The organism is Myroides marinus (genome assembly GCF_900109075.1).
Taxonomy (GTDB): Bacteria; Bacteroidota; Bacteroidia; order Flavobacteriales; family Flavobacteriaceae; genus Flavobacterium; species Flavobacterium marinum_A.
In genome coordinates this window covers 1-115343 of record NZ_FNYS01000001.1, presented here as the reverse complement: position 1 = coordinate 115343, position 115343 = coordinate 1, and the positions used below count along the sequence as shown (strand labels likewise).

At 34.3% G+C, this 115343-nt stretch carries 114 protein-coding genes and 1 pseudogene (1 of these 115 running past the window's edge); 89 read left to right on the top strand and 26 right to left on the bottom strand.

Going from position 1 to position 115343, the window contains the following annotated elements:
- The 7 genes from BMX53_RS00570 to BMX53_RS00540 all read left to right on the top strand — a co-directional run.
- Positions 1 to 1468: the 3' portion of a calcineurin-like phosphoesterase C-terminal domain-containing protein gene (locus BMX53_RS00570; protein ID WP_074744083.1), read on the top strand. It extends 44 nt beyond the left edge of the window; 1468 of the gene's 1512 nt are visible here — the last part of the coding sequence; its start codon lies off the left edge, out of view; the stop codon is at positions 1466 to 1468.
- Positions 1469 to 2060: 592 nt separating this feature from the next.
- On the top strand, positions 2061 to 3059 hold the full coding sequence (gene pdhA / locus BMX53_RS00565) for a pyruvate dehydrogenase (acetyl-transferring) E1 component subunit alpha (protein WP_038987526.1): 999 nt from the start codon (positions 2061 to 2063) through the stop codon (positions 3057 to 3059).
- A gap of 10 nt (positions 3060 to 3069) precedes the next feature.
- Positions 3070 to 4683, top strand: a complete 1614-nt coding sequence (locus BMX53_RS00560) for a 2-oxo acid dehydrogenase subunit E2 (RefSeq protein WP_038987527.1) — start codon at positions 3070 to 3072, stop codon at positions 4681 to 4683.
- Between the two features lie 145 nt (positions 4684 to 4828).
- A complete protein-coding gene (locus BMX53_RS00555; RefSeq protein ID WP_074744081.1) occupies positions 4829 to 5761 on the top strand; it encodes a M20/M25/M40 family metallo-hydrolase in 933 nt (310 codons plus the stop codon).
- Position 5762: 1 nt separating this feature from the next.
- The gene (locus BMX53_RS00550; protein WP_038987529.1) at positions 5763 to 6440 is read left to right on the top strand and encodes an SDR family NAD(P)-dependent oxidoreductase; all 678 of its coding nucleotides are present in this window, start codon (positions 5763 to 5765) and stop codon (positions 6438 to 6440) included.
- 13 nt (positions 6441 to 6453) lie between these two features.
- Positions 6454 to 7077: a SprT-like domain-containing protein gene (locus BMX53_RS00545; protein ID WP_038987530.1), complete on the top strand. Its 624-nt coding sequence runs from the start codon at positions 6454 to 6456 to the stop codon at positions 7075 to 7077.
- 6 nt (positions 7078 to 7083) lie between these two features.
- On the top strand, positions 7084 to 8154 hold the full coding sequence (locus tag BMX53_RS00540) for a mannose-1-phosphate guanylyltransferase (RefSeq protein ID WP_074744078.1): 1071 nt from the start codon (positions 7084 to 7086) through the stop codon (positions 8152 to 8154).
- Between the two features lie 216 nt (positions 8155 to 8370).
- Here BMX53_RS00540 and BMX53_RS00535 read toward each other — a convergent pair whose 3' ends face one another.
- The 3 genes from BMX53_RS00535 to BMX53_RS00525 all read right to left on the bottom strand — a co-directional run bounded on the left by BMX53_RS00535 (position 8371) and on the right by BMX53_RS00525 (position 10820).
- Positions 8371 to 9147, bottom strand: coding sequence for an ABC transporter ATP-binding protein (locus tag BMX53_RS00535; RefSeq protein WP_038987532.1), 777 nt, complete (start codon positions 9145 to 9147; stop codon positions 8371 to 8373).
- Between the two features lie 3 nt (positions 9148 to 9150).
- On the bottom strand, positions 9151 to 9897 hold the full coding sequence (locus tag BMX53_RS00530) for an MlaE family ABC transporter permease (RefSeq protein WP_038987533.1): 747 nt from the start codon (positions 9895 to 9897) through the stop codon (positions 9151 to 9153).
- Positions 9898 to 9965: 68 nt separating this feature from the next.
- Entirely contained in the window at positions 9966 to 10820 is an 855-nt protein-coding gene (locus BMX53_RS00525) for a glycosyltransferase family 2 protein (protein WP_074744076.1), read from the bottom strand.
- Between the two features lie 136 nt (positions 10821 to 10956).
- Here BMX53_RS00525 and BMX53_RS00520 point away from each other — a divergent pair, with 136 nt between their 5' ends.
- Positions 10957 to 12423 (top strand): lipopolysaccharide biosynthesis protein, encoded by a 1467-nt coding sequence (locus BMX53_RS00520; RefSeq protein WP_074744074.1) that lies wholly within the window; start codon positions 10957 to 10959, stop codon positions 12421 to 12423.
- Positions 12424 to 12503: 80 nt separating this feature from the next.
- Here BMX53_RS00520 and BMX53_RS00515 read toward each other — a convergent pair whose 3' ends face one another.
- The 4 genes and pseudogenes from BMX53_RS00515 to BMX53_RS00500 form a co-directional block, all read right to left on the bottom strand.
- Positions 12504 to 13415 (bottom strand): DMT family transporter, encoded by a 912-nt coding sequence (locus tag BMX53_RS00515; RefSeq protein ID WP_074744071.1) that lies wholly within the window; start codon positions 13413 to 13415, stop codon positions 12504 to 12506.
- A gap of 348 nt (positions 13416 to 13763) precedes the next feature.
- A complete protein-coding gene (locus BMX53_RS00510) occupies positions 13764 to 14975 on the bottom strand; it encodes an MFS transporter (protein WP_074744382.1) in 1212 nt (403 codons plus the stop codon).
- Positions 14976 to 15070: 95 nt separating this feature from the next.
- Positions 15071 to 15975: pseudogene (locus BMX53_RS00505) on the bottom strand (helix-turn-helix domain-containing protein).
- 152 nt (positions 15976 to 16127) lie between these two features.
- On the bottom strand, positions 16128 to 17522 hold the full coding sequence (locus tag BMX53_RS00500; protein WP_074744069.1) for a phosphatase PAP2 family protein: 1395 nt from the start codon (positions 17520 to 17522) through the stop codon (positions 16128 to 16130).
- A 361-nt stretch (positions 17523 to 17883) separates the two neighbouring features.
- On the opposite strand from BMX53_RS00500, the gene BMX53_RS18955 reads away from it, so the two are divergent.
- A complete protein-coding gene (locus BMX53_RS18955; RefSeq protein WP_123766462.1) occupies positions 17884 to 18075 on the top strand; it encodes a hypothetical protein in 192 nt (63 codons plus the stop codon).
- Positions 18076 to 18300: 225 nt separating this feature from the next.
- Here the strand turns inward: BMX53_RS18955 and BMX53_RS00495 are convergent, their stop codons facing one another.
- Positions 18301 to 19359: a 3-oxoacyl-ACP synthase III family protein gene (locus BMX53_RS00495; protein ID WP_074744067.1), complete on the bottom strand. Its 1059-nt coding sequence runs from the start codon at positions 19357 to 19359 to the stop codon at positions 18301 to 18303.
- Positions 19360 to 19569: 210 nt separating this feature from the next.
- Complete coding sequence (locus BMX53_RS00490) at positions 19570 to 20619, bottom strand: alpha/beta hydrolase (RefSeq protein WP_074744065.1); 1050 nt, start codon at positions 20617 to 20619, stop codon at positions 19570 to 19572.
- 143 nt (positions 20620 to 20762) lie between these two features.
- Here BMX53_RS00490 and BMX53_RS00485 point away from each other — a divergent pair, with 143 nt between their 5' ends.
- Together BMX53_RS00485 and BMX53_RS00480 are read left to right on the top strand one after the other, a co-directional pair.
- Entirely contained in the window at positions 20763 to 21380 is a 618-nt protein-coding gene (locus BMX53_RS00485) for a hypothetical protein (RefSeq protein WP_074744063.1), read from the top strand.
- Between the two features lie 732 nt (positions 21381 to 22112).
- Positions 22113 to 25589, top strand: a complete 3477-nt coding sequence (locus BMX53_RS00480) for a DEAD/DEAH box helicase (protein ID WP_074744061.1) — start codon at positions 22113 to 22115, stop codon at positions 25587 to 25589.
- Positions 25590 to 25900: 311 nt separating this feature from the next.
- On the opposite strand, the gene gcvP is transcribed toward BMX53_RS00480, so the two are convergent.
- Positions 25901 to 28750 carry an aminomethyl-transferring glycine dehydrogenase gene (gcvP, locus tag BMX53_RS00475; RefSeq protein WP_074744059.1) on the bottom strand — a complete coding sequence of 950 codons (2850 nt, stop codon included), beginning with the start codon at positions 28748 to 28750 and terminating at the stop codon, positions 25901 to 25903.
- A gap of 123 nt (positions 28751 to 28873) precedes the next feature.
- Here gcvP and BMX53_RS00470 point away from each other — a divergent pair, with 123 nt between their 5' ends.
- Both BMX53_RS00470 and BMX53_RS00465 read left to right on the top strand, forming a co-directional pair.
- On the top strand, positions 28874 to 29710 hold the full coding sequence (locus BMX53_RS00470; RefSeq protein ID WP_074744380.1) for a UbiA prenyltransferase family protein: 837 nt from the start codon (positions 28874 to 28876) through the stop codon (positions 29708 to 29710).
- Positions 29711 to 29772: 62 nt separating this feature from the next.
- Positions 29773 to 30123, top strand: coding sequence for a hypothetical protein (locus BMX53_RS00465; protein ID WP_074744057.1), 351 nt, complete (start codon positions 29773 to 29775; stop codon positions 30121 to 30123).
- A 27-nt stretch (positions 30124 to 30150) separates the two neighbouring features.
- Here BMX53_RS00465 and BMX53_RS00460 read toward each other — a convergent pair whose 3' ends face one another.
- The gene (locus BMX53_RS00460) at positions 30151 to 30360 is read right to left on the bottom strand and encodes a helix-turn-helix domain-containing protein (protein WP_006259555.1); all 210 of its coding nucleotides are present in this window, start codon (positions 30358 to 30360) and stop codon (positions 30151 to 30153) included.
- 9 nt (positions 30361 to 30369) lie between these two features.
- Positions 30370 to 30984 carry a DUF2975 domain-containing protein gene (locus BMX53_RS00455; protein WP_074744055.1) on the bottom strand — a complete coding sequence of 205 codons (615 nt, stop codon included), beginning with the start codon at positions 30982 to 30984 and terminating at the stop codon, positions 30370 to 30372.
- 303 nt (positions 30985 to 31287) lie between these two features.
- On the opposite strand from BMX53_RS00455, the gene BMX53_RS00450 reads away from it, so the two are divergent.
- Positions 31288 to 32679, top strand: a complete 1392-nt coding sequence (locus tag BMX53_RS00450; RefSeq protein WP_074744053.1) for a leucyl aminopeptidase family protein — start codon at positions 31288 to 31290, stop codon at positions 32677 to 32679.
- A gap of 110 nt (positions 32680 to 32789) precedes the next feature.
- A complete protein-coding gene (locus BMX53_RS00445; protein ID WP_074744051.1) occupies positions 32790 to 33299 on the top strand; it encodes a GNAT family N-acetyltransferase in 510 nt (169 codons plus the stop codon).
- Positions 33300 to 33333: 34 nt separating this feature from the next.
- Here the strand turns inward: BMX53_RS00445 and BMX53_RS00440 are convergent, their stop codons facing one another.
- The 4 genes from BMX53_RS00440 to BMX53_RS00425 all read right to left on the bottom strand — a co-directional run bounded on the left by BMX53_RS00440 (position 33334) and on the right by BMX53_RS00425 (position 37050).
- Positions 33334 to 34086: a hypothetical protein gene (locus BMX53_RS00440; protein WP_143061398.1), complete on the bottom strand. Its 753-nt coding sequence runs from the start codon at positions 34084 to 34086 to the stop codon at positions 33334 to 33336.
- Between the two features lie 299 nt (positions 34087 to 34385).
- A complete protein-coding gene (locus BMX53_RS00435) occupies positions 34386 to 35264 on the bottom strand; it encodes a hypothetical protein (RefSeq protein WP_074744047.1) in 879 nt (292 codons plus the stop codon).
- Between the two features lie 17 nt (positions 35265 to 35281).
- On the bottom strand, positions 35282 to 36142 hold the full coding sequence (locus BMX53_RS00430; protein WP_074744045.1) for a hypothetical protein: 861 nt from the start codon (positions 36140 to 36142) through the stop codon (positions 35282 to 35284).
- Between the two features lie 23 nt (positions 36143 to 36165).
- Complete coding sequence (locus BMX53_RS00425) at positions 36166 to 37050, bottom strand: hypothetical protein (protein WP_074744043.1); 885 nt, start codon at positions 37048 to 37050, stop codon at positions 36166 to 36168.
- A gap of 191 nt (positions 37051 to 37241) precedes the next feature.
- Here BMX53_RS00425 and BMX53_RS00420 point away from each other — a divergent pair, with 191 nt between their 5' ends.
- The 4 genes from BMX53_RS00420 to BMX53_RS00405 all read left to right on the top strand — a co-directional run bounded on the left by BMX53_RS00420 (position 37242) and on the right by BMX53_RS00405 (position 39248).
- Positions 37242 to 37787: a HugZ family pyridoxamine 5'-phosphate oxidase gene (locus BMX53_RS00420; RefSeq protein WP_038985415.1), complete on the top strand. Its 546-nt coding sequence runs from the start codon at positions 37242 to 37244 to the stop codon at positions 37785 to 37787.
- Between the two features lie 109 nt (positions 37788 to 37896).
- Positions 37897 to 38211, top strand: a complete 315-nt coding sequence (locus tag BMX53_RS00415) for a zinc finger domain, LSD1 subclass (RefSeq protein ID WP_038985417.1) — start codon at positions 37897 to 37899, stop codon at positions 38209 to 38211.
- Positions 38208 to 38570, top strand: coding sequence for a hypothetical protein (locus BMX53_RS00410; RefSeq protein WP_074744041.1), 363 nt, complete (start codon positions 38208 to 38210; stop codon positions 38568 to 38570). Before BMX53_RS00415 ends, BMX53_RS00410 begins: the two co-directional genes overlap by 4 nt.
- Positions 38571 to 38897: 327 nt before the next feature.
- Entirely contained in the window at positions 38898 to 39248 is a 351-nt protein-coding gene (locus BMX53_RS00405) for a hypothetical protein (protein ID WP_074744039.1), read from the top strand.
- A 205-nt stretch (positions 39249 to 39453) separates the two neighbouring features.
- Here BMX53_RS00405 and BMX53_RS00400 read toward each other — a convergent pair whose 3' ends face one another.
- Entirely contained in the window at positions 39454 to 40350 is an 897-nt protein-coding gene (locus tag BMX53_RS00400; RefSeq protein ID WP_074744037.1) for a DMT family transporter, read from the bottom strand.
- Positions 40351 to 40571: 221 nt separating this feature from the next.
- On the opposite strand from BMX53_RS00400, the gene BMX53_RS00395 reads away from it, so the two are divergent.
- The 6 genes from BMX53_RS00395 to BMX53_RS00370 all read left to right on the top strand — a co-directional run bounded on the left by BMX53_RS00395 (position 40572) and on the right by BMX53_RS00370 (position 45360).
- Positions 40572 to 41273 (top strand): hypothetical protein, encoded by a 702-nt coding sequence (locus BMX53_RS00395; RefSeq protein ID WP_143061397.1) that lies wholly within the window; start codon positions 40572 to 40574, stop codon positions 41271 to 41273.
- 23 nt (positions 41274 to 41296) lie between these two features.
- Positions 41297 to 41989 carry a hypothetical protein gene (locus tag BMX53_RS00390; protein ID WP_074744033.1) on the top strand — a complete coding sequence of 231 codons (693 nt, stop codon included), beginning with the start codon at positions 41297 to 41299 and terminating at the stop codon, positions 41987 to 41989.
- A gap of 179 nt (positions 41990 to 42168) precedes the next feature.
- Positions 42169 to 43734, top strand: coding sequence for a M20/M25/M40 family metallo-hydrolase (locus BMX53_RS00385; RefSeq protein ID WP_074744031.1), 1566 nt, complete (start codon positions 42169 to 42171; stop codon positions 43732 to 43734).
- Between the two features lie 184 nt (positions 43735 to 43918).
- Positions 43919 to 44308 carry a hypothetical protein gene (locus tag BMX53_RS00380; protein WP_074744029.1) on the top strand — a complete coding sequence of 130 codons (390 nt, stop codon included), beginning with the start codon at positions 43919 to 43921 and terminating at the stop codon, positions 44306 to 44308.
- A 219-nt stretch (positions 44309 to 44527) separates the two neighbouring features.
- Positions 44528 to 44959, top strand: coding sequence for a hypothetical protein (locus BMX53_RS00375; protein ID WP_074744027.1), 432 nt, complete (start codon positions 44528 to 44530; stop codon positions 44957 to 44959).
- Between the two features lie 74 nt (positions 44960 to 45033).
- On the top strand, positions 45034 to 45360 hold the full coding sequence (locus tag BMX53_RS00370; RefSeq protein ID WP_038985429.1) for a hypothetical protein: 327 nt from the start codon (positions 45034 to 45036) through the stop codon (positions 45358 to 45360).
- Between the two features lie 78 nt (positions 45361 to 45438).
- Here BMX53_RS00370 and BMX53_RS00365 read toward each other — a convergent pair whose 3' ends face one another.
- A complete protein-coding gene (locus BMX53_RS00365) occupies positions 45439 to 46392 on the bottom strand; it encodes an alkaline phosphatase family protein (RefSeq protein ID WP_074744025.1) in 954 nt (317 codons plus the stop codon).
- Positions 46393 to 46742: 350 nt separating this feature from the next.
- Between BMX53_RS00365 and BMX53_RS00360 the strand changes: the two genes are divergently transcribed.
- The 3 genes from BMX53_RS00360 (at position 46743) to BMX53_RS00350 (ending at position 54349) form a co-directional block, all read left to right on the top strand.
- Complete coding sequence (locus tag BMX53_RS00360) at positions 46743 to 52613, top strand: alpha-2-macroglobulin family protein (RefSeq protein WP_074744023.1); 5871 nt, start codon at positions 46743 to 46745, stop codon at positions 52611 to 52613.
- 128 nt (positions 52614 to 52741) lie between these two features.
- Entirely contained in the window at positions 52742 to 53614 is an 873-nt protein-coding gene (locus tag BMX53_RS00355) for a pirin family protein (protein WP_074744021.1), read from the top strand.
- 186 nt (positions 53615 to 53800) lie between these two features.
- Positions 53801 to 54349 carry a hypothetical protein gene (locus tag BMX53_RS00350; protein ID WP_074744378.1) on the top strand — a complete coding sequence of 183 codons (549 nt, stop codon included), beginning with the start codon at positions 53801 to 53803 and terminating at the stop codon, positions 54347 to 54349.
- Positions 54350 to 54498: 149 nt separating this feature from the next.
- On the opposite strand, the gene BMX53_RS00345 is transcribed toward BMX53_RS00350, so the two are convergent.
- Positions 54499 to 56526 carry a M3 family metallopeptidase gene (locus BMX53_RS00345; RefSeq protein ID WP_074744019.1) on the bottom strand — a complete coding sequence of 676 codons (2028 nt, stop codon included), beginning with the start codon at positions 56524 to 56526 and terminating at the stop codon, positions 54499 to 54501.
- Between the two features lie 274 nt (positions 56527 to 56800).
- On the opposite strand from BMX53_RS00345, the gene BMX53_RS00340 reads away from it, so the two are divergent.
- Together BMX53_RS00340 and BMX53_RS00335 are read left to right on the top strand one after the other, a co-directional pair.
- Complete coding sequence (locus BMX53_RS00340; protein ID WP_038985440.1) at positions 56801 to 57877, top strand: acyl-CoA dehydrogenase family protein; 1077 nt, start codon at positions 56801 to 56803, stop codon at positions 57875 to 57877.
- Positions 57878 to 57972: 95 nt separating this feature from the next.
- On the top strand, positions 57973 to 59037 hold the full coding sequence (locus BMX53_RS00335) for an acyl-CoA dehydrogenase family protein (RefSeq protein ID WP_074744017.1): 1065 nt from the start codon (positions 57973 to 57975) through the stop codon (positions 59035 to 59037).
- A 144-nt stretch (positions 59038 to 59181) separates the two neighbouring features.
- On the opposite strand, the gene purE is transcribed toward BMX53_RS00335, so the two are convergent.
- Together purE and BMX53_RS00325 are read right to left on the bottom strand one after the other, a co-directional pair.
- The gene (purE, locus tag BMX53_RS00330; protein ID WP_038985444.1) at positions 59182 to 59661 is read right to left on the bottom strand and encodes a 5-(carboxyamino)imidazole ribonucleotide mutase; all 480 of its coding nucleotides are present in this window, start codon (positions 59659 to 59661) and stop codon (positions 59182 to 59184) included.
- A 3-nt stretch (positions 59662 to 59664) separates the two neighbouring features.
- Positions 59665 to 60819: a 5-(carboxyamino)imidazole ribonucleotide synthase gene (locus tag BMX53_RS00325; RefSeq protein WP_038985446.1), complete on the bottom strand. Its 1155-nt coding sequence runs from the start codon at positions 60817 to 60819 to the stop codon at positions 59665 to 59667.
- Positions 60820 to 62089: 1270 nt separating this feature from the next.
- Between BMX53_RS00325 and hpt the strand changes: the two genes are divergently transcribed.
- The 13 genes from hpt (at position 62090) to BMX53_RS00260 (ending at position 75841) form a co-directional block, all read left to right on the top strand.
- Positions 62090 to 62623, top strand: a complete 534-nt coding sequence (hpt, locus tag BMX53_RS00320; protein WP_038985449.1) for a hypoxanthine phosphoribosyltransferase — start codon at positions 62090 to 62092, stop codon at positions 62621 to 62623.
- A gap of 29 nt (positions 62624 to 62652) precedes the next feature.
- On the top strand, positions 62653 to 63228 hold the full coding sequence (locus BMX53_RS00315; RefSeq protein ID WP_038985451.1) for an adenylate kinase: 576 nt from the start codon (positions 62653 to 62655) through the stop codon (positions 63226 to 63228).
- Between the two features lie 87 nt (positions 63229 to 63315).
- The gene (gene obgE, locus BMX53_RS00310; RefSeq protein ID WP_038985474.1) at positions 63316 to 64317 is read left to right on the top strand and encodes a GTPase ObgE; all 1002 of its coding nucleotides are present in this window, start codon (positions 63316 to 63318) and stop codon (positions 64315 to 64317) included.
- A 165-nt stretch (positions 64318 to 64482) separates the two neighbouring features.
- Positions 64483 to 66789: a hydrogen gas-evolving membrane-bound hydrogenase subunit E gene (gene mbhE / locus BMX53_RS00305; protein ID WP_038985452.1), complete on the top strand. Its 2307-nt coding sequence runs from the start codon at positions 64483 to 64485 to the stop codon at positions 66787 to 66789.
- On the top strand, positions 66779 to 67225 hold the full coding sequence (locus tag BMX53_RS00300) for a Na+/H+ antiporter subunit B (RefSeq protein WP_038985454.1): 447 nt from the start codon (positions 66779 to 66781) through the stop codon (positions 67223 to 67225). The genes mbhE and BMX53_RS00300 overlap by 11 nt, the downstream gene beginning before the upstream one ends.
- An 11-nt stretch (positions 67226 to 67236) precedes the next feature.
- Positions 67237 to 67590 (top strand): Na+/H+ antiporter subunit C, encoded by a 354-nt coding sequence (locus BMX53_RS00295; RefSeq protein WP_038985456.1) that lies wholly within the window; start codon positions 67237 to 67239, stop codon positions 67588 to 67590.
- Entirely contained in the window at positions 67587 to 69098 is a 1512-nt protein-coding gene (locus BMX53_RS00290) for a proton-conducting transporter transmembrane domain-containing protein (RefSeq protein WP_038985458.1), read from the top strand. Before BMX53_RS00295 ends, BMX53_RS00290 begins: the two co-directional genes overlap by 4 nt.
- 5 nt (positions 69099 to 69103) lie before the next feature.
- Complete coding sequence (locus BMX53_RS00285; protein WP_038985460.1) at positions 69104 to 69586, top strand: Na+/H+ antiporter subunit E; 483 nt, start codon at positions 69104 to 69106, stop codon at positions 69584 to 69586.
- Positions 69586 to 69861, top strand: a complete 276-nt coding sequence (locus BMX53_RS00280; RefSeq protein WP_038985462.1) for a cation:proton antiporter — start codon at positions 69586 to 69588, stop codon at positions 69859 to 69861. The genes BMX53_RS00285 and BMX53_RS00280 overlap by 1 nt, the downstream gene beginning before the upstream one ends.
- The gene (mnhG, locus tag BMX53_RS00275) at positions 69854 to 70228 is read left to right on the top strand and encodes a monovalent cation/H(+) antiporter subunit G (RefSeq protein WP_038985464.1); all 375 of its coding nucleotides are present in this window, start codon (positions 69854 to 69856) and stop codon (positions 70226 to 70228) included. Before BMX53_RS00280 ends, mnhG begins: the two co-directional genes overlap by 8 nt.
- A gap of 88 nt (positions 70229 to 70316) precedes the next feature.
- Positions 70317 to 72470: a S46 family peptidase gene (locus BMX53_RS00270; protein ID WP_074744015.1), complete on the top strand. Its 2154-nt coding sequence runs from the start codon at positions 70317 to 70319 to the stop codon at positions 72468 to 72470.
- A gap of 85 nt (positions 72471 to 72555) precedes the next feature.
- Entirely contained in the window at positions 72556 to 73560 is a 1005-nt protein-coding gene (locus BMX53_RS00265; RefSeq protein WP_038985467.1) for a hypothetical protein, read from the top strand.
- Positions 73520 to 75841, top strand: coding sequence for a hypothetical protein (locus BMX53_RS00260; RefSeq protein ID WP_074744013.1), 2322 nt, complete (start codon positions 73520 to 73522; stop codon positions 75839 to 75841). Before BMX53_RS00265 ends, BMX53_RS00260 begins: the two co-directional genes overlap by 41 nt.
- A 52-nt stretch (positions 75842 to 75893) precedes the next feature.
- Here the strand turns inward: BMX53_RS00260 and BMX53_RS00255 are convergent, their stop codons facing one another.
- A complete protein-coding gene (locus tag BMX53_RS00255; protein ID WP_123766473.1) occupies positions 75894 to 76283 on the bottom strand; it encodes a hypothetical protein in 390 nt (129 codons plus the stop codon).
- Positions 76284 to 76286: 3 nt separating this feature from the next.
- Positions 76287 to 76742 carry a DUF4190 domain-containing protein gene (locus BMX53_RS00250; RefSeq protein ID WP_038988292.1) on the bottom strand — a complete coding sequence of 152 codons (456 nt, stop codon included), beginning with the start codon at positions 76740 to 76742 and terminating at the stop codon, positions 76287 to 76289.
- 213 nt (positions 76743 to 76955) lie between these two features.
- Here BMX53_RS00250 and BMX53_RS00245 point away from each other — a divergent pair, with 213 nt between their 5' ends.
- The 4 genes from BMX53_RS00245 to BMX53_RS00230 all read left to right on the top strand — a co-directional run bounded on the left by BMX53_RS00245 (position 76956) and on the right by BMX53_RS00230 (position 81630).
- Positions 76956 to 78317, top strand: coding sequence for a UDP-N-acetylmuramate--L-alanine ligase (locus tag BMX53_RS00245; RefSeq protein WP_038988291.1), 1362 nt, complete (start codon positions 76956 to 76958; stop codon positions 78315 to 78317).
- Between the two features lie 466 nt (positions 78318 to 78783).
- Positions 78784 to 79476 carry a RadC family protein gene (gene radC, locus BMX53_RS00240; RefSeq protein ID WP_038988290.1) on the top strand — a complete coding sequence of 231 codons (693 nt, stop codon included), beginning with the start codon at positions 78784 to 78786 and terminating at the stop codon, positions 79474 to 79476.
- A gap of 396 nt (positions 79477 to 79872) precedes the next feature.
- Positions 79873 to 80724 carry a hypothetical protein gene (locus tag BMX53_RS00235; RefSeq protein WP_143061396.1) on the top strand — a complete coding sequence of 284 codons (852 nt, stop codon included), beginning with the start codon at positions 79873 to 79875 and terminating at the stop codon, positions 80722 to 80724.
- A 207-nt stretch (positions 80725 to 80931) separates the two neighbouring features.
- Complete coding sequence (locus tag BMX53_RS00230) at positions 80932 to 81630, top strand: YjjG family noncanonical pyrimidine nucleotidase (RefSeq protein WP_074744009.1); 699 nt, start codon at positions 80932 to 80934, stop codon at positions 81628 to 81630.
- A gap of 16 nt (positions 81631 to 81646) precedes the next feature.
- On the opposite strand, the gene BMX53_RS00225 is transcribed toward BMX53_RS00230, so the two are convergent.
- Complete coding sequence (locus tag BMX53_RS00225) at positions 81647 to 82924, bottom strand: replication-associated recombination protein A (protein ID WP_074744007.1); 1278 nt, start codon at positions 82922 to 82924, stop codon at positions 81647 to 81649.
- 180 nt (positions 82925 to 83104) lie between these two features.
- On the opposite strand from BMX53_RS00225, the gene BMX53_RS00220 reads away from it, so the two are divergent.
- Complete coding sequence (locus BMX53_RS00220; RefSeq protein WP_074744005.1) at positions 83105 to 83866, top strand: rhomboid family intramembrane serine protease; 762 nt, start codon at positions 83105 to 83107, stop codon at positions 83864 to 83866.
- 13 nt (positions 83867 to 83879) lie between these two features.
- Here BMX53_RS00220 and BMX53_RS00215 read toward each other — a convergent pair whose 3' ends face one another.
- Together BMX53_RS00215 and rlmB are read right to left on the bottom strand one after the other, a co-directional pair.
- Positions 83880 to 84929, bottom strand: coding sequence for a hypothetical protein (locus BMX53_RS00215; protein WP_038988285.1), 1050 nt, complete (start codon positions 84927 to 84929; stop codon positions 83880 to 83882).
- A 5-nt stretch (positions 84930 to 84934) separates the two neighbouring features.
- Positions 84935 to 85669 (bottom strand): 23S rRNA (guanosine(2251)-2'-O)-methyltransferase RlmB, encoded by a 735-nt coding sequence (gene rlmB, locus BMX53_RS00210; RefSeq protein ID WP_038988284.1) that lies wholly within the window; start codon positions 85667 to 85669, stop codon positions 84935 to 84937.
- A 483-nt stretch (positions 85670 to 86152) separates the two neighbouring features.
- Between rlmB and rpsL the strand changes: the two genes are divergently transcribed.
- The 41 genes from rpsL (at position 86153) to xpt (ending at position 114770) form a co-directional block, all read left to right on the top strand.
- Positions 86153 to 86533, top strand: a complete 381-nt coding sequence (gene rpsL, locus BMX53_RS00205) for a 30S ribosomal protein S12 (RefSeq protein WP_002987523.1) — start codon at positions 86153 to 86155, stop codon at positions 86531 to 86533.
- A gap of 25 nt (positions 86534 to 86558) precedes the next feature.
- On the top strand, positions 86559 to 87035 hold the full coding sequence (gene rpsG / locus BMX53_RS00200; RefSeq protein ID WP_006259499.1) for a 30S ribosomal protein S7: 477 nt from the start codon (positions 86559 to 86561) through the stop codon (positions 87033 to 87035).
- A 21-nt stretch (positions 87036 to 87056) separates the two neighbouring features.
- On the top strand, positions 87057 to 89192 hold the full coding sequence (gene fusA / locus BMX53_RS00195) for an elongation factor G (protein WP_038988283.1): 2136 nt from the start codon (positions 87057 to 87059) through the stop codon (positions 89190 to 89192).
- 12 nt (positions 89193 to 89204) lie between these two features.
- Positions 89205 to 89510 carry a 30S ribosomal protein S10 gene (gene rpsJ / locus BMX53_RS00190; RefSeq protein ID WP_006259497.1) on the top strand — a complete coding sequence of 102 codons (306 nt, stop codon included), beginning with the start codon at positions 89205 to 89207 and terminating at the stop codon, positions 89508 to 89510.
- A 110-nt stretch (positions 89511 to 89620) separates the two neighbouring features.
- Positions 89621 to 90238 (top strand): 50S ribosomal protein L3, encoded by a 618-nt coding sequence (rplC, locus tag BMX53_RS00185; protein ID WP_038988282.1) that lies wholly within the window; start codon positions 89621 to 89623, stop codon positions 90236 to 90238.
- Complete coding sequence (gene rplD / locus BMX53_RS00180; RefSeq protein WP_038988281.1) at positions 90238 to 90867, top strand: 50S ribosomal protein L4; 630 nt, start codon at positions 90238 to 90240, stop codon at positions 90865 to 90867. Before rplC ends, rplD begins: the two co-directional genes overlap by 1 nt.
- 7 nt (positions 90868 to 90874) lie before the next feature.
- Positions 90875 to 91165, top strand: a complete 291-nt coding sequence (gene rplW / locus BMX53_RS00175; protein ID WP_038988280.1) for a 50S ribosomal protein L23 — start codon at positions 90875 to 90877, stop codon at positions 91163 to 91165.
- A 6-nt stretch (positions 91166 to 91171) separates the two neighbouring features.
- Positions 91172 to 91996 (top strand): 50S ribosomal protein L2, encoded by an 825-nt coding sequence (gene rplB / locus BMX53_RS00170; protein WP_074744003.1) that lies wholly within the window; start codon positions 91172 to 91174, stop codon positions 91994 to 91996.
- Between the two features lie 11 nt (positions 91997 to 92007).
- Positions 92008 to 92286, top strand: a complete 279-nt coding sequence (rpsS, locus tag BMX53_RS00165; RefSeq protein ID WP_006259492.1) for a 30S ribosomal protein S19 — start codon at positions 92008 to 92010, stop codon at positions 92284 to 92286.
- Positions 92287 to 92295: 9 nt separating this feature from the next.
- The gene (gene rplV / locus BMX53_RS00160; RefSeq protein WP_038988278.1) at positions 92296 to 92706 is read left to right on the top strand and encodes a 50S ribosomal protein L22; all 411 of its coding nucleotides are present in this window, start codon (positions 92296 to 92298) and stop codon (positions 92704 to 92706) included.
- Between the two features lie 8 nt (positions 92707 to 92714).
- Positions 92715 to 93437: a 30S ribosomal protein S3 gene (gene rpsC, locus BMX53_RS00155; RefSeq protein WP_038988277.1), complete on the top strand. Its 723-nt coding sequence runs from the start codon at positions 92715 to 92717 to the stop codon at positions 93435 to 93437.
- An 18-nt stretch (positions 93438 to 93455) separates the two neighbouring features.
- Positions 93456 to 93875: a 50S ribosomal protein L16 gene (rplP, locus tag BMX53_RS00150; protein WP_006259489.1), complete on the top strand. Its 420-nt coding sequence runs from the start codon at positions 93456 to 93458 to the stop codon at positions 93873 to 93875.
- A 13-nt stretch (positions 93876 to 93888) separates the two neighbouring features.
- Complete coding sequence (gene rpmC, locus BMX53_RS00145) at positions 93889 to 94080, top strand: 50S ribosomal protein L29 (protein WP_038988276.1); 192 nt, start codon at positions 93889 to 93891, stop codon at positions 94078 to 94080.
- A 17-nt stretch (positions 94081 to 94097) separates the two neighbouring features.
- On the top strand, positions 94098 to 94355 hold the full coding sequence (gene rpsQ, locus BMX53_RS00140) for a 30S ribosomal protein S17 (RefSeq protein WP_006259487.1): 258 nt from the start codon (positions 94098 to 94100) through the stop codon (positions 94353 to 94355).
- A gap of 2 nt (positions 94356 to 94357) precedes the next feature.
- On the top strand, positions 94358 to 94726 hold the full coding sequence (gene rplN / locus BMX53_RS00135; RefSeq protein ID WP_006259486.1) for a 50S ribosomal protein L14: 369 nt from the start codon (positions 94358 to 94360) through the stop codon (positions 94724 to 94726).
- A 12-nt stretch (positions 94727 to 94738) separates the two neighbouring features.
- Complete coding sequence (gene rplX / locus BMX53_RS00130) at positions 94739 to 95056, top strand: 50S ribosomal protein L24 (RefSeq protein ID WP_038988275.1); 318 nt, start codon at positions 94739 to 94741, stop codon at positions 95054 to 95056.
- Between the two features lie 2 nt (positions 95057 to 95058).
- Positions 95059 to 95610, top strand: a complete 552-nt coding sequence (rplE, locus tag BMX53_RS00125) for a 50S ribosomal protein L5 (RefSeq protein WP_038988274.1) — start codon at positions 95059 to 95061, stop codon at positions 95608 to 95610.
- A gap of 2 nt (positions 95611 to 95612) precedes the next feature.
- Positions 95613 to 95882 (top strand): 30S ribosomal protein S14, encoded by a 270-nt coding sequence (gene rpsN, locus BMX53_RS00120; protein WP_038988273.1) that lies wholly within the window; start codon positions 95613 to 95615, stop codon positions 95880 to 95882.
- 21 nt (positions 95883 to 95903) lie between these two features.
- The gene (gene rpsH, locus BMX53_RS00115) at positions 95904 to 96302 is read left to right on the top strand and encodes a 30S ribosomal protein S8 (RefSeq protein WP_038988272.1); all 399 of its coding nucleotides are present in this window, start codon (positions 95904 to 95906) and stop codon (positions 96300 to 96302) included.
- Positions 96303 to 96319: 17 nt separating this feature from the next.
- Positions 96320 to 96862, top strand: a complete 543-nt coding sequence (gene rplF, locus BMX53_RS00110) for a 50S ribosomal protein L6 (protein ID WP_038988271.1) — start codon at positions 96320 to 96322, stop codon at positions 96860 to 96862.
- Between the two features lie 11 nt (positions 96863 to 96873).
- Complete coding sequence (gene rplR, locus BMX53_RS00105; protein WP_038988270.1) at positions 96874 to 97224, top strand: 50S ribosomal protein L18; 351 nt, start codon at positions 96874 to 96876, stop codon at positions 97222 to 97224.
- A gap of 6 nt (positions 97225 to 97230) precedes the next feature.
- Complete coding sequence (gene rpsE, locus BMX53_RS00100) at positions 97231 to 97755, top strand: 30S ribosomal protein S5 (RefSeq protein WP_006259479.1); 525 nt, start codon at positions 97231 to 97233, stop codon at positions 97753 to 97755.
- Positions 97756 to 97767: 12 nt separating this feature from the next.
- Positions 97768 to 97950, top strand: a complete 183-nt coding sequence (gene rpmD / locus BMX53_RS00095) for a 50S ribosomal protein L30 (RefSeq protein WP_038988269.1) — start codon at positions 97768 to 97770, stop codon at positions 97948 to 97950.
- A gap of 11 nt (positions 97951 to 97961) precedes the next feature.
- On the top strand, positions 97962 to 98414 hold the full coding sequence (gene rplO, locus BMX53_RS00090; RefSeq protein WP_038988268.1) for a 50S ribosomal protein L15: 453 nt from the start codon (positions 97962 to 97964) through the stop codon (positions 98412 to 98414).
- A 16-nt stretch (positions 98415 to 98430) separates the two neighbouring features.
- A complete protein-coding gene (gene secY / locus BMX53_RS00085; RefSeq protein ID WP_038988267.1) occupies positions 98431 to 99777 on the top strand; it encodes a preprotein translocase subunit SecY in 1347 nt (448 codons plus the stop codon).
- A 5-nt stretch (positions 99778 to 99782) separates the two neighbouring features.
- On the top strand, positions 99783 to 99998 hold the full coding sequence (infA, locus tag BMX53_RS00080; RefSeq protein ID WP_002987492.1) for a translation initiation factor IF-1: 216 nt from the start codon (positions 99783 to 99785) through the stop codon (positions 99996 to 99998).
- 13 nt (positions 99999 to 100011) lie between these two features.
- Positions 100012 to 100128 (top strand): type B 50S ribosomal protein L36, encoded by a 117-nt coding sequence (gene ykgO, locus BMX53_RS00075; RefSeq protein ID WP_002987490.1) that lies wholly within the window; start codon positions 100012 to 100014, stop codon positions 100126 to 100128.
- A 2-nt stretch (positions 100129 to 100130) separates the two neighbouring features.
- On the top strand, positions 100131 to 100505 hold the full coding sequence (gene rpsM, locus BMX53_RS00070) for a 30S ribosomal protein S13 (protein ID WP_038988266.1): 375 nt from the start codon (positions 100131 to 100133) through the stop codon (positions 100503 to 100505).
- A gap of 11 nt (positions 100506 to 100516) precedes the next feature.
- A complete protein-coding gene (gene rpsK, locus BMX53_RS00065) occupies positions 100517 to 100900 on the top strand; it encodes a 30S ribosomal protein S11 (protein WP_006259473.1) in 384 nt (127 codons plus the stop codon).
- A gap of 86 nt (positions 100901 to 100986) precedes the next feature.
- Positions 100987 to 101592, top strand: coding sequence for a 30S ribosomal protein S4 (gene rpsD, locus BMX53_RS00060; protein ID WP_038988265.1), 606 nt, complete (start codon positions 100987 to 100989; stop codon positions 101590 to 101592).
- Between the two features lie 25 nt (positions 101593 to 101617).
- Positions 101618 to 102610: a DNA-directed RNA polymerase subunit alpha gene (locus BMX53_RS00055; protein ID WP_038988264.1), complete on the top strand. Its 993-nt coding sequence runs from the start codon at positions 101618 to 101620 to the stop codon at positions 102608 to 102610.
- Between the two features lie 32 nt (positions 102611 to 102642).
- The gene (gene rplQ, locus BMX53_RS00050; RefSeq protein ID WP_038988263.1) at positions 102643 to 103119 is read left to right on the top strand and encodes a 50S ribosomal protein L17; all 477 of its coding nucleotides are present in this window, start codon (positions 102643 to 102645) and stop codon (positions 103117 to 103119) included.
- 109 nt (positions 103120 to 103228) lie between these two features.
- Complete coding sequence (gene carA / locus BMX53_RS00045; RefSeq protein ID WP_074744001.1) at positions 103229 to 104353, top strand: glutamine-hydrolyzing carbamoyl-phosphate synthase small subunit; 1125 nt, start codon at positions 103229 to 103231, stop codon at positions 104351 to 104353.
- Between the two features lie 100 nt (positions 104354 to 104453).
- Positions 104454 to 105746 (top strand): phosphopyruvate hydratase, encoded by a 1293-nt coding sequence (gene eno / locus BMX53_RS00040; protein ID WP_038988261.1) that lies wholly within the window; start codon positions 104454 to 104456, stop codon positions 105744 to 105746.
- 348 nt (positions 105747 to 106094) lie between these two features.
- On the top strand, positions 106095 to 107381 hold the full coding sequence (locus BMX53_RS00035) for a citrate synthase (protein WP_038988260.1): 1287 nt from the start codon (positions 106095 to 106097) through the stop codon (positions 107379 to 107381).
- A gap of 127 nt (positions 107382 to 107508) precedes the next feature.
- Positions 107509 to 108423, top strand: coding sequence for a dimethylarginine dimethylaminohydrolase family protein (locus BMX53_RS00030; protein ID WP_038988259.1), 915 nt, complete (start codon positions 107509 to 107511; stop codon positions 108421 to 108423).
- Between the two features lie 10 nt (positions 108424 to 108433).
- Positions 108434 to 109369, top strand: a complete 936-nt coding sequence (gene ctlX, locus BMX53_RS00025; RefSeq protein WP_038988258.1) for a citrulline utilization hydrolase CtlX — start codon at positions 108434 to 108436, stop codon at positions 109367 to 109369.
- Positions 109370 to 109507: 138 nt separating this feature from the next.
- The gene (locus BMX53_RS00020) at positions 109508 to 111631 is read left to right on the top strand and encodes a TonB-dependent receptor plug domain-containing protein (RefSeq protein WP_074743999.1); all 2124 of its coding nucleotides are present in this window, start codon (positions 109508 to 109510) and stop codon (positions 111629 to 111631) included.
- A 5-nt stretch (positions 111632 to 111636) separates the two neighbouring features.
- Complete coding sequence (locus BMX53_RS00015) at positions 111637 to 113073, top strand: HmuY family protein (protein WP_074743997.1); 1437 nt, start codon at positions 111637 to 111639, stop codon at positions 113071 to 113073.
- Between the two features lie 266 nt (positions 113074 to 113339).
- On the top strand, positions 113340 to 114002 hold the full coding sequence (locus BMX53_RS00010; protein WP_074743995.1) for a class I SAM-dependent methyltransferase: 663 nt from the start codon (positions 113340 to 113342) through the stop codon (positions 114000 to 114002).
- Between the two features lie 201 nt (positions 114003 to 114203).
- Positions 114204 to 114770 (top strand): xanthine phosphoribosyltransferase, encoded by a 567-nt coding sequence (gene xpt / locus BMX53_RS00005; RefSeq protein ID WP_038988254.1) that lies wholly within the window; start codon positions 114204 to 114206, stop codon positions 114768 to 114770.
- Positions 114771 to 115343: the final 573 nt, after the last annotated feature.

Here is a 115343-nt window from a genome sequence, read left to right as displayed (position 1 = left end):
AGGTGCTACCTCATTGGTTTCGATGAATAGCTTTGCAAGTTCTGGCCAAGAGGAGTTGATTTATGTATCTGGAGGAGATAACATTTTTAAGCCTATTAAAGTAGAAGGTAGAGTGATCTCTAATGGTAAAGGTATAGCTAGAGTAAGTATATCTGATGGACAACAAGTAGTGCTGACTGATGCTAATGGATATTTTAGTATTGTATCCCATAATCAACGCGACTTTGTGTTTATATCTATTCCTTCAGGATATGAGATTAAACAGTTGTCTAACGGTTCAGCAGATTTCTTCTACCGTATTGATAAGAATAAAGCTACTAATAAAGTAGAGTTTGTATTGAAACCTTTACAAGAGTCAGATCATACTCATCACTTTTTAGTCTTAGCAGATCCTCAAATCCAGAAAATAGAAGAGGCAGAGCAGCTCTTGTCAGAGAGTGTTCCTGATATGTTAGGTACTATAAAGTCACTAGGTAGTACTAATGTGTTTGGTATTGGGTGTGGAGATTTGATTTGGGATAAGCACGAATTGTTTGAGAAGTATAACCAAGCAGTGAAGAATCTATCTATACCATTCTTTCAAGTTTTTGGTAACCACGATGCAGATTTAGGTCAACGCAGTGATGAGAAGACACACTTTACATTTAATGCTATGTACGGACCGCAGTACTATTCGTTTAATAGAGGTGAGATTCACTATGTAGTGCTAGACGATGTATTCTTTATTGGTAAAGGAAAGGAGTATATAGGGTACTTAACAGAAGAACAATTAGCTTGGCTAGAGAAAGACTTAGCTAATGTACCTAAGGGATCTACAGTAGTGGTATCACAACATATTCCGTCTTATACAGGGTATTTTGAACGCAATCCTAAGAGTTCTTCGTTAGGAGCTATGGTTAATAATAGAGAACACTTATATAAAATATTAGAAGGGTATAATGCACATTTAATGTCAGGTCATACTCATTTTAATGAGACTATTGTACTGAATGATTCCTTGATAGAGCATTGTCATGGTACAGTTTGTGGAGCGTGGTGGAGTGGTCCAATCTGTTTTGATGGAACACCTGGTGGTTATGGAGTATATACAGCTAAGGGGGCTCAGTTAGAATGGTATTATAAAGGTACTGGATTGAGTAAGGATGTACAGTTTAGAACATATAGAGTAGGAGAGCATCCTGACTTTAAAGATAATTGGAGTGTGAATATCTGGAATTGGGACACACAGTGGCAGGCCTATTGGTATGAAGATGGAGTACGAAAAGGGGAGCTGGTACGTGTGACAGCTAAGGATCCATTGAGCATTAAGCTACATGAGGGACCAAAGTTACCAGAGAAACGTAAGTGGGTAGAACCAGAACTTACAGATCATATGTTTTTATTTAAACCTTCTAAGACTGCTAAGTCTATTACTGTGGAAGTGATAGATAGGTTTGGGAGAGTTTATAGTGAATTATATAGTTTATAATGTTTTAGAGAGTTTGCGTGAGCAAACTCTCTTTTTTGTTTAAGTTCATATTAGGTATGCCTACCGTTTTGTATGGGGTGACTCCATAGTGTGTCCATAATGAGTCCATAGTGACTCCATTGTTTTATACTGTTATAATGGAGTCACTATGCTGGTAATATTGAGACAGGCTATACTTAAACCAAACAGAACTCGTAGTAAAGCGAGGTGAAGCAGTAATTATTGTGTTAAAATAGAGCTAGATAGTAGTGTAGAAATGTTTTTCTGACACATTTTGACTAATGTTTTGTAGTATAAATGAGTTAGTTTGTTTTAAATGAAATAGATAAATAAAAAAGGAGCGATGTTATAATAAGATTAAAATCAAAAAAACACAATTTTAAATAGTAGAAGTAAAAATTAGAAGTTTAAGTAATCAGTCTAATTATAAGGTATTGTTAAATTATTTGTATAAAATCTTGTCAAATCTAAAATACTTCAAATAAATTTTTCAGTCTAAAGTAGATATATTATTTTTGCTTCTCCACAGTAGTGTGGTTAAACGAGAAAGTCTGTATTTTAAACGGGAGACCGTTTATAAAAGTAAAGTCATATGAGAGAAATTACAAAAGAAGTTTATCTAAAGTGGTATGAAGACATGCTATTTTGGAGAAAGTTTGAAGATAAGCTTGCTGCTTTATATATTCAACAAAAAGTGAGAGGATTCTTGCATTTATATAATGGGCAGGAAGCAGTATTGGCTGGAGCTTTACATGCAATGGACATGTCTAAAGACAAAATGATTACTGCATATAGAAACCACGTACAGCCAATTGGATTAGGAGTAGATCCTAAGAGAATTATGGCTGAGTTATTAGGAAAAGGTACAGGTACATCTCAAGGTTTAGGTGGATCTATGCACATTTTCTCTAAAGAGCATCGTTTCTATGGAGGACATGGAATCGTTGGAGGACAAATACCTGTAGGAGCTGGATTAGCTTTTGCAGATAAGTATTTTGATAGAGGAGCTGTTACTATGTGTTATTTTGGTGATGGTGCTGCTCGTCAAGGGTCTTTACACGAGACATTCAATATGGCTATGAACTGGAAATTACCAGTAGTATTTATCGTTGAGAATAACGGATATGCTATGGGTACTTCAGTAGAGCGTACTGCTAACCATACTGACATCTGGAAGTTAGGTTTAGGATACGAAATGCCAAGTGGACCAGTAGATGGTATGAATCCTGTGAAAGTGGCTGAAGCTATGTACGAAGCTATCGAAAGAGCTCGTCGTGGTGATGGACCTACTTTCTTAGAAATGAAAACATATAGATATAGAGGTCACTCTATGTCAGATGCTCAACATTACCGTACGAAAGAAGAAGTAGAAGAGTACAAAAAAATAGATCCTATTACACAAGTTTTAGATGTAATAAGAGAAAAAGGATATGCTACTGAGGCTGAGATCGAAGCAATGGATCAAAGAGTTAAAGATTACGTAGCTGAGTGTGAGAAATTCGCTGAAGAATCTGCTTACCCAGAGAAAAACGTAATGTATGATGTAGTATACGAACAAGAGAATTATCCTTTTATCCCTCACAGATTATAATAAAAAGAACATGGCAGAAGTAATTACAATGCCACGCTTAAGCGACACTATGACAGAAGGTGTTGTTGCAGCATGGTTAAAAAAAGTTGGAGATAAGATCTCTGAAGGAGATATCCTTGCAGAAATCGAAACAGACAAAGCAACAATGGAGTTTGAGTCATTTAACTCTGGTACATTGTTATATATTGGATTACAAGAAGGTGAATCTGCTCCTGTAGATTCGTTACTTGCTATTATAGGAAATGAAGGTGAAGATATTTCTGCTTTAATCAGTGGTGCAGGTAATGCTGCTCCTGCTGCTCAGGCTCCTGCTCCAGTAGCAGAGGCTAAAGCTGAAACACCAGCTCCTCAAGCGGCTGCTATGCCTGCTGGAGTTAAGATCATTACTATGCCTCGTCTTAGTGATACTATGACTGATGGTACAGTAGCTACTTGGATTAAAAAAGTAGGTGATAAGGTTCAGGAAGGTGATATCCTTGCAGAAATCGAAACTGATAAAGCTACTATGGAGTTCGAAGCTTTTGAAGCTGGAACTTTATTATATGTTGGTATTAACGAAGGTGAGTCTGCTCCAGTTGATAGCGTATTAGCTATCTTAGGACCAGAAGGAACTGACGTATCAGCAATAGTTGCATCTGCTAAAAATGGTGGTACTTTCGCTGCTGAAGCTCCTGCTGTGGAGGCTCCTAAAGCTGAAGTTGCTGCTCCAGTTAGTGTAGAGGCACCTGTATCTACTAATGGGAGAGTATTCATTTCTCCATTGGCTAAGAAAATTGCTGAAGATAAAGGAATAAACATTACTGAGGTTAAAGGTTCAGGTGAGAATGGACGTATCATTAAACGTGATATCGAGAACTATTCACCTGCTGCTAAGACTGCTGCTCCTGTGGCTGCTGCTACAGCTGCTGTACCTGCTGTTAAAGCATTCGTACCAGCTGGAGAAGTAAGTGTAGAAGAAGTGAAAAACTCACAAATGCGTAAAACTATTGCTCGTCGTTTAGCTGAGTCTAAGTTTACTGCTCCTCACTACTACTTAACTATAGAGTTAGACATGGATAATGCTATAGAGTCTCGTAAGATTATTAATAACTTACCTGATACTAAAGTATCGTTTAATGATATGGTAGTGAAAGCATGTGCTATGGCACTTCGCAAACACCCTCAAGTGAATACGCAATGGACTGATAATGCAACTATCTATAACAACCATATCAATATTGGTGTGGCTGTAGCTGTAGAAGATGGATTAGTAGTACCAGTATTACCATTTACAGATCAAATGTCTTTAACTCACATCGGTGGTAAAGTAAAAGAGTTAGCTGTTAAAGCTAAAACTAAAAAACTTACTCCTGCTGAGATGGATGGAAGTACATTCACTGTATCTAACTTAGGTATGTTCGGTATTCAGTCATTTACATCTATTATTAACCAACCTAACTCTGCTATCCTATCAGTAGGTGCTATTATAGAGAAACCAGTAGTTAAGAATGGTCAAATAGTAGTGGGTAATACAATGACAGTAACTTTAGCATGTGACCACAGAACTGTGGATGGTGCTACAGGTGCTCAATTCTTACAAACATTCAAAGATTATGTAGAGAACCCAGTGACTATGTTGGCGTAATCTATTTAAGATAAATAAGAAGCCCTCATTCTATTGAATGAGGGCTTTTTTATTTGGGACTATTTGCTTCTTAAAGTATATATCGCTGATTATTTATTTTCTTTAGTTAATATGCTTTTTGTATTTTTGATAAAAATATTTATAAATGAGAATTTTAGGCCTATTGGCAGCAGTCTTATTAGTAGGATGTGCCTCTACTAAGACACCATCTGTTGTTAAAGCTAATGCTGAACAAAAGAATATCAAAGAAACGTTATATTACTTGGCTTCTGATGAGCTATTAGGTAGAGATACTGGTAGTGAGGGAGGTAAGTTGGCTGCTAGCTATTTAGCTAAACAGTTAGAAACGTATAAAATAAAACCATACTATACGAGTTATAATGATACATTAAAGAATGTAAAAGAAGCTTGGAATATAGTGGGTGTTATACCAGGTACGGATGCAGTACTTAAAAATGAAGTAGTAGTATTAGGTGCTCATTATGATCACATCGGTATAGAGAAACCTGTAGATGGAGACTCTATCGCTAATGGTGCTAATGACAATGCTGCTGGTACAGCTATTCTATTAGAGTTAGCTCGTAATCTTAAATTACAAGATAACAAGCGTACTATTATCGTTGCATTCTTCACAGGAGAGGAAAAAGGTTTGTGGGGATCTAAGCATTTAGCAGAACGTCTTAAAGCAGAGAATGTAAATGTTGTATCAATGTTAAACTTTGAGATGCTAGGACTTGCGATGAAGAGAGATTATGTTACTTATTTGACAGGATATGATCTATCTACTATGGCAGGTAAGTTAAACGAGTTAGCAGGTAAACCTATTGTAGGTAAACTAGAGAAAGCTGAAGAGTATCAGTTGTTTAAGCGTTCTGATAATTATCCTTTCTATCAGATGTTTAAGGTGCCTTGTCAGACGTTTAGTTCTTTTGACTTTGAGAATTATGAATATTACCATCACGTAAAAGATGAAGCTCATTTAATGGATTTAAATTTTATGACTTCTTTTACACAGGATATTATACCGGTTGTAGCTAAACTTGTTAATTTAGCTCCGGGAGAAATTAGAATGTATTAAAATGAAAAATGTAATTGTTACAGGGACAAGTAGAGGTATTGGCTTAGAATGCGTACAGTGGTTGTCTAAATTAGGTCATAACGTATTAGCTGTGTCTAGAAAAGTATCTGATAAACTAGTTGGTTTAGATAATGTTACTTGTTTAGCTGTTGATATAACAAAAGAAGAAGACTTACAGAAGGTTGTTTCTTTTGTACAAGATAATTGGTCACACGTGGACATCTTGATTAATAATGCAGGTGCTATCGTGAACAAACCATTTGAAGAAATCACTCAAGAGGACTTCCAGTATGTGTATAATGTGAATGTATTCGGTGCTGCTCGCTTAATGCAGTTAACTATACCATTTATGAAGGTAAATAGTCATGTGGTATCTGTTAGTAGTATGGGAGGAGTGCAAGGAGTACTTAAATTTGGTGGATTAGCAGCTTATAGTTCTAGTAAAGGAGCTATTACTATCTTAAGTGAGTTATTAGCTGAAGAGTATAAAGATAAAGGTATATTCTTTAATGTAGTAGCTTTAGGAGCAGTACAAACAGAGATGTTAGAAGAGGCTTTCCCAGGATACCAAGCTCCATTAATGCCAGATGAAATGGCTGAGTATATAGTAAACTTTGCAATTCATGGTAATAGATTCTTTAATGGTAAAGTGTTGCAAGTTTCGACTACAACCCCTTAAAAACAAGAAGTAATTGATAGAAAAGTTACGACCATATATACCCGAACAAGCTGTCGAACCTGTATTTGAGTTGATAAAGCATTATCACGTACATCTAAAGATTGTAGAGGAACGTGTTACTCGTCATGGTGATTACACGCGTAATCACGATGGTAAGCATCTTATCACGATAAATTCTAATCTGAATCCTTATCGTTTCTTGATGACTTTGATACACGAGATTGCACATTTAGTGGCTTATCAGAAATACGGAGGACGTATTAAGCCGCACGGTGTAGAGTGGAAGAGTACTTTTCAGTTGTTAATGCTTCCATTCTTAAGAACAGAAGTATTTCCTAGTGCATTATTACCACTATTAGCTAATCATTTTAAGAATCCATCTGCTAGTAGTGATACTGATGATCGTCTATCTATAGCGATGAGACGTTATGATGTACAGGATATAAATAATAATACGTGTTTTATATATGAGATTCCATTAGGAAGCCATTTTAAAACATACAACGGAAAGATATTTAAACGTGGACCTTTAAGGGTGAAGCGATTTGAATGTCTGGAAGTATCAACGGGAAGAACTTATACTTTTAAAGCAAATGCAGAAGTAGAGTTGCTTACCCATTATGTTGTAAATAGATAAAGATATATGAGTTCAAATTATTATGCAGTGATAATGGCAGGAGGAGTAGGGTCACGTTTTTGGCCTGTGAGTACCCCTGAGTTTCCAAAGCAATTTCACGATATGTTAGGGTCAGGTGATACCTTGATACAGAAGACTTTTAAACGTCTTTCTCAGGTAGTGCCTAAGGAGAATATCCTTATCTTAACTCATGAGAATTACCAAGAAATTGTAAAAGAACAATTGCCATCTGTAGAAACAGATAATATCATATTAGAGCCGGATATGCGTAATACAGCACCTTGTATATTGTATGCGGCAATGAAGATTAAGAAAAAGAACCCAGATGCTGTGATGGTGGTAGCTCCTAGTGATCACTGGATAGAGGATGAGTTACAGTTCGTGTCTAACTTACAGCGTACTTTCGATGTATGTGAGCGAGATAAGGTATTAATGACTTTAGGTATCTTACCTACATTCCCTAATACAGGATACGGATACATAGAGTTTAATAAGTTAGATTCGCGTCCTATAAAGAAGGTAGTGCAGTTTAGAGAAAAGCCTGACTATGTTACAGCACGTAAGTTCGTACAGAGTCGTCATTTCTTATGGAACTCAGGAATCTTTATATGGAGTGTAAGTTCTATTTTAGACGCTTTCTCGGAGTTTCAACCTGTAATGACGGAATTGTTCGACCAAGGATATAATCTTTTAAATACACCAGCTGAAAAAGCTTTTATTGAGGAGAACTATTCTAAGGCAGAAAACATATCTATTGATTATGCTGTGATGGAGAAGGCAAATAATGTATATGTATTACCAGCTACATTTGATTGGAACGACTTAGGTACTTGGGGATCATTATATGATAAACTTCCTAAGGATGACAATGACAATGCAGTAGTTAATGCGACAGCATTCTTTAATAACGCTACTAATAATATCGTTAGAACAGCTAAAGGTAAAGTGGTAGTGGTAGATGGTCTGAATGACTATATCATTGTAGATAAAGATGATATTTTACTTCTGTATCCTAAGAAAAAAGAACAAGAAATTAAAGTTGTCAGTCAACAAGTCACTGATAAACTTAAACAATAGTAAGAAAACAAAAAGGAGTAATGTGATAAGCATTACTCCTTTTTTTATGATTTAACCCAGATTCAGCCTTAGACCGATTAACGAGAGTAATTATATAAAATAGCTCTGAACTTATGAAAAAAGCATACTATAATATGGTTTTAGAAGAAGTGATAGAGATATAAAGTAGAACTAACTCGTAGTTTTGGGCTAATGCGGAATATGGGTTTAATCTATTTATTTCTTTTCGTTTCCTATTTGTCTCATCGCTTGACGAACCATTCTGAACAACTCTGATGAGTACACGAAGTCTACTACATCTTCATTATCTGTCTGAATGATTTCTTTGTGATTACCAGACCATGCTAAGACACCATTCTTTAAGAACACGATGTGTTCACCAATCTCTAGTACTGAGTTCATGTCGTGAGTATTAATAACTGTAGTAATACCATACTCATGTGTAATCTCCTGGATTAAGTTATCGATAACGATAGCAGTCTTAGGGTCAAGACCAGAGTTAGGCTCATCACAGAATAAGTATTTAGGGTTGTTTACGATTGCACGAGCAATAGCTACCCTTTTTTGCATACCACCTGATATCTCAGAAGGTTTCTTTTTATTAGCGTTGATTAAGTTAACTCTATCAATAACTTCGTTTACACGATCAGTTATTTCAGCATCCGATTTGTTAGTAAACATTTTTAGGGGAAATGCGATGTTCTCTTCTACAGTCATAGAGTCAAATAGTGCACTTCCTTGGAATACCATTCCTATCTCTGTTCTTAACTCTCTTCGTTCAGTAGAAGTTAAGTTAGTAGATATTCTTCCGTCAAAGCTGATAGTTCCAGAGTCTGGCGTGTGAATACCTAAAAGAGTTTTAAGCATTACAGTCTTACCAGAACCACTTTGTCCGATAATTAAGTTTGTTTTACCTGTTTCGAATGTAGTACTAATACCTTTAAGTACTTGAGTACCATCAAACGATTTTTGTATGTTTTTTACTTCGATCATTTCTTAGTTGCTTAAAAGTAGAGAAGTTAATATATAGTTCGTTAAGATAATAGCCACACTCGTCCATACGAATGAAGTAGTACTCGCTTTACCTACTTCTAATGCTCCACCTTTCATATAATATCCAAAATACGATGGTATAGTAGCTAATAAGAAACCAAATAAGAAGGTTTTGATAAAGGCGTATGTAACGTGGAATGGAGTAAATGAATCTTGTAGTCCAATAATAAATTGCTCTGACGATACGAAGTTACCCATAACACCACCGAACCATCCACCTACGATACCTAAGAACATACTGATACCAATAACGAAAGGATATAACATAACCGCTACCAATTTAGGGAAGACTAAATAGTTTAACGAGCTAACACCCATTACCTCTAGAGCATCAATTTGTTCTGTTACTCTCATAGTACCAATACTAGAAGTAATAAACGACCCCATCTTACCTGCCATAATGATAGAGATAAATGTAGGAGCGAACTCAAGAATTACAGATTGTCTAGTAGCAAACCCGATAAGGTATTTCGGGATAAGTGGGTTAGTTAAGTTTAGAGCAGTTTGGATGGCTACAACACCTCCAACGAAGAATGATAAGAAACTTACAATACCTAAAGATCCGATGATTAAGTCATCTATTTCTTTGAATATAAGAACTTTCATAACCTTCCACTTTGTCATTTTGCTAAACATTTCTTTTAGCATTATAAAGTACTGTCCTATATGTGTTAATCCAGATTTTATCATAAAAATTAAAATATCGGCTAAATTACCAATTACAAATGAGTTTTAAGTTTATTAAAGCAAAAAAGTGATTATACCAACTTTGATTTTATCTTCTGCCAACGGTATTTACGGATAAATATCCCTTGTTCCTCAGATACTAAGTAAGGTTGTTTTTCTCTTTTAGCTTTATAGTATCCCTTGATATAGTCAATGAATAAGAAAGGCTTTTTCTTTTTCATAGCTAGCTTTATAGCTGCTATAGAAGTGATTGTTATTCCGTAGTGAAGTCTGTAGAATGCTTCACCTTGCTTATATCTAGCAGCTTTATTATACATCGCCCCAGTAGGTTTTAGATGTTTCACCTTTAGACTATCTATAGTGACTATCTTCCAATTGTAGAATCGACATAATAACTCATCTACTGTGTCCCAACCCATAGCAGGTTTAAGACCTCCTATCTGTTTAAAACATGCTATGCGATAAGCTTTAAAGGCTCCTCTGATATGGTCTTTATCCGTTAAGCTTTCTATTACCCACTGATTGTCTTTTTCTATATAAGCAAAACCGCCTGCCATACCTACCGTTTGGTCAGCTGTAAAAGTGTTTGCTATGGTCTCAAAATAGTTAATAGGTAAGATCAAATCAGCATCTAACTTCACAATAAAGTCATATGCTTCAAGATTATCTATTTGTTCTAACCCATAATTGAAAGCCTGTATTACTTTGCTTCCTGGTAAATGAATAGCTTCAGAAGACTTATTCACTAGTGTAATATAAGGCAACTGTGAATAGTTTGTTTCGACTAGGGATGCAGTATTATCTGTAGAGTTGTCATTCACGATTATTACACGAGTGGGTAACAATGTCTGTTGCATTAAGCTATCTAAAGTCTTGACAATAAAAGCCGACTCATTATAAGCAGGCATGATAACAAGGTATTTCATGTAATAATATTTGTGCGACTATAGTGTTCTGTCTTACTGTACTAAGTTGCATAAGATTTACAAATTTAAAAAAAATAGTAGTTAAGCACTTATTAGCAAGTATATTTGTATTTGATTAACAGAGTTACGCATTAATATGCAAGATAAAATATCTACTAAACAGGCATTCTTATTTACACTTATCAATTACGTTGGCGTATTGATAGGAGTAGTGTCTACTGTGTTAATCTATCCTCAAGACAAAGAACTATTAGGTATTATTCGATTTGTTGACGCTTGTGCTCAGATTATGTTTCCAATTATTGTATTGGGAAGTACACACGCACTGATAAATTTCTACCCTAAACTAAGTGAACAACTGCAAGGCAAGCTATTTAGCTTTAGTTTATTGTCTATGATTAAGTTGACGTTAGGAGTGGGAGCTGTCTTATTCTTAGGATCATTCATCTATGATGGAGCAGAGATGAAGTATGTAGTTATGGGGTTTGTGTTAGCCATTGCGATGGCTTATATCGAACTTTTTAGACGACAAGCCACTAATCTACAACGTCTTTCTTTTCCTACTTTTTTTGAGAAGATTATACCTAAAGTAGCCTTACCTACCGTATTTTTAGTAGTAGTATATGGGAGCTTCTCTGTAGATAGAGCAGTCTGGTATTATATTATCGCCTATTATATAATCGCAGTAGTGATAGGATGTTATATCTATAAGTATTTTAAATATAGATGGCACTGGAAGTATGATGACTTGTTTACCTATGTAAGTAAGAGAGAATACTATGCTTATAGTTTGTTTGCTTTTGCAGGGAGTTTCGGATCATTCTTTGCCTTTAGAGTAGACTCTCTGATGATCCCTTACTTTATTTCGTATGAAGCTAATGGTACTTATAATATTGGAGTAACTCTAGCCTCTACTTTAGCTATACCTGCTACAGGAGTATTTGCCTTATATGCACCTATTATCTCGGATCTGATAAAACGAGCAGAGCTTCGCACGCTGAATATGAAGTATAAAGAAGTAGCACGTAATCTGTTCTTTATTGGAATGTTACTGTTCAGTTGTGTAGCAGTTGGTATAGAACCATTATTTCAACTATTACCAACTTATGATAAACTAGCACCCTCTATTCCTATAATTTATCTATTGGGAATTAATGTAGTGATTAATATGTCTACTGGCTTTAATACAGAGATTATCTCATACTCTAAGTATTATCGTTTTAATCTAGTGTCTATATTAAGTCTTATGGTGTTAAATGTAGTTTTAAACTATGTATTATTAGCCTATACAGACTTAGGTATACTAGGAGTAGGAATTGCCTCGATGTTGTCTCTAACGCTGTTTAATATAGCTAAGACTTATTACATCTATCAGAAGATGAAGCTGTGGCCTTTTGATAAGAGTTTCTTTAAGTTATTCTTATTTATGTTAGTCTTCGGATTAGTAGTATTCTTTATCCCATCTACATCCTACACACTAATAGATCTAGTATTAAAGGTGAGTTTAGTACTATTATTAAACCTTATTATTCTATTCAAGACTAATTGGGTAATAGGAGTAAAGTCAGTACTAAGTAAACTGCTGACTAAACTAGGTTTATAGAATAGTATATAAAACAACAACGCGATGTCCCTTACAGGTGAGACACCGCGTCGCTTATGAAAATTGGATATTCTCGATATTTAGTTTTCAGGTATAACTTTCTTTTTAATCTTCGTCAGTAGGAATATAGTGGCTATAATACATAGACTTCCTAGATAATCCATTGTCTCAAAGTTTACACCGAAATATGCTACTGCTATTAATGTAGCAGATAACGGTTCTGCACAGGCTAATAGACTCGCACGCTGTGGTCCGATATTCTTTATCGCTGTTAAGAAGATATAGAACGGTATCAATGTTCCTAAGAAGATGATAAACAATACAGCTAAGTAAGTATCTCTATCCCATATCCCTTCTAACTTATGTGGTGGGTGTATGATACTCATGGCTATACCTGCTATTAGCATACTCCATCCTATGATAGCGATAGGACTATATCTGTCTAATAAGTGTACTGGCATAAGTGTATACACTGCTAATGCTATAGCAGAAGCGATACCCCATACTAAAGCAGTAGGTGTAATATTAAGTGTGTGTATATCTCCATGAGTCACTAATAAGAATGTACCTAACATCGCCATTCCGATAGCTAAAAACTCTATTGGCTTAGGCCATTTCTTTAATCTTAATGCTAGATAAATAGCTATAAATACTGGACCTGTGTACTGAATAACAGTTGCAGTAGCAGCATTAGAATGTAAGATAGTCACAAAGTAAGTGTATTGTACAGTCAACATACCTAGCAAACTAAATAAGACTAGCTGTATGGCGTACTTTTTATCTTTCCAGATTCCTACTACATCAGGATTCTTTTGTAGGAGACCGAATAATAACATTAATACACCTGAGATAAGTAGTCGAACAGTAACTAACCATTCTGCGTTAAACTCTTTCTCTCTAAAAAGGAATTGAGCAAAAGCTCCTGAAACTCCCCATAGCATCGCTGCAAAAATAGCAGATGCAAAGCCTAAAAATTTATTGTTTAATTGCATTGTTGACAACGTACTTTGAGTACATTTTGAAGTTGAATATACACAGACAAAAGGGATTGCTTTTATCTCTTATGCAAAACAAAATTACTGATAATTATCCCTATAAAGTAATTAATTATACTAGCGAATAAGAATTAATTACTCTCTAAGAATTGCATTGTTTTAAGATATGTATAAGTAGTATAAATATAGAAGCACTGCATATTTAGCAATATATTTTTAGTTTTCTCACAACAGTGTTTTATTGGCAGAATTAAAAACATTGAGAAATACGCAATGCTAAGATAGTTTTCTTCTGGTTTAATGCTTTTTTGACAACTAAAACAGGCTTATTTTAAAGAGTTTGTTTTAGTTGTTGCTACTGTTAGTTTGTGGTTTGTACAGTTTCACAATGTATAGGATAGCGAGTAGTAATACGATAGCCATTACTAGGTATCTAATAGTCAATCCCTGTGAAGACGAAATAACTCCTGTAGACGAAATAATTAATGTAGTAAATGATGTTAATACATATACTAATCCACCCATTAACCCTCCAGCTGTTCCTGCATTGTTAGGGAATTGCAGCATAGTAGAGATAAAGAAGTTATTGAATAACGTACCTGAGCAGATATGTATTAAGAATAAGAAGAACATTAGTACAGGCAAGTTTTCTATAAACAATGTTGTAGCTAGCAGTACTAGTATTAATGTTACTTGTACTAGAGAAGGGTGTAGTGCTTTAGGCTTTAAGTCTAAGTGCATTCTTCTCTTTCCTATTACTCCACCTAACATCCATGAGAATCCAAGTATCAATGTACAGTATCCGATTACTACCGAGTTGTGATTAAACACGTTTTCTATTAAGAACGGACCAGTGATGTTAAAGATCATCACGATAGAGTAGCTAAGACCTAATATAGTAGTACCAGTGATAAACTTCTTATCGCTCAGCATTACTTTATATAAGCTAACAGTTTCTGTAAGGTTAAACTTCTTCTTCTCTGGTAAACTCTCTCCACTAAATAAAGTGTCTAGGATTAATAATAGTAAAGCATAACCTGCTAAAAAGTAGAAATTCGCATGCCAGTTAAATAACTTTTCTAAGTACCCACCTAAGAATGGAGCTAGTATAGGTCCGCATGACCATACAATAGTGAAATAACTCAGATAGTACTTTCTCTTTTCTTCATCATAGATATCCATAAATATAGCACGAGTAGCTACTACTAGAGTAGAGATAGCCATCCCTTGTATAATTCTCATCATACAGATGTAGAATATACTATCCATATAAGTAATCGCTATATTAGTGAATACTAATAATAGCAAAGCGAATAGACGAGGTCTATATCTACCAATATTATCTAGTAAGTTACCTACGAATATCTGAGATATACCATAGCTCAGTAGGTAACAAGTCAATGTGAGCTGTATGTCTTGTTCTGATACAGCTAACCCTTTCGCCATAGCAGGGAATGAGGGAAGGTATATATCTGTCACAAAACCCGATAAGGGTATAGAACAAAAGGCTAGAATAGTCACTAGTCTTTTCTTTTGTTCGCTTGCTTCTCTTAGCATAAAATCCATTTGTTGTTTGAGTAGCAAAAGTAAGTCGATGAACAATTTACTCAATTAAATATCTCAAAGGGATAATTGCAAAAATCAAAGATTACTTATGTGGGGTTTTTATACTTCAGAGGTGTTACTCCAGCATTTTTCTTAAAAAAGTTATTGAAGTGAGAAGGTTGTTCGAACCCTAAAGTATATCCTACTTCAGCTATATCCCAACTGGTATTCTTTAGCAAGTTTTTTGCTTCGTGTAAGAGGCGTTCCTTTATTATCTGTGTAGTTGTCTTACTAGTTACAGATTTGATAGAAGCGTTGAGGTGGTTGACATGTACATTAAGGGCTGTAGCATAATCAGAAGCCGTTTTTAGGTTTAGAGGGTAAGCAGGAGAATCTAGAGGAAATTGCTTGTTTAGCAATTCATCAAATAATCGATATAATCTACTGTTACTAGGTGTCTCTTCTAGTTTTAAATCTTCTACTTTTAGTTGTAACGCTTGGTGTAATAGTAGGGCGAGTAAGTTTCTGATAATCTCAAATTTTAAAGGGTAGTCACTCTGTGCCATTTGATACATCTGCTTAAAATAAGAAGATGCCAATTCTTGTTGCTCCTTGTCTAAGAAGATAAAAGGCTTACTCCATTCTTTAAAAAGGGACGTTTTTTTAAAGAACTCTATTGTACTGTGTTCAACTAAAAACTCTTGGTTAAATAGACAAAAGAACCCTTCTTGTTGACTGCTGATACATTCCCATTCATATGGGATAGTTGGACAAGGTAAGAATAAAGCAGGTCTGTCTATTGTCAAAGTATGATCTCCATATTTAAATACACCTTCACCGATAATTAGACATACTTTGTAATAATCTCTTCTATTGTATGGGGTATTGAAGTTACAATACTTGCGAATATTGATGTTAAAATGAGATTTACCACAGCGATAGTCTGATGCATCAAAGGCATAATGCTATTTTCTCTATAGTGATCGCTGATTGTTTCTAAGTTTTTACTCATAGTAGTAGAAGAAAGATTGTAATACTTTACAAAGTTACGAAAATCAAATAAATAGCTTTTAAATGTTATTATGTATTTAACGTAAAGAGATTAAAAAAGAGAATCAGATTTATCTAATTCTCTTTAGTTTTTATATCGTTATTTATACTTGATTAGAAGTATGCCGTTAGTCTTAGTCCCATGCTTAAATAATTCAATGGGTGTTTGACTGTATTAATTTTAGGGTCACCTTCTTCTAATATTGAGTCATTTATTTTATAAGTAATCTTTGATTGACTGTGGTTAAAGTCTGAGTAAGCTGTGATACCTAGGTTATCAGTGATATTATAGGTTAACGCCAGTCCAGTAGTAAACTGAAATACATTGGCTGGTTTGTACTCTGCTAGTTGTACTTTCCCATCTTCTAGTTCTGGGATATGTACTTCGTGGGATAATACCTTAAGAGATATATTTCCATCAGCACCTATACTATAGCCTCCTAATGCTTTGATCATAAGATTCCATCTATCAGAGAAGTGTATTGCGTAGTATGGCCCTACAGAGAATGTAAGATTTCCCATAGACTGTGATAATACCTTTCCTTTTATATTAGGGTCATCAGGATCGTTTACTTTATCTTCTGAGAAGGGAAAACTCGCTACAGCTATCTGTCCACCTAGTCCCCAGTGTTTATTAAAGAAGTATGCTCCTTCTAGTCCAGCTTCCCATCCGAGTTTAGCTAAAGCTTCTTCATCTTCTGTCTCTACAATACTTTCTAACCCACTAGTAAAACCTAACTTAACGGCTAAGAAAGAAGGATTCTCATTACCCTCTAGTTTAGATATTAGACTTAAGTTATCTCCCTTGTTGCCATATATTTTATCTACGAAGAAGTATGCTAATTGAGTAGATAAGATACCTATACCTGCGCCAGCTAGAATATCTGGCACCCAGTGTCTATTATTAAGACTTCTACCTAACCCAGTCATAGTAGCTGCTCCATACCCTCCAATAGAATATAAGGGATTGACCAACCCGTATTCTTTATCTAAGAATGCAGCATTAGCAAAAGCCATAGCAGTATGACCAGAAGGGAATGAGTTCTTAGACGAACCGTCAGGACGCTCTACCTTAGCCGTATATTTGATACTATTAACTAAGATGGCCATAATTGCCATACTAGCTCCATAAGAAATTGTAGTTCGTTTAATGTCGTTTCGCCCTTTTACTCCAGCGGCTTTTAACCCAAATACGGTAGCCGCAGGCGCATACTGTAGAATATCGTCATATTTATATTGAAATGAGGGGACATATCTATTGCGTTGTTCTCTAATATCCTCTTTACTATTCCATGTTAGTGCGGATGCTGTAAGAAATAATGTGGGGACTAGGGCTACCTGAACAGCATCTTTCTCGAAGAAAGATTTTCTCTTTGCATTTTCGGGAGTAAAGGAGAAGTTAGTATCTAACTGTATTGATTCTTGAAGATTATTCTTGTTAGAAAACTGACTAAATGATTGATTTGTAGATAATAATATTATATAAGTAAAGTAGATGTACCTTTTCATTTTTGAGATAATTAAGGATGCGAAGGTATATATTGAGATGAAGTCTTGTGAGTAAAAAGGTTATTATTATCTATAAGGCGTTTGCTATAAAGAAATGCTATTTAAATAAAATAGAAGAAATGCTATTATTTTAAAACAATGTAATCAGATATTGAAGAATTTTATTTTCTAACATTAATTATTAAAAAAAAATTAAAGCTAGTCTTTTGACGTTGTATTTTTAGAAAGAACTAGTTAATAGGTAGAGCGGTATTGAGAAAATTTGGCACTACTATTGATAATATATTAGTGTTATTTGGAGAAGAAATTTTTCAGAATAACGAAGAGTAGTTAATTATTGTTTAATAGAAAGTAGAAAGTTTTGAGTAATTTAGATCGTTTGTTAAAGTTTATCATTGCAGTAGCGACACTGTTATTGATAATTGATCTCTTTGACTTTTTTACTAATCGGATAGTGCGTTATTTGTGTTACTTAGCATTGGGGATAAGTGCCACAGCATTGTTTTATCTACATAAGAATTATGATAGTAATAAAGAAGAAGATGAAGGGTAAAGCTAAAAGTATTTTCAAGTAATAATAGTTATTAGTAAAAGTAAAAGAGAGCCTCGGCTCTCTTTTTTATTTTTTATAAAGTACGCTAGTTTATAGTATCCCACTGTATATACCTTAGATGTACATGAGATCAAAATCTTATTTATAAGATCACAATAACCTTATTATACAAAGACATCCTACAGCAAACTTAGATGAGGTAATAGCCTAATCTAGCGCCATTATTTATACTTGATACGTGAATGCGTTTATGTTCATACCAGCTCCCACTGAGGCAAATAGTACAATGTCACCTTTCTCTAAACTATGTGGGTCTAGTTGTTTGTTAACGATCATATCATATAGTGTAGGCAGTGTAGCTACACTACTATTTCCTAGTTTCTGTATATTCATTGGCATAATGTGCTCAGGCATTTCTAGATTATATAATTCATAGAAGCGCTTTACTATAGCCTCGTCCATCTTCTCATTAGCCTGATGTATCATGACCTTTTTGATTTTCTTGATATCTACACCACTTTTGTCCACACAGCTCTTCATGGCTAAAGGAACATTAGTAAGTGCGAACTCGTATATCTTACGACCAAACATCTTGATATACTTCGTATTCTCATCTAGGTCTGGATTATATGATTTGCCATAGTGAATATAGAACGCTTCGTCTACAGTGTAACTTGCAGACTCTACAGACAGTATACCACCTTCTTCATTTGTTAGCTCTAATATAGTAGCTCCTGCACCATCTGCATAGATCATAGAATCTCTGTCGTGTAGGTCTATCACACGAGATAAAGTTTCTGCTCCGATTACTAAGCAGCGCTTAGCCATACCTACTTTCATAAATGCATAAGCCTGTATCACTCCCTGTAACCAACCAGGACAACCAAATAATACATCAAAGGCAACACATGATGGATTAGCTATCTTCAGATTATGCTTCACTCTAGATGCTAAGCTAGGTACAATATCAGACTGTAGCGTACCGTGCTTGACATCACCGAAGTTATGTGCGAAAATGATGTAGTCAAGAGTTTCTGCATCTATACCTGCATTTTTGATAGCATTCTCAGCAGCTATAGTACCGATATCACTAGTAGTAAGTGACTCTTCTACATATCTTCTCTCTTCTATACCTGTTATTTGTTGTAATTTATAAGCTGTTCTAGCATTGCTGTCTTTTAGGGGGGCACCTTGTTCATCTCTGAAGTCAAACTGATCAAAGGTAGTATTGTTAATAACCTTTGTCGGAATATAACTTCCTGAACTCATAATCTTAATATTCATAATCTTGTATTGGGGTTAATGGAATAGTAAACTTAGGGCTTTATATCTAGTAATGATAATATTTTTTGTATTTTTTTAAATTATTCTAATACAGTAAAATGATTTTGTAACAGATTCTAGGATAGACTGAAATAATAATGCCAATAAATAATATTGAATCATCAATATCATTTATTGGCATTGTTAATATGTATTCTAAGCTATAAGTACTTATAGAGAGTATAGTGATTGCTTGTATTCTGTTACTTTATCAGCAGTCTCTTTGTCTCCATTTGTATTGAAGTACTTAATTACAGTATCTAAGTATTTTTCAGTAGGTTTAAAGTCATAGTGCATCTCCTTACTTAGGCTCTCGAAAGTATCTTTTAGTAGATTAGAGTTAGTCTTTAAGTCTTTAAAGTTAATTCTGTATCCATCAAAGACAAATCTCAGTCCGTCTAGGTTTCCTTTTAGAGGAATACTACCATGGTCTTCGCCTTCATACGCTACATACTTATAAGTAAGAGATGGATGAGGTGTAGTACTCATTAGTTTGTCAAATTCTTTGATAGCACCGTAATGATCGTTTAAATGACCTTTATTTTCGCTTTCACCTACTTGAGTTAAGAATAGTTTTCTGTCTTTAAAGTCTTGTTTTATGCGAGAAGTATACTTTCTTAGCATTACCTTATTATCCCACCATATACTAGGATCGTGCACGATATAAGCATTAAACATATCCGTGTAGTCAAGCATATTATTTAGTGCAGTGATACCTCCGAATGAGTGCCCTATTAATATCTTATAGTCTAGTGTTCTATAGTTAGTATCTACATAAGTAAATACTTCGTCTTTTAGATATTTAAAGAAGTTATCATTTCCTCCGTTCTCGCCTTTAATCTTAGCAGCTTGATCTTTAGACATATTATCTTTAGTCACCACAGTAGGTGTTAAGTCTCTAGTTCTGTTCGTATTTACTACTCCTACTATGATCATCTCTGGGATAGATGGGTAAGGGTATCTGCTAAGCTTATCTACGTAGGCAGTCAAGTAATTAAAGTTGCTCTCTCCGTCTAGTAAGTAGATAACAGGGTACTTCTGATTAGGATACTTTGTATCCGTATATCCAGTAGGTAAGTAGATTTGTATGCTTCGATCTTCGTTTAATACTTTAGATTTAATAGTATATGATTTGCCTATTTCTATAGCTTCTTGTGCATAAGAGTTCGCTGTAAATAAAGTACAAAACGGTAGGAAAAAAGCATATAATAATTTCTTCATAATAGATGTATTGTGTGTTATAGAATGAAGTACAAATATAGGACACTATTTAAAATGGTTCTAATTTATTATTTTATAAATTCTTTATATGTTCAACTAAGATGTAGTTATTATCTTGTGCTGACTAAAAGAGAAGTTTGAAAATGAATAGATTAGTTATATTTTTTGTTGCGCTGATGAGCGCATTTTGTTCTTATGGTCAAAGTCCGAAACCTGCAATAGAAATTAAGGTGCTAGACTCTAAAGTCACTGATAATAGCCTAGTGACAGTAGTATTAATGAATAATTCTAATGATACCTATTGGTTCCCTTGGGATATCTCTGAGCTGGCGTATGTAGCTAGTATAGGTAGCACTTACGAAAATCAAGTATATGTATTAAGACAGAGGGTGTATAATGATAAAGAGCATATAGATGAGCCTACTCTGATGAGTGGAGACTATGACTCAGAAGGATTATTAAAGAAGTGGAATGAGAAGTTAGCAACAAAGAAAGCAACTGACTATGTCGTGGTAAAACCTAAGAATTTCGTACAACTTAGATTGCCGTTTAAAGTGGTACAGAAGTTAGCTCCTGCGTGGTACTCTGCGAAAGAAAAAATAAAAGATGGTGGGTATAAGTACTACGTAGTTTATAATTATAATGCTAAAGCTGCTGAGCAGGTACTGAGCCCGACACTACTAGAAGAGGTAGAGAAGTTAGGATATAAAATATATCATGAACCTCTGATATCTAATAAGGTACCTATCGTTAAAAAATAAAAAAAGAGAAGTATATCCCATATACTTCTCTTCTAGTTGAAAAACAGCTGTATAAAATTTATACGAATTATTGGCACTTGTAAAATTAGTACTAAGAGTTAGTAGAATATATGATACTTATCAGTTTGTTAAAATAATATATGGTCTGTGCTAAACTTGGATTTAGATTATACAGATATTCCTTATCTCAGGTGTGAGATTGAGGAGAAATAGATAAAGGCTACTTCGGTAGTCTTTTTTATTGTTTCTATTTTTTGTCTCATTATTTGATTTGTTATACTAATTCTCCGAAACTGGATTGTATCCGGATGGTGTTTTATATCATATGCTAGTACAATGCTAGTATAGTGTAAGTATAGTGCAAGTACCAAAACACCGTAAAATGGTACTAAAACTATACTAGGATTATGATAACACAATAGTAGCACATCAATCAATAGTGATACTAATCAAAGTATAATGTTTATATATTGCTGAGGGGCATGATAGGTGGATGAGAGTTAATTATTTGATTGTTAGATGGATTGTGTTTTAATACTTTGAATATTTGACAGAGAATTATGTTAGAGTAGTATATATTTGTCTAGAATGTCATAGAGTAGGTTAATGATCTATGTGTGTTTTTTCTTAAAGAATTGTCTTCGCCAGACAATTCTTTTTTTGTTATAGCTCAGTATTTTCTTAACTGTAAAATCTAGTTTATCTTTGAGTTTTATAAAACGATAATACCTTATGCTTGATAATAATTATACTTCCATATACTTTAGTTCTTTAGTAGATATTATCAAGAATGGGGATTTGACTACTCGCTCTCGCTATAGATTACTTAGACAGCTCTTAGAGAAAGTCTGTAAATATGTAGTCAGAGATGAGGTAGTACAGTTCTCTAACCTATTCTCTAGGCTTACATTTATCTGTAATCGATATAAGGCTAGTCGTGTCATCCACAACTTTAGGATGGTTAGTAACGATTTGCTTAAGCACGATTCTGCTGATTTAGAACAATACTTCGCTACATATTGGATGGATGTAAATGATTTTATCTCTTATGTGTTTAGTGTGCCTGTACCTGATCAGAACAGAGGATTTTATCCTTTTCCGATTAAAAGATTGGAGTTAAAGCACAGCGAGTTTGAATACATTATAGATAGACTTAGAGTTAGTGTTGTAGATATAAAAGAGAATATTCTCTACTGTGTAGAGGAGAACTCTGATAGAGGAGATCATATAAAAGTACAGATTAATGAAGAGGGGACTAATGAACTATTCTCTTCAATAGATAGAGTGTGGGATGGTGCTATATTGCATCTTATCAATGTGGGTGTGGATGAACATCTGATCTATCACCCTAAGATATTCGTACTAGAGCCAGATTACTTAATAGATGTATCTGCTATAGCAGAGTGCTTCCAAGATTATGGTACGTCTTCGTTAGGGTTTATCAAATCTAAGTTTGATGAAATACCTAATAATAAACACTTACTACTCGGTAACTTCGCTAATGCTGTGATGGATGAGCTAGTGGGGGCTGCGGATGCTAGTGGTGTAACGTTTAATACAGTCTTCATTAAGCATTTCGAAAATTATCCTTTTGAACATACAGCTTGCCCTGATATTTTAGATATCAAACAGTTTAAACAATATGAATTAGATTGTGAGACACACTTTAATACTATTAAACGAGTGTATCTGGAGGAGTTCGTACATTATGGTATCACTAGTGAAGGTGATATCAATCTAGAACCTAGCTTTATGTGTAATGTGTATGGGGTACAGGGACGTCTAGATCTACTACACAGTGTGAAGAAGGATGAACTAAAGACTACTATCGTGGAGCTAAAATCTGGTAGTACAGTATATCCTGATGATGGGGTGAGTGTAAAGCCTAATCATACCGTGCAGTTATACTTATATCACTTAATGCTATCAGTGGTAAACAATATTCCTTATAGAGATATCGGTAATGAGAAGTATTTGAGCGGATTTATATTTTACAGTAAATCAAGAACAAATAGTCTTCGAAAGGATCATATTAACCTGCGTAGGGTACAGCAAATATGTGAGTTGAGAAATAGAATTGTTTTGAATGAACAAGTTCTTAAGTCTGATGATTTGGGTAGGGTAGGAGCATTGTTAGACTTTATTTCAGGAGAAAATATAGTGCGTGCCCCTAATCTGAATACGCGGTTTAAAGAGTTATTATATAAACAAATAAAGGGATTTACAGAGGTATTAGATAAATGCTCTGAGTTAGAGCGTACTTATTTTTATTCTTTTGTGAGCTTTATAGCACGTGAACAGTATATCAGTAAGTTGGGAGCAGGTGAGTATGAAGGGAGTCACGGATTAGCTAGCCTATGGATTGACAGTGCTGAGGTGAAGAAGGATAAGTATAGCATCTTATGTGATTTAGTGATTAGTGAGAATAGAATATCAGAGGAGGAAAAGCTAATCGTGTTTAAGCGTACGTTAGTGGATGACTTTGTCAACTTTAGAGTAGGTGATGTATGTGTATTATATCCTAGGAATGACGAGTCGGATACTGCTGTAAAGCATCAGATATTTAAGTGTACGATACAGGGTATTACTAAGGATACTGTAACTGTCGTGTTTAGACATAAGCAGAGCAGTATTGCTTATTTTAGTCAGTATCACTTATGGGCGCTAGAGCGAGACTCTATGGATGCCTCTTTTACGAGTATGTATAAGAGTTTATATGCATTTATGAGTGCACCTAAGAGTAATCGTGATGTGATCTTAAATGTGTTACCTCCTAGACAAGGTATAGATTATGGATTCTATAAACCGACGCTGTCTGTGGAGCAAAACAGAATATTAAATAATGCATTGTCTGCAGAAGACTACTTCGTCTTAAACGGACCTCCTGGTACTGGAAAGACTTCTCATATCATTAAAGAATTAGTAGAAGAACTGTATACAAATACAAACCAGAATATACTACTGTTAGCTTATACGAATAAGGCAGTGGATGAACTATGTGGTGCAGTGACTGATGCACTAGTAGATGTGACTACTGTGAATAAGTTCGTAAGGATAGGTAATCCTCTATCTAGTGATAGTAGGTATGAAGGTAATCTTATCAATACTATCATTAAGAGAGAAAGTGATGCTCTAGAATTATCAGGTAGAAAATTTACTAGAAATGTGTTGTCTAATATTATTCGAAATAATAGAGTATTCTTATCTACGGTAGCGACTATGTCTAGTAAGAATGATGTGTTTAAATTAAAAAACTTCGACACAGTGATTATAGATGAGGCTTCTCAGATCTTAGAACCTCAAATAATAGGGTTATTGCCTAAGTGTAGAAGATTTATTATGATAGGGGATCACAAGCAGTTACCTGCTATCGTGGTGCAGAGTGATGCTTTATCCAAAACGAATAACCCTCTGCTAGAACTGATAGGATTAGCAGATAGACGCAATTCATTGTTCGAACGATTATATAACTTCTGTGAGGCTAATAGACTAGATTATGCTCATGATACACTGACTTATCAGGGACGTATGCATAGAGAGATAGCAGCATTTCCGAATGTAGCTTTTTATGAAGGTAAACTGAAAGAAGCATTTACATTAGAAAACTTAACTGTAGAAGCTAAAGCTGGGCTGAGTAGACAAGTAGCTTCACTCGAATTAAAGTCGGTAAGGAATGATCATTTAAGTGAAGTATTGGCTAAGAAGAGGTTGATCTTTATCAATGTGGAGGAGTATCAGGCTGGTCAGCAAAAAAAGACAAGTGAGAGTGAAGCTGATTTGATTATTAAAATTCTACAGAAGGTAGAACAACTATATGAACTAAATGGTAGAGAGATAAACTTAAGGAAACAAGTAGGAATCATAGCTCCATTTAAAAATCAAATAGCGTTAATTAAGAATAAACTTGAAGGAAGTGGTATATCTAATCATGAAGATATTGTTGTAGATACAGTAGAACGCTTTCAAGGTGGACAACGCGATATTATATTGTATTCGTTTACTATTAATGAGATAATACAGTTGCAAGGTGTTGTAAGCCTTAATGAAGATCAAACTGTAGATAGAAAGTTAAATGTAGCATTAACCCGAGCAAAAGAACAAATGATCATCTTAGGTAATGCTGAGGTGTTAAGTCACAACCCAGTGTATAAAGATATGATTATGCATATTAAAGAGGTAGGTGGTTACTTTGACTTAGATAGTTTATAAGTATAGTGTTTATTGTTAATAACTATGTTGATAACCCTGTTAATAAGATGTTTTGACATAGGTGATATTGTTGATAACTCTATTCTATTGATAACTTTATAAAAGTAGTTATTTTGAGTCAATGTGCTTAATTATAAGGATATATGGTTTTGTTTTAGTTGTATTTTGACTTGTTTATAATGTGAATAAACTGAATAAAAGTTATAAACAGTATTGTTGATAACTGTAACCTAATACGATTAGATAATATATAGATATAAAAAAAACGCCATCAGATGATGGCGTTTTTCGTATAGATAAATCTGTTAAGATTAGTTTTCCATATATACTTCGATAGGAGCACAAGAACAAACTAAGTTTCTGTCACCGTAAGCATCGTCAATACGACGTACAGTAGGCCATAATTTGTTTTCAGCTACATAAGGAAGTGGGTAAGCAGCTTTCTGTCTTGAGTATGGAAGATCCCAGTTATCAGCAGTTAATAATGCTAATGTGTGAGGAGCGTTCTTAAGCTCGTTCACTGGGTTCTCTAAAGTAGCATTCTCAATCTCTTGACGGATAGATGCCATAGCATCACAGAATCTGTCAAGCTCTTCTTTGCTCTCACTTTCAGTAGGCTCAATCATTAATGTACCAGCTACTGGGAAAGATACTGTAGGAGCGTGGAATCCGTAGTCGATAAGACGTTTAGCGATATCCGTTACTTCAATACCTTTTTCTTTAAACTCACGTACGTCAACAATCATTTCGTGTGCAGCACGTCCTTTCTCACCTGTATAAAGGATAGCATAGTGCTCCTCTAAACGAGTTTTCATGTAGTTAGCGTTTAAGATAGCCTGTTGAGTTACTTTCTTAAGACCTTCAGTACCTAACATAGTGATGTAACCGTAAGAGATTAAACATACTAATGCAGATCCATAAGGAGCAGCAGAGATAGCTGTGATACCATTCTCACCACCTACTTTAACAACTGGGTTAGTAGGTAAGAACTGTACTAAGTGCTCAGCTACACAGATAGGTCCTACTCCAGGTCCTCCACCTCCGTGAGGGATAGCGAAAGTCTTGTGTAAGTTTAAGTGACATACGTCAGCCCCGATGTTAGCAGGGTTAGTAATAGCTACTTGTGCATTCATGTTAGCACCATCCATATATACTTGTCCTCCGTTATCGTGGATGATTTGAGTAATCTCCATAATAGCAGATTCATATACACCATGTGTAGATGGGTAAGTAACCATAAGACAAGATAAGTTGTCTTTATATTGTTCAGCTTTAGCTTTTAAGTCAGCTACGTCGATGTTTCCTTCAGGAGTAGTTTTAGTTACCACTACTTTCATACCAGCCATAGCAGCAGAAGCAGGGTTAGTACCGTGAGCAGAAGCAGGGATAAGAGCGATATCACGTTGGAAGTCACCTCTAGAGTGGTGGTAAGCACGGATAGCCATAAGACCAGCGTACTCTCCTTGAGCTCCAGAGTTTGGTTGTAATGTAGTACCAGCGAAACCAGTAATAACATTTAATCTCTCTTCTAATCCGTGTAACATCTCTAAGTATCCTTGTGCTTGATCAGCAGGTACGAATGGGTGAACGTTGTTCCACTGTGCGTTACTCAATGGTAACATCTCAGCAGCAGCATTCAATTTCATTGTACAAGAACCTAAAGAGATCATAGAATGGTTAAGAGCTAAGTCTTTACGCTCTAATTTCTTGATATAACGCATTAACTCAGTCTCAGAGTGGTAGCTGTTAAATGCAGCGTGCTCTAAAAACTTAGAAGTACGTTTTAGTTTAGCTTGGTATTTTACTTCAGTGCTTAATGCAGTTATTTCAGCAGCAGTTTTACCAGTAGCTTGAGCGAAGATATTAACGATAGCATTGATATCAGCTAATTCTACAGTCTCGTTTAATGAGATAGAGATAGTGTTAGCATCGATATAGTTAAAGTTAATAGAGTTAGCTTCTGCAATTGGTTTCACTTTAGCAGCGTCAGCTTTCACTAAGATAGTGTCAAAGAAGTTAGCATTAAGTTGCTCAATACCTAATTTACCTAATTCTGTAGCAACAGTAACAGCTTTAGCGTGGATTAAAGAAGCGATATTAGTCAATCCTTTAGGTCCGTGGTAAACTGCGTAGAAACTTGCCATAACAGCTAATAATACTTGAGCAGTACAGATATTAGATGTAGCTTTTTCACGTTTGATGTGTTGCTCACGTGTTTGTAATGCCATACGCAATGCAAAGTTACCATCAGCATCTTTAGATACTCCGATGATACGACCTGGCATACTACGTTTATACTCTTCTTTAGTAGCGAAGAAAGCAGCGTGAGGTCCTCCGAATCCTAATGGAATACCAAAACGTTGAGTAGTACCTACTACTACGTCAGCACCCATTTCTCCAGGAGAAATTAATAATACTAATGACATAATATCAGCAGCTACAGCTACTTTAATGTCTTTCGCTTTAGCTTGGTTGATAAAGTCAGCATAATCAGCTACTACCCCGTGTTTACCTGGGTATTGTAAGATAGCTCCAAAGAATTCTTCTGAGAAGTCAAACTCTTCGTGGTTACCTACTACTAATTCTACACCAAATGGAGTAGCACGAGTCTGTAATACTGATAATGTTTGTGGTAAGATTTCTTCAGATACGAAGAACTTAACAGCATTGTTTTTCTTTTGATCTCTTGTTCTAACGTCGAATAATAAGATCATCGCTTCAGCAGCTGCAGTAGCCTCATCTAATAGAGAAGCATTTGCAATCTCCATACCTGATAACTCGATAACTGTAGTCTGGAAGTTTAATAAAGCTTCTAAACGACCTTGAGCTACTTCAGCTTGGTAAGGAGTATAAGCTGTGTACCATCCTGGGTTCTCGAATACGTTACGGATAATAGCTGCAGGAACTACTGCCTCGTTGTACCCTAAACCGATGAAAGTACGGAATATTTTATTTTTGTTTCCTAAAGATTGGATATGAGATAAGTACTCATACTCAGTCATTGCAGGAGCAAGGTTTAAATCTTCTTTAAGACGGATTGCGTCTGGGAAAGTTTCGTTGATTAATTGTTCAATGCTATCAGCTTTCACTGTTTTAAGCATTTCTGCCATATCCTCAGGACGAGGACCAATGTGTCTTAATGCAAATGCGTTTGTTTTCATTTGGACAATAAATAAAAGTTGTGTTTAATCACACAAAAATAACCATTAATCTGACAATTGTATATTTATATCGATTAATTTTGAAAAGTGAATAAGCATAACAGTAGAAGACTGATAATTAATATGGATTTGTTAAAAAATAGAATAGTTGCACTTTATTTGAACGGAAGTATTCACGTTTCCTTAGCTGTATTCGCTTTGGTGCAAATGACTTTTTATTTTTGTCACCTACCTTTTGATGCTGTTGTCTCTATTTTGGCCTTCAGCGGAACATTGTTTTCTTATAACTTTATTAAATATGCTGAGGTAGTTTATAGACATAAGAATCCATTTACCCTTCGATTAAAAGTAATAATAGCCATTAGTCTTGTGGCTTTGGTAGTTGGTGTAGTCAGTTTCTTCTTATTAAATCTCAAAGCGCAGTTAGTTACTATAGGACTTTTAGTACTCGCAGTACTCTATGCTATCCCTGTGAGTAGTAATGTGAGTAATCTTCGCAATCTCGCAGGACTAAAAGTGTATATAGTATGTCTATGTTGGGCTACAGTGACATTAATCGTACCAGTAATGAATGCTGATATTCCGATTACTTGGGACATTGTAATTAAGTTTACTCAGCGTTTTATATTAGTATTTATCTTGATAGGTATTTTTGAGGTAGTTGACCTACAATACGATGATAAGTATTTGAAAACATTACCACAGATGTTGGGAATTACGAACACCAAATATCTATTAGCTTTACTACTTATTCCTTTCTATGTAATAGAGTTCTTTAAATTAGGGTATCAACCTATACAAGCTTGGAATAATCTATTGATTGTTCTCCTAACGCTATTTTTTATTATTTATGCCTCTCCTAAACGTACCAAGTTCTTTACTTTATTTTGGGTAGAGAGTGTGCCTATTGTATGGTGGTTAATTGTTGTAATACAGGGTAATGCAAGTATATTTGATTAGATATTAAGTGTTTGTCTGATAATAAATTACTAAATTTAACAATTAATAAAAATAATTGTTATATGGAAGATCTTAGTGTTGAAAAAAGACATAAGAGACTGTTTATCTTAGGAGTAGTGTTATTAATAGCATTAACTGTGTTCTTTGCTTTTATTAGTAAAGTAGTGTCCTCACTTTTCTTTGATGAGCGTGGTCTTTTGGTTTACGCACAGGGGATGGTGTTGATTGGAATTTTAATGTTCTTTGCTTTCTATTTGTATGTAGGAGGGTATACTCTTTTTGCTTTTGTTATTATGCGTTTGACAATTAGGAATAAGTCTTATAATAAGCTTTTTATTATTCTAGGGATTGTTGGCTTAATTATCTCTTTGATTTATGGTATCAACGCTAGCTTTTTAAGTAAGTTAGAATAGTTTTAAAAATAAAAGACCGAGCATCGCTCAGTCTTCGTTTACATATTCTAATATATCGGCTGGTTGACAGTCCAACTCTTTACAGATAGCTTCTAATGTACTAAAGCGTATAGCCTTTGCTTTATTAGTCTTTAGTATAGAGAGGTTGCTAACTGTTATACCTACGCGTTCGGCCAATTCATTAAGCGATATCTTTCGCTTAGCCATCATGACATCAAGGTTTACTATTATTGGCATATGGTGAGGTTATATGGTTAGTTCTGCGTCTTCTTTTAAACGCAAGTGTTGTTTTAATACTTCTACAATCATCAGCAAAATTAAGGGAATAAAGAATAACGTGATGTCATACTCATCTTTTATTAGCGTTAAGTTATAAAACTCCGCTACTTTTTGTTTGTGTATATTATCTGTTAGTAGAAAAAAGTTTTCGACTAAAGCATAAGCTAGATGTGCATACCCTATGAATTGTAGGTTCTTAATTTGTCTTTGGCTAACTATATCACCTCTGTATAAGTTTTTAAAATAGATATATAGAACGATAAAGATAGCTGGTATTAATAGTGTAAAAGCAAGCATTAGTATTCCTCTAGGTATTTTAAAGTAGTTCGGAATGATGTCTTTGGTCTCTATCTTTACTGTCTCAGTAGCTCTATCTTTAGTGATTGTTGTATTAGTATTAGGTGTTAGGACCTTAACGTTATCTAGTTTGTCTAGTTGTTCAATACGTAGCTTGTAGATTTCTGTTCCGTTTTCTGTAGCACAATTACCATCTTTAAACCCTTCATTAAAATCTTCGAAATGAGCAGTAAATGACAAAGTATAAGCAATAAGAAATAGTACAGTAAGTAGTTTTAGTTTCATATTATCAATTCTTTTTTAAAACAAAATATCTAGTATTCTTTCACAGAATGCCATTAGAAGTGTTGCCCAGTGGATTAATAGTTTGATCATTATAGTAAGGTTTAGTAGGTTAATTAGTATTCCAAAAGTATATTTAATTTTTTATAAAACAAATAATATTTATTGTTTTTCGATAAATAATGGTCTTTATACAGTGATTTTATCTTTTTAGGATACTTTTGTGGTAGTAGTAGAGATTTAATAAAAGCTCTTTTTTAGTTGAGTCTAAAAATGCTATATTTGCAATAATATAAATCAACAAAGATGATACAACTAGTAAATAACATTAAAGCAAACGGAAACGTTGTTTTCGTTTTAAGTAATGAGAATAAAGGGGCTGTTGAGGTTCCTGCATTATTGAATGACTTTGTAAAAGCATTTGAAGAGGGAAAAAAAGAAGAAGACTTTGCTAAAGTAGGAAGTCAGTATTTCTTCTTTGTGAAAGAGAATGAGAACTTAGAGAAAATGCGTTTAGCGGGTAATAACATTCGCAAACAATTAGATAAAAAAGCAGACAATCTTACTATCGTAGGTAACGGAGCTTCTACATTAGCATTAGTAGAAGGATTTGTATTGTCTAACTACCAATTCTTAAAATACTTCAAAGAAGCTGCTGATATGAAGTATGCTTTAGAAGGAGTTGAGGTAAAAGGTGATTTCACTGCAAAACAAATCAGTGACTTAAACAATACTGTGAAAGCGGTTTACTGGGCACGTACTATGGTAAACGAGCCTACAAGTTTCTTAACTGCTACACAATTAGCAAAAGAGATAGCTGTATTAGGTAAAGAAGCTAACTTCTCTGTAAATATCTTAGAGCGTAAGGCTATCGAAGATCTTAAAATGGGAGGTTTATTAGCTGTAAATAAAGGTTCTGTAGAGCAACCTACTTTTACAGTTATCGAGTACAAACCTGCTAATCCTATCAACAAAAAACCTATCGTATTAGTAGGTAAAGGAGTAGTATATGATACAGGAGGTTTAAGTTTAAAACCTACTGCAGGATCTATGGATTCTATGAAGAGTGATATGGGGGGGGCTGCTTGTATGGCTGGTACTATCTATGCTGCTGCTTTAAATGAAGTGAATGTACACGTTATCGGGTTAATCCCTGCTACAGATAACCGTCCTGGTGGAGATGCTTATGCTCCTGGTGATGTTATCACAATGTTTGATGGTACTACTATCGAGGTATTAAATACTGATGCAGAAGGACGTATGATCTTAGCAGATGCTATTGCTTATGCTACACAGTACGATCCACAAGTGATCATTGATGCTGCTACATTAACAGGTGCTGCTTTAGTAGTAGCTGGAGATATGGCTTCTTGTATCATGGGTAACGATGAGCAAACGATGGACGCTATCATCGCTTCAGGATATAATGTACATGAGCGTTTAGCTAAGTTACCTTTCTGGGATGACTATAAAGACTTGCTAAAATCTAATATCGCTGATATGAAGAATATCGGAGGACGTTTTGCTGGTACTATCACAGCTGGTAAGTTCTTAGAGCATTTTGCTAAAGCACCTTATGTACACATGGATATTGCAGGTCCAGCTTGGATGGATGCACCAAGAGACTATAAAGGAAACGGTGGTACAGGAAGTGGAGTACGTACTCTAGTTGACTTCTTGACTAACTATAAAGGGTAATCTTTATCTTTAATTATAAGATTATAAGCGAGAGTAGTATAACTACTCTCGCTTTTTTATGTCTATATTTTAGTTTTATCGTATTTTCGCTTTTATAAAAGTGATATACCATGACACAGTTAAGCGAAACAGCGCAGTTTGTTCCTGTAGATAAACATAATATACACCTTATCTTGCCATTGGCAGAGAAGATTTGGGAAGATACATATCTAGAAATCATAGGTCAAGAGCAGATAGACTATATGTTGCCGATGATGTATAGTAACGAACGTATTTTGGATGAGCTAACAAAGGATTATCAATGGGAGCTTCTAATGCAAGGGGATGAGTTATTAGGATATACGAATTATAAACTAATGGAGGATAATAGAGTGTTTTTGTCTAAGTTGTATTCTGATGTGTATAGAAAGATAAAGGGACTTGGGGCTTATATGTTTGAACATGTACTTGAGTATGCAAGACAAAATGGTGCTACTGCTGTATATCTAACAGTAAATAAGAATAACCAACGCGCTATAGATTTCTATGAACGCAATGGAATGAAGTGTATCGAGTCTAAGACTTTCGATATTGGGCAGGGGTATGTAATGGATGATTATATCTATCAAATAGAGTTATAAATGAGAAAGGTTAGCCATTGGCTAACCTTTTCTGTTATTCTACAATCTCAATTTCTTTATAAAAATATTCGTATTGCAGAAAAGAGTCAGAGTTAGAATTATATCTTTTAAGTTTGTTTCTTACAAGAGCTTTTGTAGGTAGGTTGTCTTGATTATAAGTATAGGTTAAAGTAGTTATTTCATCAGAATTTTCTATACGTGTTATATTGTGTTTTTGTATATAGTTTGTATAATGTAGTATCCCTAATATAGGATGTAGTTCATGTGTATAGAAGTAAGGCAAACTAGCATAAGGGTTATGCGCTTTGTCATAGCTTAAGTTAAACTTGCGATCTTTTGACTCAATAGAAGTTAATTCACCAGTAGTATTGTATTCAAATAAAACCTTTAATCTATTAGCATATTCTTTGCTCTTTTTTTCCCCTTTAATGATAGAAGGCAATTGCTTTTTGTTGTATTCGTACTGTAAGGTTAGGTCTGTTGCAGAGCTTATTTCTTCTGATTGGACTTGTTGTAAAAAACCGTTATTATATATCATAGCTGTCTCTACTCTTGTATCAGCACCTTCTACTGACTTGACTTTTTCTACTCGTCTTTGTTGGTTTAGAGTTAGCTCTATATAGATCGGAGGAGCAAGGGATGTGGTATTTACACGGTACAAGTCACCAAATTCATTGTATAAAAAGGTGAGGTTGTAAGTCCCTACTAGTACCACAGAATCATTAGGATTAGTTAGTAGCATAGCTTGATATTCTTCATCATCTTCAAACTCATCATTTTTATACATATAGTCATTAATTACTAATTTATAGAGTACTGTTTTTTTCTTTTTAACTTGTAAATCTGATGCAATAACAACGTTTGGACAAGTAAAAAGGTAAGAATAGTAAAAAAGAATGTTTTTTTCATAGCACATCATATATGAGATTAAAGCTTCTTGTTTTTTGAGAGAAGTTATACCTTCTAAAGGTACAATTAATCTATAGTAATATATATATGTTTTCCAAGTAGGTCTTGTACATGTCAAAGAGTAAAGTTTTCACTGTAGTGTAACAAAAAAGGTTAGCCTATGGCTAACCTTTTTTGTTATTCTGTAATTTCTAAATCTTTATAGATAAACTCATAATCATATTGACTAACTATATCTGTAGGATTAGACTTATCAACGGTCTTCACTTTAGCAGTTAGTGGTAAATTCTGATTACTGTACGTATAGTCTATAGTTGTGATAAAGTTGCTATCTGCTATTTTGACTACATTGTTTTGCTGTACATAATTAGTGTAATTTAGCTCAGAAGCACTTAAGTAATTAGATACATTAAATGAATAAGGTAAGAAAGCAAAAGGATACTTCTTACTGTCATATGTATAGTTTGTCTTGTTGCTATCTAATGCTACTATCTTTACATTATTATTAGGGTCAAAGATAAACTTCGTTACTTCAGGATCCGAGTATTGTGGCTGAGATACAGTCTCTATCTCTCCAGGTAAATCTAGTTTGTTATAAGTAATAGTTGTTACCCTAGACTCATCATAGTATAGATCCTTAAACTCTGTGCTTTTTAATCTATTGTTGTCATAAGTTAAATCAAGACTCATCTTATTCTCTCCAAATAAAACCTTGTTTAGCTGATTATTGGCATCTATATCTAGTGTAGTGATAAAAGTGCTAGTAGGTTGACCATTTTCTACTAAGTATGATTTGACAGCAGTCATTTGTCCTACAGTATTATACGTAAAGTCGTACTTCGTGATTGATATCTCAGTAGTCGTATTTTTTCCCGTAGCCACATTCACATCATCTACTAAAGTAGTTTCTTCAGTAGGTACATAATTCTTTTCGACAATCTGACTCACCACAGTGAGTTTTTTTATCTGTGTAGGAGGTATAGTACTCGATGCACTATAACTGTTCCAACTAACCATTAGTAGCAACAGAGGAGTTAATAATAAGGTTCTTTTCATAGCGTTTTTATAATGTCTTACTTAGTTATAGAAGCATTTATCTCCATATAGACGAATTCATACTCATATAACAATCTTACCTTATCTTTATTGTTCTTATCCACACTAGTGATTCTAGCAGAGATAGGCAAGTGATTTTGGTTATATGTATAGTCTATAGAATAGATAAATTTAGTGTTTTCTGATTTAATTACATTGTTTTGTTGTATGTAATTTGTAAACATTAAAGATTCGCTACTCAGTAAGTTAGACACTGTGTATCCGTATGGTAAGTAGTAGAACGGATATTTCTTGTTATCATAAGTGTACTCTGTAGATTCGTTTTGATAGGTCTCCTTGATTAGATTACGTTTATCGTTATACTCTAATGAAATCTCGGTAGGAGTGGGACTCTCAGGTATAGTTGAGATCAAAATATGACTAGGTAGTAGTTTTTTGTTATACGTATATTTACTCGTTTTAGATTCTCTAAAGTTGATGTTAGCGTAAGTGAATGTCTCGAGTAGATTATCATTATACTTTAGTTTATAAGTACTCGTGTCTGTACCCAAAGAAATGTCTTTGATTTGCTGAGTATTGCCCATTTCAACATAGAAGGTGAACGGATAAGTAGGCATATCATTCTCTAGGTGATATGTCATTACAGAGATTAACTCTCCCTTAGCATTATAGTCTAAATCGAACTTTTTGATGAATATCTCAGTTTCTCCACCGGGGTTAGTACTCTTACTATCAGGGCTAAGAGAGATTATCTCCGTCTTAGGAATGTGATATTTCTCTATTACTTGTTTGACTACAGTAACCTTCTTTTGAGCAAAGACAGTTATCGAGCCAGTTACTATCAATAATAATGAAGTAAGTACTAACTTGTTTTTCATAGCATATTGGTTGATTAAAGCTATTATTTCTTTAGTGGTATTTCTATCTCTTTGTAGTGAAACTCATGTTCAGAAGTCACTCTACTATCTTGTTTGTTTACCTTAGACGTCTTAGTTACAGTAGCCGTTACTGGTAAGTCTTTCTCATTATAGGTGTAATCTACAGTAGTGATAAACTCATTGTCCTCAGACCTAGTGATATTGTTCTGAGGATTGTAGTTGGTGAATGTCAACCAATCTATCGATAAATAATAGAACGGATTGTAGTAATAAGGTTGTCCAGCTAGCAAGTATTTCTTATCGTCATATGCTAGAGTCATTACCTCATTGTCATAAGTACTCTCTATTACATTTAACTTCTCGTCATAACTAAAACTAAGGTCTATTACTTCTGATGGATTACTAGCATTACCTAACTGTGTTTTGCCAGGTAGCTTATTCTTATTATATGTAAAAGTATTCACCACCAACTCCTTAAATTCAGACTCATAATGAGAGATCTGATGTACGAAATTGTCCTTATAACTTACCTTCAGTTTATTCTCATTTTCGTCAAGAGATAACCCTGTTATCTGTTTTTTTGCATTGAGGTGAACAGTTAGCGTAGACGGATTAGTCTTTTTGTCATTTAGGATATCACATGAGTAAGTATTTACCAACTGACCAGCGTCATCATACGTAAATAAGAACTGGCGTTGCTCTATCTCAGTAGTTGTATTTTCTTTAGTCTTGTTTTTATTTTTTGGATCTATTACTTTTTCTGTTACTAAGAGATGGCTTTTCTCTATTGCATAGTCTAGTACCGTTATCGTCTTTGTCTTTCCCTTCTTAGCATTGGTAGCAGTATGAGAACTACCACAATTCATTAATAGTAAGAATAGTGGGGCTATTATTAGTATTCTTTTCATTGTTGTTTTTGAATGAGGGCTAAAAATACAATTTATTTCAAGATGCCGTAGTTGTTACTAAGTTAATTCACTGCCATTTTACGGCTATCAGTATTTTAGACGCTTATAATTGTATAATCTTGTTAAAACCTATTCTTATTTTTATTTAGTTTAAATAATTGATTATATTCGCTACATAAAAATTATAAGAGATGAGTACAGATACAATAAACCCAAATTTTGACCAACATAAAGTGAAGCCAAAAGCACCTAAGATTGAAGAATTAATCAATGAGTGTAAGTCAGTAATGATGGCTACTATCAGTGAAGATGGTACACCATTAGTGAGTACAGCTCCTTACTCTAGAGTAGGTAATGAATTTCAGATTTTAGTATCTTTTATGGCTAAGCATACTAAGAACTTACGCGATCGCAAACAGGTATCATTTATGTTCGTAGAGGACGAGAGTGTATCTAAGCAATTATATGCTAGACACCGTCTAACACTAGATACTCAAGCGGAACTAATAGAGAAGGAAAACCCTCTTTATGAAAAAGCTATTGCTGACTTAAGAGAGAGACACGGAAAAGTAGTAGAGATATTAGACAATTTAGAAGACTTCATCATGTTTAACTTTAAACCAGTGAAAGGGTCTTACGTGAATGGATTTGGTAGTGCATACTTTATAGACGAAAACCTACAAGTGATGGAGCATAGACATGGAGCTCATGGTCAACACAACGTAGATAAAAAATAAAAACTATATTTTTATTAACGGAAGAAGCCTTTATATCCCATCTGGGAGTAAAGGCTTTTTTTATTGCAGTCAAAAGCAGTAGCTTTGAAGCTAAAGATTAAAAGAAATTATGTCTAAAGGACAAGTACATATCAGGTGTTCACAATGTGGAACGTTTAACATAGATACAGAGCAATGTGTCAACTGTGGACATGCACTTAATATGGTCAAGCAGAGAGAGCAAGTGCGTATAGAAGTAGAGCGTGAACGTGTAGCAAAAGCCTTAGCTGAAGAACCCTCTGCTATAGAAAAATTCTTACAGAGAATGACTAACCATAGGTGGTTAGTAGTACGCCTGTTCTTTAAGTTGATATACGGAGTATGGATGGTAGTTATGGCTATAGGTATGTTCTTAGCATGGCTAATAGGTATGATTGTAGCATGACAGTATTGAAGCATTGGACCTTTATCGTTATGATATTGATAGGAGGAAGTATCTATGTATTACAACGAATAGGTGTAGACCTACCTTTATTTCTAAATAATTATCTCAACGATATTCTTTCCATTCCTATTACCTTGTTTATTATCTTAGCTGTAGTTCAGCTTTTTAAAGGAAAGGTATATAAACTATCCATCTGGATGATTATGTTCATAGTAGCTTATTACGCTATCTATTTTGAATATTACCTACCTCAATTTCACCCTAGATACACATCAGATCTCCTCGATATAGGATGTTATATGATAGGAGGGATTATCTTCTATTTGATTCAACGTTATTTACTAGCAGTTCAGCCTTGATTTACTTCTTATTTAGTTCTGTTTTAGATGACAGAGATATGTGTGAGTGATAACTGCATAGTGACTCCGTTGTTTTGATCATTTTAACGGACTCACTACGGACCTATCACGGACTCACAACGGAGTCATTGAAATCAAAACTGCTATAATATACGTACTATACTAATGGAGTATTAATATAAGGTGAACTAGGAATAAGATAGAAAATCTGTAGTAGAAAGAGTAAAAAAAGAAATACCTTTACCCTGTAGAAGAATATGCTTATGCTAAGGTACAAAGTATAGTAGACATAAGTGTATCGAATATCAAAGAATAAATAAACGACCTATGATTACAGTGTTTTACACAGATTATTACGAGAATATCTCTGAGGAGAATTTAGAATTGACATATGAGGAATGTATAGAGTTATTCTCTGAGACCATAGATTTAGTAGATAACTTCTTAGGTATACAAGTAGGAAAACACACTATGCAGTTTCACTGTGATGAAGATCGTATCTTAGTTGAGGTTCTTAATCCACCTACATTGATCAACCCTCAGATGTATGCGACTAAAGAGAAGTGTATCGCTATCATTAAAGAAATGTATGAGAAGCAAAGCATATTCGTATATCCAGAAATGAAACTGGTAGATGTACGTAAACAAAGTCTAGATGACGTTCTGGAGAATGAATAAATAGGTTAATGGCTAACGGTTCAAGGTTAACAGTCAACTCTAAACCACATCCACACAATATATCAAGGTACAGACGCAATACTTTGCGTGTCCAATAAAGCATATCCCACAATAGTAGAGGCTGTCTCATTTTGCTATGAGACAGCCCCCTTCATTTTATCTTATTATGGTTATCGCAGATTTTGGACTAGACCATACATCATCTTTACTTATTTTTATTTGCTACGATAACTAATGTTACAGACCCTAGTACGAACAATAACCCAGCTGCTGACATCCAGTCAAAGTGTTCTGCGAAGAACAGAGTACCTACTAATACAGCTACTACGGGTTCCATAGATCCTAGGATAGATGTGATGGTACTACCTGCGTGTTTCACAGCTAGTACTAGACACAAGTCTGAGATAAATGTAGCGAATACTCCTAGTAGAATTAAGTTCATCCAATCACTCGGGATAGTTATAGGTTCTACTCCTGTAGTAAATAGACAATAGAACAAGAATATCAAACATCCCATTAATAATACATAGAACGTTAGCGAGTCAAAGTTCATATCTGCTATTCTAGATTTGTTCAGCCCTACGATGTATAGACCATAGGTGAATATCGTCAATGCTGAAAGTACTAGTCCTGTAAATAGTGATGGCGAAGCTTCTCCGTGTATACACATCATACCTACACCTATTAAGGACAGTACAGATGCGATAAGTAGGGCAAGTGACTTCTTTTCTTTATAAAATATGATCATTACTATACTTACGAATATAGGGTATAAGAAATGTACCGTAGTGGCTAGACCACTGTCTATATATTCGTATGCGTCTACTAGAAACTTGGCTGTTGCGGCATAAAATAACGCCAAGAAAAAGACGACTGCTAAATCCTTAATCGAAATTTTTAAACTTGTTTTTTTGTACAAGCATACTGCACCCATCGTGACAGATGAAAATAAAAATCGGTAAAATAGAATGGTCGGTATGCCTATAGCAGCCACTCCTTCTGGTCGCAAGTTCGGAAGTATCAATGGTAAGGAGAACAAAGGCACCAGACCAAATGTACCCGAAGAAATCAATGCGAATAGAATTCCTTTAAGGTTTTTCATTGTTTTAAAAAATTGTAATTAAAAATTCTGGGCAAAGGTAAGCTTTCAACATCGGCTGTAGAAGTTGGATGTATATTATTACTAATCTCTTATTTTACTATGAATACAACTGTTCAGATTGATAATAGAATCGGAAGTGAGAAATTAAGATGACAATGTTTTTCGTAATACTTTTAGAAATAGATAATTAGATAAAAGTGTATCTTTAACATAAAAACTCTATGAAAAAGCTATTACTACTGCTATTTATTACAATGTCTTTTTTAGTACAAGGGCAAGTACCTACTGACTGGCAAGTGGATGGGTTAAAAGGAAAGGTGAAGAAGAGGACTATGGTGAGGACTTGGACTGATGGAGCTATTAAAAAAGAAGAGGTATTATACAATGCTGAGGGGGTTAAAACTAAAACCCTACTATATGATACTGATGGTAATGGAAGTTCACTTATATGTGAATATCAGAATATATATAGAGAATATAATGATAATAAGCGATATATTATTAGTTTGCCTTGTGAAGAAGAAGATAATGAATATACGATGAGTAATCGAACCTTTGATCGAGAGTATTGGACTGCGGATAGACAACAAGTTTTTATTTATGGTTTTTTAGGAAATGACTCCTATAGTAGAAGTACTTATGATGAAGAATACAGATTGATAAACAAAGAGAATTATACTAAGTTTTCGAGTGGAGAAGAAGAAAGTGTAGATGTATCAAATATATTCTATACATATAATGAAGGAGGTGAACTAATACGCCTTGATTATAGCAGTAAGTCAGATAATGAAGAAGAGAAATCATATTACTTGTACGAAATCCAAAAGAGAGATAAGAGAGACAATATAATTAGAAGAATAGTTCAAGATAAAGAGAAAAAAAATAGGGTTACAGAAGAGTTTATTTATGAATATTATGAGTAGTAAAAATAGCTGAAGAAAAAGAAATGAAAAGAATATTGTTGTTTATGTTGGCATTGACTTTTATGTCGTGTCAAAAAGAAGTGAGTACACCACCTACAGATTGGCAGTTAGATGGAGTGAGAGGTAAGGTAAAGAAGATGGTTGTACTTACACGTGTACCTGATACAGATATAGTATCTCAGACGATTAGTCTATATGATAGCCTAGGATATAAAGTGTCTATGGAGTCATTAGATAATGAGTTAGATACAGAATTATTAGAGTTTAGCACTAATGGAATGATTAAGTACGAAAAGTATAATGGGAAGCTGCGCAAGGTAAATGGATTAGATTATGAAGGTAAGGTGATAAGTGAGGCTACACAGAAGTGGTCTTCTCCTAAAGAGTTAGTATCGACTACACATTATACTGAAAATAGAGCGATGAGTACCGTGATTAAATATGTCTGTGATAAGGAAGGCAATGTGATATCTATGCAGATGATTGTGAAAGCAGGAGAGGTAGATCAAGCTAATGTTTTAACCAAATGGTTTTATGATGAGAGTGGTTATCAGAATTCTTTTATTCAAAAAGATGTATTGGAGTCTAAAGAGGATAAGTTTGAGATATCGAACGAGACTTTTGATAAGTTTGGTAATGTAGAAGAGCAAACTACTTATACAGCAGATAGAAATGTATTTAATGAGCGCAGATATAGTTATGAGTATTATGAGTAGAATAACTGTGACTTTTATAATAAAGTAGACCAATATTTATAAAACACGCTGTATTGAATATGAATAATTGTGAAATTACTTGTATAATCTAGTGATTATGGTATAAATGGAGATTTATAGGTTTGGTAATTAGGGTTAAATGTGTAATTTGCCCTTCTTAAACAAAACACCAAACTATAATGAGATTTAATACAACAATCACTAAGACGATTGCAAATGGTGTATTAGGAGTAGCACTGCTATCTAGTACATTATCATTAGCACAAAAACAAGATGCTATAGTAGATGCTATCGTTAAAGAAGGAACTACAAATTCACAACTAAAAAATTACGCATTCGAATTAATGGATGTAATCGGACCTAGATTAGTAGGGACACCACAGATGATGCAAGCTCATAATTGGGTTAAGGATCAATATGCTTCTATGGGGTTCGAGTCTCGCAATGAGGAATACGGAACATGGAAAGCATGGGAACGTGGTACTACACAGATCACAATGACTGCACCTCGTGTTAAATCACTAGAAGGAATGCAGTTAGCATGGAGTCCTGCTTCTAAAAAAGGTGGTGTAGATGGAGAAGTAGTAGTGTTAGTAGATGCTAAGACTAAGGCTGAGTTTGAAGCTTGGCTACCATCAGTAAAGGGGAAGTATGTATTGATCTCAATGCATCAGCCAACAGGGCGTCCTGATTACCAATGGCAAAACTTCGCTACTGAAGAGTCTTATACTAAAATGAAAGAAGAGAAAGCTACTGCCGAAAAAGCATGGGCAACTCGTGTAAAGAATACTGGCTATACAGCTAAAGAATTACCTAAAGTATTAGAAGATGCAGGTGCTGCTGGAGTAGTAATGTCTTACTGGACAGGTATTATGGGAGCAAATAGAATATTCGGTGCAGAAACTAAGAAAGTACCTACTATTGATATTGCTGTAGAAGACTATGGAATGCTATACCGCTTAGCAGAGAATGGTAAGAAACCGCGTATCAATGTGAATGCTCAATCTAAAGATTTAGGTACTGCTAAGACGTATAATACGATAGCAGAGCTTAAAGGTGGAGAGAAAGCAGATGAATATGTTATCTTATCAGCTCACTTAGATAGCTGGGATGGTGGTACAGGAGCTACTGATAACGGTACAGGAATTATCACGATGATGGAAGCTGCTCGTATCTTAAAAGCAGTATTGCCAAACCCTAAACGTACTATCCTTATCGGTAACTGGGGAAGTGAGGAGCAAGGATTAAACGGTTCGCGTGCTTTCGTAGCAGATCACCCAGAATTACACAATAAAATACAAGTCGTGTTTAACCAAGATAATGGTACTGGACGTGTAGCTAATATATCAGGACAAGGGTTCTTAAACTCTTACCAGTATATCACGGATTGGTTATATGCTGTGCCAGAGAAATACAAGAAAGAGATCAAGACTAGTTTCCCTGGATCACCTTCAGGTGGAGGTTCTGATCACGTATCATTCGTAAGTAAAGATATACCTGGATTTATGATGAGCTCATTGAGCTGGGGATATGGTAACTATACTTGGCATACGAATAGAGATACAGCTGATAAGATCGTTTATGACGATGTACAGAACAATGCTATCTTAATCGCTATTATGGCATATAAGGCTAGTGAAGAGAAAGAATTGGTATCTAGAGAGAAGATAGTACTTCCATTAGATAATAAAGGAGAGCGTCAAGAATGGCCTGAATCAAAAGGACCGAAACGCACAAGTAATTAATATATAAAAGGATGTTCGAAAGAACATCCTTTTTTTTGTGCCTTGGTTCGTTGTTAAAGAAATGCCTTTTCATAATGAGCAAGGATACTTTTAGTATAATAAGTTATATTGTTTTGTTAAAAGATGAGTTATAGTTTTATTTGTTGTGAATATATGTATTTACTTTGCATAAAAATAAAAGGATATGAATAAGATAAGCTTATTTTTAACAGTACTGATGATGTGTTTCTTTGTTAGTTGTTCTTCTAGTGATGATGGTATGAGAAGTAACGAAGGAAGTTTAAAAGCAGAGTTTATTAATACTACTGTGGCACATAAATCTCTTAAAGAATACACTAGCTTTAATTATAATGTTAGGTCTAATGCGCTTACTCCATTAGATGGGCGTTTAGAATTGGTAACAATTAAGGGAGATAAAGTGCAATCAGAGTATTTTACTATTGCACCTAATAAGACGATTAAAGTGGAGGTGTTAGTAGAAGGAAGAATAGAAGACACTAATTATATCAAAAGTCAAAAAATATATACCAGACCTGCTAGAGTAATTACAGAGCCGGTGTTTCCAAAACTATAAACTTTATTATTACTTACTTATTACTAAAAGGAGCTATATAGCTCCTTTTGTTTTTTAGTTTCTAGTATTTAGAATTGTAAAAAAAGTTATTTAATAGTAAAGTGTGTTTTTTTATCTTAATTTTTTTATTTTATATTTTTCATTTTGGTTAAATACTGTTTTTATGGTATATACTATAATTGATTTTATTTTACTTTGGCATTCTAAAATAATAATAAAATGAAAAATATAAGTTTGGTTATCATGGTGTTAGTCATGATTTTTGTTGTAGGATGTTCTAAAGAAGATTTGCCAGAAAACTCTAGAGACATTAGTGTTCAGTATACTGGTAATTCTGTAGAGAATAGAGAACGTAAAGAATATACTCACTTTTATTTTAAAGTAAAATCTAAGGTAAACACTGTGATGCAAGGATATGTAGAGGCAATTACTATTAATAATGAAAAGGTGACTACAAGTAGATTTTCTTTGAACATGGGGGAAACAAAAGAAATATCTATTAGGAGAGACGGAGTATTGAAGAAAGAATATATCAAGAGTTATAAAGTATATGCTATTCCATTAAACTTTGACGCTTTCCCGAAACCAGCTATACCTAATAGAAATTTTATAGGGCAGCCTACTACTGGTTTTCCTATGAAATGGAGATAAGTAAAGTATATAGCTGATTTTTGTATAGATCTTCAATAAGTTGTACTACATTTAGACTTGCTAAAAAGAAAGCTATGATAAAAATGTTTTATTACGACCCTCATACTGATATGGGGGCAGAAGGGGAAGAATCTATTGTGTGTAGCGAATCAGAGACGATAGAGTACTTTACTAAATTGACAAAAATAGAGGATAACTTCTTGGGGATTTTTAAAGGAGAAGATACACTTCAGTTTGCCTGGTTAAGAGATGATATCTGGTTAGTAGATATTCCGAAAGTCTTAAGACAAGGTTCTTACCAGAAAGAAGCTACTACAGCTGAATGTATTGAGTTAATCAAAAAGCAGTATGAGTATTTTGATTTGTCTTTTAGTGAGAATTACGAGTTTAACGAATGGTAATATACATATTCGATATATATAATAAAGGCCTGTGATAACTATCACAGGCCTTTATTGGTAAATTACGGTTTGTATAAATTATTTAAAGATATCTTTGATTACTTTTCCTTTGCTGTACTCTAGTTTTACTCCTAATAGTTCAGCCATTGTATTAGCTACGTCTATTTGTTCATAACTACCTGTTGCGATAACAGCATTTTTCTTAAAGTCTGGCCCCATAGCGAAGAATTCTATATGACGGCATCCTATACAAGCATCACCATGGTTAACGAAGCTGTCCTTAATACCATCAGAGTGACGACCGTGGTCATTAGAGACCATTAATGTTGTCTTTCCTTTGTATTCTGGTTGAGATTGTAAGAAATCCCAAATGTCTTTGATGCTTTGATCAGTTGTTTTTATTGCTTGGATATATTCGTTCCACTTATTCGCGTGTCCATAGCTATCTACATCTTTTAGGTTGATTACTACTACATTTGGTTTGTCTTTCTTGATTACCTCTTTAAAGTTAGCTATCGTTACCGCATCTTCTCTATATCCAGAAGGGTTCCCTGATATACCAGCATCCGCTTTAGGCATATATTTTCCATTCCACTCTTTGTTCTTTGTATTGTTTAATACCTCTAGTTTGTCTTTAGATACGATAACCCAAGCTTTACTATTATCCTTCTTACTGTGTTTAAGCCATTGTTGAAGTACCGAAGGATTAGTAGGTAGTTCTTTACCATTGTTTTTGATACTGTCATATACTCCAGTGATAAGAGCTGTATGCCCAGCATTAGTATTGGTTAATCCATTATTTCTAAAGTTACTGATGTAGACACCTTCTTTAAGTAAAGCTACGCGATTAGGTATATGTACTTGATTTTTCTCTTGCCAAGTTTCTGTTATTCTAGGTCCATCGATTACTAATAGAACAACATTCTCTGTTTGGTATTTTTTGTTTTCTTTATTCTCCTCTTTATTGTTGTCATCACTTGAACAAGAGAATAGCATAAACCCTAGAGCTAAACTTAAGATAATTCGTTTCATTTTTTATAGTTTTTATTTGTGTCAAAGAAACTGTGATTACAGGATAAGGCCTAATGATTAGTGTTATGTATTTGTCAAGCGTAGGTTATATAAAGGTTGGCAAATATTTGAATTGTATAACTTAGAGTTGTATTGTGTTTTGATATATGTAATTTTTATAACTATAGTGTTAAGATATGTTTATATAGTAGGGATGAGTCAAAGTCAATAAATGGACTAGATGACTCAAAAGAGGTCATATTAATCACTTAATGTTTATGCTAAATATTTTATTTCTACCTTGCTACTATTAAAAGAGATTTTGAATACTTTTAAGTAATTTAAGAATAGTAAATAAAAGGGCTATATATATGAAAAAAATTGGTTTGTATCTGATGATTCTTGCACCCATAGTAGGCTTTGGGCAGAGTTCTAATGGGCGTATACAAGAATTGTGGAACATAATACATAAACAAGAGGAGAATGCTGAGGTAAAAAGTATGCTCCCAAATGTGAAGGAAGTATTGCTTCTATCTAAAAAGAATAAAGATTATTCTAGTATGATGAAGGCAATGTTCTATGAGGCAAAGATTAATATTCTGATAGAGGAGGATAATAAGTTTGACGTCAATACAGTCTTAGATTTGTTTATAGCCGAAAGTAATAAGACAACAGGAACTAGTAAAGCTATATTAGATACTTATATCGCTGAGATATACAATATGTACTATACAGCTAATAAGTACAAATTAAGAGGACGTACATCTGTAGAAGGTGGAGCAAAAGCTTCTATAGAATATTGGACTGAAGAAGATTTTAAAAGAGAGATAGATAAGTATTATCAGAGAGGATTGACTATAGCAGCTAGAGATAAGACTGCTGTTATCGGTGGATGGGCAGATGTATTCTATCTGTCAGCATCTAATTTAACGATAGACTGGAAGAAGTTTACAGTCTATGATGCACTGCGTCTGAACTATATTGAGAATTTACAGCACAATTCGTTTAACCTGACTGATCAAGAGCGAAAAGCAGTAAAAGAAAAAAGAGAACAACTCCAAACTGAATTGCTGAAAGATGTGCTGGCTACAGGAGATCAAGCAATGTATGTTTACATCGAAATGTATTTAACTGCATCTAATGGTGATAGTGAAGTCATTAAAGAAAAATATGCTTCCCTTCTAAAAGACTATCCTAAAGAACCTTTCTTATACGAGGGATATGCTAAATATTTAAAAGGAATAGAACTAATTACTTTTATCGATAAAGCTATTCAACTATTTCCTGGAACGAAGACTGCAGAGAATCTACTAGCTGAAAAGAAATATGCAGAAGGAATACGTCTTAATTATAGTGTGAATGAATACGTGTTAGATGAGCAAGCTATACCAGTGAGCATAGGTCACCAAAACACAGATAAAGTATATGTCAAAATATTAAAGAATACAAATGCTTCTAAGGAAGTAGATGAGTTTTATTCATTTGAAGATAAGGGGTACTATGCTTTAGAGAAAGAAATGCCTACTGTAACTTCGTATGAATTAAAACTTGGAGAGTTTAAGGATTATGAAATGCATAGAACTATAGCTGCTCTAAAACCATTAGCAGCAGGAAGATACTATGTTGTATTCTCTAGTGTTCCTTTTGATCAAATAAAAGAAAATGCTAGTGATGTGCAAATTAGCCATATCAATGTGACTCCTAATGTGATTGTGGTTAACCAAGGTAAATTAAGAGCATATGATCGCAAATCAGGGAAACCTTTAAGTAATACGAAGATTCATATTTCTAATGAGAGTGAACGAAGAGATAATAGTAATTATTGGGAAACTGTAATTACTACAGATTCTAATGGAGATGCTACAATAGACGTTTCGAAATTAGGTAGTTATCTATTTATGAATATAAAGGATGAGAAAGTGTATTATTCTCCTTATGTATCAACGTATTATAATAATAGTGCTAATGAGGATGAGGTTACATATAAAGCAACTATTCTAACAGATAGAGCAATTTATCGTCCTTCCCAAGTCTTGTACTTTAAATCTATAGTTGGAAAGAAAACAAAATTGTCAGAGCAAGTATTTGCTAAGGCTAAAGTGACTGTGGTGTTAAGCGATGCAAATGGCAATGAAGTTAGCAAACAAGAACTAATGACTAATGAATTTGGCTCAGTAAATGGGCAATTTGTATTACCTGCTAATGGTCGATTAGGAAACTATGAGATAGAAGTAAAAATAAATGAGACTAATGTAGGTTGGCATAATGTCTTAGTAGAAGAATATAAACGACCTAAGTTTGAAGTTGTATTTGATGAGCCGAAGGCTATTTATAAATTAAATGAAGAAGTAGAAATTACTGGAAAAGCAAAAGCATTTTTAGGTAGTAATATTGATAATGCTAAAGTTGTTTATAGAGTAGAACGTCAGGAGATATGGCCACGTTGGATATGTGGGCCTAGTTTTCCATATCACTATGATAGGCCGGAGACGATGACACAGGGCGAAACAGTTACGGATGCTTCTGGAAATTTTACAGTGAAATTCACAGCTTTACCAAAAGAGGGGAGTGTTTCTACACTTGCACGTACATTCAGTTATAATATCTATGCAGATGTAATAGATCAGAATGGAGAGACACATAGTAGTACTCAGACAGTGGTAGTCGGAGAAAAGAATATAGAATTAGCTATAGAATTACCAGTAGTAACTTCTGCTAAGGAGTTAAGTAATTTCTCGGTTAGTACAAAGAACTTAAATGGAGTGGACTACCCATCTCAAGGAGAGTTAACAATCTATCCATTAATAGCGCCTACGTCTAAACGTATCACAGATAAGTTTAATCTGAACGAAGGAGATTATCAATTGTATAATTATGCAGAGTTCGTAGCGCTATTCCCTAACTTAACGTATGGAGATGAAGCAGATTCTGATAAGTGGAAAGAGGGCGCATCTGTATTTAATACTTCATTTGATACAGCTAAGAATAGCAAGATTACCTATGAAGGAGCTAAGGACTTACCTTCAGGGGATTATATGATTAAAGGATATGTTTTAGAGAATGGAGTTAAAAATGAAGTTGAGAAAAAGATTGTTTTTAGAAATGAAGAATTAAAAGAAGTTAGCTCAGTATTAGTAGAGCTTAAAACGAAACAAAAAACATATCAAGCAGGAGACAAGGCTACCATAGAAGTTAGAAGTGCAGAGGATAACACTTATGTTTATGTTGAAGTTCAAGCTAATGGTAAGATTCTGACTAAAAAAGTAATGAAGGTAGGTAAGAAGGGAAGTAATCTGGATATATCTATCAAGCAAGATTATAAGAAAGTAACTGTATCTGCCTTGGCATTAAAGCACAATATCGTTGCACAATATGGTCATGAAGTAGCACTAAAAGGAGAAGAGAGTAAATTACAGTTAGTAATTGAATCGTTTAGAGATAAGGTAGAACCTGGAGCAAAAGAAAAATGGTCATTAAAGGTTAAGGGAGAAGGGAAAGAGCAGGTACAAGCAGAGTTATTGGCTACTATGTATGATGAATCTTTGGATCAATTCATGCCTCATAATCTAAATAAGGAGTTAGTAATACCAAAGTATTATTATGGATTATCTACAATAGGGAAGTATGACTTCTCTACAGTAAGTAGTACTACATATTTTAGATCTTTGGTTAGTGCAGAATATGATAGATCAACGGCTTTTGCAATTGATAGGCCAATGGTATTAAACACCTATGGGTTTAATATATTTGGTGGATATGGAGTATTATATGGATCAAGTGCTAGAATGAAAGGAAAAGCTGTTATGATGGAAGAAGAACTTAATAGGGTTGCTGACGTTCCGATGGCAGGTGCTCCTGAAATGGAAAGCAGCAAAGGAGATCTACAGGCAGATGGAGTAGGAAGTAAAGCAGAGACTAATAATGTTACACCTGTACGTAAAAACCTACGTGAGACTGCATTCTTCTATCCAACGTTAAAGACAGATGAGAATGGTGATGTGAAGTTTGAGTTCACCATGCCTGAGGCATTGACTAAGTGGAAGTTTATGGCTGTAGCTCATACCAAGAACTTAGAGCAAGCTTACGCTGAGAAGTCTATTGTTACTCAAAAAGAACTAATGGTTATTCCTAATTTACCTCGTTTTTTACGTGAAGGAGATAAACTAACCTTATCAACTAAAGTAGTTAACTTGTCTGATGTAACGAGAAAAGGAAAGGCGACTCTACAATTTCATAATGCGTATAGCAATGAACTGCTAGTAGAGAAAGTTGTGGACTTCTCTGTGAATAAAGATGAATCAAGTGCAGTTAATTGGGATATAGAAGTGCCTACTGGTGTAGAAGTGGTATCGTGTAGAGTAGTGGCTGTGTCTGATAATTACAGTGATGGAGAAGAATCTGTAGTACCAGTACTTTCTAATAGAATACTAGTGACAGAAACAATGCCTATTTATGTAAAAGAAGGACAAAACAAACAGTTTACTTTTAAAGACTATGAGAAGAATAGTAGCAATACACTTCAAAATCACAAGTTAACATTAGAGCTAACAACTAATCCAATATGGAATGCTGTATTTGCTTTACCTTACTTACAAGAGTCTGTTTACGATTCTTCAGAACAGGTATTTGGTAGAGTATTCGCTAATGCTGTAGCTACTAAAATACTAAATGACAATCCTAAGATTAAAACTGTATTTGATCAATGGAATGTAAAAGGAGAAGTAGCTTCTAAATTGGAACAAAATCAAGAACTAAAAAACATACTATTAGCAGAAACTCCTTGGGTGAGAGAAGCAGCAAATGAAGTAGAACAAATGAAACGTATGGCTGTTCTATTTGACTTGAATACAATGCAGAATGAGTTAAGTAATTCATTAAATAAGTTGACTGATTTACAAAATGCAGATGGTGGATTCTCTTGGTTTAAGGGAGGTAAGTCAGATATTTATATGACGCAGTCTATTGTAGAAGGGTTTGGTACACTTAGAAGAATGGGAGTATTAGATAACATCTTACATATAAACTCAGGTTATAAGACTATGCTGAACCAGGCTATTGAATATATGGATCAAGCGCAGTATAATTCTTTTGTAGAACAAGCTAAATTCGGAGAGAAAGGAAAGGTAACAAGTATAGGTACTCATTATCTATATACACGTAGTTTCTTTATTGGGGAGTATGGTATTAATGAGAAGTATTCTCCTATGATTACAGCTATTCGCAAGAGTATAGAGAGTGAGAAACCTTCTAATAATCTATATCAAGACGCTATGCGTGCGGTAATAGCAAAAAGATTTGGTGTACAAAAAACAGCAGATAATATTGTAAAAGGCTTGCTAGAAACAGCTGTACAGTCAGATGAAATGGGAATGTACTGGAAAAATAATACAGCAGGCTGGTTATGGTATCAGGCTCCTGTAGAAACTCAGGTGGCTATTATAGAGGCTGCTAATGAAGTAGATCAAGAGAAATATTCGACTGCTATTGAGCAAATGAAGGTATGGTTACTTAAAAATAAACAAACTAGTGGATGGGCATCTATTAAGTCAACGACAAAGGCAGTATATGCTTTATTAAACACAGGTAAGTCTTGGATGGATACTGAGAAGGGAATAGAAGTAAAAGTGGGAGGTTATCCTATTAATACGACTGAGACTGCTCAGATGGGAAGTGGTTATATCAAGCAGAATTGGTCAAAAGCAGAGATGACAGCGAAGAAAGGCGTTGTAGAACTAACGAAGACTTCTCCTGGTATCGCTTATGGGGCAATGTACTGGCAGTATTTTGAGAATTTAGATGCTATTAATGCTGCAGAGACTGGTATTAAGATGAACAAGAAGCTTTATGTAAAAGCAAATACAGACAAAGGTCAGGTATTACGCGAGATTACAAAGGAGACACCTGTGAAAGTAGGTGATGTAGTTACTGTACGTCTAGAGATTAATGTTGATAGAGATATGGACTATGTACATCTAAAAGATATGCGTGCAAGTGGATTAGAACCAACGAATGTACTTTCAGGTTATAGATGGAAAGGAGAGTTTGGTTACTATGAAGAAACAAGAGATGCATCTACTAATTTCTTTATCTCTAGATTGAGAAAAGGTAGTTATGTATTCGAGTATGACTTACGAGCAAATGTAAGTGGTAATTTCTCAAACGGGATTACAACAATGCAAAGTATGTACGCGCCAGAGCTTAGTGCTCATAGTGAAGGGATGAGAGTAGAGATTAAAAACTAGTTTATAACTATAATTCAAGAAGAGGTTTACTTAGGTAAGCCTCTTTTTTTGTACTCTTACTTCTTGTTGTAGATTAAGTGTGTTTGGGGGTAAGTGGTTGTAATTTTGAAGTATAAAATATTACAACTATGAAAACAAGAAACATAAAACAGATCGTAAAACCACAACCAGCACATTTTGTAGGAGATGGTTTTAGAGTGCATAACTTTATTCCAAGTATGCCTAATATGGATATGAAACAAATGGATCCTTTCATTATGCTAGATTACAATTCTAAATATGAGTTTGGACCATCAGAGATACCAAGAGGAGTAGGTGTTCACCCTCATAAAGGTTTTGAGACTGTAACTATTGCATATAAAGGACGTGTAGAGCACGGAGATAGTAGTGGAGGTGGAGGAGTTATCGGTGAAGGTGATGTACAATGGATGACTGCAGCGTCTGGAGTGTTACACAAAGAGTTTCATGAAACAGAGTGGAGTAAAACAGGAGGAGAGTTCCAAATGGTTCAGCTATGGGTGAATTTAAAAAGAGAAGATAAAAAAGGCCCTGCTAAATATCAAGCTATTGAGAATAAAACGATGGCAAAACATTTGTTAGAGAATGATATGGGGCTAGTAGAAGTTATAGCTGGTGATTATAATGGAACTAAAGGTAGTGCGTCAACATTCTCACCAATCCATATGTACAACCTAAAAGCAAAAGCTGGATTAGAAACTAAGTTTGCTTTCCCAAGCGGATATACAACTTTGTTACTGGTACTAGAAGGAGAAGTTAAAGTAAACGGAACTACTGTAGCTACAGATTATGTAGCACATATGGATAGAGAGGGAGAGGAGTTTACTGTTGAGGTAACTAAAGATGCGGTAGTATTGATTATATCTGGAGAACCTTTAAACGAACCTATTGCTCACTACGGGCCATTTGTAATGAATACAACAGATGAACTTGTAGCAGCAGTAGAGGACTTTAACTCTGGGAAGTTTGGTGACTTATCATAATAAGTTTTTTCATAATAAGTAAAGAGACTATATTAATTATAGTGGTTTTGTTTTGATTCGAAGGGAGGGTAGTATTACCTTCCCTTTTTTGTATAGTACTATTGAATGTAAGTGAGAAAATTAGCTGATTATGGCTATTGTATAATTGGTGTTTTAGGTTTTACATTTGTTCCTTTACGTATAAATATGAAAAAATTAAGCTTAACAATATTTGCAGTGGCTCTTCTTACAGTTAGTTGTAAAGACAAACAAGTAGAAACGCCAGTAGTGGTAGAAGATACAAAAGTAGAAGCACCAGCTGAACAAACTGAGACTAAAGAATTGAGATTGTCTGCAGAGAATATGGATGCATACGCTGAATCTGAAGATAAAATGATGGTATCTTTAGGAGATGATGATCAATGGCGTTTACAAAAAGCAATACAGATTATAGGTAACTATAATATTATCTATGATGCAGAAGATGGTATCGACAATGATAAGACAGATGCTGCTTTCTTAAAACAGGTAGGAGGTAAAACATTTAAAGAAGTATGTGAAGTGGCTGTTGGGTATCTTAAAGCAGATCAACAACGCGAATTAGATCGTATTAAAGACTTATTAGGTACTATTAAAGACCCTAAAGCAGCTTCAGAGGTAGATAAGTATAACGAAGCTCAAAATGACCTTAAAGAAGCTAATAAGATGCCAATCACACTTGATGCTTACGTTTATAACGAAGAGTGTTTTCTGTAGAGACGCAACACTTTGCGTCTACCACCCAGTAACCATAATATTGGAATGTAGAGATGGTAACCACAATATAGACGTGTAGAGATAAAATATTTAGATACAAGTCCCCAAAATAAAAGAAGCCCATTGCATCGCAATGGGCTTCTTTGTTTTTATAACAATCCTGCTCTTTTCAGTAAAGCATCAGGACTAGGTTCTTGACCTCTGAATTTCTTGTACAATGTCATTGGATGATCTGTACCTCCTTGAGACAGTACATTATCTTTAAACTTCGTAGCTACCTCTTTATTAAAGATACCATTAGCTTTAAAATAAGCAAAAGCATCTGCATCTAATACCTCTGCCCATTTGTAACTATAGTATCCAGAAGAGTATCCTCCTTGGAAGATATGTGAGAATGAAGTACTCATAGCATTCTCTTTTACATCAGGATATTGCTGTGTAGATTGGAACTGTTTTGTCTCGAAGTCTTTTAGACTTGTAATAGTAGTAGGATCTTGTCCATGCCATCCCATATCTAATAAACCAAAGCTCAACTGACGAACAGTAGCTAATCCTTCTAAGAAGCTTGCGCTCTCTTTGATTTTTTCTACTAACTCCATAGGAATAGTCTCTCCTGTTTGGTAGTGCTTAGCGAATAGCTCTAAAGCTTCTTTCTCGTAACACCAGTTCTCCATCACTTGACTTGGCAACTCTACGAAGTCCCAATATACATTAGTACCTGATAGAGATGGGTAAGTCGTGTTGGCCAACATACCGTGTAATGCATGTCCAAACTCGTGGAATAAAGTAGTCACTTCGTTAAATGTAAGTAACGAAGGTTTAGTTGCAGTAGGCTTAGTGAAGTTACACACGATAGAGATATGTGGTCTCTCGTTTATTCCATCTTTGATATATTGGTTTTTGAATGAAGTCATCCAAGCACCATTTCTCTTTCCTTTACGAGGGAAGAAGTCAGTGTAGAACACAGCGATAAACTCACCAGCTTCATTCGTTACTTCGAACGTACGTACATCAGCGTGATACTTTTCTATATTGTGTACTTCAGTGAATACTAATCCATATAGCTTATTCGCTACTTGGTAAGCACCATCTAATACATTCTCTAATTGGAAGTATGGTTTTAATAACTCGTCGTCTAAACTAAAACGTTCTTGTTTTAACTTCTCAGAGTAGTACGAGCCATCCCATTTCTCTAACTGATCTATATTATCTGTTTTCTTAGCAAAAGCAGCTAACTCAGCAAACTCTTTATCTGCTGCAGGTTTAGCCTTTGCTAATAACTCTTCTAAGAAAGCATTTACTTTATCAGGACTTTGTGCCATACGCTCTTCCAATACAAAGTGAGCATGTGTAGCATATCCTAATAGATTAGCTCTCTCATGGCGTAAGTTTACTATGTTTAAAACGTTAGCTTCATTGTTGTGCTCATTGTCTTGGAATGCTTTTTTACCTCCTGCAATAGCCATTTCTTTACGCAACTCACGATTATCAGCATACGTCATAAAAGGAATATAGCTTGGATAATCCAATGTGAATATCCAACCCTCTTTACCTTCTTGTTCAGCTAATGCTTTAGCTTCTTCGATAGCCCCTTCAGGTAGTCCTGCTAAGTCTTGTTCAGAAGTGATATGTAATTGATATTTATGAGTTTCTGCTAATACATTCTCTCCGAACTTCAAAGCAGTAGTAGATAATTCTGCATCAATAGCTCTTAAGCGTTCTTTCTTGTCTTCAGATAATAAAGCACCATTTCTTACAAAGCTTTTATAGTTCTTTGTCAACAGTGTTTCTTGTTCTGTAGTAAGGTTTAGGTTATCTTTTTGTTCGTATACAGCTTTAACGCGTTTAAACAACTCTTCGTTTAAGGAAATATCATTGCTCAATGCAGATAACATAGGAGCTACTTCCTGTGCTATTTTTTGCATCTCGTCATTTGTTTCAGCAGAGTTGAGGTTAAAGAATATATTAGACAATATGTCTAATTCCATACCTGAATAAGCAAGAGCCTCTAAAGTATTTTCGAATGTAGGTATATCAGTATTAGAAGTAATAGCTTCTATTTCATTTTTTGTGTCTTGTATTGCTTTTTGAAAAGCAGGAATATAGTCTTCCGTTTTAATCTGTGTAAATGGCGCAGTGCCGTGTACTGTGTTAAATGGATTGTTTAATGCAGACATATTTGTATAATTTCTCTATTTATATAATACTATAAAAGTAAGTTTTTTTAAACAAAGGGGTGTTACAGTCTATTTAAAATTTAGCCAATTATCTCTTTTCTCAGTTTTAGAATTGCTCTGAGCCTAGAGTATTAGTGGAAAGTGAAAGAATATTGTAAAATAAGATATAGAAATAACGAGTGTGGAATGTTTTTTGCACTAATTGAGAATAATCACATATTAATAAGATTAATATTTGATATGTTTGTTATAATGTGTAATAAATCAATGTATTATGTTCGAAATGACATCAGAGGATTTAGCAATTCTAAAAAGTGAGGTATGTAAGTCTAATGAATTAGGAACCTTAACAGAACAGCAGTTAGAAATAATTTATAAGCATAAGTTATTCAATATGTTTGTGCCTAAAGATTTAGGAGGACTGGGATTAAGCCTAATCGAAGCCTTAGAAATAGAGGAACAACTAGCTAGAATAGATGGTAGTCTTGGATGGACAGTCACTATGTGTTCTGGCGCTAATATGTTTGTAGGGTACCTAGATACGTTTATGGCTAAGATGATCTTTCAGGATAAGAAGGTCTGTTTTGGAGGAAGTGCTCAGATAGACGGAGTGGCTAGAGTGAGTAAAGATGGTTATATCGTTAATGGAGTTTGGGATTATATAGTAGGTTTACCACATTGTACAGTATTAACCCTTAATTGTCATATAGAAGATAAAGGAGAGTTACTGTATAACCAAGATGGCACACCATACTTTAAAACGTTCTTTTTCTTTCCAAAAGAAGTTACTGTAATTGAAGACTGGAAATCTATTGGACTAAAAGCTACAGCAAGTCATAGCGTGAAGCTAAAAGACTTTAGAGTAAATGCTAATCGTACCTTTGAGATTAACAGTGAGCATCCAGTGATTAATGAACCCACTTATTACTATCCCTTTATGTCATTTGCACTATTGACATTAACAGCTAATCACTTAGGAATGCAGGAACACTTTATGGATGAGTTGCGCAAGTATTTTAAAGGTGATTTATACAATAAGTATTTTGAGTTTAAAGAAGAGATATTCTATACTTATGAAGAGAAGTTCTTAAAGCGTAGAGAAGTCTTCTATAAAGTGGCTAAAGCATCTTGTGATGAGATTATATTGAATGGTTATTTATCCGCAGAAACAACAGCAGAGATAGAATCCATGTGTAAGAAGTTAGTCTATAAAGGACGTAACTCTATTATGAAAGTATTACCTTATTTAGGAATGAATGCGATGAACTACACTACGGAGATGAATCGGATCGTATGTGATATTCTTACCGCTAGTCAGTTTAGTTTATTGCTACCAGAAAGTTTAGAATAAGAAGTTTGTTATAAAGAAGAGGCCTTGTTAGTATAACTAATGAGGTCTTTTTTGTTTTAATAAGTTAGCTTTGTAAAACAACAAAACAACCCAATATGAAACAGTATATAAGTGACGCAGATATAGCGATACTTAAAGGTGATATAAGTAAAGCTGAGAAACTTGGACATCTTACAGATCAGCAACTAGAGGTGCTTTATAATAATAACCTCTTTAATATATTTGTACCTAAGAAATATAATGGATTAGAACTTGACTTTATCGAGGCCTTAAGGCTAGAAGAACAGTTAGCGTGTATAGATGGTAGCTTAGGATGGACAGTTACATTGTGTAGTGGAGCTAATATGTTCGTGGGTTTTATTGATCCAGAAGAAAGCGAAAAGATATTTAGTAATAAGAAAGTATGTTTTGGAGGAAGTGGTAAAGTAAGCGGTGTAGCTACAGAAGAAGGAGAGTATTATATCGTGAATGGCTCATGGGATATTGTTACTGGATTGCACCACTGTACAGTATTCACAGTTAATTGTCACATTAAGATAAATGGAGAGTTACAACTCGATACAGAAGGTAAGCCTATTTATAAATCTTTCTTTTTCTTACCTTCAGAAGTGACTACTAAAGATAGCTGGAATACATTAGGACTTATAGCTACAGGTAGTCATACTATCGAAGCTAAGGAATTGCGAGTATCTAAAACGCGTAGCTTTAGTATCACTAGTGAAGCATGTACTATAGATACCCCGTTGTATCAGTTTCCTTTTTATCCATTCGCTAAGTTTACCCTTGCAGTAAATCAATTAGGTATGCAGCGACATTATCTTGATGAGGTAGCTCAGTATTTTGAACAATTAAAGGGAGGTGCTTATGAACAGTTTCAGACAGCATTATTAGCTAAGTTAAATACTGCCTTTGATACGCGTAAAGCAGCTTTTTATTCTTTAACAGAGTCTACTTGGTTTAAAGTAAAAGAAGGGATAGCACTAACAGATTCTGATCACTTAGAGATAAGTAACCTGTGTAGTGAATTAGTGTTTCAAGGTAAGGATGAGGTTATACAGAGTTTGCCTTATTTAGGAATGAAAGGTGTAAGTAATGATTCTCATATTAGCAGAATAGTCAGAGATATACTTACTGGATGTCAACATAGCCTGTTTTTGTAATTAACAATGAGTAATGTTTGAAGGAACAGTCTGTACATGGTTTCGTATGTCAATGTAGAGACGGTTTATTAACCGTGTCACTCAAGCTATATCAGATAGTGTAATCATAAAAAAAATAAAAGGATGCCCATCGGGCATCCTTTGTTATTTTATAGACTCTGCTGCTTTTAGTACAGCTTCTCTTAATCCGTTTTTATACTCTACCATCTTATTAAGTAGTTCTTCGTTCTGACTACCTAAGATCTGTAGAGCTAGTAGACCTGCATTTTTAGCACCATTAAGCGCTACTGTAGCTACTGGTACACCACCTGGCATCTGTAAGATAGATAGTACACTGTCCCATCCATCGATAGAGTTGCTAGACTTAACTGGCACTCCGATAACAGGTAGAGGAGACATAGACGCTACCATACCTGGTAAGTGTGCTGCTCCGCCAGCTCCAGCGATAATCACATTGATACCACGCTTATGAGCGTTAGAAGAGAAATCTACTAATTTCTCAGGTGTTCTGTGAGCAGATACGATATCCACTTCTACTTCTACACCGAATTCTTTGATAATATTGATTGCATCTTGCATGACAGGCATATCAGATACGCTGCCCATAACTACTGCTATTTTCATAATTTATTTGCTGATTACTTTGATTGTTTCTTTTACCTGTTGAGCTATTTTTCTCGCTTCAGTCATATCGCTATTTACGATAGTTACGTGTCCCATCTTGCGGAAAGGTCTAGTCTCTCTCTTGCCATAGATATGAGGAGTTACTCCATCTATTGCTAAGATTTCTTCCATACCTTCATAGAATACTTGACCTGTATATCCTTCAGCACCTACTAAGTTTACCATAATACCTGCTACTTTACTATCTGTGTTACCTAAAGGCAATCCTAAGATAGCGCGTACATGCTGTTCGAATTGAGAAGTATAACTAGCCTCTATAGAGTAATGCCCAGAATTATGTGGACGAGGAGCAACTTCGTTTACTAGTACTTCATCGTCTTGCGTCTGGAACATTTCTACTGCTAATAGACCTACGTGGTTAAATTTCTCAGACACCTGAAGAGCGATAGCTCTTGCTTTATCAGCTACAGTTGCATCTATACGAGCAGGGCAGATCACATACTCCACTTGGTTAGCTTCTGGGTGAAACTCCATTTCTACTACAGGATAAGTCTTGATCTCTCCATTTGCAGAACGAGCTACAATAACAGCCAATTCATTTTTGAATGGAACCATTACTTCAGCAATACATTCTACATTAGGCAATGTGTCTAAATCAGCAATCGAACGAACTACTTTCACACCATTACCATCATATCCAAATTGTGCTGACTTCCATACGAAAGGCAAGTTTACCTCGTTAGCTTTAGCTGCCTGGATTAATGATTCTATATCCTTAAATCTCTTATATGGAGCAGTCGGGATATTATGCGTAGTGTAAAAATCTTTTTGATTTCCTTTGTTTTGGATTAAGCGAAGTGTTTTTGGAGAAGGGAATACTTTAAGACCTTCCTCTTCTAACTTATCAAGTGCATCTAAGTTCACATTCTCTATTTCGATAGTCAGTACATCTACGGTTTTACCGAAGCGATATACTGTTTCGAAATCCATTAAATCTCCTTGAAAGAATTGATGAGCTCCATATTGAGCAGGAGCATCTTTACTAGGATCTAGTACATTCGTCGCGATGTCAAATTTGCGAGTGTCATATAGGAGCATTTTACCTAATTGACCTCCTCCTAATATTCCCAAACGGAAATCAGTAGAAAAGTAATTCATTGTGTAGTTGTATTGTTATCGCACAAAGATAATTTAAAATTATCTAAAATAAATAGTATTGCTTTTTAGTCTTACAGGATTAATCAACTTCTGTTGAAGGACAGTTATTAATGATGGGATAAACTAATGATCATTACATACTAATATTGTCTAGTAAATGATTAGAATGTTAGAAAAGAAAAAGTAAATCCTTTTTTCTTTTTAAGGGGTAATAGGAGCGAAAATGGTAGGATAAAACAGATGTTTTACTCCTGTTTTTTATTTTTTTAGTGAAATAGGTAGCCTGTTTAGGCCCTCTTTTGAAAAAAGTGAACTACTTTTTTTGATTATATTGAGTTTAGTTTTTATTGTATTTTATTGGTTATTAATAATTTGTGTGTTTTGTTCTCGTTTTGAGTATTATTTTAATATGGCTTTAAGGCCAGTATTTATGGGTGTTCGTAATAGATTCTTCGAGGATTATTCTAAGATTCTCCCTATTTGCTCTAGAGGAGAGCCTTTTTCTAAAAGAACTCTAAAGTCATCATAGAAGAATCTTAGACGGAGTAAGTTCCGGGATAGGATGTGTAATTACTTTTAAATCTGTGTGATTTCCCAATATAGACTAGAAAGGGGAGATAATAGTGTTTTGATCTTACGTGTTATAGCTAGATGAGGAGGCGGTTTAATGTGTTTTTTATAAGCGTAACTTATGTAGATACTCTATGATATTGATATTAATTGAGTTTATTATTCTACTCTATATTATTTATCTGTATGAGCTGTCGAAAGAAAAAAAGTGGAAAGGTTCTTTTTAGTGAATTGCTTAATCAAAATTGTGTTTTTGATTATTTTGTTATTTATTTTTAGTTTTATACGTTAAAAAGATGTTTTTTGTTTTATTTTACGGTTTTTAATTGTACTTAGTGTATTTTTAAACTATAATATTTTATTAAAGAAATATTTTTTAGTTAAAAAAATTAACTTATATTTGTTAGGAACGAGTTAAAGAAGGACTCGTTTAGAAATTGAAAATTACGTTTTAAGTAGTGAAAATAATCTCAACGATAGAACTATAAACTTTGGTTTTAGAGTTAGATTGAATTAGTTTGTTTTAGGCGTAGCGTTTTTATAACGCTACGTTTTTTTTATTTCTATAGGTAAAAACAAAAACAAATAATCAAATAAAAGCGAGTTGTTTTTTTAGAATTTGGGGGTAATTCCTTTGCATAGAAACGAATAAACCTGTATTCTTTTTGTATATTTGCAAATTACGAACAACTTCGACACAATGGAAATACAAGTATTAGATAAAGTATTCGTGCCTTTTATATCTAGGGAACGAATTGATACTAGATTAAGCGAAATCGCTAAACAAATAGAGAAAGACATGAACGGTGATGTTCCTGTATTTATAGGGGTTCTGAACGGTTCGTTTATGGTTATTTCTGATTTAGTGAAGCACTATGAAGGCTCATGTGAAATGAGTTTTGTGAAGATGGCTTCTTATATCGGAACACAATCTACTAATCAAGTAAATCAGTTATTAGGACTAGATATCGATGTGACTGATAGAAGAGTCGTTATTATTGAGGACATCGTGGATACTGGAAATACTTTAGTAGCACTTAAAAAGTTATTTGATCAACACCGTCCAAAAGAAGTACGCATCTGTACGCTATGTCTAAAACCAGAGGCTTATACGAAAGATATTCCTTTAGATTACGTAGCATTTGAGATAGAGAATAAATTTATTGTAGGATACGGAATGGACTACAATAAACATGGTAGAAATATACCAGAAATATACCAAATTAAAGAATAACAAAAGACTAACAGAATAAAGAATAGATAATGATTGCAATAGTTTTATTTGGAAAACCAGGTGCAGGAAAAGGCACACAAGCTGAGTTTTTAAAAGGAAAGTACAATTTAACTCATATATCAACTGGAGATGTATTCCGTTATAATATTAAGAATGGTACAGATTTAGGTACACAAGCAAAAGCCTTTATTGACAAAGGTCAGTTAGTGCCAGATTCGATTACTATTAATATGCTAGCAGATGAAGTAGCTAAGAATATGGATAAAGCAGGATTCTTATTTGATGGATTCCCACGTACGATAGCTCAAGCTGAGGCTCTAGAAAAACTATTGACAGAGAAAGGTATCAAATTTGTAGGTACTGTAGGATTAGAAGCTGATGATGAAGTATTAGTAGCACGTATCTTAGAGAGAGGTAAAACTAGTGGAAGAGCTGATGATCAAGATGAAGAAAAAATCAGAAATAGATATAGAGAGTACAATGAGAATACAGCTCCATTAATCAAGTTCTATGAGGATAGAGGTGTGTTTACAGCTGTGAATGGTATCGGATCTATAGAAGAAATTACAGGACGCTTAAGTAATGTTATAGATACTTTAATATAAGGACTCTATAACATTCAGTAAAAAAATATTACATTTGCCGCCCAATTCCAATTGTATGGTGCAATATGGAGTAAAAAATTAAAGGAAATGACTGAAGGGAATTTTGTCGATTACGTAAAGATATATGTAGCTTCTGGTAAAGGGGGTAGAGGATCTACACACTTACACAGAGAAAAGTTTATTGAAAAAGGTGGACCTGATGGAGGTGATGGTGGTCGTGGTGGTCATGTTTATATTGTAGGTAACGAAGGGTTATGGACGTTGTTTCACCTTAAATTTGCACGCCATATTAAAGCCGGTCACGGAGGTGATGGTGGAAGTTCTAGAAGTACAGGAGCTGATGGAGAAGATAAAATTATCGAGGTGCCATTAGGAACTGTAGTTAAGGACAAAGAAACAGGTGAAGTATTATTCGAAATAACTGAGCACGGTGAGAAGAGAATCGTAGCTGAAGGTGGTAAAGGTGGTCTAGGTAACTGGCACTTTAGATCTTCTACGAATCAGACTCCTCGTTATGCGCAACCAGGTATGCCTAGTGCAGAACTAGATATCGTATTAGAATTAAAAGTATTAGCTGACGTAGGATTAGTAGGGTTCCCTAATGCAGGTAAATCTACATTGCTGTCAGTACTTACTTCTGCTAAACCTAAGATTGCTGATTACCCATTTACGACGCTTAAGCCTAACTTAGGTATCGTATCATATAGAGATTTTAGATCATTCGTTATTGCTGATATCCCTGGTATTATCGAGGGGGCAGCTGAAGGGAAAGGTTTAGGTCACTACTTCTTAAGACATATTGAGCGAAACTCTACACTTCTGTTTATGGTACCTGCGGATGCAGATGATATCAAGAAGGAATATGAGATCTTAGTAGATGAGCTTAGAAGATATAATCCAGAGATGCTGGATAAAGATCGTTTATTAGCTATCACTAAATGTGATATGTTAGATGACGAGTTAAAATCTGAATTAAAAGTACAGCTAGATGCTGAACTAGACGGAGTACCATATATGTTTATCTCATCTGTAGCTCACCAAGGGTTAACAGAGTTAAAAGATAAATTGTGGGAAATGTTGAATAGATAATACTTAATTGGGATATTCTTTTAATTATTCCTAATTGCAAGAATGAAGGTGAGAAGAATCTAACGTTAATTGTTGTATAACGGCAAGTTAGAAGCTGTTTTTTATTTTTTTTTGTATATATTTACCCCTAAACTGAAAATATATATTTAGAGAAATAAAGAAAATATGCTAACATTAATTTTTCTCACCTTTGTACTTGGTTTTGGTATTTTGTTACTTAAGAAACCAGTACAGACTAAATTTGTTGCATTAATATCCTTACTTCCATTTTCAATTTTTTTATATCTATTATCTTTTTTACGTTCTGTAAAAGACGGGGTGAATAGTGTACTATACAGGTCGGAGTGGATACCTAGCTTAGGTATTAACTTAGATTCTAAAATAGACGGATTATCACTATTGTTTGGATTGTTGATTTCAGGAATTGGGACGTTAGTTTATTTATACGCGACTTCTTATTTAAGAGGGCATCCGCTCCTACATCGTTTTTTGAGCTACCTTACTATCTTTATGGGAGCTATGTTAGGAGTTGTTACTTCTGATAACCTTATTACCTTATTTATTTTTTGGGAGCTTACTAGTATAAGTTCGTTCTTCTTGATTGGGTTTAATAATGAACAAGAAGAGTCTAGAGCAAGTGCTTTATGGGCTTTAGCTATTACTGGATTAGGAGGTTTCTTCCTACTGTCCTTTGGAGTTATTGTCGGTGCTATAACCAGTACTTATACGATTAGTGATTTGCTTACTCAAAGCGATGTATTAAAAGATAGTCCTTTCTATCTATTAATCATTGTATTCTTATTTTTGGCAGCTTTTACTAAGTCTGCACAATTCCCTTTTCACTTTTGGTTACCAGGGGCTATGAAAGCACCTACACCAGTATCTGCATATTTACACTCAGCTACGATGGTAAAAGCGGGGGTGTATCTATTAGCGCGTTTTACTCCTATACTTGGAGGAACGATGGAATGGAGTACTATCTTATTAGTGGTAGGTGGTATTACGATGACCTATGGAGCATTTCACAGTGTCTTTAGAAAAGATATGAAAGGAATATTAGCCTACTCTACTATATCAGCACTAGGATTATTAGTATTCTTACTAGGTATAGGTACAGAGATAGCGCTATATGCTATGGCAGTATTCGTATTAGCTCACGCATTGTATAAAGCAGCTTTCTTCTTAATCACTGGTATTGTAGATCATGCTTTGCACACACGTGATATCACTAAATTGAGAGGACTGAAAAAATACTTTCCACTGCTTACTGTGGCTGCAGTTATAGCAGCATTATCTTCAGCAGGTATACCTCTTACTTTTGGATTCATAGGTAAAGAACTTATCTATGAGAGTGGATTGCATTATATTGATTATAATTTGTCATTGGTATTAGTAGGGGCACTGTTCTTTACTAATGTGTTCTTGACAGGATCAGGTTTTTTAATTGGAATTAAACCTTTCTTTGGTACTCCTATTAAGGATTACTGTATCTCGCATAAACCGGATTGGAGACTGATAGCACCACCTGTGGTATTAGGATTCTTCACACTTCTTTTAGGGATACTTCCTGTAATTGCTTATAAAGAAATTATCTTGGCAACATTCAGCGCTATGAATGGTGCAGTCGTAGAAATGCCTTTGGCAATTTGGCATGGAGTGAATACTAGTTTACTGCTTAGTGGAGCTACTATAGTCCTTGGTACTGCTGTATACTTTGGCTTTAAGTGTTGGAACAGTTCTATGAATGTAGTAGAGCGATTCGAAGGAATAGCTCCTAAGAATATTATTGCTTTCATAGTAGAGAAGTTTAGACAACTTGCTTTTAGATATACATGGGTATTTCACAATGGGTATTTGAGATCTTATCTCGCTGTAATCATTGTATTCTTTATAGGGCTTGTTGGGTATAAGCTATTCGCAGATGTGCCTTTATCAGTGAATACTGTTGGGTTATCTGAGTTTAGAACGTATGAGCTAGTAGTGTTTTTAATTACTGTAGTAGCAGTTGTTTTTGCTATTAATACAGCATCTAGACTTACGGCTATAGCTGCTACAGGAGTAGTAGGGTACTGTATCTGTTTGATCTTTGTGTTTTATGGAGCACCAGATTTAGGAATGACTCAGTTTGCGATAGATACACTTACTACAGTGTTATTCTTATTAGTGATGTTTAAGTTACCTGCTTTCTTAAAGTTGGGTAATAGTAAGATACAGTTTAGAGATGCTATTATAGCTATATCATTTGGTATTTTGATATCTATTATTACGCTTCAAGCTTTAGTGTCTCCTGCGGATAAAGATATTAGTCGCTATTATGCAGAGAATGTATACACATTAGCGAAGGGTAAGAATGTGGTAAACGTTATATTAGTTGACTTTAGAGGATTTGATACGATGATCGAAGGAATAGTTCTTTCTATCGCGGCTCTAGGGGTGTTTAGTATGTTAAAATATAAAGACGATGAAGAATAATAAGCCAAAACACAATATAAAAAAGTTAGACGCTACTATTCTTAGAACAGCGACTAACTATTTATTACCTCTATTGTTGTTGTTTTCTCTTTTCGTATTGTTAAGAGGACACTACTTGTCAGGAGGAGGATTTGTAGGAGGATTGATTGCATCGATTGCCTTTGTCTTACATTCTTTTGCCTACACGACTAGGAGAACTTTAAGACTGTTTCAGGTACCACCTCGAACACTTATTCCTATAGGGTTGACACTTTCTTTTATCAGTGGATTTTTACCTGTATTATTAGGACAACCTTTTATGACAGGAGTGTGGTTTGCGGATAAGGTAGCTGTAATTGGTTCAGTAGGTACAGCCTTATTTTTTGACATTGGAGTTTATTTAGTAGTAATAGGAGTAGTCTTGACAATTCTGTTGACTATTTCAGAGAGCGATTAAAATATAGATTTATGGAGTTACTTTTAGTATTATTAGTAGGAATCTTATATTCAGCAGGAATATACTTGATCTTGCGTCGTAGCATGGTTAAGTTACTGTTAGGGTTTATGATGTTAGGTAACGGTGCTAATATTTTAATCTTCTTAATGGGGGAACTTACCAAAGGGAAAGCACCTATCATTAATGGAGATAATATTCACTTTACTGATGCGTATGCAGATCCTGTACCTCAAGCTTTGATCTTGACAGCTATCGTAATTAGCTTTGGACTGACAGCTTTCGCTATTATTCTGTTGAAGAAAGTACACGAGACAACAGGTACAGATGACTTAGACTCACTTAATATCCAAGATTTAGATATATGATTTCGAACTTTATATTAGCTCCTATATTAGCACATATGATTACTGCTATAGTGCTGTTATTCTTTTGGAAGAATGTACAGGCACAGAAGACAGTAAGTGTGATAGGTAATATCGTAGGCTTCTTAGTGAGCTGGAGATTATTTGCCTTAGTATGGGAGAATGGAAATATGACATTGCAGATGGGAGGGTGGCAAGCCCCATTTGGGATAACGTTTGTAAGTGATACCCTTAGTGCTACTATGGTTATGCTTACAGCGATAGTGTCGTTAGCGGTAGGGATATATTCTACAGCTGCGACTAATATTAGCCGTATTCGTTATGGACACTTCTTTATCTATCACTTCCTAATTATGGGATTGATGGGAGCGTTCTTGACAGGAGATATCTTTAACCTTTATGTTTGGTTTGAGGTGGTAATTATTTCATCATTTGTATTACTTACCCTAGGAGGAAAGAAAAGACAAATGGAGGGAGCTGTAAAGTATGTAACGATGAATATGCTGGCTTCGAGTATTTTCTTGACAGCTATCGGTATCTTATACGGTATTACAGGAAGTTTAAATATTGCAGATTTACCACAGCACGTAGCTGCTGTAGAGAATAGGGGGCTAGTTACTGTGACAGCTTTATTGTTCTTCGTTGGATTTGGTATTAAGTCTGCTGTCTTCCCAATGTATTATTGGTTACCATCATCCTATCATACTCCGCCATCAGCTATTGGTGCTGTATTCGGTGGACTACTGACTAAGATGGGAGTGTACTCTATGATTAGAGTATTTACTGTAGTATTTGAGCCAGATGATTTTATGTTAGGCGTGTTTATAGTGATTGCTATACTAACGATGATTAGTGGTGCGTTAGGTGCTATTAATAAAAGAAATATTAGAAGGATATTGTCTTACTTTATCGTTTGTCATATCGGGTATCTTATAGCGGGTATTGGTATGTATACAGAACTTGCTTTTGTAGGAGTAGTGTTTTACTTGATACACGATGTAATAGTAAAGAGTAATTTCTTTATGATGAGTGGTCTGATACAGAAGATACGTGTAACTCAAGATATTTATAGATTAGGAGGGTTTTATAAAGACTACCCTAAGTTATCTATTGTCTTTGGTATTATCTTATTTTCTTTGGCAGGTATTCCACCATTGTCAGGTTTCTGGCCAAAGATATTATTGTTCCAAGAGGCGTTTAAGGCAGAGAACTATGTACTATTAGGAACGTTGATATTTGCTAGTTTCATAACATTGTTTATTGTGGCTAGAATTTGGTCTGAGGTATTCTGGAAAGATCTACCAAAACCAAATGCAGAAGAGATAGATCACTTTGCTCCTTTTCACATGAGAGGTAGATTAGCATTGGTATTACCAGTAGTAGGACTAGCTGTGGTGTCTTTGTTAATCGGGCTTAATGCTTCATTTGTATTTGAAGTGGCGGAACGAGTGGCTCATGAATTGATGAATCCATCAATTTATATTGATTCAGTAATGCATCATTTAAAATAGAGATTATGTTAAAGTACTTTTTACTTAATTTATTATTGACATTTGTCTGGGTTGCATTAACAGGGCAATTGAACTATTCTAACTTTGTGTTCGGTGGAGCAGCGGGGTTCTTTATCCTATGGATGTTGACTAGACGCTCACGCAATGCAGATAAAGAATACTTCTATCGCGTACCTAAGATATTGGTGTTTATCTTGTATTTTTTATATGATATGATGGAAGCTAACTTAAGAGTAGCTATCGATGTGATGACACCTAATTATCATACTACACCTGGTATCATTAAGTACAAGTTAGATGCTAAGACAGACTTTGAGATTACAATGTTGACTAATATTATCGCATTGACTCCTGGGACGATGGTGATAGATATAGCAGAAGATAAGAGTTATGTGTATATACATACGATGTATCTGACAGATAAGAAAAAGTTCATCAAGAACTTAAAAGCTAGAACAGAAACTAAATTATTAGAGATATTGCGATGATGACAGTAGAGAATTATTTTATATATGTGATAATGCCTATACTTAGTTTGTCTATGATATTAATCTTTATTCGATTTTTAAAAGGACCAGCTGTAGCGGATAGAGTAGTAGCACTTGACTTACTTATCACTGTAGGAGTTGGAGTGATAGGGGTATTTAGTTTGATAGCTGATGATCCAGTGTTCTTAGATGTAGCGATGATTCTAGCACTTATCGCCTTCTTAAGTACAGTGGCATTTTCTAATTATTTAATAAAGAGAAATAGAGATGACTGATATATTGATAATGATATTAAGTACCGTTGGAGCTATCTTCGTTTTGATATCTTCGATAGGGATAGTAAGGATGCCTGATTTTTATACCAGACTGTCCATTACTATTAAAGCAGCCACTTTAGGTATTGGTTGTATACTTACTGCAGCAGCTATACACTTTGCAGAGTTTTCAACCACGACTAAGGTATTGGCTATTGTATTTTTCTTGTTTATTACATCTCCTGTAGCTGCATTCCTTATTGCTAGGAGCGCATATATCTCAGGTATCAAGTTGTGGAAGCGTTCTGTAGTAGATGAACTACAAGACAAGTATGATAACAAGAACGAAATACCAGTGAACCCATGTAAAGAGGAAGGTGAGGAGTAGCCTTCTGACAGATTGTGAATAATTATTCAAATTGAAGATGAGTTTGTGTAATAACAATTATCTTCGCATTTCTAACATACTTATTAATATGAAAAAAATCGTTTTATTCTTAACTGCATTCATATTAGCTATACCTACTACGGTAAAAGCTGATGAGGGGATGTGGTTTTTGATGTTCATAGAGCGTTTAAACCAACGCGATATGCAAAAGATGGGACTAAAGCTTACAGCTGAGGAGATCTATAGTATCAATAAGCACTCTTTAAAAGATGCTATTGTACAGTTCGATGGAGGATGTACTGCTGAGATCATATCTAATCAAGGATTAGTACTAACTAATCACCACTGTGGATATGATAAGATCGCTGCCTTATCTACACCAGAGGATGATATTCTTACGAATGGATTCTGGGCAAAAGATAAAGCAACTGAACGCCCTGCTAAAGGTCTTTCTGTTCGTTTCTTCGTGAAGATGGATGACGTTACTAAACGTATCCTTAGCGTAGTAAATGATAAAATGACTGAATTAGAAAGAGAAAAAGCTATCAATCAAGAAATCGCTAAGATTCAAAAAGAGAATGATGGCAATGGAAAATATACAGTATCTGTTAGATCTTTCTTCCAAGGTAATGAGTTTTATTACTTCGTATATGAAGATTATAAAGATGTTCGTCTAGTTGGTACGCCTCCTAACAGCATTGGTAAATTCGGTGGAGATACTGATAACTGGGAGTGGCCTCGTCATACAGGAGACTTCTCTTTATTCCGTGTGTATACTGATAAAAATGGTAATCCTGCAGAGTACTCTCCTGAGAATGTTCCGATGGTACCTAAACACCACTTACCTGTATCTATCACTGGTATCCAAGAAGGAGACTTCTCTATGATTTTAGGTTATCCAGGTAGAACTAATAGATGGATGCCTGCACAAGGTGTTAACCAAAACATCAACTATGCTTATCCAGCATGGGTAGAAGGATCTAAACTAGGTATGGATGTAATGAAGAAGTACATGGCTACTAACGATGCTGTACGTCTTAACTATGCATCTAAATATGCTGGTGTAGCTAACTACTGGAAAAACCGTCAAGGGATGATTGATGCCTTAAATCAACACCAAACAGTTGCTACAAAAACAAAAGCAGAGAATGAATTCCACGCTTGGGCTTCTAAAAAAGAGAATGTAGCTAAATATGGTAATGTAATAGCTGATATCAATGCATGGTATGCTGCTACTAACGAAAAAGCTAGACATGATAACTACTTAATGACAATGTTGCGTACTTCAGCTTTTGCTGCTGCACCATATCGTTTAGCAGGTGGATTAGAAGCTTATGCAGCAGGTGATGCTAAGAAAAGAGCTGAAATGTTACCAGAGTTTAGAGAGTTTGTAAACAGTATTTATGATGGTAAATACGAACCATTAGAAAGAGAAATGTTAGCGAAGCAATTAGCTTTATACGCTTCTAAATCTAAAGGGTATGCTATAGCTCCTTATGTTGAGCAAATCAATAAAGAGTACAATGGTGACTTTGAGAAATATGTAGACGAGAGCTTTGATAAAAGTATCTTCGCAGACAAAGAATCTATTGAAGAGTTCTTAGCTGATCCTAAGTCAGCAGTAGTATCTCGTGATCCTTTATTCAAATTATCTTTAGCTATCATGGAGCACAACAGAGCTAAGTCTGATGAGTTAGCTGCTTTAGAAGATAAATACCAAAAAGCGTATAGACTTTTCGTAGATGGTGTTCAGAAGAGTAACCCTACAGGGAAGTACTATCCAGATGCTAACTCTACTTTACGTTTAACTTATGGTACAGTAAAAGACTTACCAAGAGGAAACAAAGTAAACGATGCTAAAGAGAATTGGTTCACTACATTAAAAGGAACTGTAGCTAAACACAAAGCTGGTGATGAGGAATTCGAAGCACCACAAAAGTTAATCGACTTATATAATAAGAAAGATTATGGTGTGTATGCTGATAAAGCAGGACATATGCCAGTTAACTTCTTAACTAACCATGATATTACAGGTGGTAACTCAGGTTCTCCAGTATTAAATGGAAAAGGTGAGTTAATCGGTCTTGCATTTGATGGAAACATCGAAGCTATGGCTGGAGATGTTATCTATGATCCTAAATTACAACGTACAATCAACGTAGATATTCGTTATGTATTATTCATCATTGACAAGTTCGCTGATGCTAAACATATCGTAGATGAGATGACTATCGTAAAATAGTTAACTTAGTTAAAATTCACAAAACGCCTAAATTATTTAGGCGTTTTTTTTTGTACATATATGATTCCTAGTTTAAGTTTACACTATGAAAAAGTATGTGCTATTTATATGCCTTTTATTTTTGGTAGGTTGTGGTTTTCAGAGAGATAACGACACTCCTGCTAAGCTTTCTTTTTACTATTGGCGAACTAACTTCCAGTTAGATTCTCTAGAGCGAAGTACACTAAAAGAATTAGATGTAGAGCGACTGTATATTCGCTATTTTGATATAGGTCTTCAAGGGGATACACCTATCCCGATCAGACCTGTGCTATTTAAAGATTCTATACCTAATGTAGATGTAGTACCTGTGGTATATATTAAGAATGAAGTATTGCTAAATAGCAAGATTGACAGAGGACTCGCTAAGAAGATAATAGATTATATCAATCAGATAAATAAGTATAATCACATTACAAGTAATGAGATCCAACTGGACTGTGACTGGAGTCTTAAGAGTAAAGAACCATTCTTTCAATTGATAGAAGATATCAAAAAAGAAAGCAATTGGAAAGTATCTTCTACTATCCGATTACATCAAGTGAAATATGCTGGTAAGACGGGTATTCCTAAAGTCGACTATGGAGTGTTGATGTATTATAATATGGGAACGATTGCTTCTGATTCCCTAAATTCTATTTATGATCGTAACATAGGTACTAAATATATTGGAGCTTTAAAGGAGTATCCATTAGAGTTGAAGTATGCTTTCCCTATTTACTCTTGGTTGGTACACACTAGAGATAATAAGGTAGTACGTCTAATTAGTAGAGTTCGTGCTGATGAAGTAGAAAAGAATACGGCTTTTAAAAAAATAGCTGATATCAGGTACGAAGTTGTGACAGAAGGTGTTTATTTTGGTCAATTATTTTTAGTAGGAGATCAGATAAAAGTAGAAACTACTACAACAGCTCAGCTGTTAGAAATGAAAAAAGACTTAGAGAAGGCAAGTGGGAAGTGCCCATCTGAGATTATATTATATGATTTAAATTCAAGAAATATTCCTTATTATGAAAAAGAAGTTTGGAAAAAGATTGTTGTATGCGAGTAGCTTATCTCTGCTTCTAGGAGCTGGGGTGTACTCTTATGGTTGTGCTGATGGATGGTGGAGTTATTCCTCTCTTTCAAATTTTACACCAGAGGCTTTTGTAGATAATTCATACAAGCCGATGTTCTTTGCGCCTAGTGAGCGCTTTTATGATGGGGCATATATGTATAATTCGGGTATGTATAATGACGATATTGTGAAAGATTGGACACAATATTTGGGTAATGCAATACTTGCGGAAGTAGTAAAAGAATGTCTAGTATCTAACGAGTTTCAGATGGATACTATGTACACATTATATAGTGAACTGAGAAAAGGAAAGAAGAGAAGTAGTATCTATGATTTAGACTTAAAGAATAAGAAAGTAGAGAACTTTATTAATTTCTTAAACTTCGCTAAGACTATTGAACAGTATTCAGCACAGGAATATAATTATTGGGATTACGAGAAGAATGTTAGTGAGCAACTACCTTCGGATTATGCTAGTAAGGTGCAGAGCTATTATGAGAAGATGGATAAGAAAGATACTTTCTTTATGAATAGAATGTGGTTTCAGGTAATGAAAGCTAAGTTCTATTCTGCTGATAAGAGTAGTGTTGTTTCTTACTTTGAAAAGACAGCTAGTAGTCAACCTCAGAATACACTGTATTATAGAGCAATGGGATATGTAGCAGGAGCTCATTATCAAAAGGCTGACTTTATGAAGTCTAACTTGCTTTATGCAACAGTATTCGATAAAGAGCCTTCTATGCGTCAAGTAGCTTTATATAACTTTAAAGCTTTAGACAAGGCTTCTATTAATAAGATAGTAGATAGTACTTCTGATAAAGAAGTGAAAGCTGCTGTATGGGCTATTATGGGGTACTATGATGATTTAGGGGAGTCTATGAAACGCGTTTATGAGGTTAACCCAAAGAGTCCACACATTGATTATCTTTTAACTAGATGGGTGAACTTACAAGAGCAGGAAGTGAATGTATTCACTGAAAGCAGTTTTAAATCTAGAGAGGAATACTTTAAAGCAATCAAGAAAAAGATAGATCAGAATACATTAAAGTGGGTGAAGTCTGTAGCAGATAAACCACAAGATGTAGCTAATCCTGTGTTGTGGAAACTTGCTTCTGGGTATATGGATATCTTCCAGGGAGATTATAAGAATGCCACTAAGCAGATAGAAGACTCTAAGGCTTATGCTAAGAAAGACGATAAATTATTATCAGAACAAATTAGAATATTTGCTCTAATTAATAATGTATCTCAAGTGAAGAAGATGGATAAGAGTACAGAGGATAAGTTATTACCTGAGTTAAAGTGGGTATATACAGAGCTAGTGAAGAATGATTACACAGATCCTCTAAGATACGATTATGCTGCTAACTGGATTAGACAGTTCTTATCTGCAACTTATAAGGAGCAAGGTAATGCTATTATGGCTGAGATATTACACTCTCAAGGAGTAGAGTACTATAAGGATATCAAACGCTCTAATGCTATGGAGAGTTTCTTATTGCGTACTAATCACTCTGGTATTGAGAGTTTATTCGCTTCGCTATATCAGTATAATCTAAGTGATATTTATGAGAGTAGAGCTATACATTTGTTCTATGAAGATAAGATAGACGAGGCTATCGTAGAGATGCAAAAAGCTAAACCTATAAAGCGCAAGAATACTTATGATGATGAGTATACAGAGTTCGCTTATAGTTCTAGTCAGTTATATGGTAACCCTTTTAATGGTAAGATTAAAGACTGTAATGATTGTGATCACGCAGCTAAACAAACTACTGTGTATACAAAGCTATCTTTCTTAGAGAAACTAAAAGAGATGGAAGCGAACATCGCTAGTGGAAATGATGTGTTTAACAATGCTCTGCTAGTAGGTAATGCATTCTATAACGTTACTTATTATGGTAACGGACGTAGTTTTTATTACAACAGTATTTGGGATGAGTATGGTAGTAATACTATTAATGTAGGGAATAGATCAAATATCTTGAATATGAGCAATGCTCGTAAGTATTACGATATTGCTAAGAAGAATGCTACTACTAAAGAGCAAAAAGCGAAGTTAGCTTACTTCGATGCAAAGTTAGAGAGAAATGACTTCTATGCTCAGACATACCACAGTGGAGACTATTACTACGGAGGATGGGGAGATGCAGTAATGTTTAAGAAGTGGAAAGGTTTTATAGAATTAAAGAATAATTATAGTGATACCAAGTATTATCAAGAAGTAATCAAAGAATGTGGTTACTTTAGAAAGTATTTAGGTCTAAATTATTAGTAATAAAAAAGCTCAGCATTTGCTGAGCTTTTTTATTTCATATTGTTTTATACTAATAGATAAGTACTAAAGGTGTAAATACTATTAAGAAGAATATCCCTATACTGATACAATCTATAGTAATGAATGTTATCGTGGTCCAGCGGTGTGGCAAGAGACATATAAGTATGCGACTAAGCCAACTATATAGAAAGAAAGAGAATATTCCTAAACTATAAGGATTGATAAGTTTAGGAGTTGTGACTCCGTAGTGTAAGATAGAGATAAAGTCTCTAGTCAATCCTCGACTTTTACACATATACGCTGGTAAGCCTTCACAGGCTGAAGTAATCTTGACACTATCTGTACCTATATCATTTAGAAAATATAAATACAAGAACATTAGCGTTAGCAGTACTCCAAAGCAAGCGTTAATAATAAAATAAGGGGATTTGCTCTTCACGTTTTATTCACCAGTTTTTACTTCTCCTTGATCAGATTCTTCTGTGAATATCTCTACGTTCTCACCATTAGATTCTTCTTCTTCATAATAATAAGGTTCTTCTAGTGAATCATTGATACCATATCTATCTTGATTTATTCTAATATCATTTTGAATTTGACTACCAATACCTCCTAATAGAGATCCCCAGAATAGACCTATCATTAGGGCAACTCCACCTATAGCTAGCCCTGCGATAGCTAATCCTTTAGGCTCTCTAGTTCTCTTCGCTTGGACTAATACTATGATTGATGAAATAATAGGAATTAGTGCAATGAATATTGCAAAGTATCCAAAACATGGAATGAAAGAGACCACTAGTGCAACGATGGCAAATACTAGTGAAATGATACCTAATACAGACGTTGGTTGTGGCTGTGGATATTGTGGTTGTTGAGGAGGGTAATTATAGTTTTCCATATATTTTTTGTTGTAAAGATATTGATAATATTTTAACATTTCAACGGTCTATATTCTCTAAATGTGTAGATGTTAGAATGCTGGAGTGGTTGATAGTATTATATTAATGCTAGATCTAGATTTAAGATATTTAGGTCAGAATAAGGACAGAATATAATAATGTCGTATTTTTACCTATCAATTAAGATTACTAAAAGTCAAAAGAAATATAGGATGCGTATACATTTTATCGCAATAGGAGGAAGTGCAATGCACAATTTGGCATTAGCCTTACATGCTAAAGGAGATATAGTAACAGGTAGTGATGATACTATCTTCGAACCATCTAAGTCAAGATTAGCTGCTAAAGGATTATTACCAAAAGAAGAAGGATGGTATCCAGAGAAGATTACTTCAGATATCGATGTAGTTATTTTAGGAATGCATGCTAAAGGGGATAACCCAGAACTTATTAAGGCTAAAGAGTTAGGATTGACGATATACTCATATCCTGAGTTTATCTATGAGCACTCTAAAAATAAAACGCGTGTAGTGATAGGAGGTTCTCATGGTAAGACTACGATTACGTCCATGATATTACATGTAATGCATTACCACAATGTAGAAGTAGATTATCTAGTAGGAGCACAGTTAGAAGGGTTTGATCGTATGGTTAATTTAACTTCTGATAATGAGTTCATGTTGATAGAAGGAGATGAGTATTTATCTTCAGCTTTAGACCTTAGACCTAAGTTTCATATCTACCAACCAAACATTGCTTTATTAAGTGGTATTGCGTGGGATCATATCAATGTATTCCCAACTTTTGACAACTACGTTGACCAGTTCAAAATCTTTATTGATAAGATTGTTAACGGTGGTATTTTAGTATATAACGAGGAAGATCCTATTGTGGCTAAGCTAGCTGAAGAGACTAATAATCCTATTAGAAGATTGCCATATAATACGCCATCTTATACAATAGAGAATGAACAGACATTCTTAGATACTAATGATGGCCCTATGCCATTAGAGGTATTCGGTAAGCATAATTTAAGTAATATCAATGGTGCGAAGTGGATCTGTCAGAATATGGGAATAGATGAAGAGGATTTCTATGAGGCTATTGCATCATTTAAAGGTGCCTCTAAACGTCTAGAGAAGTTAGTAGAGACAGATAGTACTGTTATCTATAAAGATTTCGCTCACTCACCTAGTAAAGTAAAAGCTACTACTGAAGCTGTAAAAGCACAGTATCCAAGTAAAAAAGTTATAGCTTGTCTAGAGTTACACACTTATAGTAGTCTTAACTCTGCGTTCTTATCTCAGTATGAAGGCGCATTAGATAAGGCAGATGAAGCTGTAGTGTTCTATTCATTAGACGCATTAAAGATTAAGAATATGCCTGAGATCTCTCAAGAGCAAATGCAATCGGCGTTTAAGCGCGAAGGATTAGCGACTTATACCAATGCAGCTGACTTTAAAAATTACTTAGAACAACTTGATTTGACTAATTCAGTATTGTTATTTATGAGTTCAGGTAATTATGGAGGATTAGATATGCAGGCATTTAGCGATAATGTAGCGAGTAAGTAAGCTTAAAAGAAGAGTAAGAGATTACTATTATATAGAAGGTCATTAGTTACGATAGTAGCTAATGACCTTTTTTGGTTAATTACATACTGGAGAAGTGTACTCTAGTTAAACTTTCATCTATTTTCTAATGTTTTTTGGTTTAGGTAAGCATGGTTTATTCGCTTTTTGACCTAGTGGTATTTTTGTGTTTATATCTAATTCGAGATAGGGTGTTAGTATAATGCTAGTATAGTGTAAGTATAGTGCAAGTACCAAAACACCGTAATATTGTACTTAGACTATACTTTGATTATAGGATGAGTATACTAATATATGAACGAGAGTGCTGTAGTATATAGGACAAAAGGTGAATAGTAATATTGAGTAAAGGTTTGCTTTGATAAGTGATATGAATTTTACAATACCTTTATATTAGAAGTTGGTGGTAGGCTTACTTTTTGATTTGATAAGTCTTAAACTATTGACTATGGAGAACCAAAAAATTACTATCAAACAATGGGCTGAAGATGATAGACCTCGTGAGAAGTTAATGCTAAAAGGGAAAACAGTATTGAGTGATGCTGAGCTATTAGCTATCTTAATAGGATCAGGTCATAAAGATGAATCTGCTGTGGATTTGTGTAAACGAATTTTAGCTACATATGATCATAACTTAAGCATGTTAGCTAGACAGAGTATTACTAAACTAACTGCTTTTAAAGGTATAGGTGAAGCTAAGGCTATCACTATTATTGCGGCTTTAGAGATAGGTCAGAGAAGAAGGTTGAGTGAGCGCGTAGAAGAACCGCAGATAACATCTAGTAGTGATGCGTTCGAACTGATTAATCCCTTGATAGGAGATCTAGATCACGAGGAGTTTTGGGTGTTGTATCTGAATAACTCTAATAAGGTGAAGTATAAAGCGCCGTTGAGTAAGGGTGGAATGACAGGTACTGTGGTAGATGTGCGGGTATTGTTTCAGACTGCATTAGAGCAGAAGGCAGTAGGAATTATCCTCGCGCATAACCATCCAAGTGGTAAGTTAAAGCCAAGTGATGCTGATATACAAATAACAAAGAAGATTAAAGAAGCAGGAAAAGTAATGGATATACAGCTCTTAGATCACTTGATTATTACAGAGTATAGCTATTATAGTTTTGCAGATGAAGGGATTTTATGAAATAATAATAAAGTTTAAAAATTTTTTATCATAATTAATTAGTATAGTATTCTTTGGTTAGTTTAAATAAACAAATATTTATAATAAATTAAGTAAATTTAGTGGTGTTTTTGATTTGATTTATTATATTTATGGTGTTTTTAAGATAAAGTAGGATTTATAAAAAATACAATCTTTATTGTGTGAAGAAAGTGCTTTTAATATCAGTAGGAATCATTTTATTTCTGTGACATATTTTTTATTTTATTGATTTTAGAGATTTCTAAAAATGACTAGTAAAGAATGGTTATTTCTTTCTTCAAGCTAGTGTTCATATAGAAAAACAAAGAATGTTTAACTAATCAAAGGAATATAGGATTAAGTAATATTTATTTTTTTGATGCAAATAATAAATTTATGAATCTAAAAAAAAGTTGTTTAATAGTTCTTCTGACCATGGGCGTGTTTACCTCTGGAAAGATGTATAGTCAGGTATCTGTAGGGGATCCATCTCCTCCACTTAAAGGGGCTCTTTTAGATATAAAACAAGGGCCTTCTGATGCGAATAATACTAATAGTACCAAAGGAGTTTTATTTCCTAGAGTATTTATAGCAGATAAAACTAAGTTAGGTATAGATGCGGATACTAAAGCGTTGGAGTATGCAGGTGCTCAAGTGTATAATACCAATGATGCTCTTGGTAAAGGTATGTATACATGGGATGGAGAAAAATGGATGAAGTATGTAACTTCTGTTACTACCAAAAAAACTCAAGATACGGAAATGGTAGCTTTTAGAACGACAGGCAAAACTGATATTTATGCTGTCAGTAAAAGTGCTGATATAGAGTTACTTGCTCTTAGAGTTCCTAGCTGGACTGCAACTTTAGATGGGAATCTGTATATTTCGGCTGTTCTTTATGCCAAATTAGCTGCTAATGCTAACGCTAGTAATAAGGCTACAGATTTAGGAAATACTTTTTTTAAAATTATTTTAACAGGAAGTGATAATAGTAAAGAAACATTTCTAGCAGCATGTACGCCTATTAATGCACAAGCAAGTGCAAATGGTTATTATGCAAGAAACAATCCAGCAGTAGCTATGTCACAAGGAGCAGCTTCAGTAAAAAAAGGAGTTACTTATTCAATCAAAGTTTATGCTACGGAGGGCTGGGCTGAAAATGGTACGATAACTGCTGGAACTTATGATTGGAGTCCTTTTTTTGCATATTCTACGCTAAAAGCAGATTTTATATCGGTTCCATATTAAAATATTATAGTTAGTTAGGGAAGTCTTTTTTTGATGATTCTCTGAAGAATTTAAAATAAGTAAGACCAGTCTAGTTCTTTTTAATATAGAATTAGGTTGGTTTTTTTGTTATACCATTATTTTAAGTTGTAAATAGTGTTTTTATTTTATGAGAAGTTTTAGTTCTAAAATAAGTACTTTTGTACCTCAATCAAAAGATATTAAAAAATGGGAGTAAAAAGCTTAACTAGTAAGACAGATATCTTCTTTGATTTAGACCATACATTATGGGACTTTGAGAAGAATTCTGCTTTAGCTTTTAATGATGTGATAGAAGAATTAAAATTACCGTTTAGTACAGAGGCATTCTTAAGTCATTATGTAGCGATAAACAATGAATATTGGGATAAGTATAGCCTTAATCAAGTAAGTAAAGAAGAACTTAGAATAGGAAGAATCAGAGATACATTCGCTAAACTTGATTATCTGTCTACGACAGAAGAGATGTTATTGTTAGGAGATAATTACCTTAAGGCAATGCCTAATCATAACTACTTATTTGATGGAGCTATAGAGGTATTAGATTATTTACAGGATAAGTATAAACTTCATATTATCACGAATGGATTTAATGAGGTGCAAGGTAAGAAGCTAGAACGATCAGGAATAGCAGGATACTTTAAGACCGTGACTAACTCTGAGATGGCAGGTGTAAGTAAACCTAATCCAGAGATATTTAATTATGCATTAGATAAGGCACAAGTGAAAGTAGATCAATCAGTGATGATAGGAGATAACTTTTTGGCGGATATAGAGGGAGCTCTAGGAGTAGGTATGGATGCTATCTACTACAGTCAGTCTAAAGAGAAGGTGATACCACAGATCTATCACGTACAAAAATTAATAGAATTAAAAGACCTGCTATAAGCAGGTCTTCGTGTATCTAGTAGTTATATTTAAAGTGCCATCTGTTGCGTAAGAATTCTCTTGTCCCGTTCTCTCTATTATTAGTACCTGGTTCATATAATACAGTCCCTTCTAATTCATCAGGCAAAAACTGTTGTTCTACAAAGTTATTAGGATAGTCATGAGAGTATAGATACTCTTGGCCATAGCCTAGCTCTTTCATCAGTTTAGTAGGTGCATTCCTAAGGTGTATAGGTACTGAGAGATCACCTGTTTGTTTTACGAGTTGCTGTGCATTACCTATGGCTAGGTAAGTAGAGTTACTCTTGGGAGAAGTGGCTAAGTAAATAGCACACTGGCTTAGTAATATTCTACTCTCAGGATATCCGATAACAGATACCGCCTGAAAGGTATTGTTAGCCATAATAAGAGCAGTAGGATTAGCATTGCCTATATCTTCAGAAGCGGATATTAATAACCTACGAGCAATAAACTTGACATCTTCACCACCCTCTATCATTCTCGCTAACCAGTATACTGCACCATTAGGATCGCTACCTCTAATAGATTTGATAAAAGCAGAGACGATATCATAATGTTGTTCTCCTGTCTTATCATAGAGTACAGTGTTTTTCTGTACGATTTGCATAACTCTATCATTAGTGATTTCTATATGGTCATCATTAGTAGAGTTGACGATAAGTTCAAAAGTATTTAAAAGCTTACGTCCATCACCCCCAGATATTCTGAATAAAGCTTCTGTTTCGGTAAGTGTTATATTCTTTTTCTTTAAGAAGAGGTCTTTAGCTATAGCACGTTCTAGTAGGTGCTGTAGGTCATCTTTCGTAAAGGCGTTAAGTGTGTAAACTTGACATCTAGATAATAGAGCGGGAATAACCTCAAAGCTTGGGTTCTCTGTAGTCGCACCTATAAGGGTTACCCAACCGCGTTCTACAGCAGCTAATAGTGAGTCCTGTTGAGACTTGCTAAAACGGTGTATCTCATCTATAAACAAGATGGGATTACGTGCAGTGAATAGACCACTGTTATTTTTAGCTTTGTCTATAACTTCTCGGATGTCTTTTACCCCTGAGTTGATAGCACTCAATACATAGAATGGTCGCTCACTCTCTTTAGCTATGATTTCGGCAAGTGTAGTTTTACCAGTGCCTGGAGGTCCCCAAAAGATTAAAGAAGGTATAAAACCTACTTTTAACTGATTGGTTAAAATTCCATTTTCTCCTACTAAGTGTTCTTGACTTACATAGTCACTTAAGGTCTGTGGGCGTACTCGTTCTGCTAAAGGTGCTTCCATTTTACTTATTAAATGTCTATCTACAAAAATACAATCTCTTTTTTAGAATATGATACTTTTCTATTTGTTCTATTAAATATGATAAATTCTGTCGCATTATCTATATGCTAAAATGATGTGAAGAGAAATACGACTTATTTTAAAATGACTTATATTTAGCTTAACGAAAGGAAGATAATTATGAGTAAAGAAAAATTACCTCCTTTATCTATTAATCTATTATTTCTACCTCTGTTCTTTATTGTATTGATCTGGGGTGTGTATTGGTTAGATTGGAATAACTTCTATGAGTTGCGTGAGTATGGAGTATTGCCTCGTACCATATCAGGACTGAGAGGGATAGTGTTTAGTCCATTTATACATGGTGGTATCAAGCATCTTTATAATAACTCGATAGCCTTATTTGTCTTATTGTTAATGCTGCAATTCTTCTATAAGAAGCAGACATTGTCTGTATTATTATGGGGGATTATATTATCAGGATTCGGAACTTGGTTAATCGGTAGAGAGAGTTATCACATAGGAGCGAGTGGGTTGATTTATGTATTGGTAAGCTTTATGTTCTTTAAGGGGATGCTTACTCAGTATTATAGATTGATGGCTTTATCCTTTTTGATAGTGATCTTATATGGAGGATTGGTGTGGTATATGTTTCCTGATGTAGAAGAGGGGATATCATGGGAAGGGCATCTGAGTGGATTTTTGACAGGAATGTTATTGAGTGTTTTTATCTCGAATCCTGAGCATATTGAAAAAGGGTATAAGTATGAATGGCAAGATCCTAACTTTGATGCGCAGTCAGATCCGTTCATGAAGTGTTTTGATGAGAATGGTAACTTTATTATTATTCCAAAGGAGAAGGTCCTTAAGTATAGTGACCCATATAGAAGTAGTCTACCAGTAGTACTATTAGAAGGTATTGATAGATATTGGATAAAATAAAAGAAGCGTCTTATTAAAAGACGCTTCTGTAGTTTTTGATTGTAAAGTCAATGGCTGTTTCTAATACTTCACCCATATTATCACAGTACTTAAATGCTTTCTCATGTACGTAATCATATAAATCAGTTTTTAGTTGATTGACATGCTCTTGAGGAGCAACTGTGTCGTGCTTCATTACATTGAGTAAATCTTCTAGACGTTCTTTATTGCTTAGAACTCTCCTTACTAGTACAGAACGTATTTCTTTTCGATACTGTTCTATAGAGGTGTCTTTAAACTTTTCTATTACTAACCTTACGATAACGTTATTCTCCTTAAAGAATTGAGGTAAGTAGAATTTTAGATTACCTTCATAACACTGTTGGTCAAAGTCTATAGGGCGTATTCTGTATACTACGTGATCAAAGTCATGTGTAGGAATGATCACATAATTATAAGAACGCATATCGCCTAATAGTCCGATAAGACAACGCTCATTAAACTTTACATATTCTTTTGCTATTTGGGATTTCTCTAGTTCGCTGCATTGAGCTAAATGCTCTTTTATAAATACATCGCCAGGTATTCCCATGATGTGTTCTTCTATTAATGTATCTTTATGTACGATGTAGTTCATCGTATAAGGAGATAACATTTCTTCTAGCTCTAGTCCATAGATACGAGAAGCATCTGCTTTCTTTATATAGAAGTTGGTATAGATATCATTTAGCTTATTTCTTACTTTAACTCGGAACGGTTGTGAGTTACCGAATGAACAGAAGTCTATAGAATCTACAGTTAAGTGTTGTAAGGTATTGACATCTCCATCAGAGTGAAGAAGTGTATATATCTTAGTTAAGCTTGACTCTATTTCTGCATATTCATGTTCAGGATAGTATACCCTTAACCACAAGGTATCGTTGCCGAACTTATCTTCAACACTAATATAACCACTAAAGCGAAGCAAGTCCTCATAAAGTATACTCGTCTTAGTAGTGCGTTTATACTTATCAAGGTACCTTACTAAATCATCCGAAACAGGATAACATGGCTTTTTTTGTTGTCTCTTAGTGTCTTTTTGCATAGTTATTATCTTCTTTGACGAATAGCTTCGTATAAGAATGCTCCACAAGCTACTGACACGTTAAGTGAGTCAATTACGCTAAACATAGGTAGCTTTGCTTTTTCGTCTATGATTTTTAATACTGATGGATTGATACCTTTATCTTCGCTACCCATAATGATAGCTAGAGGTACGTTAAGTTCTACATCGTAGATTTCTTTTTCAGCTTTCTCAGTAGCACCCAGTGTTACTACACCTGATCCTTGTAGATAAAAGACTGCATCTTTAATATGGTCTACTTTACAAATAGGAATATTAAATACTGCCCCTGCAGAAGTCTTTACTGTATCTCCATTTACTGGAGCTGCTCCATTCTTAGATACTATGATACCATCAGCACCACAACATACAGCTGTACGTATGATAGCACCAAAGTTACGAGCGTCAGATATCTGATCAAGGATAACAAAAAGAGGTTTCTCTTTTTTCTCTAAAACACCTTCAACTAATTCTTCTAATGATGAAAAAGAAATAGGAGAGATGTTAGCAATAGCCCCTTGGTGGTTTTTGTTTGTTAGCTTGTTTAGTTTTTCGATAGGTACATAAGAGAAGTTAACATTGTTCTTCTTTAAGCTCTTTAATAAAGAACTCATTAATTCACCAGAAGCTTCTTTCTGTATGAATACCTTATCTATATCTTTTCCTGCTTCGATGGCTTCGATTATAGCTCGAATACCAAAAATTTGATTATCCTGTTCCATGGTGCAAAGTTAGTTATAATATTTTTCTAAAAAACGCGCAAAGATAGATTTAAAGGAGATTGGTTTTGAGCGTGTTTAGAAAAAATTAGCTTTTATATATTAGTTGAATAAAAAATATAATCTGTTCTATAATAGTATGATAGAGGTATGTTGGAATAGTATTTGCTGGTAAATTAAATGAGAATTAGCTTTATTGTATTACTTCAGACACGTGTATAGGGTGACATTGTTACCCTAATGTAGACTATTATGAATAATTTTAAACAGAGGTATTGTCAAAAATAGAGAGTGAAAATTGTTGATAAGTTTTTAATAACTATCGTATCAAGAGAAAAAAGTAGGTCAAAGAGCAATTGTTGATAAAAAAAATTAATTATGTTGAAAATTAATGCTTTGAGGTTTGAATAAATAAAAAATAGTTATACATTTGCAACCCCGTATATAGTGCGGAATAATATATTGTAGAAATTATTAATAAACATTATGCCAACAATTCAACAATTAGTAAGAACAGGGAGAACCCAATTGACTAAGAAGAGTAAATCGGTTGCTTTGGATTCTTGTCCTCAAAGAAGAGGAGTTTGTACGCGTGTTTATACTACAACACCTAAAAAACCAAACTCTGCAATGCGTAAAGTTGCAAGGGTACGTTTAACAAATGGTAATGAAGTAAACGCATACATCCCAGGAGAAGGACACAATTTACAAGAGCACTCGATAGTATTAGTTAGAGGTGGAAGGGTAAAAGATTTGCCAGGTGTTAGATACCACATCGTACGTGGTGCTTTGGATACTGCCGGAGTAAACGGTAGAACTCAAAGAAGATCTAAATACGGAGCAAAACGTCCTAAAGACAAAAAATAATCGTTTAAACGTTTAAGAAGAAGACATGAGAAAAAGACAGGCGAAAAAGAGACCTCTTTTACCAGATCCAAAATTTAATGATCAATTAGTTACGCGTTTTGTAAACAACTTAATGTGGGACGGTAAGAAATCAACAGCTTTTAAAGTATTTTATGATGCTTTAGAAATCGTTGAGGAGAAAAAACAAGATGAAGAAAAATCTTCATTAGAAATTTGGAAAGATGCATTAACTAACGTTATGCCACACGTAGAAGTTCGTTCTCGTCGTGTAGGTGGAGCTACATTCCAAATCCCAATGCAAATTCGTCCAGATAGAAAAATTTCTATGGCGATGAAATGGATGATTTTGTATGCGAGAAAAAGAAATGAGAAATCTATGGCTGGAAAATTAGCGTCTGAAATCTTAGCTGCTGCTAAAGAAGAAGGAGCTGCTGTTAAAAAGAGAATGGATACTCATAAGATGGCTGAAGCTAATAAAGCATTCTCTCACTTTAGATTTTAATCCATACAGAAACTATATACAATGGCAAGAGATTTAAAATATACAAGAAACATTGGTATCGCTGCACACATCGATGCTGGTAAGACAACAACTACTGAACGTATTTTGTTCTATACAGGTAAAAACCACAAAATGGGAGAAACTCACGAAGGATCTTCTACAATGGACTGGATGGAGCAAGAGGCTGAAAGAGGTATTACTATTACATCAGCAGCTACTACATGTACTTGGAGTTTCCCAACTAACCAAGGAGCGAAGTTACCTGAATCTATGGAGTACCACTTCAATATTATTGATACTCCTGGACACGTTGACTTTACTGTAGAGGTAAACCGTTCTTTACGTGTATTAGATGGATTAGTATTCTTATTTAGTGCTGTTGATGGTGTTGAGCCTCAATCAGAGACTAACTGGAGATTAGCTGATAACTATAAAGTTCCTCGTATGGGATTTGTTAACAAGATGGACCGTCAAGGATCTAACTTCTTAGCAGTATGTCAGCAAGTTAAAGATATGTTGAAATCTAACGCTGTGCCAATCGTTTTACCTATTGGTGATGAGGCTGATTTCAAAGGTATCGTTGACTTAGTTAAAAACCGTGCAATCGTATGGCATGATGAAAATCATGGTTCTACTTTTGACGTTGTAGAAATCCCTGCAGATATGTTGGCTGAAGTAAAACAATACAGAGGTCAATTAATCGAAGAGATTGCTGCTTATGATGAAAATCTTCTTGAGAAATATATGGAAGATGAGAACTCAATCACTGAGGATGAAATTCACGTTGCTTTACGTGCTGCTACTCTTGATATGAGCATCATCCCTATGACTTGTGGGTCTTCATTCAAAAATAAAGGTGTTCAGTTCATGTTAGATGCTGTTTGTCGTTACCTACCTTCTCCAATGGATAAGGAAGCTATCGAAGGAACTAATCCTGATACTGAAGAACCAATTGTACGTAAGCCATCAGTTACTGAGCCATTCGCTGCATTAGCATTTAAAATCGCTACTGACCCATTCGTAGGTCGTTTAGCATTCTTTAGAGCTTATTCAGGACACTTAGATGCTGGTTCTTATGTATTGAATACTCGTTCTGGAAATAAAGAGCGTATTTCTCGTATCTACCAAATGCACGCTAACAAACAAAACCCAGTTGAATATATTGAAGCTGGAGATATTGGAGCTGCTGTAGGATTTAAAGATATCAAAACTGGAGATACTTTATGTGATGAGAAAAATCCTATCGTATTAGAAAGTATGGTATTCCCTGATCCAGTTATCGGTATCGCTATTGAACCAAAAACAAAAGCGGATATGGATAAAATGGGTACTGCTTTAGCTAAATTAGCTGAAGAGGATCCAACTTTTACAGTTAAAACTGACCAAGCGTCTGGACAAACTGTAATCTCTGGTATGGGTGAGTTACACTTAGACGTACTTATCGATCGTATGAGACGTGAGTTTAAAGTTGAAGTTAACCAAGGTGAGCCTCAAGTTGAGTACAAAGAAACTCTTACACGCGATGCACAACACAGAGAAGCTTATAAAAAGCAATCTGGTGGACGTGGTAAGTTTGCTGATATCGTATTCAAAATGGGACCTGCTGATGAAGTTGATGGAAAACCATTCGTTGGATTACAATTCGTAAACGAAGTAAAAGGTGGTAACGTTCCTAAAGAATATATCCCTTCTGTAGAGAAAGGATTTAGAGAGGCGATGAAACAAGGACCTTTAGCTGGATTCGAAATGGACTCAATGAAAGTAACTTTAATTGATGGTTCTTACCACGCGGTTGACTCGGATGCATTATCTTTCGAATTAGCTGCTAAAATGGGTTACAAAGCTGCTGCTAAAGCTGCTGGTGCTGTAATTCTTGAGCCTATCATGAAGTTAGAAGTATTGACTCCTGAAGAAAACATGGGTGATATCGTTGGGGATTTGAACCGTCGTCGTGGACAAATCAACAGTATGGATGACAGAAATGGAGCTAAAGTTGTTAAAGCATCTGTTCCATTATCAGAAATGTTCGGATATGTTACTACATTAAGAACATTATCATCTGGTAGAGCAACTTCTACAATGGAGTTCTCTCACTACTCTGAAACACCATCAAACATTTCAGAGGCAGTAATCACTAAAGCAAAAGGTAACGCTTAATTTTAGAGTAAAATGAGTCAAAAAATCAGAATAAAATTAAAATCTTACGATCATATGTTGGTTGATAAATCAGCAGAGAAAATCGTAAAAACTGTAAAAAGTACAGGAGCAGTAGTAACTGGACCAATTCCATTACCTACTCATAAAAAAATCTTTACTGTTCTTCGTTCTCCTCACGTGAACAAGAAAGCTAGAGAGCAGTTTGAATTAAGTTCATACAAAAGATTGTTAGATATCTATTCTTCATCTTCTAAAACTATTGATGCTCTAATGAAATTAGAGTTACCTAGTGGAGTTGAAGTAGAGATCAAAGTGTGATAATTACACTCTAACGAGAAAATATCTATAACTAAGTATTAGGGTGTTTAACTCTAATACTTAGTCCTTTTAGAAAAATAAAAGAATTTTATAATTAATAATTAATATTTATGTCTGGGTTAATTGGTAAAAAAATCGGCATGACAAGTATTTTCGACGAAAATGGAAAAAACATTCCATGTACAGTAATCGAATTAGGTCCAAATGTCGTTACCCAAGTCAGAACCATTGAGGTTGACGGGTATGAAGCGTTACAACTAGGTTTCGATGACAAGACAGAGAAACACGCTACTAAAGCTGAGTTAGGTCACTTTAAAAAAGCTGGAACATCTGCTAAAAGAAAAGTCGTTGAAATTAAAGATTTCGCTGGAGAGTATAAATTAGGTGATGTTATCACTGCTGATTTATTCGCTGAAGGTGAATTCGTAGATGTACAGGGTGTATCTAAAGGAAAAGGATTCCAAGGTGTTGTAAAACGTCATGGTTTTGGTGGAGTTGGTCAGGTTACTCACGGTCAAAAGAACCGTTTAAGAGCACCAGGATCTGTAGGAGCTTCTTCTTACCCATCAAGAGTATTCAAAGGAATGCGCATGGCAGGAAGAATGGGAGGAGTTAATGTAACAGTACAAAACCTTAGAGTTTTAAAAGTAGTAGCTGATAAAAATCTACTTGTGGTTAAGGGAGCAATTCCAGGACACAAAAACTCTTATGTAATCGTTCAGAAGTAATGGAAGTAAAAGTTTTAGATATCACAGGAAAAGATACTGGTAGAAAAGTTGAACTTTTAGATTCAGTATTCGGTATAGAACCAAACAATCACGCAGTATATCTTGATGTTAAACAATATTTAGCAAATCAAAGACAAGGTACTCATAAAGCTAAAGAAAGAGCTGAGATATCTGGAAGTACTCGTAAGATTAAAAAACAAAAGGGAACTGGTACTGCAAGAGCAGGAAGTATTAAATCTCCAGTTTTCCGTGGAGGAGGTAGAGTTTTCGGTCCAAGACCAAGAAGCTACTCTTTCAAATTAAACAAAAGTTTAAAACGTTTAGCGAGAAAATCTGCTTTCTCTATCAAAGTGAAAGAATCAAATTTAATCGTTGTTGAAAACTTTAATTTTGAGGCTCCAAGTACTAAAGCATTCATTAAAGTATTGAATGGATTAGGGTTGGAAAATAAAAAATCTCTATTTGTGTTTGGTGAATCAAATAAAAACGTATATTTGTCATCACGCAATTTAGGGAAGGCTGCTGTTGTAACTAACTCTGAATTAAGTACTTACAGTATTTTAAATGCTGGAAGTTTAGTGTTAACTGAGGGTTCAGTAGCGGGAATTGTAGAAAATTTAAGTAAATAATAGGAACATGAGTGTTTTAATTAAGCCTATAATTACAGAAAAAATAACTAAAGACGGCGAAACTTTTGGCCGTTTTGGGTTTGTTGTTGATAGAAAAGCGAACAAAATTGAAATTAAAAAAGCAGTTGAGGCTGCTTATGGAGTTTCAGTTGTGAACGTGAATACTATGAACTATGCTGCGAAGCGTTCTGTTAAATACACAAAAAGTGGTATGATCAACGCTAAAACTAATGCTTACAAGAAAGCAATAGTTGAATTGAAAGAAGGAGATAATATAGACTTTTATTCAAATATCTAATAAATAATGTCAGTTAGAAAATTAAAACCTATTACCCCAGGTCAGCGTTTTAGAGTTGTGAATAGTTTTGACGCTATTACAACTGATAAGCCGGAGCGTAGTTTACTAGCACCGAAAAAAAAATCTGGAGGTAGAAATAGTCAAGGAAAAATGACCATGCGCTACATGGGTGGTGGTCATAAACAAAGATACCGTTTAGTTGATTTTAAAAGAGCTAAAGCGGGTATCCCAGCTACTGTTAAAACAATTGAGTATGATCCAAATAGATCTGCGTTCATTTCTTTGATCGCTTATGCTGATGGAGCTAAATCATACATCATTGCTCAAAGCGGTATGAAAGTTGGACAAACTGTAGTTTCAGGACCTGAAGCAGCACCAGAAGTTGGTAATGCAATGCCTTTAAGCAAAATTCCTTTAGGAACTGTTATATCTTGTATCGAATTACGTCCTGGACAAGGAGCTGTTATCGCTCGTTCAGCAGGTACTTTCGCTCAGTTAGTTGCTAGAGATGGTAAATATGCTACTATTAAAATGCCTTCTGGAGAGATCCGTTTGATTTTATTAGAATGTATGGCTACTATCGGAGCAGTATCTAACCACGATCACCAATTAATCGTTTCAGGTAAAGCTGGTAGATCTAGATGGTTAGGTAGAAGACCTAGAACTAGACCAGTAGCAATGAACCCAGTAGATCACCCAATGGGAGGTGGAGAAGGTCGTTCGTCAGGAGGACACCCACGTTCTAGAAACGGGATGCCTGCTAAAGGGTACAGAACTCGTTCTAAAGTTAAGTCGAGTAATAAGTATATCGTTGAACGTAGAAAGAAATAAAAGATTAAGACATGGCACGTTCGTTAAAAAAAGGACCTTATGTTCACTATAAATTAGAGAAGAAAGTTCAAGTAAACGTAGAAAGTGGAAAAAATGGAGTTATCAAGACTTGGTCTAGAGCTTCAATGATTACACCTGATTTCGTTGGACAAACTATCGCAGTACATAATGGTCGTCAGTTTGTTCCTGTTTATGTAACAGAGAACATGGTAGGACATAAATTAGGAGAGTTTTCACCAACAAGATCTTTTAGAGGTCACGCTGGTGCAAAGAATAAAGGTAAAAAATAATAAGAAGCTATGGGAGTTCGTAAAAGAGAAAGAGCTGAGCAAATTAAAGAAGCTAACAAGCAAGTTGCTTTCGCAAAGCTAAACAATTGCCCTACTTCTCCTAGAAAAATGCGCTTAGTAGCGGATTTAGTAAGAGGTCAGAAAGTAGAAAAAGCTCTAAATATATTAAAATTCAGTTCAAAAGAAGCTTCTCGTAATTTAGAGAAATTACTTTTGTCTGCAATTGCTAACTGGCAAGCGAAAAACAGCGACGCAAATATTGAAGAAGCTGGTTTAATCGTTAAAGAGATCAGAGTTGATGGAGGAATGATGTTGAAAAGACTTCGTCCTGCACCTCAAGGAAGAGCACACAGAATCAGAAAACGTTCTAACCACGTAACAATCGTGTTAGGATCTAATAATAACACACAAAGCAATTAATAAGCAGTATGGGACAAAAGACTAATCCAATCGGGAATCGCCTTGGTATTATCAGAGGATGGGACTCAAACTGGTATGGTGGAAATGACTACGGTGATAAAATCGCTGAAGATCACAAGATCAGAAAGTATATCCATGCTCGTTTATCAAAAGCTAGTGTATCTAAAGTAATCATCGAGAGAACTTTAAAACTTGTAACCGTTACTATCACTACTGCTAGACCTGGTATCATTATCGGAAAAGGTGGACAAGAGGTAGACAAGTTAAAAGAGGAATTGAAAAAGATTACTGATAAGGAAGTTCAAATCAATATCTTTGAAATCAAACGTCCTGAATTAGATGGATACTTAGTGGCTGCTAGTATCGCTCGTCAAATCGAAAGCAGAATTTCTTACCGTAGAGCTATCCGTATGGCTATGGCTGCTGCAATGAGAATGAATGCAGAAGGAATCAAAGTTATGATTTCTGGTCGTTTAAACGGTGCTGAAATGGCACGTTCTGAGACTTTCAAAGAAGGAAGAATTCCGTTATCAACTTTCAGAGCTGACATCGATTATGCACTTGCTGAAGCTCACACTACTTACGGTAGAATGGGGATCAAAGTGTGGATCATGAAAGGTGAAGTTTACGGTAAGAGAGATCTTTCTCCGTTAGCTGGTATGGATAAAAAACAATCTAAATCAGCAGGATCTGCTCCAAAAGGTAAATCTAACCCACGCAAAAGAAAGTAATTTTTAAACTGAAGAAAAATGTTACAGCCTAAAAGAACAAAATACCGTAAGGTACAGAAAGGTAAAATGAAAGGGATTTCTCAAAGAGGGCATGAACTTTCAAATGGTATGTTTGGAATCAAATCTATGGACTCTGCATTTATCACTTCACGTCAAATCGAGGCTGCGCGTATCGCAGCTACTCGTTTCATGAAACGTGAAGGGCAGTTATGGATTAAAATTTTCCCAGACAAACCTATCACTAAGAAACCTCTAGAAGTACGTATGGGTAAAGGAAAAGGTGCAGTAGAATACTGGGTTGCTGTGGTAAAACCAGGAAAGATTATGTTCGAAGTTGGTGGAGTGCCAATTTCAGTAGCAAAAGAAGCTTTACGCTTAGCTGCTCAAAAACTTCCTGTAAAAACTAAATTTGTAATTGCTAGAGATTTCGAAGCATAATAAAATTTTTATCATGAAACAATCTGAAATAGTAAATCTATCTGTAGCTGAATTACAAGAGCAACTAGTACAGTTGACGAACACATATAATAACCTGAGATCAGCTCATGCAATTTCTCCAATCGAGAATCCATTACAATTAAAAGTTGTAAGAAGAAGTATTGCAAGAGTGAATACAGAGTTAAGTAAAAGAGAGTTACAATAATTGTATTCTGCCGAAAGATGGAAAATAGAAAATTAAGAAAAGAAAGAATAGGTGTTGTTACTAGCAACAAAATGGAGAAATCTATTGTTGTGTCTGAAGTAAAGAGAGTAAAACACCCATTATATGGTAAGTTCGTGTTGAAAACGAAAAAATACGTTGCACACGACGAAACAAATGATTGCAACATTGGTGATACTGTAAAGATTATGGAGACACGTCCATTATCTAAATCAAAATGTTGGAGATTAGTTGAAATCATTGAAAGAGCGAAATAATTATGGTACAACAAGAATCTAGACTTAAAGTAGCAGATAACACAGGTGCAAAAGAAGTTTTGACTATCCGTGTTTTAGGAGGAACGAAACGTCGTTATGCCTCTGTAGGTGATAAAATTGTAGTTTCAATTAAAGAAGCAACTCCAAACGGAAGCGTGAAAAAAGGTAGCGTTTCAACTGCAGTTGTAGTTCGTACTAAAAAAGAAGTGAGAAGAGCTGACGGATCTTACATCAGATTTGACGATAACGCATGTGTATTGTTAAATGCTGCTGGAGAGATGAAAGGAACTCGTGTTTTTGGTCCGGTTGCAAGAGAGCTTCGTGAAAAACAATTCATGAAAATTGTATCATTAGCACCAGAGGTGTTATAATTCGTTCTAAACATGATTAAGCTAAAGATAAAAACAGGAGATACTGTACGCGTTATCGCTGGGGACCACAAAGGGACTGAAGGTAAAGTAGTACGTGTATTACGTGAGAAAAACAAAGCTATTGTTGAAGGGGTGAATATCATTTCAAAACACGTGAAGCCAAGTGCTTCTAACCCTCAAGGTGGAATTGTTAAAAAAGAGGCTCCAATCCAAATCTCAAACTTAGCGATCGTAGATCCTAAGACAGGAGAAACTACTAAAGTAGCTATCCAAAAAGGAGAGAACGGAAAAAATGTAAGAGTTTCTAAAAAATCAAAACAAGTATTATAGTTATGGCTTATATACCAAGACTTAAAGAAGAATATAAAAGCAGAGTTATCTCTGCTCTTACTGAAGAATTCGGTTATAAAAACGTAATGCAAGTTCCAAAACTTGAAAAAATCGTTGTTAGCCGTGGAGTTGGTGCTGCTGTTTCTGATAAAAAATTAGTTGATTACGCTGTTGAGGAATTAACTAAGATTACAGGTCAAAAAGCAGTTGCTACAATCTCTAAGAAAGACGTTGCTACTTTTAAATTAAGAAAAGGAATGCCAATTGGTGCAAAAGTAACGTTACGCGGAGAGAAAATGTATGAATTTTTAGATCGTTTAGTAACTTCAGCTTTACCACGTGTAAGAGACTTTTCAGGTATTAAATCTGATGGTTTTGACGGAAGAGGAAATTATAACTTAGGTGTTACTGAGCAAATCATTTTCCCTGAAATCAATATCGATAAAGTTAACAAAATCGCTGGTTTTGATATCACTTTCGTTACATCTGCTGAAACAGATAAAGAAGCGAAATCTTTACTTGCTGAATTAGGATTACCTTTTAAAAAGAATTAAGTATGGCTAAAGAATCAATGAAAGCCCGTGAGGTTAAAAGACAAGCATTAGTTGACAAATATGCTGCTAAGAGATCAGCTCTTTTAGAAGCTGGTGATTATGAAGGATTACAAAAGTTACCTAAAAATGCTTCTCCAGTTCGTTTACACAACAGATGTAAATTAACAGGAAGACCTAGAGGGTATATGCGTCAATTCGGTATTTCTCGTGTTACTTTCCGTGAAATGGCAAATAATGGATTGATACCTGGAGTAAAAAAGGCAAGTTGGTAATTAAGATTTAAAGGTAAAAACATGTATACAGATCCAATAGCAGATTTCCTTACAAGAATTAGAAACGCTGTGAGAGCTAACCATAAAGTGGTAGAAATTCCAGCTTCGAACTTCAAAAAAGAAATCACGAAAATATTATTCGATCAAGGATATATCTTAAGCTATAAATTTGATGATAGTTCAGTTCAAGGAACAATCAAAATAGCTTTGAAATATGATAAAGACACAAAAGAGTCTGTAATTAGAGATATCCAAAGAATTAGTAAACCAGGTTTGCGTAAATACGCTTCTGCAGCAGATCTTCCTAGAATCCTTAACGGATTAGGAATCGCTATCGTGTCAACATCTAAAGGGTTGATGACAGGTAAACAAGCGAAACAATTGAATGTTGGTGGAGAAGTTGTTTGTTACGTATACTAATTTAAAAAGACTAAGAGATGTCAAGAATAGGTAAAAGTCCAATAGCAATCCCTGCAGGTGTAACGGTTGACGTTAAAGAAGGAGAGATTGTTGTAAAAGGTAAATTAGGAGAGCTTTCTCAAAAATTTGATACAGTTAGTATTAAAGTTGAAGAAGACCAAGTTATTGTTGAGCGTTCTTCTGATGATAAGATTGAAAGAGCTAAACACGGTTTATACCGTAGTTTAATCAACAATATGGTTAAAGGAGTTTCAGAAGGATTTACTATCAGTTTGGAATTGGTTGGGGTAGGATACCGTGCTGCTAACCAAGGACAAAAGTTAGATTTAGCTTTAGGTTTCTCTCATAATATCGTAATGGATATTGCAAAAGAAGTAACAGTGGAAACTATATCTGAAAAAGGTAAAAATCCAATTATCAAGTTAACTTCATATGACAAACAATTAGTTGGTCAAGTAGCAGCAAAAATCCGTTCATTCCGTAAACCAGAACCTTACAAAGGAAAAGGTATCAAGTTTGTGGGTGAAGAGTTAAGAAGAAAAGCAGGTAAATCAGCTTAAAAATTAAGACTATGTCATTAACAAAATCTGAAAGAAGACAACGTATTAAATTCAGAATTAGAAAGATTGTTAGCGGTACTGCTGCTAAACCAAGACTTTCTGTATTCAGAAGTAATAAAGAAATCTATGCGCAAATCATAGATGACGTGAATGGAGTAACTCTAGCTGCAGCATCTTCAAGAGAAGCTGGTGTAACAAGAGGAACCAATATTGAAACTGCTGCATCGGTTGGGAAACTAATTGCAGAGAAAGCTTTGAAAGCTGGTGTAGAAACTGTATCTTTCGATAGAGGAGGTTATTTATACCACGGTCGTGTTAAATCATTAGCTGAAGGCGCTAGAGAAGCTGGATTAAAATTCTAAATAGTTATGTATCAAAATTATAAAAACGTAGAATTTGTAAAACCAACTGGTCTTGATCTTAAAGATCGTTTGGTTAGTGTAAACCGTGTTACTAAAGTTACTAAAGGGGGAAGAGCTTTTGGATTCTCTGCTGTAGTAGTTGTAGGTGACGAGAACGGTGTAGTGGGTCATGGTTTGGGTAAATCAAAAGACGTTTCTGAAGCAATCGCTAAAGCAGTAGAGGATGCAAAGAAAAACTTAGTTAGAGTTCCTTTAAATGGTCATACTATTCCTCACGAACAAAAAGGAAAATTCAGTGGAGCTAGAGTATTATTGATGCCTGCATCTTTGGGTACTGGAGTAATTGCTGGAGGTTCTGTGAGATCGGTTGTAGAGTCTGTAGGGATTAAAGATTTATTATCTAAATCTCAAGGATCTTCAAATCCTCACAACGTGGTGAAGGCTACTTTTGACGCTTTATTACGTTTAAGAAGTGCTTCTACAGTTGCAAAACAAAGAGGAATTTCTTTAGAAAAAGTATTTAAAGGTTAATTTGAGAGAATTATGTCAAAAATTAAAGTAAAACAAGTAAGAAGCCAAATCAATTGTCCTCTTTCACAAAAGAGAACATTAGAGGCTTTAGGACTTCGTAAGATTGGTCAAGTTGTAGAACATGAAGCAACTTCTGCAATCTTAGGAATGGTAAGTAAAGTTCAACACTTAGTTTCTGTAGAAGAGGCTAAATAATATTGTAGAGTATGAATTTAAGTAATTTACAACCAGCAAAAGGTTCAGTACACAACCAAAACAAACGTGTTGGTCGTGGTGAAGGGTCTGGTAAAGGAGGAACTTCTACAAAAGGACATAAAGGTGCTAAATCACGTTCAGGATATTCAAGAAAAATCGGATTTGAAGGAGGGCAAATGCCACTTCAAAGACGTGTTCCTAAATTTGGTTTTAAAAATATCAATAGAGTAGAATATGACGTAATCAACTTAGAAAAATTACAATCTTTAGTTGATAGCGGAGTAGTGAAAGATACTGTTGATTTTGCTCTTTTAGTTGAGTTAGGATTAACTTCTAAAAATAGTTTAGTTAAGGTTTTAGGGCGTGGAGAGATAAAAGCAAAATTAAAAGTTTCTGCACACAAGTTTTCAACATCTGCTAAAGAGGCAATCGAAGCAGCTGGTGGAGAAATTGTAACGTTATAAAATCTTAATAAACAAGATGAAGAAGTTTTTTGAAACATTAGCCAGTATTTGGAAAATAGAAGAGTTAAAGAACAAAATCTTGATAACTTTAGGGTTATTACTTGTGTACCGTTTTGGTACACAAGTTACCCTTCCAGGTATTGACGCAACGAAATTGCATGCTTTAACACAGCAAACTGACCAAGGAATTGGTTGGTTAATAAATGTTTTTACAGGTGGTGCATTTGCGCAAGCATCTGTATTTGCATTAGGTATTATGCCTTATATTTCTGCTTCCATTGTAGTTCAGTTGATGGGAATCGCGGTTCCTTATTTGCAAAAACTACAAAACGATGGGGAAAGCGGTAGAAAGAAGATGAACCAAATAACAAGATGGTTGACAATTGGTATTACTTTATTACAAGGGCCTAGTTACATCTATAACTTGTATGTGCAATTACCACCAGATGCATTTTTGTTAGGTTTCAATTCTTTCTCATTCTTGTTTTCTTCAGTAATTATACTAGTGACCGGAACTGTTTTTGCAATGTGGTTAGGTGAAAAAATTACTGATAAAGGTATTGGAAATGGGATTTCATTATTGATTATGGTTGGTATTATTGCAAGACTTCCAATGTCTTTCATCCAAGAATTCCAATCTAGAATCACTGAAAATAATGGAGGACCTATGTTGGTGGTTATAGAAGTAATTTTATGGTTGTTAATCATTGTTGCTTGTATCTATTTAACTCTTGCTGTGAGACGTATACCGGTTCAATATGCAAGAAGAAGTGCTTCAGGAACTTATGATCAATCTATGTTAGGCGGTAATCGTCAGTGGATTCCATTAAAGTTAAATGCATCAGGAGTTATGCCGATTATTTTCGCTCAAGCGATTATGTTCGTGCCAGCTGCAGTAGCAGGTTTGTCAACTTCAGATACTGCGAAATCGATCAGTACAACATTTCATAATGTGTTCGGTTGGGAGTATAATGCACTTTTTGCTTTATTAATCATAATTTTTACGTACTTTTACACCGCAATTACAGTACCTACTAATAAGATGGCTGATGATTTAAAAAGAAGTGGAGGGTTTATTCCAGGTGTTAAACCAGGTAGTGAAACAGGAGATTTCTTAGATAGAATCATGTCTTTGATAACATTCCCAGGTTCTCTATACCTTGCATTAATCGCAGTTTTCCCTGCAATTGTTGTAAGTTTATTAGGAGTTCAACAAGGTTGGGCAATGTTTTATGGAGGAACATCGTTATTGATTATGGTAAGTGTTGTAATCGATACAATTCAACAAGTCAATGCTTATCTACTGAATAGACAGTATGATAATATGTTGACAAGTGGTAAAAATAGAAGAGCAACAGCTTAGTTTTTATGGCAAAACAATCAGCAATAGAACAAGACGGAGCAATTATTGAAGCATTATCTAATGCTATGTTCCGTGTGGAATTAGAAAATGGACACGTAGTAATCGCACATATCTCTGGTAAAATGCGTATGCATTATATCAAATTATTACCTGGAGACAGAGTAAAATTAGAGATGAGCCCTTACGACTTGACCAAAGCAAGAATTACTTATAGATATTAAAGAGGCTATTAAAATGAAAGTAAGAGCATCAGTTAAAAAAAGAAGTGCCGAGTGCATTATAGTACGTAGAAAAGGTAGACTTTACGTTATTAATAAAAAGAATCCTAGATTTAAACAAAGACAAGGATAATTATGGCAAGAATCGCAGGGGTAGATATACCTAAACACAAAAGAGGAATTATTGCTTTAACTTATATTTTCGGAATTGGTTCAAGCAGAGCTAAAGAAATTCTAGAAAGAGCTAAAGTTAGCGAAGATAAAAAAGTTCAAGACTGGAATGACGACGAGATCGGAGCTATCCGTGAAGCTGTTGGTCAATTCACAATTGAAGGAGAATTACGTTCAGAGATTTCATTAAACATCAAACGTTTAATGGATATCGGATGCTACAGAGGTATCCGTCATAGAGCTGGTCTTCCATTAAGAGGACAAAGAACTAAAAACAACTCTAGAACAAGAAAAGGTAAAAGAAAAACTGTTGCTAACAAGAAAAAAGCAACTAAATAATAAGTAGTAATATGGCTAAAGCGAATACAAAAAAACGTAAAGTACTTGTTGAGTCAACAGGTGAAGCTCATATTAATGCGACGTTTAACAATATCATCATTTCATTAACAAACAAAAAAGGTGAAGTGATTTCTTGGTCATCTGCAGGTAAAATGGGATTCAGAGGTTCTAAAAAGAACACTCCTTACGCTGCTCAAATGGCTGCAGAAGATTGCGGTAAAGTTGCACTTGAGGCAGGATTGAAAAAAGTAAAAGTTTATGTAAAAGGACCTGGAAACGGAAGAGAATCTGCAATCAGATCTTTACATAATGGTGGAATCGAAGTAACTGAGATTATCGATATTACTCCAATGCCACACAACGGATGTCGTCCTCCAAAGAGAAGAAGAGTTTAATTTATAGTATAACCAAAGGTAGGAATAGATTATCGGAGGAAAGTGACCTGAATTCATAATCCCTACCTTTTTTCAATTTTTAAGAAATGGCAAGATATACTGGTCCACAAACAAAAATCGCACGTAGGTTCGGTGAAGCAATTTTCGGAGATGATAAATCTTTAGAAAAAAGAAATTACCCTCCAGGACAACATGGTTTAGCAAGAAAAAGAGGTAAGAAATCTGAGTATGCTATCCAGTTATTGGAAAAACAAAAAGCTAAATATACTTACGGTATTTTAGAAAAACAATTCAGAAACTTATACAAAAAAGCTGCTGCAGCTCGTGGAGTTACTGGTGAGGTATTAATCCAATTATGTGAGTCAAGATTAGATAACGTAGTTTACAGAATGGGTATTGCTCCTTCTCGTAGAGCTGCACGTCAAATCGTTTCTCATAGACATATTACTGTTAATGGGGAATTAGTAAATATTCCTTCATACCAATTAAAACCTGGTGATAAAGTTGCAGTTCGTGAAAAATCAAGATCTCTAGAGACTATCGAACGTTCATTATCTAATTCTAGCGCTGTTTACGAATGGATTACTTGGAATCCTGAAACGTTAGAAGGAACTTTTGTTGCTGTACCTCAAAGACTTCAAGTTCCTGAAAACATCAAAGAACAGTTAATCGTAGAGTTGTACAACAAATAATAATTGACATTCAGTCGAAACAAATATGGCAATATTTAATTTTCAAAAGCCCGATAAAGTTATCATGATTGATTCGACCGATTTTAAAGGTAAATTCGAATTTAGACCTTTGGAACCGGGATATGGATTGACTATAGGTAATGCATTAAGAAGAGTTCTTCTTTCTTCTCTTGAAGGATATGCTATTACTTCAGTTCGTATCGAAGGAGTAGATCATGAGTTTTCTACTATCGCTGGTGTAGTTGAGGATGTTACTGAAATCATTCTTAACCTAAAACAAGTTCGTTTTAAACGTCAAATTGAAGATGTTGATAATGAAAATGTTAGTATCTCTTTCTCTGGTAAAGAACAGTTGACTGCAGGTGATTTCCAGAAATTCATTTCTAGTTTCCAAATTCTGAATCCAGAATTAGTTATCTGTAATATGGATAGTAATGTGACTATTAATATGGATCTTACTATTGAGAAAGGAAGAGGTTATGTACCAGCTGAAGAGAATAGAAAACCTAATGCTCCTATTGGTACTATCTTTACTGACTCAATTTATACTCCAGTTAAGAACGTTAAGTATGCTATCGAAAACTATCGTGTTGAACAAAAAACTGACTATGAAAAGTTAGTTTTTGATATCATTACCGATGGTTCTATTCATCCAAAAGATGCATTAACTGAAGCTGCAAAAACATTAATACACCACTTTATGTTGTTCTCAGATGAGAGAATTACTTTAGAGGCAGATGAGATTGCACAAACTGAATCATACGATGAGGAATCATTACATATGAGACAGCTTCTAAAAACTAAATTAGTTGATTTAGATCTTTCAGTTAGAGCATTGAATTGTTTGAAAGCGGCTGAAGTAGATACATTAGGAGACTTAGTATCTTTTAACAAAAATGACTTAATGAAATTTAGAAACTTCGGTAAGAAGTCTTTATCTGAATTAGAAGAGTTAGTTGCAGTTAAGGGACTTAATTTCGGGATGGATCTATCAAAATACAAATTAGATAAAGAATAAACTAGACTGTAAAGTCTAAATTCTAGTAAGAAATGAGACACGGAAAGAAAATAAATCACTTAGGTAGAAAAGCTGGACATAGAAATTCTATGCTTGCTAATATGGCTTGTTCTTTAATCGAGCACAAGCGTATCAATACTACTGTAGCTAAAGCTAAAGCTTTAAAACAGTTTATTGAGCCACTAGTAACTAAAGCTAAAACTGACGATACTCATAACCGTCGTATTGTTTTCTCTTATTTGAGAAGCAAAGAAGCGGTAACTGAACTTTTTAGAGAAGTAGCTCAAAAAGTAGGAGATCGTCCAGGTGGATATACTCGTATTATTAAATTAGGTAATCGTTTAGGAGATAACGCTGATATGGCAATGATTGAATTAGTTGATTTCAACGAAATTTACAATGTTGCTAAGAAAGAAGCTAAAAAATCTTCTACTCGTAGAGGTAAAAAGAAAGCTGCTGATGCTCCTGCGACTGAAGCAACTTCAACTGAAGCTGAATCTAATGAATAGTATCAACAAAATTTATTTTGTTTATTTATAATATTAAGGACATCCTTTTTAAGGATGTCCTTTTTTTATTTATTTTTGCTAAGAATTTAAAAACAACACAACATTTAAGATGGAATATACAGAGAGAAAAAAGGCAGTCTTAGTTTTAAAAGATGGAACTGTTTTTTTTGGTAAATCAGTGGGTGTAGAAGGCACTGCAGTTGGTGAAATTTGTTTTAATACTGGTATGACAGGTTATCAAGAGATTTTTACAGATCCTTCATATTTTGGTCAGATTATGTTATCTACTACCGCACATTTAGGTAACTATGGTGTTAATGAAGATGAAGTTGATTCTGATGGTATTAAAATCGCTGGTTTAGTTTGTAAAAACTTTAGTTATTATCATTCAAGACCAAATTCAGAGTCTGATTTATTGACATATTTAGAAAAGGCAAATCTTATCGCTATATCTGATGTTGATACTCGTGCGTTAACTGCGCATATTAGAGATAATGGAGCGATGAATGCTATTATATCTACAGATGGTAAATCTATAGATGAATTAAAAGCTTTATTAGAGGAAGTTCCATCTATGGAAGGTTTAGAGTTATCTTCTAAAGTTTCTACTAAAGAACCTTATTTCTTTGGAAATCCAGATGCAACGTATAAAGTTGCTGCAATTGATTTTGGTATTAAAACGAACATTTTGCGTTGTTTTGAAGAGAGAGATTGTTATGTTAAGGTTTATCCTTATAATGTTTCTTTTGATACTTTAAAAGAGTTCGGTGCTGACGGATACTTCTTATCTAATGGGCCTGGTGATCCACAAGCCCTAGCTAATTTAGGAGTCTTAGATACGGTTAGTAAGGTATTAGATGCTGGGATGCCTGTTTTTGGTATATGTCTTGGTCACCAATTAATTGGTTTATCTCAAGGTGTTAATACTTTTAAAATGTTTAGTGGACACCGTGGAGTAAATCATCCAGTTATGAATCTTGATTCAACTCAAGGTGAAATTACTTCACAAAATCATGGATTTGCTATTAATAAAGAAGAATTAGATAAGCATGCTAGTTTAGAGTTAACTCATGTGCATTTGAATGATGGAACTGTGGCAGGTATGAAGATGAAGGATAGAGATGTATTCTCTGTTCAGTATCATCCAGAGTCAAGTCCAGGACCTCATGATTCAAGATATTTATTTGATATCTTCGTAGATAATATGAAAAAAGCTAAAGGAACTACATTGTAGTTCCTTTGTTGTTTTATGTTAATTTTATTTGAGGTGTTTTCTTCTTTGCTGAAAAAGAATGTTGTAAATTTGTGTATACTAAATTTTTAAGACACGATTTATGAGTACAATTATCAGTGTGCACGCACGTCAAATATTAGATTCTCGAGGGAATCCTACAGTTGAAGTAGATGTTATTACAGAGAGTGGAGTGTTAGGACGAGCTGCAGTTCCTTCAGGAGCGTCAACAGGAGAGCACGAAGCTGTTGAATTACGTGATGGAGGTAAGGCTTTCATGGGAAAAGGTGTTATGAAAGCTGTAGAGAATGTAAACAATATTATTGCAGAACATGTTGTTGGTGTAAGTGTATTTGAACAAAATACTATTGATCAACTAATGATAGAATTGGATGGTACTAGTAATAAAGGTAACCTTGGAGCTAATGCTATTTTAGGTGTTTCTTTAGCTGTGGCTAGAGCTGCGGCAGCAGAATTAGGAATGCCTTTATACCGTTATGTTGGTGGAGTGTCTGCTAATACGTTACCTGTTCCAATGATGAATATTATAAATGGAGGATCTCATTCTGATGCTCCTATTGCATTTCAAGAGTTTATGATTATGCCGGTTAAGGCAATTACTTTTAGCCATGCAATGCAAATGGGAACTGAAATTTTCCATCATTTAAAGAAAGTTTTACATGACCGAGGCTTAAGTACTGCTGTTGGAGATGAAGGAGGTTTTGCTCCAACATTAAATGGAACTGAAGATGCATTAGATTCTATTAAGTTAGCAGTTGAAAATGCAGGATATAGATTTGGTGATGAGATTATGATAGCTTTAGATTGTGCTGCTTCAGAGTTCTATGTTGATGGAAAATATGATTATACAAAGTTTGAAGGTTCTCTTGGTAAAATTCGTAGCTCTCAAGAGCAAGCAGATTATCTAGCTGAATTGGCAGCTAAATATCCTATTATTTCTATTGAGGATGGTATGTATGAAGATGACTGGGATGGTTGGAAGTATTTAACAGAAAAGTTAGGTGATAAAGTACAATTAGTGGGAGATGATTTATTTGTAACTAATGTTGCTAGACTTGAAAGAGGTGTTACAGAAGGAATTGGTAATTCTATTTTGATTAAAGTTAATCAAATTGGTACTCTTACTGAAACTATTGCAGCTGTTAATATGGCTAAGAACGCTGGATTTACATCTGTTATGTCTCATCGTTCAGGTGAAACTGAAGATAGCACTATAGCAGATTTAGCAGTTGCATTGAACTGTGGACAAATTAAAACAGGTTCAGCTTCTAGATCTGATCGTATGGCAAAATACAACCAGTTATTAAGAATTGAGGAGGAATTAGGTGATGTAGCATATTATCCACAAGGAAAAGCTTTCAAAGTAAATAGATAGTAAATATCATTATTTCTTTATATAAAAAACGCGATAGGTATCTATCGCGTTTTTTTATTATACCTAGATGCTATTGTTTTTCCTTCTTAACAGTTTTTAGGTGTTTTTTGTGTTGAATAAATTTTATTTTTTTATATGTTTTAGTGATAATATGATAATTTAAAGTATTATATTTTTTCATTCGTTTTATTGGAATGTAAAAGCTTGTTTTTTGTGTTTTTTTGGTAGTTTGTTTTGGGATATAACTTGTATGTATGCATAATAATTCCTATCTTTCCTACTGAAAATCTATGTAATATTTTACTTGTATAGATTATAAAACTTGTATAAAAATAAAAAAATAACAATATGTCTAAAACAGCTTATATAGAAGTTGACGGTGTAAGACACGAGTTTCCTGTGTTAGTTGGTACTGAAAATGAAGTAGCAATTGATATTTTAAAATTACGTGCTTTAACTGGAGCTATTACTTATGATCCAGGTTATAAAAACTCTGGAGCATGTAAAAGTGCGATTACATTCTTAGATGGAGAAGAAGGAATATTAAGATACAGAGGATATTCAATTGAGGATTTGGCTGAGAATTCTAACTTTTTAGAAGTATCTTACTTAATTATCTTTGGAGAGTTACCAACACAAGAAGAATTAGAGAAGTTTGAAAATGATATTAGAAAATATTCATTAGTTAATGAAGAAATGAAGAATATCATTGATGGATTCCCTAAGACAGCTCACCCTATGGGAGTGTTAGCTTCTTTAACAAGTGCTCTTACTGCTTTTAACCCTAAAGTTGTTGATGCAGATTGTAAGAAAGATTTGTATGAGGCTGTATGTAAGACTATGAGTAAATTCTTAGTAATTGCTACTTGGACTTATAGAAAAGCAAAAGGATATCCTTTAAACTATTATGATAATACTAAGAGTTATGTTGATAATTTCTTAAGATTGATGTTCGCCCTTCCTACAAGTCCTTATGAGATTGACCCTGTAGTTAAGAATGCAATCGATAAGTTGTTTATTTTACATGCTGATCATGAACAAAACTGTTCTACTTCTACGGTACGTATGGTAGGTTCTTCTCACGCTGGATTATTTGCTTCTATTTCTGCTGGAGTTTCAGCATTATGGGGACCTTTACATGGTGGAGCTAATCAAGCGGTATTAGAAATGTTAGAAGCTATTCAAAATGATGGTGGCGATGTAGATAAGTACTTAGCAAAAGCAAAAGATAAAGATGATTCATTCCGTTTAATGGGATTCGGACATAGAGTTTATAAAAACTTTGACCCAAGAGCACGTATCATTAAAAAAGCTGCTGATGAAGTATTAGGTAAATTAGGAGTTGATGATCCAGTTTTAGAAATAGCTAAGAAGCTTGAAGAAGCTGCATTAAAAGATCCTTACTTTGTAGAAAGACACTTATATCCTAATGTTGATTTCTATTCAGGTATTATCTATAGAGCATTAGGTATCCCTACTGAAATGTTTACAGTAATGTTTGCAATTGGTCGTTTACCAGGTTGGATCGCTCAATGGAAAGAAATGAGAATTAATAAAGAACCAATTGGTCGTCCTAGACAATTATATATTGGTGAAGAATTAAGAAGCTTCGTTCCAATGAAAGATAGAAAATAATATTTCTTTATATATCAAAGGCATCTATATCAGATGCCTTTTTTATTGTGTCATATTTGCTGTGTTTTCTGAGTTTGTTAGAGTTGCGATATAGAGTATTTTGTTATATTTGTGCAAAACATAATTTATGCTTAAGTTAAACGTAAACAATGAAAGCTCAAGATTGCGGGCTGTGGTCCTTGGTACTGCAAATAGTATCGGACCCACACCTACAGTAGAAGAAGCATATGATCCTAAATCATTAGAACATATCTTAGCAGGGACTTATCCTGTAGAGAGTGATATGATTAAAGAGATGGATGCTTTTAATAAAGTATTCGAGAAATACGATGTTCAGGTTTTTAGACCTAACCTTATTGAAAATTATAATCAAATTTTCACAAGAGATATTGGATTTGTTATAGAAGACAAATTCATTAAAGCTAATATTTTACCGGATAGAGATCGTGAGTTGGATGCTATCCAATACGTATTAGACCAAATAAATCCATCTGATATTATTTCAGCGCCTGAAGAAGTTCATTTCGAAGGGGGGGATGTAATGTTATGGAATGATTATGTTCTAATAGGTACTTATAAACGACCTGATTATAAAAACTATATAACAGCTCGTACTAATCAACTTGGTGTTGATTTTATAAAAGAATTATTCCCTAATAAAACAGTATTGTCTTTTGATTTAGTAAAATCTAAGACTGAACCACGTGATAATGCTTTGCATTTAGACTGTTGTTTCCAACCTGTAGGAAATGATAAGGGGATTATATATAAAGGTGGCTTTTATGATGAAAAGGAATACTATAGTTTAGTAGAGCTGTTCGGAAAAGACAACCTATTCCACATTGAAAGAGAAGAAATGTATCATATGTTTTCTAATGTATTTTCTATCAGTCCTGAAGTTGTTGTTTCAGAACGTAATTTTACTCGTTTAAATAATTGGTTGAGAGAAAATAATTTTGTTGTAGAAGAAATTCCTTATGCAGAAATTGCAAAACAAGAGGGACTTTTAAGATGTTCTACACTACCTTTGATACGTGATTAAAATATAAGATATGAATCAGACTACAAATACAATTTTAATGATACGCCCAGTTGCGTTTCGTATGAATGAGCAAACAGCTGTAAACAATTATTATCAAAAAGTTTTAGATAATATTACACCTGCAACTGTAAACGCTAAAGCACAACAAGAATTTGATACTTTTGTTGAGAAGCTTAGAGCTGTTGGAGTTGATGTTATCGTTGTTGATGATACTTTAGATCCAGATACGCCTGATAGTATTTTTCCTAATAATTGGATATCATTCCATGAATCAGGTGAAGTTATTCTTTATCCTATGTTTGCAGAAAATAGAAGGTTAGAGAGACGTGAAGATATTTTGGAGATATTAGAAGATAAAGGTTTCGAGATCACTGACATCTGGGATTATACTTCAGCTGAAGAAGATGATTTGTTTTTAGAAGGTACTGGAAGTTTATTGTTAGATAGAGCTAATGAAAAAACATATTGTGCTCTTTCTCCACGTGCAGATGAAGGCTTAGTTATTGAATTCTGTGAGGAGTTTGAAAATGATCCAGTTATTTTTGAAGCATTCCAGACTGTTGATGGTGAGAGAAAGCATATTTATCATACTAATGTAATGATGTGTTTAGCTGAGACATTCGCTGTTATCTGCGCTGATTGTATCGATGATAAACAAGAGAGAAAAACTGTTCTTAATAGTTTAAAATCTTCTGGGAAGGAAGTAATTACTATTACTGAAGAACAAGTAAATAGTTTTGCTGGTAACATGTTACAAGTAAAAGGTGCTGATGATAAGCGTTACTTAGTAATGTCTACTCAAGCTTATGAGAGCTTAACTGAGGCTCAAATTAAAGCAATAGAGAAACATTGTCCAATATTACATAGTAGTCTAGACACTATAGAAATGTGTGGTGGTGGAAGTGCTCGTTGTATGATGGCGGAAGTTTTCTTACCTAAGAATTAATATGATTTAACTCGTATATAAAAAACGGAGCCTAGGCTTCGTTTTTTTATTTTTAAATATATTATTTAAACTGATTTTAAATAATATATTTTTTTATATTTGCAATCAAGAATTCATCTAAATAAAATATCAAAATAAATGAAGCGTAATAACATATTAGTACTTAGTGCCCTTTGTGCAATGCCTATGATAACTTTGGCACAAGTACATGATACTATAACGCCACCCAACGCTAATCTTGGAGAAATTGTAATATCAGGACAGTATAGTCCTCAGTCTATTAATAAAGCTGTGAATAATGTAACTGTATTAAATAGACAACGTTTAGAGAATTTAGGGGCAGTCACTTTAGCTGATGCGCTTAATCAAGTGATGAATATTTCTATTTTACCTAATGCAGGTACTGGTAAGTCGTCTGTCAAAATGTTTGGTTTAGATGCTCAATATTTTACGATACTTATAGATAATGTTCCTATGATTTCTGATGAAGGATTTGGTAATAATACTGATTTAACTCAGATTAATTTGGATGATATCGAACAAGTTGAAATTGTAGAAGGAGCCATGGGAGTTGATTATGGTGCTAATGCTGTTACAGGAATTATAAATATTATTACAAAGAAAAATAATATTCATGATTGGAATGTAAATTTCTTTACTCAAGAAGAAACTGTTGGAAAGGAGTATGATTGGAAGAATAAAGGGAAGCATATTCAAGGTTTAACTTTAGGACATAATATAAATGATAATTTATATGCTAGTGTAAGTTATACACATAATGATTTTAAAGGTTGGTATAATGATAGAAAAGGGCATACTTATTATGGAGACGAAGATAAACGTGGACATGAATGGTTGCCAAAAAATCAAAACAATGTAAAAGCCTTACTTAACTACCATCATAAGTCGTATAGAGTGTTTTATAAGTTCGAGTATTTTGATGAAAGAATGAAGGATTATAGTAAGATATTTGATATGAATGAAAATCCTGTATTTGAAACTATTGATCCAATTGCAAAAGATAGACTTGTCAATACTAAACGTTGGGCTAATATTTTAAATACTTCTGGTAAGTTATATGATCTACTTCGTTTTGATTTATCATTTACTTATCAAAAGCAAGAGCGTGATGTTGACTTTTATAGATATCGTATTAAGTATGATGAGAAATTTGATAGAAGTTCATATAAGAGTGAAAGTAGAGAGGTATTTTTCTCAAGAGGAACTTTTAGTGATTTTATCAAATGGGAAAGAGCTAAGTTTCAAGTAGGATATGAGGTTTCACAAAGTAAGGGTTATTCTGTAATGAGCGAATCATTAGGTGAAAAACCTACAAGTAAGTCTTTAGGAAGTTATGATTTTTATGCATCTTCTGAAATAGATGTACTGCCTAATTTTATGATTAGACCAGGATATCGTTTAATGACATCTAGTACTTTTGATAGTCAACATGCTATGAGTTTAATGCTTAAGTATGTATTGCCTAATAATTATGAGGTTCGTGCTACTGTTGGTACTTCTCCTAGGTTACCAAATTACGAAGAGTTGTATACTTATTTTGTAGACGTTAATCATGATTTACAAGGAAATCCAAATCTTAATCCTGAAAAAGGAAAAACATTTTTTTTAAATTTAAAGAAGGCATTTGAGATTAATGAGGACTTTGAGTTTAACACTAATATTACTGGACGTTATTTGAATGTTAAAGATAAAATCGATCAGATACAAATTATTGATCCGGATGGTTTAAAATTTAAGTATGAGAATGTAAATCGTTATAGAAATGTCGGGGTAACTTTTTTAAATCAACTTCGTTGGAAAACTCTTGACGTAGGTTTAGGTTTTACTTACTCTGGTTCTGCTCAACAGATTTATGGAGCTCCTGGAGATACTGATAAATTCTTGTATACACCAGAGGTTACAGCTAATGTTAGTTATAAACTTCCTTCGACAGGTACAACTTTCTCTCTGTATTATAAATATAATGGAGAAGAATACAGATATAAAATGGAAACTGATATGTTTGGTGAGTATTATATCAAGGGAAAACAAGAGAGTTATTCGTGGATGGACTTGAGTATACGCCAACCTTTCTTTAAGAATATGTTGTTTGCTACTTTAGGTGTTCGTAATATGTTTGATGTGTTATCATTAAAAACTACTACTAGTTCTGGAACAGCACATAGTGATGGTGGAGCTGCGCAGAGTTTAGGATATGGACGTAGTTTCTTTGTCAAATTACAGTATAAATTAGGTTTTTAGTATAAATGAGATATTTAGTCAAAATAGTTTTTGTTCTTTTTTCATTAGTGATATTTACTTCATGTGAAAAGGATTCTAAAAATGGGAATAAAAATTCAAAAGAATTTATAGTTGCATTCGAAGAGCAATCTATAGGTTATAGTGAGATAGAAAAAAGTAAGGAATTAACAATTGTTTTCTCAGAACCAGCTCTTGCAGATGGTAGTATAGAGTTAATGATGACTCCTTCTAAAGCAAAGTATGATGTAGATTTTAGTACAGTTCCTGCTACTAAGGAAACTATATTAACTATTCCTTTTATTAAGGGAGCTACGAAAGCATCTTTTATGTTTAATAATTTAATTTTTCCTCATGATCGTACAGACAAAACGGTTCAGTATGATATTGTAAAAGTTAATTATTCAGTGAAGGATGTTAGCATCCAAGGGTACAATATTATGGTAGTTAGTTTCGATACAGCTATTGGAGGTGTTTTATCACCTTTATTAGGTGGCCCTAGTCAATCTAAGCAAGTTTATGTTGATTTAGGTGGTAAAGCGATGTATCCAGTTCAACGTGATTCTTGGGATCTAGCTTTTTATTCGGATACAGATTATCGTGTAAAATTGAATGGTTCTATTTATATGGCTGCTTCTATTTTGTCTTCTACAGACATTGATAAAATAAAAGAAACTGATGTCACTGGATTAAAAGGAAAAGTACAAATAGGGACTTTTGATCCTGCTAATGTTGCCTATATTGATTTTCCATCAGGATATTTAGAGTCAACTGCTATTAGTGAAATTAAGTTAAGTGATATAGAAAATAAAGTATACTTAGTTAATTTAGGTTTTAAGCCAGGAAGTAATGACGTTGCAAAGGGATCAGTAAATGTAACTGGTGATAGTAGAGGTTGGAAGAAAATTAGAGTATTGAGAAGAGATAATGGATATTTGTTGCAGTATGCTGATCTAAATGATAGTACACATAAGGAAGTAGTGATTACTAAGAATTCAGCATATAATTTTGTCTTCTTTAGTTTTAATAATGATAGAATTGTTGATGTAGAACCAACTAAGAAGAAGTGGGACTTAAACTTTACTGTGTTCACTAATACGGTTGATCAGAAAGGGGATCCTAAAGGATCTTACGGTTATTCAGATTTTATTGTTAATAACCGTTATGGTGGAGTTACTTCATATAAGGTAAGTATTCCTGCTAAGGATAAGACAATGTATAAGGATTTTGCTTTAAAAGATGTTGATATGGCATTGTTATCTCCTGATTTACGTACTATAGGTGGTACTTGGAGAGATGTAGCTAATGATAAGAAATTGTTTAATGATGTTTTTTATGTAATAAAAGACTCTAAAGGAAATTATTATAAAATGCGTGTCTTAAGCTTTATGAATGAGAAAGGAGAAAGAGGTTATCCGAAATTCGAATATAGTTTATTAAGATAACTTTAAAAATATAACATAACCAATTTGTTGTCGCAAGTTATGTTTTGATTCAATGTAATCATCAATACTTTCAGTATTTGTTGTTTATTGAGTTGTTAGTTTATTTTTGTTAGAAAACCCCAAGATTGTCGCTCTTGGGGTTTTTTTATTACTTATTCATAATGTGATGTAGATTAAAAGGATAGAAAAAAGTAAGGGTAAATAATTATAAAAATAAATTATTAAGATTTATTCTAAATAGTTATATTTGATTAAAAATATAATATATGGAACAATTGGAAAATAGCGAACTAGCTAAACAGTTGAGATGTCCTAGTGGAGATGTTGGAGTTAAAGTTGGTAATATAATGTATAGTTCCAATAGTAACATGATTTATAAAACAATTGATCGTCTTAATTTTAAAGGAGGTGGACATATTTTAGAGCTAGGATTTGGCAATGGTCATCATTTACCTTATTTATTTTCAAAAGATAAAGACATTCTATATGATGGAGTAGAAATATCAGAAACTATGTTAAAGGAAGCTAGTGAGTTTAATAATGATTTGATTAAACAAAGGAAGGTTGCTCTATCTATAGGTGATGATTCAGGTAAGTTAGCTTTTATGGATAAAACTTTTGATAGTTGTTTTTCAATTAACACTATTTACTTTTGGGAAGAACCTAGTAAGTATTTTCAAGATATTTATAGAGTTCTTAAGTCTGAAGGACAACTTACTCTCGCTTATATTCAAAAAGACTTCGCTTTAAAACAAAATTTTGTAACAGAAGACATCTTTTATTTCCATAAAACTGAATGGTTGATACGCTTGATGACTAATATCGGATTTTATAATATTGAACAATGGCAGTATATGGAGAACACAACAAATAAGTTAGGACAAAGTGTTGTCCGTCCATTTGTTGTTTTAAAAGGAACAAAATTATAAGAATTAATTGACTATCTTGTTTTTTGAGTCATTAGGTTATGGTAATTGAGGCTTTATATAATATGAGGTATAGAATTTATAAGATACATAAAGTTTACTTTTATTATAAGGAGTATAAATAGATTATACGTAAATTCGCATGCAACTTTCAAAGGAAGAATTATCTTCCTTTTGTTTTTATAATAACACAACACAACTTATATGGAATTATTAAGAGAACGAATTTTGCAAGATGGTAGATGTTTCGAGGGTGGAATATTAAAAGTAGATAGCTTTATTAACCATCAGATGGATCCTGTATTGATGAAATCAATAGGTGTAGAGTTTGTAAGGAGATTTGCAGGAACTAATGTGAATAAGATTATGACTATTGAAGCAAGTGGTATTGCACCTGCTATTATGACGGGGTATTTATTAAACCTTCCAGTTGTTTTTGCAAAAAAGAAGAAACCAAGCACAATGGAGAATATGCTACATACACAGATTCATTCTTTTACTAAAGATAGAACTTATGATGTTGTTATTAGTAGTGATTTTTTGCAGCCTACAGATAATGTTCTGTTTGTAGATGATTTTCTAGCTTATGGAAATGCAGCTGTAGGAGTACTTGATTTAATTAAACAATCAGGCGCAAACTTAGTGGGAATGGGCTTTATTATAGAGAAAGCATTCCAAAATGGGCGTAAGTTGATTGAAGATCGTGGAGTAAGAGTAGAATCATTAGCTATTATAGAAGATTTATCTAATTGTACTATTAAGATTAGATAGAATTTATGACATATTTATTTTGTGATAAAAAACCTCAGTATTAAATACTGAGGTTTTTTTATATGCAATTGCTAGAGAAAGATTGTTCTACGATAGGTCTAAGATGGTTTTAGGATTCTCTTATAAAACAGCTTTTGTTTAGAGCAAATAGGGGGAATTGTAGAAGAATTGTAAAAGGATTGTAAAAGGATTTATGGCGAAGGCTTGCTGTTACTGGGGTTAGAAGTATGTTTTAGAAAGTAAGTGATTAAAGTGTTTTGTTTATAAGTTTTTGATTTTTAGCCTATTGAGTTTAATTTATCTCAATTTGAGAAGTAAAAAAGTAGCCCACTTTTTTACTTTTAGTGCTCTAAAAGTGTGATAATAGGATATTTAAATTAGAAATACCTTTTGAATAGTGTTTTAAAAGGTATAAATGGACATATAAAGCGTTAAAGAGCAAAAAATGATAACTAGAAAAGGGGATAACCTTTAAAAATAGCTATTTGCACAATATATACTATATAATATAGAGTAGGGGAGTATAACTACTCAATAAGAGTATATCTGTACTATATATAATAGAGTAGTGTA

Coding starts and splice junctions, on each gene's coding strand:
- pdhA (WP_038987526.1), top strand. CDS start 2,061: ATGAGAGAAATTACAAAAGAAGTTTATCTAAAGTGGTATGAAGACATG.
- BMX53_RS00560 (WP_038987527.1), top strand. CDS start 3,070: ATGGCAGAAGTAATTACAATGCCACGCTTAAGCGACACTATGACAGAA.
- BMX53_RS00555 (WP_074744081.1), top strand. CDS start 4,829: ATGAGAATTTTAGGCCTATTGGCAGCAGTCTTATTAGTAGGATGTGCC.
- BMX53_RS00550 (WP_038987529.1), top strand. CDS start 5,763: ATGAAAAATGTAATTGTTACAGGGACAAGTAGAGGTATTGGCTTAGAA.
- BMX53_RS00540 (WP_074744078.1), top strand. CDS start 7,084: ATGAGTTCAAATTATTATGCAGTGATAATGGCAGGAGGAGTAGGGTCA.
- BMX53_RS00535 (WP_038987532.1), bottom strand. CDS start 9,147: ATGATCGAAGTAAAAAACATACAAAAATCGTTTGATGGTACTCAAGTA.
- BMX53_RS00530 (WP_038987533.1), bottom strand. CDS start 9,897: ATGATAAAATCTGGATTAACACATATAGGACAGTACTTTATAATGCTA.
- BMX53_RS00525 (WP_074744076.1), bottom strand. CDS start 10,820: ATGAAATACCTTGTTATCATGCCTGCTTATAATGAGTCGGCTTTTATT.
- BMX53_RS00520 (WP_074744074.1), top strand. CDS start 10,957: ATGCAAGATAAAATATCTACTAAACAGGCATTCTTATTTACACTTATC.
- BMX53_RS00515 (WP_074744071.1), bottom strand. CDS start 13,415: ATGCAATTAAACAATAAATTTTTAGGCTTTGCATCTGCTATTTTTGCA.
- BMX53_RS00510 (WP_074744382.1), bottom strand. CDS start 14,975: ATGCTAAGAGAAGCAAGCGAACAAAAGAAAAGACTAGTGACTATTCTA.
- BMX53_RS00500 (WP_074744069.1), bottom strand. CDS start 17,522: ATGAAAAGGTACATCTACTTTACTTATATAATATTATTATCTACAAAT.
- BMX53_RS00495 (WP_074744067.1), bottom strand. CDS start 19,359: ATGAATATTAAGATTATGAGTTCAGGAAGTTATATTCCGACAAAGGTT.
- BMX53_RS00490 (WP_074744065.1), bottom strand. CDS start 20,619: ATGAAGAAATTATTATATGCTTTTTTCCTACCGTTTTGTACTTTATTT.
- BMX53_RS00485 (WP_074744063.1), top strand. CDS start 20,763: ATGAATAGATTAGTTATATTTTTTGTTGCGCTGATGAGCGCATTTTGT.
- BMX53_RS00480 (WP_074744061.1), top strand. CDS start 22,113: ATGCTTGATAATAATTATACTTCCATATACTTTAGTTCTTTAGTAGAT.
- gcvP (WP_074744059.1), bottom strand. CDS start 28,750: ATGAAAACAAACGCATTTGCATTAAGACACATTGGTCCTCGTCCTGAG.
- BMX53_RS00470 (WP_074744380.1), top strand. CDS start 28,874: ATGGATTTGTTAAAAAATAGAATAGTTGCACTTTATTTGAACGGAAGT.
- BMX53_RS00465 (WP_074744057.1), top strand. CDS start 29,773: ATGGAAGATCTTAGTGTTGAAAAAAGACATAAGAGACTGTTTATCTTA.
- BMX53_RS00460 (WP_006259555.1), bottom strand. CDS start 30,360: ATGCCAATAATAGTAAACCTTGATGTCATGATGGCTAAGCGAAAGATA.
- BMX53_RS00455 (WP_074744055.1), bottom strand. CDS start 30,984: ATGAAACTAAAACTACTTACTGTACTATTTCTTATTGCTTATACTTTG.
- BMX53_RS00450 (WP_074744053.1), top strand. CDS start 31,288: ATGATACAACTAGTAAATAACATTAAAGCAAACGGAAACGTTGTTTTC.
- BMX53_RS00445 (WP_074744051.1), top strand. CDS start 32,790: ATGACACAGTTAAGCGAAACAGCGCAGTTTGTTCCTGTAGATAAACAT.
- BMX53_RS00440 (WP_143061398.1), bottom strand. CDS start 34,086: ATGTATAAAAATGATGAGTTTGAAGATGATGAAGAATATCAAGCTATG.
- BMX53_RS00435 (WP_074744047.1), bottom strand. CDS start 35,264: ATGAAAAGAACCTTATTATTAACTCCTCTGTTGCTACTAATGGTTAGT.
- BMX53_RS00430 (WP_074744045.1), bottom strand. CDS start 36,142: ATGAAAAACAAGTTAGTACTTACTTCATTATTATTGATAGTAACTGGC.
- BMX53_RS00425 (WP_074744043.1), bottom strand. CDS start 37,050: ATGAAAAGAATACTAATAATAGCCCCACTATTCTTACTATTAATGAAT.
- BMX53_RS00420 (WP_038985415.1), top strand. CDS start 37,242: ATGAGTACAGATACAATAAACCCAAATTTTGACCAACATAAAGTGAAG.
- BMX53_RS00415 (WP_038985417.1), top strand. CDS start 37,897: ATGTCTAAAGGACAAGTACATATCAGGTGTTCACAATGTGGAACGTTT.
- BMX53_RS00410 (WP_074744041.1), top strand. CDS start 38,208: ATGACAGTATTGAAGCATTGGACCTTTATCGTTATGATATTGATAGGA.
- BMX53_RS00405 (WP_074744039.1), top strand. CDS start 38,898: ATGATTACAGTGTTTTACACAGATTATTACGAGAATATCTCTGAGGAG.
- BMX53_RS00400 (WP_074744037.1), bottom strand. CDS start 40,350: ATGAAAAACCTTAAAGGAATTCTATTCGCATTGATTTCTTCGGGTACA.
- BMX53_RS00395 (WP_143061397.1), top strand. CDS start 40,572: ATGAAAAAGCTATTACTACTGCTATTTATTACAATGTCTTTTTTAGTA.
- BMX53_RS00390 (WP_074744033.1), top strand. CDS start 41,297: ATGAAAAGAATATTGTTGTTTATGTTGGCATTGACTTTTATGTCGTGT.
- BMX53_RS00385 (WP_074744031.1), top strand. CDS start 42,169: ATGAGATTTAATACAACAATCACTAAGACGATTGCAAATGGTGTATTA.
- BMX53_RS00380 (WP_074744029.1), top strand. CDS start 43,919: ATGAATAAGATAAGCTTATTTTTAACAGTACTGATGATGTGTTTCTTT.
- BMX53_RS00375 (WP_074744027.1), top strand. CDS start 44,528: ATGAAAAATATAAGTTTGGTTATCATGGTGTTAGTCATGATTTTTGTT.
- BMX53_RS00370 (WP_038985429.1), top strand. CDS start 45,034: ATGATAAAAATGTTTTATTACGACCCTCATACTGATATGGGGGCAGAA.
- BMX53_RS00365 (WP_074744025.1), bottom strand. CDS start 46,392: ATGAAACGAATTATCTTAAGTTTAGCTCTAGGGTTTATGCTATTCTCT.
- BMX53_RS00360 (WP_074744023.1), top strand. CDS start 46,743: ATGAAAAAAATTGGTTTGTATCTGATGATTCTTGCACCCATAGTAGGC.
- BMX53_RS00355 (WP_074744021.1), top strand. CDS start 52,742: ATGAAAACAAGAAACATAAAACAGATCGTAAAACCACAACCAGCACAT.
- BMX53_RS00350 (WP_074744378.1), top strand. CDS start 53,801: ATGAAAAAATTAAGCTTAACAATATTTGCAGTGGCTCTTCTTACAGTT.
- BMX53_RS00345 (WP_074744019.1), bottom strand. CDS start 56,526: ATGTCTGCATTAAACAATCCATTTAACACAGTACACGGCACTGCGCCA.
- BMX53_RS00340 (WP_038985440.1), top strand. CDS start 56,801: ATGTTCGAAATGACATCAGAGGATTTAGCAATTCTAAAAAGTGAGGTA.
- BMX53_RS00335 (WP_074744017.1), top strand. CDS start 57,973: ATGAAACAGTATATAAGTGACGCAGATATAGCGATACTTAAAGGTGAT.
- purE (WP_038985444.1), bottom strand. CDS start 59,661: ATGAAAATAGCAGTAGTTATGGGCAGCGTATCTGATATGCCTGTCATG.
- BMX53_RS00325 (WP_038985446.1), bottom strand. CDS start 60,819: ATGAATTACTTTTCTACTGATTTCCGTTTGGGAATATTAGGAGGAGGT.
- hpt (WP_038985449.1), top strand. CDS start 62,090: ATGGAAATACAAGTATTAGATAAAGTATTCGTGCCTTTTATATCTAGG.
- BMX53_RS00315 (WP_038985451.1), top strand. CDS start 62,653: ATGATTGCAATAGTTTTATTTGGAAAACCAGGTGCAGGAAAAGGCACA.
- obgE (WP_038985474.1), top strand. CDS start 63,316: ATGACTGAAGGGAATTTTGTCGATTACGTAAAGATATATGTAGCTTCT.
- mbhE (WP_038985452.1), top strand. CDS start 64,483: ATGCTAACATTAATTTTTCTCACCTTTGTACTTGGTTTTGGTATTTTG.
- BMX53_RS00300 (WP_038985454.1), top strand. CDS start 66,779: ATGAAGAATAATAAGCCAAAACACAATATAAAAAAGTTAGACGCTACT.
- BMX53_RS00295 (WP_038985456.1), top strand. CDS start 67,237: ATGGAGTTACTTTTAGTATTATTAGTAGGAATCTTATATTCAGCAGGA.
- BMX53_RS00290 (WP_038985458.1), top strand. CDS start 67,587: ATGATTTCGAACTTTATATTAGCTCCTATATTAGCACATATGATTACT.
- BMX53_RS00285 (WP_038985460.1), top strand. CDS start 69,104: ATGTTAAAGTACTTTTTACTTAATTTATTATTGACATTTGTCTGGGTT.
- BMX53_RS00280 (WP_038985462.1), top strand. CDS start 69,586: ATGACAGTAGAGAATTATTTTATATATGTGATAATGCCTATACTTAGT.
- mnhG (WP_038985464.1), top strand. CDS start 69,854: ATGACTGATATATTGATAATGATATTAAGTACCGTTGGAGCTATCTTC.
- BMX53_RS00270 (WP_074744015.1), top strand. CDS start 70,317: ATGAAAAAAATCGTTTTATTCTTAACTGCATTCATATTAGCTATACCT.
- BMX53_RS00265 (WP_038985467.1), top strand. CDS start 72,556: ATGAAAAAGTATGTGCTATTTATATGCCTTTTATTTTTGGTAGGTTGT.
- BMX53_RS00260 (WP_074744013.1), top strand. CDS start 73,520: ATGAAAAAGAAGTTTGGAAAAAGATTGTTGTATGCGAGTAGCTTATCT.
- BMX53_RS00250 (WP_038988292.1), bottom strand. CDS start 76,742: ATGGAAAACTATAATTACCCTCCTCAACAACCACAATATCCACAGCCA.
- BMX53_RS00245 (WP_038988291.1), top strand. CDS start 76,956: ATGCGTATACATTTTATCGCAATAGGAGGAAGTGCAATGCACAATTTG.
- radC (WP_038988290.1), top strand. CDS start 78,784: ATGGAGAACCAAAAAATTACTATCAAACAATGGGCTGAAGATGATAGA.
- BMX53_RS00235 (WP_143061396.1), top strand. CDS start 79,873: ATGAATCTAAAAAAAAGTTGTTTAATAGTTCTTCTGACCATGGGCGTG.
- BMX53_RS00230 (WP_074744009.1), top strand. CDS start 80,932: ATGGGAGTAAAAAGCTTAACTAGTAAGACAGATATCTTCTTTGATTTA.
- BMX53_RS00225 (WP_074744007.1), bottom strand. CDS start 82,924: ATGGAAGCACCTTTAGCAGAACGAGTACGCCCACAGACCTTAAGTGAC.
- BMX53_RS00220 (WP_074744005.1), top strand. CDS start 83,105: ATGAGTAAAGAAAAATTACCTCCTTTATCTATTAATCTATTATTTCTA.
- BMX53_RS00215 (WP_038988285.1), bottom strand. CDS start 84,929: ATGCAAAAAGACACTAAGAGACAACAAAAAAAGCCATGTTATCCTGTT.
- rlmB (WP_038988284.1), bottom strand. CDS start 85,669: ATGGAACAGGATAATCAAATTTTTGGTATTCGAGCTATAATCGAAGCC.
- rpsL (WP_002987523.1), top strand. CDS start 86,153: ATGCCAACAATTCAACAATTAGTAAGAACAGGGAGAACCCAATTGACT.
- rpsG (WP_006259499.1), top strand. CDS start 86,559: ATGAGAAAAAGACAGGCGAAAAAGAGACCTCTTTTACCAGATCCAAAA.
- fusA (WP_038988283.1), top strand. CDS start 87,057: ATGGCAAGAGATTTAAAATATACAAGAAACATTGGTATCGCTGCACAC.
- rpsJ (WP_006259497.1), top strand. CDS start 89,205: ATGAGTCAAAAAATCAGAATAAAATTAAAATCTTACGATCATATGTTG.
- rplC (WP_038988282.1), top strand. CDS start 89,621: ATGTCTGGGTTAATTGGTAAAAAAATCGGCATGACAAGTATTTTCGAC.
- rplD (WP_038988281.1), top strand. CDS start 90,238: ATGGAAGTAAAAGTTTTAGATATCACAGGAAAAGATACTGGTAGAAAA.
- rplW (WP_038988280.1), top strand. CDS start 90,875: ATGAGTGTTTTAATTAAGCCTATAATTACAGAAAAAATAACTAAAGAC.
- rplB (WP_074744003.1), top strand. CDS start 91,172: ATGTCAGTTAGAAAATTAAAACCTATTACCCCAGGTCAGCGTTTTAGA.
- rpsS (WP_006259492.1), top strand. CDS start 92,008: ATGGCACGTTCGTTAAAAAAAGGACCTTATGTTCACTATAAATTAGAG.
- rplV (WP_038988278.1), top strand. CDS start 92,296: ATGGGAGTTCGTAAAAGAGAAAGAGCTGAGCAAATTAAAGAAGCTAAC.
- rpsC (WP_038988277.1), top strand. CDS start 92,715: ATGGGACAAAAGACTAATCCAATCGGGAATCGCCTTGGTATTATCAGA.
- rplP (WP_006259489.1), top strand. CDS start 93,456: ATGTTACAGCCTAAAAGAACAAAATACCGTAAGGTACAGAAAGGTAAA.
- rpmC (WP_038988276.1), top strand. CDS start 93,889: ATGAAACAATCTGAAATAGTAAATCTATCTGTAGCTGAATTACAAGAG.
- rpsQ (WP_006259487.1), top strand. CDS start 94,098: ATGGAAAATAGAAAATTAAGAAAAGAAAGAATAGGTGTTGTTACTAGC.
- rplN (WP_006259486.1), top strand. CDS start 94,358: ATGGTACAACAAGAATCTAGACTTAAAGTAGCAGATAACACAGGTGCA.
- rplX (WP_038988275.1), top strand. CDS start 94,739: ATGATTAAGCTAAAGATAAAAACAGGAGATACTGTACGCGTTATCGCT.
- rplE (WP_038988274.1), top strand. CDS start 95,059: ATGGCTTATATACCAAGACTTAAAGAAGAATATAAAAGCAGAGTTATC.
- rpsN (WP_038988273.1), top strand. CDS start 95,613: ATGGCTAAAGAATCAATGAAAGCCCGTGAGGTTAAAAGACAAGCATTA.
- rpsH (WP_038988272.1), top strand. CDS start 95,904: ATGTATACAGATCCAATAGCAGATTTCCTTACAAGAATTAGAAACGCT.
- rplF (WP_038988271.1), top strand. CDS start 96,320: ATGTCAAGAATAGGTAAAAGTCCAATAGCAATCCCTGCAGGTGTAACG.
- rplR (WP_038988270.1), top strand. CDS start 96,874: ATGTCATTAACAAAATCTGAAAGAAGACAACGTATTAAATTCAGAATT.
- rpsE (WP_006259479.1), top strand. CDS start 97,231: ATGTATCAAAATTATAAAAACGTAGAATTTGTAAAACCAACTGGTCTT.
- rpmD (WP_038988269.1), top strand. CDS start 97,768: ATGTCAAAAATTAAAGTAAAACAAGTAAGAAGCCAAATCAATTGTCCT.
- rplO (WP_038988268.1), top strand. CDS start 97,962: ATGAATTTAAGTAATTTACAACCAGCAAAAGGTTCAGTACACAACCAA.
- secY (WP_038988267.1), top strand. CDS start 98,431: ATGAAGAAGTTTTTTGAAACATTAGCCAGTATTTGGAAAATAGAAGAG.
- infA (WP_002987492.1), top strand. CDS start 99,783: ATGGCAAAACAATCAGCAATAGAACAAGACGGAGCAATTATTGAAGCA.
- ykgO (WP_002987490.1), top strand. CDS start 100,012: ATGAAAGTAAGAGCATCAGTTAAAAAAAGAAGTGCCGAGTGCATTATA.
- rpsM (WP_038988266.1), top strand. CDS start 100,131: ATGGCAAGAATCGCAGGGGTAGATATACCTAAACACAAAAGAGGAATT.
- rpsK (WP_006259473.1), top strand. CDS start 100,517: ATGGCTAAAGCGAATACAAAAAAACGTAAAGTACTTGTTGAGTCAACA.
- rpsD (WP_038988265.1), top strand. CDS start 100,987: ATGGCAAGATATACTGGTCCACAAACAAAAATCGCACGTAGGTTCGGT.
- BMX53_RS00055 (WP_038988264.1), top strand. CDS start 101,618: ATGGCAATATTTAATTTTCAAAAGCCCGATAAAGTTATCATGATTGAT.
- rplQ (WP_038988263.1), top strand. CDS start 102,643: ATGAGACACGGAAAGAAAATAAATCACTTAGGTAGAAAAGCTGGACAT.
- carA (WP_074744001.1), top strand. CDS start 103,229: ATGGAATATACAGAGAGAAAAAAGGCAGTCTTAGTTTTAAAAGATGGA.
- eno (WP_038988261.1), top strand. CDS start 104,454: ATGAGTACAATTATCAGTGTGCACGCACGTCAAATATTAGATTCTCGA.
- BMX53_RS00035 (WP_038988260.1), top strand. CDS start 106,095: ATGTCTAAAACAGCTTATATAGAAGTTGACGGTGTAAGACACGAGTTT.
- BMX53_RS00030 (WP_038988259.1), top strand. CDS start 107,509: ATGCTTAAGTTAAACGTAAACAATGAAAGCTCAAGATTGCGGGCTGTG.
- ctlX (WP_038988258.1), top strand. CDS start 108,434: ATGAATCAGACTACAAATACAATTTTAATGATACGCCCAGTTGCGTTT.
- BMX53_RS00020 (WP_074743999.1), top strand. CDS start 109,508: ATGAAGCGTAATAACATATTAGTACTTAGTGCCCTTTGTGCAATGCCT.
- BMX53_RS00015 (WP_074743997.1), top strand. CDS start 111,637: ATGAGATATTTAGTCAAAATAGTTTTTGTTCTTTTTTCATTAGTGATA.
- BMX53_RS00010 (WP_074743995.1), top strand. CDS start 113,340: ATGGAACAATTGGAAAATAGCGAACTAGCTAAACAGTTGAGATGTCCT.
- xpt (WP_038988254.1), top strand. CDS start 114,204: ATGGAATTATTAAGAGAACGAATTTTGCAAGATGGTAGATGTTTCGAG.